95 protein-coding genes, 2 tRNA genes and 3 rRNA genes (2 of these 100 only partly in view) are annotated in these 115,343 nt (G+C 62.0%); 34 read left to right on the top strand and 66 right to left on the bottom strand.

Annotation, left to right across the window (positions count from 1 at the left end):
* From HW090_RS17340 to HW090_RS17295, 10 genes are all read left to right on the top strand, one after another.
* Positions 1 to 1,694, top strand: the 3' portion of a protein-coding gene (locus HW090_RS17340) for an extracellular solute-binding protein (protein WP_179114698.1). The gene continues 178 nt to the left of window position 1, outside the view; only the last 1,694 of its 1,872 coding nucleotides appear in the window; its start codon lies off the left edge, out of view; the stop codon is at positions 1,692 to 1,694.
* Between the two features lies 1 nt (position 1,695).
* Complete coding sequence (locus HW090_RS17335) at positions 1,696 to 2,769, top strand: microcin C ABC transporter permease YejB (protein WP_179114697.1); 1,074 nt, start codon at positions 1,696 to 1,698, stop codon at positions 2,767 to 2,769.
* 6 nt (positions 2,770 to 2,775) lie between these two features.
* Positions 2,776 to 3,795, top strand: coding sequence for an ABC transporter permease (locus tag HW090_RS17330; protein ID WP_179114953.1), 1,020 nt, complete (start codon positions 2,776 to 2,778; stop codon positions 3,793 to 3,795).
* 1 nt (position 3,796) lies between these two features.
* Positions 3,797 to 5,422 (top strand): ABC transporter ATP-binding protein, encoded by a 1,626-nt coding sequence (locus HW090_RS17325; RefSeq protein WP_179114696.1) that lies wholly within the window; start codon positions 3,797 to 3,799, stop codon positions 5,420 to 5,422.
* A 4-nt stretch (positions 5,423 to 5,426) separates the two neighbouring features.
* A complete protein-coding gene (gene fabI / locus HW090_RS17320; RefSeq protein ID WP_179114695.1) occupies positions 5,427 to 6,221 on the top strand; it encodes an enoyl-ACP reductase FabI in 795 nt (264 codons plus the stop codon).
* Between the two features lie 236 nt (positions 6,222 to 6,457).
* Positions 6,458 to 6,874, top strand: coding sequence for a YqjD family protein (locus HW090_RS17315; protein WP_179114694.1), 417 nt, complete (start codon positions 6,458 to 6,460; stop codon positions 6,872 to 6,874).
* A gap of 23 nt (positions 6,875 to 6,897) precedes the next feature.
* Positions 6,898 to 7,281: a phage holin family protein gene (locus tag HW090_RS17310; protein WP_179114693.1), complete on the top strand. Its 384-nt coding sequence runs from the start codon at positions 6,898 to 6,900 to the stop codon at positions 7,279 to 7,281.
* Entirely contained in the window at positions 7,278 to 7,580 is a 303-nt protein-coding gene (locus tag HW090_RS17305) for a hypothetical protein (RefSeq protein ID WP_179114692.1), read from the top strand. Before HW090_RS17310 ends, HW090_RS17305 begins: the two co-directional genes overlap by 4 nt.
* 169 nt (positions 7,581 to 7,749) lie before the next feature.
* Positions 7,750 to 9,081 (top strand): deoxyguanosinetriphosphate triphosphohydrolase, encoded by a 1,332-nt coding sequence (locus HW090_RS17300; protein ID WP_179114691.1) that lies wholly within the window; start codon positions 7,750 to 7,752, stop codon positions 9,079 to 9,081.
* A 4-nt stretch (positions 9,082 to 9,085) separates the two neighbouring features.
* On the top strand, positions 9,086 to 10,174 hold the full coding sequence (locus tag HW090_RS17295; protein ID WP_179114690.1) for an FUSC family protein: 1,089 nt from the start codon (positions 9,086 to 9,088) through the stop codon (positions 10,172 to 10,174).
* Here the strand turns inward: HW090_RS17295 and HW090_RS17290 are convergent.
* Positions 10,164 to 10,505, bottom strand: a complete 342-nt coding sequence (locus tag HW090_RS17290; RefSeq protein WP_179114689.1) for a YggL family protein — start codon at positions 10,503 to 10,505, stop codon at positions 10,164 to 10,166. The two genes, HW090_RS17295 and HW090_RS17290, sit on opposite strands and share 11 nt — an antisense overlap.
* A 182-nt stretch (positions 10,506 to 10,687) precedes the next feature.
* Between HW090_RS17290 and dacB the strand changes: the two genes are divergently transcribed.
* Positions 10,688 to 12,133 carry a D-alanyl-D-alanine carboxypeptidase/D-alanyl-D-alanine-endopeptidase gene (gene dacB, locus HW090_RS17285; protein WP_179114688.1) on the top strand — a complete coding sequence of 482 codons (1,446 nt, stop codon included), beginning with the start codon at positions 10,688 to 10,690 and terminating at the stop codon, positions 12,131 to 12,133.
* A 567-nt stretch (positions 12,134 to 12,700) separates the two neighbouring features.
* Here dacB and HW090_RS17280 read toward each other — a convergent pair.
* Positions 12,701 to 13,480, bottom strand: coding sequence for an ABC transporter permease (locus tag HW090_RS17280; protein ID WP_179114687.1), 780 nt, complete (start codon positions 13,478 to 13,480; stop codon positions 12,701 to 12,703).
* Complete coding sequence (locus HW090_RS17275) at positions 13,477 to 14,409, bottom strand: ABC transporter ATP-binding protein (protein WP_179114686.1); 933 nt, start codon at positions 14,407 to 14,409, stop codon at positions 13,477 to 13,479. The genes HW090_RS17280 and HW090_RS17275 overlap by 4 nt, the downstream gene beginning before the upstream one ends.
* 173 nt (positions 14,410 to 14,582) lie before the next feature.
* On the opposite strand from HW090_RS17275, the gene HW090_RS17270 reads away from it, so the two are divergent.
* The 3 genes from HW090_RS17270 to HW090_RS17260 all read left to right on the top strand — a co-directional run bounded on the left by HW090_RS17270 (position 14,583) and on the right by HW090_RS17260 (position 19,750).
* The gene (locus HW090_RS17270) at positions 14,583 to 17,030 is read left to right on the top strand and encodes an acyl-CoA dehydrogenase (protein WP_179114685.1); all 2,448 of its coding nucleotides are present in this window, start codon (positions 14,583 to 14,585) and stop codon (positions 17,028 to 17,030) included.
* Between the two features lie 308 nt (positions 17,031 to 17,338).
* The gene (locus HW090_RS17265) at positions 17,339 to 18,376 is read left to right on the top strand and encodes an NADP(H)-dependent aldo-keto reductase (RefSeq protein WP_179114684.1); all 1,038 of its coding nucleotides are present in this window, start codon (positions 17,339 to 17,341) and stop codon (positions 18,374 to 18,376) included.
* Between the two features lie 198 nt (positions 18,377 to 18,574).
* Positions 18,575 to 19,750 (top strand): MFS transporter, encoded by a 1,176-nt coding sequence (locus HW090_RS17260; protein ID WP_179114952.1) that lies wholly within the window; start codon positions 18,575 to 18,577, stop codon positions 19,748 to 19,750.
* A 12-nt stretch (positions 19,751 to 19,762) separates the two neighbouring features.
* Here HW090_RS17260 and queD read toward each other — a convergent pair whose 3' ends face one another.
* The gene (gene queD / locus HW090_RS17255) at positions 19,763 to 20,119 is read right to left on the bottom strand and encodes a 6-carboxytetrahydropterin synthase QueD (RefSeq protein WP_179114683.1); all 357 of its coding nucleotides are present in this window, start codon (positions 20,117 to 20,119) and stop codon (positions 19,763 to 19,765) included.
* A gap of 722 nt (positions 20,120 to 20,841) precedes the next feature.
* Here queD and queC point away from each other — a divergent pair.
* A complete protein-coding gene (gene queC / locus HW090_RS17250; RefSeq protein ID WP_179114682.1) occupies positions 20,842 to 21,567 on the top strand; it encodes a 7-cyano-7-deazaguanine synthase QueC in 726 nt (241 codons plus the stop codon).
* Positions 21,564 to 22,199: a 7-carboxy-7-deazaguanine synthase gene (gene queE, locus HW090_RS17245; protein WP_179114681.1), complete on the top strand. Its 636-nt coding sequence runs from the start codon at positions 21,564 to 21,566 to the stop codon at positions 22,197 to 22,199. Before queC ends, queE begins: the two co-directional genes overlap by 4 nt.
* 26 nt (positions 22,200 to 22,225) lie before the next feature.
* On the opposite strand, the gene HW090_RS17240 is transcribed toward queE, so the two are convergent.
* From HW090_RS17240 to fadB, 5 genes are all read right to left on the bottom strand, one after another.
* Complete coding sequence (locus HW090_RS17240) at positions 22,226 to 22,735, bottom strand: DUF6586 family protein (protein WP_179114680.1); 510 nt, start codon at positions 22,733 to 22,735, stop codon at positions 22,226 to 22,228.
* Positions 22,736 to 22,924: 189 nt separating this feature from the next.
* A complete protein-coding gene (gene topA / locus HW090_RS17235; protein ID WP_179114679.1) occupies positions 22,925 to 25,528 on the bottom strand; it encodes a type I DNA topoisomerase in 2,604 nt (867 codons plus the stop codon).
* An 86-nt stretch (positions 25,529 to 25,614) separates the two neighbouring features.
* Positions 25,615 to 25,866 carry a DUF1653 domain-containing protein gene (locus tag HW090_RS17230; RefSeq protein ID WP_179114678.1) on the bottom strand — a complete coding sequence of 84 codons (252 nt, stop codon included), beginning with the start codon at positions 25,864 to 25,866 and terminating at the stop codon, positions 25,615 to 25,617.
* Positions 25,867 to 26,010: 144 nt separating this feature from the next.
* Positions 26,011 to 27,186 carry an acetyl-CoA C-acyltransferase FadA gene (gene fadA, locus HW090_RS17225; RefSeq protein ID WP_179114677.1) on the bottom strand — a complete coding sequence of 392 codons (1,176 nt, stop codon included), beginning with the start codon at positions 27,184 to 27,186 and terminating at the stop codon, positions 26,011 to 26,013.
* 35 nt (positions 27,187 to 27,221) lie between these two features.
* The gene (gene fadB, locus HW090_RS17220) at positions 27,222 to 29,369 is read right to left on the bottom strand and encodes a fatty acid oxidation complex subunit alpha FadB (protein WP_179114676.1); all 2,148 of its coding nucleotides are present in this window, start codon (positions 29,367 to 29,369) and stop codon (positions 27,222 to 27,224) included.
* Positions 29,370 to 29,637: 268 nt separating this feature from the next.
* Here fadB and HW090_RS17215 point away from each other — a divergent pair, with 268 nt between their 5' ends.
* Positions 29,638 to 31,659, top strand: coding sequence for a S9 family peptidase (locus HW090_RS17215; RefSeq protein ID WP_179114675.1), 2,022 nt, complete (start codon positions 29,638 to 29,640; stop codon positions 31,657 to 31,659).
* 117 nt (positions 31,660 to 31,776) lie between these two features.
* Here HW090_RS17215 and fghA read toward each other — a convergent pair whose 3' ends face one another.
* Positions 31,777 to 32,622, bottom strand: a complete 846-nt coding sequence (gene fghA / locus HW090_RS17210; protein ID WP_179114674.1) for an S-formylglutathione hydrolase — start codon at positions 32,620 to 32,622, stop codon at positions 31,777 to 31,779.
* Positions 32,623 to 32,737: 115 nt separating this feature from the next.
* Positions 32,738 to 33,853: an S-(hydroxymethyl)glutathione dehydrogenase/class III alcohol dehydrogenase gene (locus tag HW090_RS17205; protein WP_179114673.1), complete on the bottom strand. Its 1,116-nt coding sequence runs from the start codon at positions 33,851 to 33,853 to the stop codon at positions 32,738 to 32,740.
* Positions 33,854 to 34,130: 277 nt separating this feature from the next.
* Between HW090_RS17205 and HW090_RS17200 the strand changes: the two genes are divergently transcribed.
* Entirely contained in the window at positions 34,131 to 35,009 is an 879-nt protein-coding gene (locus HW090_RS17200; RefSeq protein ID WP_179114672.1) for a LysR substrate-binding domain-containing protein, read from the top strand.
* A gap of 28 nt (positions 35,010 to 35,037) precedes the next feature.
* Here the strand turns inward: HW090_RS17200 and HW090_RS17195 are convergent, their stop codons facing one another.
* The 8 genes from HW090_RS17195 to HW090_RS17160 all read right to left on the bottom strand — a co-directional run bounded on the left by HW090_RS17195 (position 35,038) and on the right by HW090_RS17160 (position 45,190).
* The gene (locus HW090_RS17195) at positions 35,038 to 35,907 is read right to left on the bottom strand and encodes a hypothetical protein (protein ID WP_373416353.1); all 870 of its coding nucleotides are present in this window, start codon (positions 35,905 to 35,907) and stop codon (positions 35,038 to 35,040) included.
* A 145-nt stretch (positions 35,908 to 36,052) separates the two neighbouring features.
* Positions 36,053 to 36,760, bottom strand: a complete 708-nt coding sequence (gene ispD, locus HW090_RS17190) for a 2-C-methyl-D-erythritol 4-phosphate cytidylyltransferase (RefSeq protein ID WP_179114671.1) — start codon at positions 36,758 to 36,760, stop codon at positions 36,053 to 36,055.
* Complete coding sequence (gene ftsB, locus HW090_RS17185; RefSeq protein WP_131184470.1) at positions 36,757 to 37,035, bottom strand: cell division protein FtsB; 279 nt, start codon at positions 37,033 to 37,035, stop codon at positions 36,757 to 36,759. Before ftsB ends, ispD begins: the two co-directional genes overlap by 4 nt.
* A gap of 213 nt (positions 37,036 to 37,248) precedes the next feature.
* Positions 37,249 to 38,538, bottom strand: coding sequence for a phosphopyruvate hydratase (gene eno, locus HW090_RS17180; RefSeq protein WP_179114670.1), 1,290 nt, complete (start codon positions 38,536 to 38,538; stop codon positions 37,249 to 37,251).
* A gap of 53 nt (positions 38,539 to 38,591) precedes the next feature.
* Positions 38,592 to 39,437, bottom strand: a complete 846-nt coding sequence (gene kdsA / locus HW090_RS17175) for a 3-deoxy-8-phosphooctulonate synthase (RefSeq protein ID WP_179114669.1) — start codon at positions 39,435 to 39,437, stop codon at positions 38,592 to 38,594.
* Positions 39,434 to 41,065 carry a CTP synthase gene (locus HW090_RS17170; protein ID WP_179114668.1) on the bottom strand — a complete coding sequence of 544 codons (1,632 nt, stop codon included), beginning with the start codon at positions 41,063 to 41,065 and terminating at the stop codon, positions 39,434 to 39,436. The genes kdsA and HW090_RS17170 overlap by 4 nt, the downstream gene beginning before the upstream one ends.
* Positions 41,066 to 41,414: 349 nt before the next feature.
* Positions 41,415 to 43,022, bottom strand: coding sequence for an alpha/beta hydrolase-fold protein (locus HW090_RS17165; RefSeq protein ID WP_179114667.1), 1,608 nt, complete (start codon positions 43,020 to 43,022; stop codon positions 41,415 to 41,417).
* A gap of 38 nt (positions 43,023 to 43,060) precedes the next feature.
* Positions 43,061 to 45,190: a TonB-dependent siderophore receptor gene (locus HW090_RS17160; RefSeq protein ID WP_179114666.1), complete on the bottom strand. Its 2,130-nt coding sequence runs from the start codon at positions 45,188 to 45,190 to the stop codon at positions 43,061 to 43,063.
* A 166-nt stretch (positions 45,191 to 45,356) separates the two neighbouring features.
* On the opposite strand from HW090_RS17160, the gene HW090_RS17155 reads away from it, so the two are divergent.
* A complete protein-coding gene (locus HW090_RS17155; protein ID WP_179114665.1) occupies positions 45,357 to 46,217 on the top strand; it encodes a helix-turn-helix transcriptional regulator in 861 nt (286 codons plus the stop codon).
* Here the strand turns inward: HW090_RS17155 and tilS are convergent.
* The 19 genes from tilS to rpsB all read right to left on the bottom strand — a co-directional run bounded on the left by tilS (position 46,214) and on the right by rpsB (position 69,421).
* On the bottom strand, positions 46,214 to 47,515 hold the full coding sequence (tilS, locus tag HW090_RS17150) for a tRNA lysidine(34) synthetase TilS (protein WP_179114664.1): 1,302 nt from the start codon (positions 47,513 to 47,515) through the stop codon (positions 46,214 to 46,216). The genes HW090_RS17155 and tilS overlap by 4 nt on opposite strands.
* Before the next feature lie 162 nt (positions 47,516 to 47,677).
* Entirely contained in the window at positions 47,678 to 48,628 is a 951-nt protein-coding gene (locus HW090_RS17145; RefSeq protein WP_179114663.1) for an acetyl-CoA carboxylase carboxyltransferase subunit alpha, read from the bottom strand.
* Between the two features lie 223 nt (positions 48,629 to 48,851).
* Positions 48,852 to 52,379, bottom strand: coding sequence for a DNA polymerase III subunit alpha (dnaE, locus tag HW090_RS17140; protein WP_179114662.1), 3,528 nt, complete (start codon positions 52,377 to 52,379; stop codon positions 48,852 to 48,854).
* A 109-nt stretch (positions 52,380 to 52,488) separates the two neighbouring features.
* Positions 52,489 to 54,477, bottom strand: a complete 1,989-nt coding sequence (locus tag HW090_RS17135; protein WP_179114661.1) for an ABC transporter substrate-binding protein — start codon at positions 54,475 to 54,477, stop codon at positions 52,489 to 52,491.
* A gap of 315 nt (positions 54,478 to 54,792) precedes the next feature.
* Positions 54,793 to 55,422 (bottom strand): ribonuclease HII, encoded by a 630-nt coding sequence (gene rnhB, locus HW090_RS17130; RefSeq protein WP_179114660.1) that lies wholly within the window; start codon positions 55,420 to 55,422, stop codon positions 54,793 to 54,795.
* On the bottom strand, positions 55,406 to 56,554 hold the full coding sequence (lpxB, locus tag HW090_RS17125) for a lipid-A-disaccharide synthase (protein WP_179114659.1): 1,149 nt from the start codon (positions 56,552 to 56,554) through the stop codon (positions 55,406 to 55,408). Before lpxB ends, rnhB begins: the two co-directional genes overlap by 17 nt.
* Complete coding sequence (gene lpxA / locus HW090_RS17120; RefSeq protein WP_179114658.1) at positions 56,554 to 57,330, bottom strand: acyl-ACP--UDP-N-acetylglucosamine O-acyltransferase; 777 nt, start codon at positions 57,328 to 57,330, stop codon at positions 56,554 to 56,556. Before lpxA ends, lpxB begins: the two co-directional genes overlap by 1 nt.
* Positions 57,327 to 57,767 carry a 3-hydroxyacyl-ACP dehydratase FabZ gene (gene fabZ, locus HW090_RS17115; protein ID WP_179114657.1) on the bottom strand — a complete coding sequence of 147 codons (441 nt, stop codon included), beginning with the start codon at positions 57,765 to 57,767 and terminating at the stop codon, positions 57,327 to 57,329. The genes lpxA and fabZ overlap by 4 nt, the downstream gene beginning before the upstream one ends.
* 103 nt (positions 57,768 to 57,870) lie before the next feature.
* The gene (gene lpxD / locus HW090_RS17110) at positions 57,871 to 58,932 is read right to left on the bottom strand and encodes a UDP-3-O-(3-hydroxymyristoyl)glucosamine N-acyltransferase (protein ID WP_179114950.1); all 1,062 of its coding nucleotides are present in this window, start codon (positions 58,930 to 58,932) and stop codon (positions 57,871 to 57,873) included.
* Positions 58,932 to 59,435 carry an OmpH family outer membrane protein gene (locus HW090_RS17105; protein WP_179114656.1) on the bottom strand — a complete coding sequence of 168 codons (504 nt, stop codon included), beginning with the start codon at positions 59,433 to 59,435 and terminating at the stop codon, positions 58,932 to 58,934. The genes lpxD and HW090_RS17105 overlap by 1 nt, the downstream gene beginning before the upstream one ends.
* A 48-nt stretch (positions 59,436 to 59,483) precedes the next feature.
* Positions 59,484 to 61,889 (bottom strand): outer membrane protein assembly factor BamA, encoded by a 2,406-nt coding sequence (bamA, locus tag HW090_RS17100; protein WP_179114655.1) that lies wholly within the window; start codon positions 61,887 to 61,889, stop codon positions 59,484 to 59,486.
* A gap of 68 nt (positions 61,890 to 61,957) precedes the next feature.
* Positions 61,958 to 63,310: an RIP metalloprotease RseP gene (gene rseP, locus HW090_RS17095; protein ID WP_179114654.1), complete on the bottom strand. Its 1,353-nt coding sequence runs from the start codon at positions 63,308 to 63,310 to the stop codon at positions 61,958 to 61,960.
* Positions 63,311 to 63,359: 49 nt separating this feature from the next.
* The gene (gene ispC / locus HW090_RS17090) at positions 63,360 to 64,568 is read right to left on the bottom strand and encodes a 1-deoxy-D-xylulose-5-phosphate reductoisomerase (RefSeq protein WP_256930692.1); all 1,209 of its coding nucleotides are present in this window, start codon (positions 64,566 to 64,568) and stop codon (positions 63,360 to 63,362) included.
* Positions 64,565 to 65,380, bottom strand: a complete 816-nt coding sequence (locus HW090_RS17085; RefSeq protein ID WP_179114653.1) for a phosphatidate cytidylyltransferase — start codon at positions 65,378 to 65,380, stop codon at positions 64,565 to 64,567. The genes ispC and HW090_RS17085 overlap by 4 nt, the downstream gene beginning before the upstream one ends.
* Positions 65,374 to 66,135 carry a polyprenyl diphosphate synthase gene (gene uppS / locus HW090_RS17080; protein WP_179114652.1) on the bottom strand — a complete coding sequence of 254 codons (762 nt, stop codon included), beginning with the start codon at positions 66,133 to 66,135 and terminating at the stop codon, positions 65,374 to 65,376. The genes HW090_RS17085 and uppS overlap by 7 nt, the downstream gene beginning before the upstream one ends.
* Positions 66,136 to 66,201: 66 nt before the next feature.
* On the bottom strand, positions 66,202 to 66,759 hold the full coding sequence (frr, locus tag HW090_RS17075; protein ID WP_179114651.1) for a ribosome recycling factor: 558 nt from the start codon (positions 66,757 to 66,759) through the stop codon (positions 66,202 to 66,204).
* On the bottom strand, positions 66,756 to 67,499 hold the full coding sequence (gene pyrH, locus HW090_RS17070) for a UMP kinase (protein ID WP_179114650.1): 744 nt from the start codon (positions 67,497 to 67,499) through the stop codon (positions 66,756 to 66,758). Before pyrH ends, frr begins: the two co-directional genes overlap by 4 nt.
* Positions 67,500 to 67,701: 202 nt before the next feature.
* On the bottom strand, positions 67,702 to 68,565 hold the full coding sequence (tsf, locus tag HW090_RS17065) for a translation elongation factor Ts (RefSeq protein ID WP_179114649.1): 864 nt from the start codon (positions 68,563 to 68,565) through the stop codon (positions 67,702 to 67,704).
* 118 nt (positions 68,566 to 68,683) lie between these two features.
* Positions 68,684 to 69,421, bottom strand: a complete 738-nt coding sequence (rpsB, locus tag HW090_RS17060) for a 30S ribosomal protein S2 (RefSeq protein WP_179114648.1) — start codon at positions 69,419 to 69,421, stop codon at positions 68,684 to 68,686.
* A gap of 272 nt (positions 69,422 to 69,693) precedes the next feature.
* Here rpsB and map point away from each other — a divergent pair, with 272 nt between their 5' ends.
* Both map and HW090_RS17050 read left to right on the top strand, forming a co-directional pair.
* Positions 69,694 to 70,476: a type I methionyl aminopeptidase gene (gene map / locus HW090_RS17055; RefSeq protein ID WP_179114647.1), complete on the top strand. Its 783-nt coding sequence runs from the start codon at positions 69,694 to 69,696 to the stop codon at positions 70,474 to 70,476.
* A 17-nt stretch (positions 70,477 to 70,493) separates the two neighbouring features.
* A complete protein-coding gene (locus HW090_RS17050) occupies positions 70,494 to 73,196 on the top strand; it encodes a [protein-PII] uridylyltransferase (RefSeq protein WP_179114646.1) in 2,703 nt (900 codons plus the stop codon).
* 6 nt (positions 73,197 to 73,202) lie between these two features.
* Here HW090_RS17050 and HW090_RS17045 read toward each other — a convergent pair whose 3' ends face one another.
* From HW090_RS17045 to HW090_RS17015, 7 genes are all read right to left on the bottom strand, one after another.
* Positions 73,203 to 73,532 carry a Na+/H+ antiporter subunit G gene (locus tag HW090_RS17045; protein ID WP_179114645.1) on the bottom strand — a complete coding sequence of 110 codons (330 nt, stop codon included), beginning with the start codon at positions 73,530 to 73,532 and terminating at the stop codon, positions 73,203 to 73,205.
* 11 nt (positions 73,533 to 73,543) lie between these two features.
* Positions 73,544 to 73,813, bottom strand: coding sequence for a K+/H+ antiporter subunit F (locus HW090_RS17040; protein ID WP_179114644.1), 270 nt, complete (start codon positions 73,811 to 73,813; stop codon positions 73,544 to 73,546).
* Entirely contained in the window at positions 73,798 to 74,298 is a 501-nt protein-coding gene (locus tag HW090_RS17035) for a Na+/H+ antiporter subunit E (RefSeq protein WP_179114643.1), read from the bottom strand. Before HW090_RS17035 ends, HW090_RS17040 begins: the two co-directional genes overlap by 16 nt.
* A complete protein-coding gene (locus HW090_RS17030; protein ID WP_179114642.1) occupies positions 74,295 to 75,800 on the bottom strand; it encodes a monovalent cation/H+ antiporter subunit D in 1,506 nt (501 codons plus the stop codon). Before HW090_RS17030 ends, HW090_RS17035 begins: the two co-directional genes overlap by 4 nt.
* On the bottom strand, positions 75,797 to 76,126 hold the full coding sequence (locus tag HW090_RS17025) for a Na+/H+ antiporter subunit C (RefSeq protein ID WP_179114641.1): 330 nt from the start codon (positions 76,124 to 76,126) through the stop codon (positions 75,797 to 75,799). The genes HW090_RS17030 and HW090_RS17025 overlap by 4 nt, the downstream gene beginning before the upstream one ends.
* Positions 76,126 to 78,918, bottom strand: a complete 2,793-nt coding sequence (locus HW090_RS17020) for a monovalent cation/H+ antiporter subunit A (protein ID WP_179114640.1) — start codon at positions 78,916 to 78,918, stop codon at positions 76,126 to 76,128. Before HW090_RS17020 ends, HW090_RS17025 begins: the two co-directional genes overlap by 1 nt.
* Before the next feature lie 283 nt (positions 78,919 to 79,201).
* Positions 79,202 to 79,663 carry a glycine zipper domain-containing protein gene (locus HW090_RS17015; RefSeq protein WP_179114639.1) on the bottom strand — a complete coding sequence of 154 codons (462 nt, stop codon included), beginning with the start codon at positions 79,661 to 79,663 and terminating at the stop codon, positions 79,202 to 79,204.
* A 277-nt stretch (positions 79,664 to 79,940) separates the two neighbouring features.
* Between HW090_RS17015 and HW090_RS17010 the strand changes: the two genes are divergently transcribed.
* Complete coding sequence (locus HW090_RS17010) at positions 79,941 to 80,186, top strand: hypothetical protein (protein ID WP_179114638.1); 246 nt, start codon at positions 79,941 to 79,943, stop codon at positions 80,184 to 80,186.
* 24 nt (positions 80,187 to 80,210) lie between these two features.
* On the opposite strand, the gene pdxH is transcribed toward HW090_RS17010, so the two are convergent.
* The 4 genes from pdxH to HW090_RS16990 form a co-directional block, all read right to left on the bottom strand.
* The gene (gene pdxH, locus HW090_RS17005) at positions 80,211 to 80,858 is read right to left on the bottom strand and encodes a pyridoxamine 5'-phosphate oxidase (RefSeq protein WP_179114637.1); all 648 of its coding nucleotides are present in this window, start codon (positions 80,856 to 80,858) and stop codon (positions 80,211 to 80,213) included.
* A gap of 107 nt (positions 80,859 to 80,965) precedes the next feature.
* Positions 80,966 to 81,607 carry an OmpA family protein gene (locus tag HW090_RS17000; RefSeq protein WP_179114636.1) on the bottom strand — a complete coding sequence of 214 codons (642 nt, stop codon included), beginning with the start codon at positions 81,605 to 81,607 and terminating at the stop codon, positions 80,966 to 80,968.
* Between the two features lie 183 nt (positions 81,608 to 81,790).
* Entirely contained in the window at positions 81,791 to 82,939 is a 1,149-nt protein-coding gene (locus tag HW090_RS16995; protein WP_179114635.1) for a serine hydrolase domain-containing protein, read from the bottom strand.
* Between the two features lie 69 nt (positions 82,940 to 83,008).
* Positions 83,009 to 83,209: a hypothetical protein gene (locus HW090_RS16990; RefSeq protein WP_179114634.1), complete on the bottom strand. Its 201-nt coding sequence runs from the start codon at positions 83,207 to 83,209 to the stop codon at positions 83,009 to 83,011.
* 184 nt (positions 83,210 to 83,393) lie between these two features.
* On the opposite strand from HW090_RS16990, the gene yejK reads away from it, so the two are divergent.
* Both yejK and HW090_RS16980 read left to right on the top strand, forming a co-directional pair.
* Positions 83,394 to 84,401: a nucleoid-associated protein YejK gene (gene yejK / locus HW090_RS16985; RefSeq protein ID WP_179114633.1), complete on the top strand. Its 1,008-nt coding sequence runs from the start codon at positions 83,394 to 83,396 to the stop codon at positions 84,399 to 84,401.
* A 156-nt stretch (positions 84,402 to 84,557) separates the two neighbouring features.
* Positions 84,558 to 85,355 (top strand): undecaprenyl-diphosphate phosphatase, encoded by a 798-nt coding sequence (locus tag HW090_RS16980; protein WP_179114632.1) that lies wholly within the window; start codon positions 84,558 to 84,560, stop codon positions 85,353 to 85,355.
* A 1-nt stretch (position 85,356) separates the two neighbouring features.
* Here HW090_RS16980 and HW090_RS16975 read toward each other — a convergent pair whose 3' ends face one another.
* Positions 85,357 to 85,641: a GIY-YIG nuclease family protein gene (locus tag HW090_RS16975; protein ID WP_179114631.1), complete on the bottom strand. Its 285-nt coding sequence runs from the start codon at positions 85,639 to 85,641 to the stop codon at positions 85,357 to 85,359.
* 155 nt (positions 85,642 to 85,796) lie between these two features.
* Here HW090_RS16975 and mltF point away from each other — a divergent pair, with 155 nt between their 5' ends.
* On the top strand, positions 85,797 to 87,257 hold the full coding sequence (mltF, locus tag HW090_RS16970) for a membrane-bound lytic murein transglycosylase MltF (RefSeq protein WP_179114948.1): 1,461 nt from the start codon (positions 85,797 to 85,799) through the stop codon (positions 87,255 to 87,257).
* On the opposite strand, the gene ybaK is transcribed toward mltF, so the two are convergent.
* The gene (gene ybaK / locus HW090_RS16965; RefSeq protein ID WP_179114630.1) at positions 87,252 to 87,728 is read right to left on the bottom strand and encodes a Cys-tRNA(Pro) deacylase; all 477 of its coding nucleotides are present in this window, start codon (positions 87,726 to 87,728) and stop codon (positions 87,252 to 87,254) included. The two genes, mltF and ybaK, sit on opposite strands and share 6 nt — an antisense overlap.
* 67 nt (positions 87,729 to 87,795) lie before the next feature.
* Here ybaK and glpD point away from each other — a divergent pair, with 67 nt between their 5' ends.
* On the top strand, positions 87,796 to 89,322 hold the full coding sequence (gene glpD, locus HW090_RS16960; RefSeq protein ID WP_179114629.1) for a glycerol-3-phosphate dehydrogenase: 1,527 nt from the start codon (positions 87,796 to 87,798) through the stop codon (positions 89,320 to 89,322).
* Positions 89,323 to 89,396: 74 nt separating this feature from the next.
* Complete coding sequence (gene metR, locus HW090_RS16955; RefSeq protein ID WP_179114628.1) at positions 89,397 to 90,323, top strand: transcriptional regulator MetR; 927 nt, start codon at positions 89,397 to 89,399, stop codon at positions 90,321 to 90,323.
* Positions 90,324 to 90,333: 10 nt separating this feature from the next.
* On the opposite strand, the gene HW090_RS16950 is transcribed toward metR, so the two are convergent.
* The 13 genes from HW090_RS16950 to pqqA form a co-directional block, all read right to left on the bottom strand.
* Entirely contained in the window at positions 90,334 to 91,971 is a 1,638-nt protein-coding gene (locus HW090_RS16950; RefSeq protein WP_179114627.1) for a Na+/H+ antiporter, read from the bottom strand.
* 224 nt (positions 91,972 to 92,195) lie between these two features.
* A 5S ribosomal RNA gene (rrf, locus tag HW090_RS16945) occupies positions 92,196 to 92,311 on the bottom strand.
* Between the two features lie 149 nt (positions 92,312 to 92,460).
* Positions 92,461 to 95,351: ribosomal RNA gene (locus tag HW090_RS16940) — 23S ribosomal RNA — on the bottom strand.
* A 252-nt stretch (positions 95,352 to 95,603) separates the two neighbouring features.
* Positions 95,604 to 95,679, bottom strand: a tRNA-Ala gene (locus HW090_RS16935).
* 30 nt (positions 95,680 to 95,709) lie between these two features.
* Positions 95,710 to 95,786 (bottom strand) — tRNA-Ile (locus tag HW090_RS16930).
* A gap of 93 nt (positions 95,787 to 95,879) precedes the next feature.
* Positions 95,880 to 97,415, bottom strand: a 16S ribosomal RNA gene (locus tag HW090_RS16925).
* Together the 16S, 23S and 5S rRNA genes with 2 tRNA genes alongside form the textbook arrangement of a ribosomal RNA operon.
* Positions 97,416 to 97,900: 485 nt before the next feature.
* Positions 97,901 to 99,103: a YeeE/YedE family protein gene (locus HW090_RS16920; RefSeq protein ID WP_179114626.1), complete on the bottom strand. Its 1,203-nt coding sequence runs from the start codon at positions 99,101 to 99,103 to the stop codon at positions 97,901 to 97,903.
* 70 nt (positions 99,104 to 99,173) lie between these two features.
* Positions 99,174 to 100,088 carry a sulfurtransferase gene (locus HW090_RS16915; RefSeq protein WP_179114625.1) on the bottom strand — a complete coding sequence of 305 codons (915 nt, stop codon included), beginning with the start codon at positions 100,086 to 100,088 and terminating at the stop codon, positions 99,174 to 99,176.
* Positions 100,089 to 100,290: 202 nt separating this feature from the next.
* The gene (gene pqqE / locus HW090_RS16910; RefSeq protein ID WP_179114624.1) at positions 100,291 to 101,445 is read right to left on the bottom strand and encodes a pyrroloquinoline quinone biosynthesis protein PqqE; all 1,155 of its coding nucleotides are present in this window, start codon (positions 101,443 to 101,445) and stop codon (positions 100,291 to 100,293) included.
* Positions 101,405 to 101,695: a pyrroloquinoline quinone biosynthesis peptide chaperone PqqD gene (pqqD, locus tag HW090_RS16905; RefSeq protein ID WP_179114623.1), complete on the bottom strand. Its 291-nt coding sequence runs from the start codon at positions 101,693 to 101,695 to the stop codon at positions 101,405 to 101,407. Before pqqD ends, pqqE begins: the two co-directional genes overlap by 41 nt.
* A complete protein-coding gene (pqqC, locus tag HW090_RS16900; RefSeq protein ID WP_179114622.1) occupies positions 101,692 to 102,444 on the bottom strand; it encodes a pyrroloquinoline-quinone synthase PqqC in 753 nt (250 codons plus the stop codon). The genes pqqD and pqqC overlap by 4 nt, the downstream gene beginning before the upstream one ends.
* 39 nt (positions 102,445 to 102,483) lie before the next feature.
* A complete protein-coding gene (gene pqqB, locus HW090_RS16895; RefSeq protein ID WP_179114621.1) occupies positions 102,484 to 103,395 on the bottom strand; it encodes a pyrroloquinoline quinone biosynthesis protein PqqB in 912 nt (303 codons plus the stop codon).
* A gap of 50 nt (positions 103,396 to 103,445) precedes the next feature.
* Entirely contained in the window at positions 103,446 to 103,517 is a 72-nt protein-coding gene (gene pqqA, locus HW090_RS16890; RefSeq protein WP_003284930.1) for a pyrroloquinoline quinone precursor peptide PqqA, read from the bottom strand.
* A gap of 340 nt (positions 103,518 to 103,857) precedes the next feature.
* Between pqqA and HW090_RS16885 the strand changes: the two genes are divergently transcribed.
* Genes HW090_RS16885 through HW090_RS16860 form a run of 6 tightly spaced genes read left to right on the top strand, consistent with a single transcriptional unit; the run spans position 103,858 to position 110,528 of the window.
* Positions 103,858 to 104,817, top strand: a complete 960-nt coding sequence (locus tag HW090_RS16885) for a MoxR family ATPase (protein WP_179114620.1) — start codon at positions 103,858 to 103,860, stop codon at positions 104,815 to 104,817.
* On the top strand, positions 104,817 to 105,746 hold the full coding sequence (locus HW090_RS16880) for a DUF58 domain-containing protein (RefSeq protein WP_179114619.1): 930 nt from the start codon (positions 104,817 to 104,819) through the stop codon (positions 105,744 to 105,746). Before HW090_RS16885 ends, HW090_RS16880 begins: the two co-directional genes overlap by 1 nt.
* Complete coding sequence (locus HW090_RS16875) at positions 105,743 to 106,237, top strand: DUF4381 domain-containing protein (protein ID WP_179114618.1); 495 nt, start codon at positions 105,743 to 105,745, stop codon at positions 106,235 to 106,237. Before HW090_RS16880 ends, HW090_RS16875 begins: the two co-directional genes overlap by 4 nt.
* Positions 106,230 to 107,243, top strand: coding sequence for a VWA domain-containing protein (locus HW090_RS16870; RefSeq protein ID WP_179114617.1), 1,014 nt, complete (start codon positions 106,230 to 106,232; stop codon positions 107,241 to 107,243). The genes HW090_RS16875 and HW090_RS16870 overlap by 8 nt, the downstream gene beginning before the upstream one ends.
* Positions 107,233 to 108,903 (top strand): tetratricopeptide repeat protein, encoded by a 1,671-nt coding sequence (locus HW090_RS16865; RefSeq protein ID WP_179114616.1) that lies wholly within the window; start codon positions 107,233 to 107,235, stop codon positions 108,901 to 108,903. The genes HW090_RS16870 and HW090_RS16865 overlap by 11 nt, the downstream gene beginning before the upstream one ends.
* A complete protein-coding gene (locus HW090_RS16860; protein WP_179114615.1) occupies positions 108,900 to 110,528 on the top strand; it encodes a BatD family protein in 1,629 nt (542 codons plus the stop codon). Before HW090_RS16865 ends, HW090_RS16860 begins: the two co-directional genes overlap by 4 nt.
* Here HW090_RS16860 and HW090_RS16855 read toward each other — a convergent pair.
* A complete protein-coding gene (locus HW090_RS16855) occupies positions 110,482 to 112,194 on the bottom strand; it encodes a bifunctional diguanylate cyclase/phosphodiesterase (protein WP_256930691.1) in 1,713 nt (570 codons plus the stop codon). The genes HW090_RS16860 and HW090_RS16855 overlap by 47 nt on opposite strands.
* Before the next feature lie 317 nt (positions 112,195 to 112,511).
* Here HW090_RS16855 and HW090_RS16850 point away from each other — a divergent pair, with 317 nt between their 5' ends.
* Positions 112,512 to 112,868 carry a helix-turn-helix domain-containing protein gene (locus tag HW090_RS16850; protein ID WP_179114614.1) on the top strand — a complete coding sequence of 119 codons (357 nt, stop codon included), beginning with the start codon at positions 112,512 to 112,514 and terminating at the stop codon, positions 112,866 to 112,868.
* Between the two features lie 146 nt (positions 112,869 to 113,014).
* On the opposite strand, the gene HW090_RS16845 is transcribed toward HW090_RS16850, so the two are convergent.
* Positions 113,015 to 115,343 carry the 3' portion of an RND family transporter gene (locus HW090_RS16845; RefSeq protein WP_179114613.1) on the bottom strand. 50 nt of this gene lie beyond the right edge of the window, so the window shows 2,329 of its 2,379 coding nt (coding positions 51-2,379); its start codon lies beyond the right edge, outside the window; its stop codon occupies positions 113,015 to 113,017.

Genomic DNA, 115,343 nt, shown 5'->3' with positions numbered 1-115,343 from the left:
GCGTGCTGCGCCAGAGCGGCTTCGGCAGCTTCGACTCGCTCAATCCGTTCATCAACAAGGGCGTGCCGGCGGACGATATCAGCCTGGTCTACGACACCCTCACCACCAACAGCCTGGACGAGCCTCTCAGCGTCTACGGTCTGCTGGCACAGAAGATCGAGAAAGCCCCTAACAGCACCTGGGTGCGCTTCTACATCAACCCACAAGCGCGCTTCCACGATGGCCAGCCGGTCACCGCCGAGGACGTGATCTTCACCTTCGAGACCCTGACCACCCAGGGCCAGCCGTTCTACCGTGCCTATTACGCGGACGTCGACAAGGTCCGCGCCGAAGGCAGGCTGCAAGTGCGCTTCGACTTCAAGCGCAGTAACCGCGAACTGCCGATGATCCTCGGCCAGATGCCAGTCCTGCCCAAGCACTGGTGGGCCGGACGCGACTTCAACAGCGGCAACCTGGAGGAGCCACTCGGCAGCGGCCCCTATCGCGTCGGCAAGATGCGCGCCGGACGTTCCATCAGCTATGAACGGGTCGAGGACTACTGGGGCAAGGACCTGCCGGTCAACCGAGGCTTCTACAATTTCGACCGGGTCGACATCGACTACTACCGGGACAATTCGGTGGCCCTGCAGGCCTTCAAGGCCGGGCAGTTCGACTACTGGCTGGAGATCAGCGCGAAGAACTGGGCGACTGCCTACAAGATCCCGGCAGTGGCCGACGGGCGGATCGTCCGCGACGAAATCGAAAACCATAACCCGACCGGCATGCAGGGCTTCGTCTTCAATACCCGCAAGCCGCTGCTGCAAGACCGCAAGGTGCGCAAGGCCCTGACGCTGCTGTTCGACTTCGAATGGGCCAACCGCAACCTGTTCAACGGCTCCTACTCGCGCACCCTGAGCTACTTCGACAATTCCGAGCTGGCCTCCAGTGGCCTGCCCGGCAAGGACGAATTGAAAATTCTGGAACCCTTGCGTGGAAAGATTCCAGACGAAGTCTTCGAGCAGACCTTCAGCCTGCCGACCACACAAGCCAACGGCATCATCCGCGAGCAGCAGCGCGAAGCCTATCAACTGCTCACCGAGGCCGGCTGGAAGGTCGAGAACGACCGCATGCTCGACGCCAATGGCCAGCCGGTGAAGCTGGAGTTCCTGCTGGCCCAGACCGAATTCGAACGCATCCTGCTGCCCTACAAGCGCAACCTGGCCGACCTCGGCATCGAACTGGAAATCCGTCGGGTCGATGTCTCCCAGTACATCAACCGCCTGCGCTCACGTGATTTCGACATGATCGTCAGCGGCTTCGGGCAATCCAGCTCCCCCGGCAACGAACAGCGTGAGTTCTGGCATTCGGCGAGCGCCGACAACCCCGGCAGCCGCAACTTCATCGGCCTGCGCGACCCGGCCATCGACCGCATCGTCGATGGCCTGATCGCCGCCGATTCGCGCCAGGAGCTGGTTGCCCATACCCGTGCCCTCGACCGGGTGCTGCTGTGGGGCTACTACGTCGTCCCCAACTGGCACATCAAGACCTGGCGCGTCGCCTACTGGAATCACCTGCAACACCCGGCCATCTCCCCCGACCACGACGTCGGCCTGATGACCTGGTGGAGCAAACCCGACGCCCGCAAGGCCAAGGCAGACGCCGACGAGCGTGCCAAGGCCGACAAGCTCGGCGAAGCCGACAGCGCGGAGCAATGACATGCTGGCCTATATTTTCCGTCGGCTGCTGCTGATTGTTCCCACCCTGTTCGGCATCCTGCTGATCAACTTCCTCATCATCCAGGCCGCTCCCGGTGGCCCGGTGGAGCAGGCCATCGCCAAGCTGGAAGGCTTCGACGGCGCCACCAGCCGCATTGCCGGCGGTGGCTCCGAAGTCGCCGCGGCCGGCGCCAACTACCGTGGCGCCCAGGGCCTGGATCCGGAACTGATCGCCGAGATCGAACGCCTCTACGGCTTCGACAAACCGGCCCACGAGCGCTTCTGGATCATGCTCACCAACTACCTGAGGCTGGACTTCGGCGAGAGCTTTTTCCGCGATGCCAAGGTCATCGACCTGATCGTCGAGAAGATGCCGGTGTCCATTTCCCTCGGGTTATGGAGCACGCTGATCATGTACCTGGTGTCGATCCCGCTGGGTATCGCCAAGGCCACCCGCCACGGCAGCCCGTTCGACGTCTGGACCAGCTCGGCGATCGTCGTCGGCTACGCGATCCCGGCATTCCTGTTCGCCATCCTGCTGATCGTGCTGTTCGCCGGTGGCAGCTACTGGAACTGGTTCCCGCTGCGTGGCCTGACCTCGAACAATTTCGAGGACCTCAGTACCGCCGGCAAGATCCTCGACTACTTCTGGCACCTGGCGCTGCCGGTGACCGCCCTGGTGATCGGCAACTTCGCCACCCTCACCCTGCTGACCAAGAACAGCTTTCTCGACGAAATCAACAAGCAGTACGTGATCACCGCCCGCGCCAAGGGCCTGAGCCGCACCCGCGTGCTCTATGGCCACGTGTTCCGCAACGCCATGCTGATCATCATCGCCGGCTTCCCTGCAGCCTTCATCGGCATGTTCTTCACCGGCTCGCTGCTGATCGAGGTGATCTTCTCCCTCGACGGCCTGGGCCTGATGAGCTTCGAGGCGGCGATCAACCGCGACTACCCGGTGGTGTTCGGCACGCTGTTCCTGTTCACCCTGCTCGGATTGCTGGTCAAGCTGGTCGGCGACCTGGCCTACACCCTGATCGATCCGCGCATCGACTTCGACAGCCGGGAGGGTTGAACCGTGATCAAACTGTCCCCCATCAACCAGCGCCGCTTCGCCCTGTTCAAGGCGCACAAGCGTGGCTGGTGGTCGCTCTGGCTGTTCCTCGCGCTATTCGGCCTGAGCCTTGGCGCCGAGCTGATCGCCAACGACAAGCCGATCGTGGTGCGCTACGACGGCGAGTGGTATTTCCCGGTGTTCAAGCGCTACGCGGAAACCACCTTCGGCGGCGAGTTCCCGTTGCAGGCCAACTACAAGAGCCCCTATATACAGGAACTGATCGAGGAGAAAGGCGGCTGGATGGTCTGGCCACCGATTCCGTTCGACTACACCAGCATCAACTACGACCTGCAGGTGCCTGCTCCTGCACCACCCTCGGGCGAGAACTGGCTGGGCACCGACGATCAGGGCCGCGACGTGCTGGCGAGGGTGATCTACGGCTTCCGTATCTCGGTGCTGTTCGCCCTGACCCTGACCCTGATCAGCTCGGTGGTCGGCGTGGTGGCCGGCGCCCTGCAAGGCTTCTACGGCGGCTGGGTCGACCTGCTCGGCCAGCGCCTGCTGGAGATCTGGTCGGCGCTGCCGGTGCTCTACCTGCTGATCATCCTCGCCAGCTTCGTGCAGCCGAATTTCTGGTGGCTGCTGGGGATCATGCTGCTGTTCTCCTGGATGAGCCTGGTGGATGTGGTGCGCGCCGAGTTCCTGCGTGGGCGCAACCTGGAATACGTGCGCGCGGCGCGGGCGCTGGGCATGGGCAACGGCGCCATCATGTTCCGCCATATCCTGCCCAATGCGATGGTCTCCACCATGACCTTCATGCCCTTCATCCTCACCGGCGCCATCGGCACCCTGACCGCGCTGGACTTCCTCGGCTTCGGTCTGCCGGCCGGCTCGCCGTCGCTGGGCGAACTGGTCGCCCAGGGCAAGGCCAACCTGCAGGCGCCCTGGCTGGGCATCAGCGCCTTCATGGTGCTGGCGATCATGCTGACGCTGCTGGTGTTCATCGGCGAGGCCGCCCGCGATGCCTTCGACCCGAGGAAATGACATGGACCAGAACCTGATCGAAGTACGCGACCTGGCGGTCGAGTTCAGCCACAGTGGCCAGGGCGGCGGCCAGCGGGCCGTGGAGAACGTCAGCTTCACCCTGCGACGGGGCGAAACCCTGGCGCTGGTGGGCGAAAGCGGCTCGGGCAAGTCCGTCACCGCCCACTCGATCCTGCGCCTGCTACCGGCCCAGGCCAGCCATCCGACCGGGCAGATCCACTACGCCGGGCAGGACCTGCTGCGCGCCAGCGAGAAGCAGATGCGCGGCATTCGCGGCAACCGCATCGCCATGGTCTTCCAGGAGCCGATGACCTCGCTCAATCCGCTGCACAGCATCGGCAAGCAGATCAACGAAGTGCTCGCCCTGCACAAGGGCCTGCGCGGCAAGGCGGCCACGGCACGCACCCTGGAGTTGCTGGAACTGGTCGGCATTCCCGAACCGGCCAAGCGCATTCGCGCCTTTCCCCACGAACTCTCGGGCGGCCAGCGCCAGCGCGTGATGATCGCCATGGCCCTGGCCAATGAACCGGAACTGCTGATTGCCGACGAGCCGACCACCGCGCTGGACGTCACCGTACAGCTGAAAATCCTCGAACTGCTCAAGGAATTGCAGGCGCGCCTGGGCATGGCCCTGCTGCTGATCAGCCACGACCTCAACCTGGTACGCCGCATCGCCCACCGCGTATGTGTCATGCAGCGCGGTCGCGTCGTCGAAGAAGCGGATTGCGAGACGCTGTTCGAATCGCCGCAGCATCCGTACACCCGTGAGCTGCTGGGCGCGGACCCGAGTGGCATGCCGGTTGATGTCGAGAACGCAGCACCGATGCTGCAGGCACGTGACCTGCGTATCTGGTTCCCGATCCGCAAAGGGCTGCTGCGACGTACTGTCGGGCATATCAAGGCGGTCGACGGTGTAACCTTCGAACTGCCCCGTGGGCAGACACTGGGCATCGTCGGCGAAAGCGGCTCGGGCAAGTCCACACTGGGCCTGGCCATCCTGCGCTTGATCGCCAGCCAGGGCGAGATTCTGTTCCAGGGGCAATCGCTGCAAGGCTTGTCGCAGCGACAAGTACGCCCGCTGCGGCGGCAGATGCAGGTGGTCTTCCAGGACCCCTTCGGCAGCCTCAGCCCACGCATGTCGGTCGGGCAGATCGTCGGTGAAGGACTGCGCATACACGGCATGGGCAACGAGGAGGAACAGGAACGGGCGATCATCGCCGCGCTGGAGGAAGTCGGCCTGGATGCGGCGACCCGCCACCGCTACCCCCACGAGTTTTCCGGTGGGCAGCGCCAGCGCATCGCCATCGCCCGGGCATTGGTACTGAAGCCGGCGCTGATCCTGCTGGACGAGCCGACCTCGGCACTGGATCGGACGGTACAGCGGCAAGTGGTCGAACTCCTGCGCTCATTGCAGGCAAAATACGACCTGACCTACCTGTTCATCAGCCATGACCTGGCGGTGGTACGGGCGCTGAGTCACCAGATCATGGTGATCAAGCAGGGCCAGGTAGTCGAACAGGGCGCGGCACGCGATATCTTTGCCGCACCGCAACACCCTTACACCCAACAGTTGCTGGAGTCGGCCTTCCTGGCCCCGGCAGCAGATGAACCAGCAGAAAAAGGATAAACACATGGGTTTTCTTACCGGCAAGCGCATCCTGATCGTCGGCGTGGCCAGCAAGCTGTCCATCGCTTCGGGCATCGCCGCCGCCATGCACCGTGAAGGCGCCGAACTGGCATTCACCTACCAGAATGAAAAGCTCAAGGGCCGCGTCGAAGAGTTCGCCAGCGGCTGGGGCTCCAATCCTGAGCTGTGCTTCCCCTGCGACGTGGGCAATGACGAAGACATCACCAAGGTCTTCGAAGCGCTGGCACAGAAGTGGGACGGCCTCGACGGCATCGTCCATTCGGTCGGCTTCGCCCCCGGTGACCAGCTCAACGGCGACTTCACCGAAGTCACCACCCGCGAAGGCTTCAAGATCGCTCACGACATCAGCGCCTACAGCCTGGTCGCACTGGCCAAGGCCGGTCGCGAGCTGATGAAGGAGCGCAACGGCAGCATCCTCACCCTCTCCTACCTGGGTGCCGAGCGCACCATGCCCAACTACAACGTCATGGGCATGGCCAAGGCCAGCCTGGAAGCCGGTGTACGTTACCTGGCCGGTAGCCTCGGTCCGGAAGGCATCCGCGTCAACGCCATCTCCGCCGGCCCGATCCGCACCCTGGCCGCCAGCGGCATCGCCAGCTTCCGCAAGATGCTGGCCGCCAACGAGAAGCAGACTCCGCTGCGTCGTAACGTGACCATCGAGGAAGTCGGCAACGCCGGCGCCTTCCTCTGCTCGGACCTCGCCTCGGGCATCAGCGGTGAAATCCTCTACGTCGATGGCGGCTTCAACACCACCGCCATGGGCAACCTGGAAGACTGATCCCTCCGGCGAAAGCCAATCGCACGCTGAAAGCGCTCGACGCAGGACGACAGGCCCCGGCCTCTCGTCCTGCTCGACAGCCTTCAGCGCGCCCTCCCTGCTCCATCTTCGGCCGCACGCCTGCCTCATTCCCCCTTGTCCCGCCCCCGCAAACAGTGGGAACCTTGCCGCAGTCCGGGGCTCGAAACCCTGTGGGACACGATCGTCCCATCGCAACTGACCATGAGGAGAGGCAAATGGCTGTCGAATCAAGCAAGGCAAGTGCAAGCAAAGCCAAGAAGGCCGTTGAAGAGGCTGTCGACGACGTACTGGAGCCTTCCAGGCCGCTGATCGACAAGGAAGCCCACCGCCGCAACCTGCAGAACGCCCAGAGCGCACTGATCGACGAATTCCACACCCTGATCGCCGACACCGAGCGCCTGCTCCAGTACACCCAGGAAACCGCTGGCGAACAGAGCGATGAACTGCGCGACAAGGTCAACGAAAACCTCGCACGGGCCCGCGAGCTGATCAAGGAAACCGAGAGCAGCGTGCGTGACCAAGGGCAAGCTGCCCTGCAGAACACCGAACAATACATCCAGGACAACCCCTGGAAATCCATCGGCATCGCTGCCGGCGTGGGCTTTCTGGTCGGTCTGCTGACTCGCCGCTGAACACCTGCGACAGGGGAATTCGAATGGATGCAAGGCAATCCAGCGACGCGCCACAAGGGCCATCGCTGAAAAAACTGGGAGGTGCCCTGGCAGGTTTGCTGCAAGGGCACCTGGAACTGCTGGGCATCGAGTTCCAGGAGGAAAAGGCCCGTACCTTCCGCCTGTTCCTGCTGGCCGGGATCAGCCTGATCCTCAGCCTGCTGATTCTGGTGGGGCTGTCGGCTGCTGTCGTCATCGTCTTCTGGGACGACCACCGTATCGCGGCGATCCTCGGGCTGTGCGCGGCCTATGCCATCGGGCTGGCCGTTTGCATCCTGCACGCCATACGGCTGGTGAAAGCCGGTGCCACGCCATTCGAAGCCACCTTGCAGGAACTCGCCCGCGACCGGGAGCGCCTACTGCCATGAGCCGTCCACTGAGTCATGCCGCACAACGACAGGCACGCAAGGAACTGGTACGCCTGCGCATGGAAATGAACCGCCAGCAGTTGCGCTACAACGCGCGCCCATTGCTGGAGCCATTGCGCCAGGTGAGGAATGTGGTCGAGGCACGTCGTGAGCAGGCGACCTCCAGGAAACCCCTGGCAATCGCCGCAACGATCGTGCTCGGCCTGTTCGGCCGGCGCCTGGGACGGGTCGGCCAACTGGCGAGAATCGCCCTCGCGGCTTACCCCATCATCCAGGGGCTGCGCAAGCAGCGCTCCTGACCACGGGCACAGAAAAGCCATGCAGGCGAAGCACGCTGTCGCCTGCATGGCCTCGCTCATACACCTACCCCCGCAGAATCGGCCTGGACGGGCGGACGTCCCGGTGTGACCTGAATGGAAGTCTGGCATTCTGATACTCGGTCATACTGAATGCTCAGGAGAGAAGTCATTGGATTGGCATACCCTGCTCAACCGCGAACGCCTCGGCAAGGAGCTGCACAGCTCCCAGGAGCCGGGCCGTAGTCCTTTTCACAAGGACCATGACCGCATCATCTTCTCCGGTGCGTTTCGCCGCCTCGGGCGCAAGACACAGGTGCACCCGGTATCCAGCAACGACCATATCCACACGCGCCTGACCCACTCGCTGGAAGTGAGCTGCGTCGGACGCTCGCTCGGCATGCGCGTCGGCGAAGTATTGCGCAGCGAACTGCCCGCCTGGTGCGACCCAGCCGACCTCGGCATGATCGTGCAATCCGCCTGTCTGGCACACGACATCGGCAACCCGCCCTTCGGTCACTCCGGCGAGGACGCCATTCGTCACTGGTTCCAACAGGCCGCCGCACGCGGCTGGCTGGACGACATGGACGATGCGCAGCGCGATGACTTCCTCAACTTCGAAGGCAACGCCCAGGGCTTCCGGGTGCTGACGCAACTGGAATACCACCAGTTCGACGGCGGCACCCGGCTGACCTACGCCACCCTGGGCACCTACCTGAAATACCCCTGGACTTCACGCCACGCGCACGCGCTGGGCTACAAGAAGCACAAGTTCGGCTGTTATCAGAAAGAACTGCCGATCCTCGAGCAGATCACCAGCAAACTGGGTATGCCGTTGCAGCAGGACCAGCACTGGGCCAGGCACCCGCTGGTGTACCTGATGGAAGCCGCCGACGACATCTGCTACGGCCTGATCGACCTGGAAGATGGTCTGGAAATGGAGCTGCTCGAGTACGCGGAAGTCGAAGCGCTGTTGTTGGGTCTGGTCGGCGACGACCTGCCGGAAACCTACCGCCAACTCGGGCCACGCGACTCACGCCGGCGCAAGCTGGCGATCCTGCGCGGCAAGGCCATCGAACACCTGACCAACGCGGCAGCCAAGGCTTTTGTCGACCAGCAATCCAGCCTGCTTGCCGGAGAGCTTGCCGGCGACCTGGTCGAGCATATGCATGGCCCGGCCAAGCAATGCGTGCTGCGCGCCAAGGCCATGGCGCGGGAGAAGATATTTCAGGACAAGCGCAAGACCCTGCACGAGATCGGCGCCTACACCACCCTGGAGATTCTGCTCAATGCATTCTGCGGCGCGGCACTGGAGCAGCATGGCGGCAAATCGTTGTCCTTCAAGAACCAGCGCATTCTCGATCTTCTCGGCAACAATGCACCCTCGCCGACCTGCTCGCTCTATGAAGCCTTCCTGCGCATGATCGACTTCATTGCCGGCATGACCGACAGCTATGCCACGGAAATGGCGGGAGAGATGACTGGTCGCTCCAGTCCGGTATAACGCAATGGCCAAGACGAAACCCAGATTCCTGCGACAGACCCTGCACTGGCAACCCGGCCGCCCCGCCTGGGGCCCCGCCGTGGTCGCCGGTCTTGGTTGCGCCCTGCCCTTGCTGCTGGGCCTGTTCAGCGGCCACCCGGGCTTTCTCTGGGCGACGGTCGGTGCCTTCCAGGCCGCCAAGGCCAACCCCCTGCACCGCTTCGGCATGCTGCGCATGCTGCTGTTGATCTTTCTTGGCGCCACCAGCGCCGGGCTCGGCTTCTGGGCCGCACCTCATCCGCTGATCAGCCTGGGACTGTTCGCCTTCTACGGCCTGCTACTGGCCTGGCTGCAGCGTTACGGCAGCGAGGCGGGCAAACTGGGTATCGGCCTGGCCATCTGCCTGTGCCTGGGCCAGGGTCAGTACGGCATCGCCGACTTCAACAACCCGCAGGCCATCGCCGTGCTGTTCGCCCTCGGCGGCCTCTGGGTCACCTTGCTGGCATTCGGTCTGCGTGGCCTGCATGGCCTGCGCATGTGGCCGTACATGCCACGCCTGATGAGCATCATCCGCACCCTGCACCGGCAGGCCCGGCGTACGCCGATCCGGCAGTGGCGACTGCATGCGCTGACTTACCTGGTCGCCTGCTCGGCAGCGGGATTGCTGGTCAACCTGGCCGAACTGCCTCGCGGCTACTGGCTGACACTGGCGGTATTCACCACCTTGCAGATGGACCTGCGCGACAGCCTGCTACGGGCGCTACAAGCCAGCCTGGGCATACTCGCGGCAGCCACGGCGCTGATCTACATGGGGCACAGCCTGTCCGACCCACCCCTGATGGTGATGATCATGCTGCCGATGATCATGCTCAGCCGGGCATTCCAGGCCAATCACTATGGGTTGTTCGTGCTACAGACGACCTTGTGCTTCCTGCTGCTGGCGGAAACCCTGGCCAATGACTGGCACTTGCCGGAAATCAGGCTGATCAATGCCGCGTTGGGCGTGGGACTGAGCCTGCTGGTCATCGTCGTGATGCACTTCGTGGCAAAAGGACTCGACCGGCTCAGGGAGCGCAGAGGCACGAAGGCCTCTGCTGGAGGGATCACGCAGTGACGTTGACCGGCCTTTCCGGGTACCAGACGTCCATCAGCGGGCTGGCGGTGAACTCAGCCAGTTCGCCACGGCCGGAGAGCCACGTCTGCACCTGCTGACGCTGCTCATCGTTGACCGAGCCACGACGGGCCAGGCAGACGAAGCCATAGTCTTCACCGCCGACATAGCCCAGTTCCAGCCCGTCCAGTGCAGTCAGGAAGGCATAGAGGAAGTCATCGCGCTCGCTGTCACCGGCATTTTCCTTATAGGTCAGGTTGACCTCGAAACCCAGTTCCTGAAATTCGTCGACACAGAGCTTCTTGCGCAAACGACGCGAACGATTGGTCGCCATGGGGGTGCATCCTCTCTACAGGTGGTGGTGGCGCGCACTCTACCAGCTAGGCGATGACAAGGCGATCAAAGCACAGGACGGGATGTCTCAAGCGGCACGATAGTCCGTACAATGGCCGACTTCAAAAGCGGATTCGTGACGGCCGCCTGTCCTCTTCACACCCTGCACAGACTATTTTCACCATGAGAAGATTTTTTCGTTATCTCGTAGTGGGTGCCCTGACCGCCCCCCTGGCCTTTTCTACCCTGGCCGCCCCGATCCACCAGACCCTGCCAGCCGCCGTCGAGCAGGCGCTCAAGCGCAACAAGATAGAGTCCTCCGCGCTTTCCCTGGTGATGCTGCCACTGACTGGCAACGCCACCCCGACCATCGTCAACGCCGATGTCTCGGTCAACCCGGCCTCGACCATGAAGCTGGTGACCACCTACGCCGCCCTGGAGATGCTCGGCCCGACCCATCAGTGGCGCACCGAGTTCTATGCCGACGGCCCGCTCAAGGACGGAGTCCTCAATGGCAACCTCTACCTCAAGGGCGGCGGCGACCCCAAGCTGAACATGGAGCGCCTGTGGCTGCTGCTGCGGGACCTGCGCGCGAATGGCGTGCGCCAGGTCACCGGCGACCTGGTGCTCGACCGCAACTATTTCGTCCAGCCAGAACTGCCGCAATTCGACGATGACGGCGGCGACAGCAACAAGCCCTACCTGGTCGGGCCGGATTCGCTGCTGGTCAACCTCAAGGCCATGCGCTTCGTCGCGCGTAACGATGCCGGCAAGGTCGAGATCGCCGTCGAACCGCCGATCGCCACGGTACGCATCGACAATCGCGTGCAGAGCCTGCCCGCCGCCAAATGCCCCGGCTGGCCGGAGGTCGTCTACAACCCGATCAAGAATGCCGACGGCAGCGAAGTCACCGTGGTCGTCAGCGGCAAGCTGCACGTCGGTTGCAGCTCGCAGACCTACCTCTCCGTGCTCGACCACCAACACTATGCGGCGGGCGCAGTACGCGCCATCTGGAAGGAACTGGGCGGCAATGTCCAGGGCCATGATCGCCTGGGCACCGTGCCGAAGGATGCCCGCCTGCTGGCCAGGGCCCTCTCGCCCGACCTGGTGGAAATCATCCGCGACATCAACAAGTACAGTAACAACACCATGGCCCGGCAACTGTTCCTGAGCCTCGGCGCCAGCTTCCGCAACGATGCCGACGGTGACGATGCCAAGGCGGCGCAACGGGTCATCCGCCAGTGGCTGGCGAAGAACAAGATGATCTCCCCGCACCTGGTGATGGAAAACGGCTCAGGGCTGTCGCGCGCCGAACGTGTCAGCGCCCGCGAGCTTGGCGCCATGCTGCAGAACGCCTGGCGCAGCCCCTACGCCGCGGAGTTCATCTCATCCATGCCGATCGCCGCCCGGGACGGCACCATGCGCAAGCGACTGCTCAATACCGGCGTCGCCGGCCAGGCGCATATCAAGACCGGCACCCTCAACACCGTCCGCGCCATCGCCGGCTACAGCCGCGACAAGCACGGCGATGTCTGGGCGGTGGTCGCCATCCTCAATCACCCACGCCCCTGGGGCGCCTCTGCGGTGCTCGATCAGGTGCTGATCAACCTCTACAGCCAGGCCCGCTGAAAGCAGGCGCAGTCTTGCCGTGAGCAAGACCGCGCCTGCGCGCATTACTGTCCGATACGTCTTTTGCCTGGCCCACGACGCGGTGGCCTTGTGTTCGTCGCTCCTGTGCGAATGCCAGATGGCGGGACGGGGCACGCGTGAATACATCCCTGTAGCTCTTCGCCGCCATCCCTGGCGGCGAAGGCCCCATCCCGCCACCTGGCACCCGCACAGCCATCTTCTGCGGCGACTGTAGGAAGAAGCCCGCGGGCCTTAGCCTTGCGCACCTAGGCTCCCGCCTGCGCGGGAGCGACGGAGTTGTAGCTTTTTCCTATGGTCACTTCGGTATTTGCCGCGAGCCCGACCAGACCCTCGTAGCAACCTTCGTCGGCAGGGACGCCGACGAAGAGCCCCATGGATGGGTTCATGCGTGTTGCGTAGAGGGGCTGGTCGGGATCGCGATACGCGGCCATGAGAACGACCAGCCCTGAACGCAATATTGAGCCGGCAATACAAGCCTAAAACCGTACATCGTTGTTTTCATGCGGTGTATTTCCTTAGAACCTGGGTATTGGCCGCCAACCCAGCCTACTGCCGCATGCCCCGACCGCTCTTGAGCAGCCCCACCGTGACCAGGTACAGCACCGCCACCGCAGCCAGCATAAAACTGATGGCGATGCCGATATGGATGTCGGAAACCCCCAGGATGCCGTAGCGGAAGGCGTTGACCATGTGCAGGATCGGATTGGCCAGCGACAGGGTCTGCCAGAATGGCGGCAGCATGTGGATCGAGTAGAACACCCCGCCCAGGTAGGTCAGTGGCGTCAGCACGAAGGTCGGCACGATGGAGATATCGTCGAAATTGCGCGCGAACACCGCGTTGATCAGGCCACCCAGGGAAAACACCGTCGCCGTCAGCACGATCACCAGCAGCGTCACACCCAGGTGATGCACCTGCAACTCAGTGAAGAACAGCGACAGCAGCGTGACGATAAAGGCCACCGCCAGGCCACGGGTAATACCGCCCAGGGCATAGCCGATGACGATCACATGGGGCGACACCGGCGACACCAGCAACTCCTCGATGGAGCGATGGAACTTGGTGCTGAAGAAGCTCGACACCACGTTGCTGTAGGCGTTGGTAATCACCGACATCATGATCAGCCCCGGCACGATGTACTGGGTATAGCTGAAGCCGTCCATCTCGCCGATACGCGCGCCGATCAGGCTGCCGAAGATCACGAAGTACAGCACCATGGTGATTGCCGGGGGCAGCAGCGTCTGCGGCCAGATGCGGATATAACGGCGAATCTCCCGGTAGGCGATGGTGTTCAGCGCGACCAGGTTGTCCCTCAGTTCAGGCTTCATGGAGCCACCTTCGACAGGTTGTTCTGCACCATCGACACGAAAAGCTCCTCCAGTCGGTTGGTCTTGTTGCGCAGGCTGCTCACCTCGATGCCCTTGGCTGCCAGCAGGCGGAACAGTTCGGTGACGCCCTGCTCCTTGTCCACCTGCACCTCCAGCGTGTGCGGGTCGACCAGGCGCGTGGGATAGACGCCCAGGTCAGGAACCTGCACCTGGGCATCCTTGAGGTCGAGCAGGAAGGTTTCCACATGCAGTTGCCGCAGCAGCTCACGCATGCTGGTGTTTCGCACAATTTCACCGTGGTCGATGATGCCGATGTTGCGGCACAACTGTTCGGCCTCTTCCAGGTAATGCGTGGTGAGGATGATGGTGATGCCCTCACGGTTCAGCCCGGTGAGAAAACTCCACATCGAACGCCGCAGCTCGATATCCACCCCGGCCGTCGGCTCGTCGAGGATCAGCAGGCGCGGTTGGTGGATCAGCGCCCTGGCGATCATCAACCGGCGCTTCATACCGCCGGAGAGCATGCGCGAGGCGACGTTGCGTTTGTCCCACAGCCCCAGCTCGTGCAGGTAGCGCTCGGCGCGCTCCTTGGCCACGCGGGCGGGAATGCCGTAGTAGCCGGCCTGGGTCACGAGAATATCGAAGGCTTTCTCGAACTGGTTGAAGTTGAACTCCTGCGGCACCACGCCCAGACAACGCTTGAGCCCGGAAGGGTCGCGATCCAGGTCGCGACCGAAGACTTCGACAGTGCCGGAGGTCTTGTTAACCAGGGTCGAAAGGATGCCGATGGTGGTCGACTTGCCGGCACCGTTGGGGCCAAGCAGCGCGAAGAAATCGCCTTCGGCCACGTCCAGGTCGATCCCCTTGAGGGCCTGGAAGCCGTTGCCATAGGTCTTGGTCAACTGACGGATGGAGAGAGCGGAACTCATAGAGGGCATGCACACAACACGGGAAGGTGGATGGCAGATGGGGGCGCCAACGCACAATTGCAACCAGGAATTACACCTGGCTTGCCAGATGCCCCTGCACGATGGAGTGCAAGAACTTCCAGCAGAGACTGCCGGTCAACTGCACAACCCACCCGTTCGAGGAGAGGAACGCCATGTCGCTGATCTGGTTACTGGTTCTGTTGCTGGGTATCGCCATCCTGGCCCACCTGCGTCTTGGCGCCCGCCCGATCCTCGGAGCCGTGGCCGCCTACCTGCTGCTGATGGGGCTGTGCAACGGCGGCCCCGTGTGGCTTATGTTCATCCTGTGGCTGGGCCTGGCGGCCGTTGCCATTCCCGTACTCAGCAGCGGGCTGAGGCGAACGTATTTCAGCGCGCCGATGTTCGACTGGTTCAGGAAAGTCCTGCCACCGATTTCCGCAACCGAGCGCGACGCCATCGACGCAGGCAGCGTCTGGTGGGACGGCCAGCTCTTCAGCGGCCGCCCGGACTGGGACACCCTGCTCGCCTATCCCGTGGCCAGGCTCACTGACGAAGAACAAGCCTTTATCGATGGCCCCACCGAAGCACTCTGCGCACTGGTCGACGAGTGGGACATCAGCCAGCGCCTGGACCTGCCCCCGGAAGCCTGGGACTTTATCAAGACCCACGGTTTCTTCGCCCTGATCATTCCCAAGGAATACGGCGGCAAGGGCTTTTCCGCCTACGCCCACTCGCAGGTGGTGATGAAGCTGGCGACTCGCAACGGCGACCTGGCCAGCACCGTGATGGTGCCCAACTCCCTCGGCCCGGCGGAACTGTTGCTGCACTACGGCACCGAGGCGCAACGCAACCATTACCTGCCACGCCTGGCCAATGGCAGCGACATCCCCTGCTTCGCCCTGACCGGCCCCCACGCCGGCTCCGATGCCGGCGCCATGACCGACACCGGCGTGATCTGCAAAGGCCAGTGGCAAGGCGAAGAAGTCATCGGCCTGCGCCTGAACTGGGAAAAACGCTATATCACCCTCGGCCCGGTGGCGACCCTGCTCGGCCTGGCCTTCAAGACCTACGACCCGGACCACCTGCTGGGCGACAAGGACGAACTGGGCATCAGCCTGGCCCTGATCCCCACCGACACCGCCGGCGTCAGCATCGGCCGTCGCCATTTGCCGCTGGGTGCGGCATTCATGAACGGCCCGAACTGGGGCAAGGACGTCTTCGTACCCCTGGACGCCATCATCGGTGGGCAGGACATGATCGGCAAAGGCTGGATGATGCTGATGAACTGCCTGTCCGTCGGCCGCTCCATCTCCCTGCCAGCCACCGGTGTCAGCGCCGCCAAGACCTGCAGCTATGTGTCCGGGCGCTACGCGAGCATCCGCGAGCAGTTCGGCGTGCCGCTGGCGGCCTTCGAAGGTATCCAGGAGCCCCTGGCGCGCATCGGCGGCAATGCCTGGCTGATGGACAGCGCGCGCATCCTCACCGCCAACGCGGTGGACCTGGGCGAAAAGCCCTCGGTACTTTCGGCGATCCTCAAGTACCACCTGACCGAACGTGGCCGCGAGTGCATCCGCGACGCCATGGATATCCACGGCGGCAAGGCCATCATCCTCGGCCCCAGCAACTACCTGGGTCGCCTGTGGCTGTCGGCGCCGATCTCGATCACCGTCGAAGGTGCCAACATCCTCTCGCGCAACCTGATGATCTTCGGCCAGGGTGCCATTCGCTGCCATCCCTTCGTGCTCAAGGAAATGGAACTGGCCAACGAACCGGATCGTGACCGCGCCGTCGCCCGCTTCGACGAATTGCTGTTGCAACACATCGGCTTCGCCATCGGCAACAGCGCCAGCACCCTGGTGCTCGGCCTGACCCTGGGCAAACTGGGCAACGCCCCCGGCAATGAGCTGACTCGCCCCTACTTCCGTGCGCTGGACCGACTGGCCGCTGCCTTCGCCATGCTCGCCGACCTGTCGATGATGCTGCTCGGTGGCGAACTCAAGCGCCGCGAGCGCCTGTCCGCGCGCCTGGGCGATGCCCTCAGCCACCTCTACCTGGCCTCGGCCGCGCTCAAGCGCTACCACGACCTGGGCTATCCGACCGAGCAGGCCGCGCTGCTGCGCTGGAGCCTGGAAGACTGCCTGCACAAGGCGGAACAGGCGCTGGCCGGCGTGCTGCAGAACTTCCCCAACAAAGCACTGGGCTGCCTGCTGCACCTGCTGGTCTTCCCCTTCGGCGCACGCCATGCAGGCCCATCCGATGAACTGGACGCACAGGTCGCGGAAATCCTCGGACGCCCGGAAGGCGACCCGGCGCTGGAGCAGATACTCGAAGGCGCCTACCGCCCAGAATCGCCCGAGCAACCACTGGGCGCCCTGAAGCAGGCCTTCGAGCAGTTGCACGCGCAACGCGAAACCCTGCGCACCGTACAGAAAGCCCTCAAGCGCGGCGATCTCCAGCCGGAGCCAGGGGAAGATGTCATCCTCGCGGCGCAGCGGGCCGGCCTGCTCAACGAGGAAGAGGCCAGGCTCGTGCAGGCGGCAGAAGCCGCGCGGCGCAAGGTCATCGACGTGGACGACTTCGACAAGGCCGAGCTGCAGCGTCACGCGGTGGAGCCGAGCTGAGTCTGCCGGCAACCTGGGAGGCTACAGCGTCCGTCATCACCCCTCGGAAAAACCTTCGTCGGCAGGAACGCCGACGAAGAACCCCCTTCTTATCCGATGTTTCGTGGAACGACTGGCCGGGCTCGCAAGAGACGGACAAGCGAGCATTAGCATAGAACCATCGGATATTTCACAAGCCTTCGCCGCCTTGCCTAAGGTACGCCGCGCCATTACCCAGCCCATTGCGCACTGACGCCTCTCGCATAAACAGAAGAAAAGGTTATGTGATGGGCGTACTATTTGCGCCTGCCTTTGCACAGGAGTCTGCCATGCAATACCGCCCGCTTGGACGTACCGACCTCAAGGTCAGCGCCATCACCCTCGGCACCATGACCTGGGGCGAGCAGAACACCGAGGCCGAAGCGTTCGAACAGATCCGCCTGGCCAAGGATGCCGGGGTCAATACCCTGGATACTGCGGAGATGTATCCGGTCCCGCCCGGTGGCGAAACCTATGGCAGCACCGAACGCATCATCGGCAATTACTTCCGCCGCTTCGGCGACCGCAGCGACTGGATATTGGCCAGCAAGGTCGCCGGCCCAGGGCGCATGGAGCATATCCGCGACGGCAACCCGCGCCTGGACCGCGCCAATATCACCGCCGCCCTGGACGCCAGCCTGCAACGCCTCAACACCGACTACCTGGACCTCTACCAACTGCACTGGCCGGATCGCAAGACCAACTTCTTCGGAGAACTGGGCTTCAAGTACGACCCGGACGACCGCTTCGTCGCCATCGAAGACACCCTGGAAGTGCTTGACGACCTGGTCAAGGCGGGCAAGATTCGCCACATCGGCCTGTCCAATGAAACCCCATGGGGCGTGCAACGCTTCCTGCAACTGGCAGAAAGCCGCGGCTGGCCACGCGTGGTGTCCATCCAGAACCCGTACAACCTGCTCAATCGCAGCTTCGAGGTCGGCCTGGCGGAAATCGCCCTGCGTGAACAGGTCGGGCTGCTGGCCTACTCCCCCCTGGCGTTCGGCGTTCTCTCCGGCAAGTACCTGGACGGCGCCCGCCCGGCCAATGGCCGCCTGACCCTGTTCGAACGCTTCCAGCGCTACAGCAACCCGCAGGTCGAACGCATCGTGCCGCGCTACGTCGAACTGGCCCGACAGCACGCGATCGACCCTGCGCAACTGGCCCTGGCCTTCGTCACCAGCCGCCCCTTCGTCACCAGCAACATCATCGGTGCCACCAGCCTGGAACAACTCTCCAGCAACCTGGCGAGCATCGACGTCACGCTGGACGAGGCGCTGCTCGCCGAGCTGGAAGCGCTGCACCAATCACAACCCAACCCGGCACCGTGAAAGCCGGCTTGCCACGGCCTCGTAGGGGCGCCATTCCCGGTACATCCTGTTGAAACCGCACCAGGCGCGCGCCATGCCAATGACCCGCGCTTGACCGAACACCCTGTCGCGAGCCCTGAATTGTCCAGCCTCTCCAGCCCCACGAAACCTGCAAGCGTCTACCGCCACCCGGGCTTCCTGCCCTTCCTGATCGGCCGCATGGTCGCCGTCGGTGCGATCCAGATCCAGGCGGTGGTGGTCGCCTGGCAAGTCTACGAAATGACCCGCGACCCCATGTCCCTGGCCTATGTCGGGCTGGCGCAGTTCGTGCCCATGCTGCTGTTGCTGATGCCAGCGGGCGACCTGATCGACCGCTATGCGCGCAAGCCGATCCTGGCGCTCAGTTGGGGCGTCGAGGCGATCTGTGCGGCACTGCTGGCCTGGTTGTCCTTCAGCGGCACACAGAACCCGCTGGGGATCTACGCGGTGCTGGCGCTGTTCGGCTGCGCCCGCGCCTTCACCGGGCCGGCGCTGCAAAGCCTGCTGCCGCAGATCGTGCCCCGCGAGCAACTGGCCGCTGCCATCGCCGCCAACAGCATGATCATGCGCGGTGCCAGCATCCTCGGCCCGCTGTTCGGGGGAGGCCTGTATGCCTGGGGTGGCGGTGTGCTCACCTACGGCCTGTGCATGAGCGGCTTCCTGCTCGGGCTGCTGTTGCTGATCTGGGTACCCGTGCGCTTCGCCGAGAAGATGGAAAAACCGGACGGCGCCGCCTGGGAGCGCTTCACGGCCGGCATTCACTTCATCCGCAATCGCCCGATCATCCTCGGCACCATCTCCCTCGACCTGTTCGCCGTACTGCTGGGCGGCGTCGTCGCCCTGCTGCCGATTTATGCCCAGGACGTGCTCCAGGTCGGCCCGGAAGGCCTGGGCGCCCTGCGCAGCGCCATCGCCATCGGCGAGATCGGCATGGGTCTGTACCTGAGCTTGCATCCGTTCAACCACAAGGTCGGCCTCACCATGTTCGGCGCCGTCGCCATCTTCGGCCTGGCCAACCTGGTGTTCGCCCTGTCCACGCTGTTCTGGCTGTCCTTCGCTGCCCTGCTGATCGCGGGCGCCGCCGACATGGTCAGCGTCTATATCCGCTCCTCACTGATCCAGTTCTCGACACCGGACAACATGCGTGGCCGCGTCAACGCGGTGAACATGCTGTTCATCGGTTCCTCCAACGAACTGGGCGAATTCCGCGCCGGCAGCAGCGCCGCCTGGCTCGGCGTGGTGCCCGCCGCCGTACTGGGCAGCCTGTGCTCGATCGGTATCGTCGCGACCTGGATGCTCTGGTTCAAACCCCTGCGCCAGATCGACCGCTTCGAACAGGCCAGCCCCAAGGACTGACGGCGGCCGCGATCAATCCCCGGTGTATTCGCAACCACTGGTGCAGGTTTCATGCACGCGGATGCGCGAGAGCCCCGGCAGCAGCGGCTTCAAGCGTGCCCAGAGCCACTGGGCCAGCACCTCGCTGGTGGGGTTCTCCAACCCGGGGATATCGTTCAGGTAATGGTGATCGAGCTGCTCGTAGATCGGCCGGAAGATGGCCTTGATATCGGAAAAGTCCATGACCCAGCCCGACACCGGGTCCAGCGGCCCCTTCACATAGATGGCGACCCGAAACGAGTGGCCATGCAGACGCCCACATTTGTGGCCATCGGGTACGTTCGGCAACTTGTGTGCCGATTCGAAGGTGAATTCTTTATAGATTTCCATGCAAACCTCGCCCCACTGGACCGCCCTGTACGAAGCCCTGCCGAAAGGCAGGGTCGAACGACCTGAAAAAGGCCGCGATTATGCATCAGAACGACCGGCTTGCGCTGCGATGGAGCTTTCTCCCCTCGCCCATTTATGGGGGATGGGCCGGGGGAGAGGGTTCTTCCGTCTGACACCCTCTCCCCAGCCCTCTCCCGCAAGCGGGAGAGTGAGCAAAAGCGGGCGCTGCCGGGGATGTATTCCCACATGCCCCGTCCCGCCACCTGGCATCCGCACAGCCGTCTTCGCTGGTGACTGCCCGCCGACCTTAGCCTTGCGCACCTAGGCTCCCGCCTGCGCGGGAGCGACGGAGTTGTAGCTTTTTCCTATGGTCACTTCGGTATTTGCCGCGAGCCCGACCAGCCCCTCGGAGCAACCTTCGTCGGCAGGGACGCCGACGAAGAGCAGACCCTGATTCATATGGACGACGGGTTCATGCGTGTTGCGTAGAGGGGCTGGTCGGGTTCGCGACACCACGGACGCCAGGACAGCACAAACGGTCGATGGCCGGCCACAGACTGACTGGCCAACCCAGTTTCAACCTTCATATCGCGCAACGACCCAGCACCACCCGGCCGGACGCAATGACCTCGCCAGGCATCTGCGGTAGCATTGCCGCCCCTGAAAGCGGCCCAGCACCGACTTCCACCACACGGCGGCCTTGCAAGGCAGACGGAGACATCATGCACACACGCGCCCTGGTCCTCTTTTCCGGTGGGCAGGACTCCACCACCTGCCTGGCCTGGGCCCTGGACCGTTATCAGCACGTCGAGACCATCGGCTTCGACTACGGCCAGCGCCATAGCGTAGAGCTCGCCTGCCGGCAACGCATTCTCCAGCGCCTGCGCGAGGACTACCCGGCGTGGCGGGAGCGACTGGGAGAAGACCATTTCCTCGACCTGAAACTGCTGGGCCAGATCAGCGAAACGGCCATGACCCATGAAAAGGCCATCGAGTTCGAACAGAACGGCCTGCCCAACACCTTCGTACCGGGCCGCAACCTGCTGTTCTTCACCTTCGCCGCCGCACTGGCCTACAGACGTGGCCTCAGCGTGCTGGTGGGCGGCATGTGCGAGACGGATTACTCGGGCTACCCGGACTGCCGGGACAATACCCTGAAAGCCCTGCAAGTCTCCCTCAGCCTGGGCATGGACAGCGCCCTGGTGATCGAGACGCCGCTGATGTGGCTCGACAAGAACCAGACCTGGGCGCTGGCCAGCCAATTGGGCGGCAGCGGCTTCGTCGAGCTCATTCAGGAAGACACCCATACCTGCTACCTGGGCGAGCGCGGTCAGCGCCATGCCTGGGGCTATGGCTGTGGCGAATGCCCCGCCTGCCAATTGCGCAAGACCGGCTACCAGCAGTATGCGGAAGGCCCGTCATCCCATGCGCGGGATGTGTCGGCATGACCTACAGCGTCAAGGAAATCTTCTACACCCTGCAAGGCGAAGGCGCCCAGGCAGGACGTCCGGCGGTGTTCTGCCGCTTCACTGGTTGCAACCTGTGGTCGGGGCGGGAACAGGACCGTGCCACCTCCGTCTGTCGCTTCTGTGACACCGACTTCATCGGCACCGACGGGCCAGGCGGCGGCAAGTTCAGGCAAGCCGGAGCGCTCGCCGACGCCATCGACGCGCAATGGCCCGAACAGGATGCCCGCCATAAATACGTCGTGCTCACCGGCGGGGAGCCGCTACTGCAAGTGGACAAGGCCCTCACCGACGCGCTGCATGCCCGAGGCTTCACCATCGCGGTCGAAACCAACGGCACGATCGCCCCGCCCGAAGGCATCGACTGGGTCTGCGTCAGCCCGAAATCCAGCGCCGAGCTGGTCATCACCCGGGGCAATGAGCTGAAACTGGTCTATCCGCAGCAAGACGCCCTGCCAAGCCGGTTCGAGCAGTTGGATTTCGAGGTGTTCTACCTGCAACCGATGGACGAGGAAAAACGGCCGCAGAACACCCTGGACGCGATCGACTACTGCAAGGCCCACCCGCAATGGCGGCTTGGCCTGCAACAGCACAAGATCCTGATGATTCCCTGATTGCCACACCGCGCCTTGGGCGCGGCTCAGCACTCGTTCATCGATTCGCGAAAACGCAGCACCAGCTCCCTGAGTTGCCCGCGCCAGCCCTGGACATCTTCGAGGCTCAGCTCGTCGCTTGCCGGCTCCAGCGTCACGGCTTCGATCAGCGGTTGCGTCACGTCCTGGCGGACCTTCGGAGCAGGCCTCAGGGGCAGGAACAGCGCCGCATGGCTACGCAGCAGGCGTGCCAGCCAGGTGTCCGAATGCTCGGACAACTCGAGCAATTCCGCCAGTTCAGGGCTCGGCGATGCCTGCAGCAGTGGCCGCTTGAGAATCACCTCGACGGCCCCCCCTTCGGCACCTGCCAGGCGATAGAAGCCGCCCACCTCATGGCACAACCCCAGCAACGCGCCATACAGGTGCAACAGACACGTCTCGCGCTCGGCGGCCTGCAGCGTACTGTCGCCTTGCGTACGGGCCTGCTGCCAGCGCTCCAGCGCCAAACTGGTGAAGTGAAGTTTCTGGTTGGTGCGCGTGTAGCGTTCGTTGGCCATGCCTTGCGATCCTCTCAACGATAATGACTCTCAGCATGCGCCGGCGGCGCATCGAATACCAGAGACAGGAAAGGCCGACGCGATAATGGGAAAGCAGCAACGGGAGCCGGTTGCCCGGACGGGCCGAGAATGCGCCTGCACCCTGCGACCCACCCGCCCCGATCACCCGTCAGCGCACAGGCACTCGCCTCAGCGCTTGTCCTCAACCTTCCACTTGGAGCCGTCGTGGAAAGCCTTCCAGCCGGTCGGCTTGCCCTCGACCTCGGTCTGCACGTACTGCTCCTTGGTCTTGCGGCTGAAACGGATCACCGCTGGGCGGCCTTCCGGGTCACGCTGCGGGGCATCCAGCAGGAAGTGGTACTTCGGATCGATCTCGTCGCGGTGCGGCAACAGCTCGATCACCAGTGGTGCACGGGTCTCGCGGTTCTTCGGGAACTGGCTGGCAGCCAGGAACAGCCCCGATGCGCCGTCGCGCAGCACATAGGTGTCATCGACCTTCTCGCAGCGCAGCTCCGGCATTTTCACCGCGTCCATCTTCGGCGGCGCGGCTTCACCGTTCTTCAGCAGCTTGCGGGTGTTCTTGCACTGAGCGTTGGTGCAGCCGAAGAACTTGCCGAAGCGCCCGGACTTGAGCTGCATCTCGCTGCCGCACTTGTCGCACTCCAGGCTCGGACCTTCGTAGCCCTTGATCCGGTACTGGCCTTCCTCGACCTCGTAGCCGGTGCAATCCGGGTTGTTGCCGCAGATGTGCAGCTTGTGCCGCTCATCGAGCAGGTAGGCATCCATCGCCGTGCTGCAGATCGGGCAGCGGCGCTTGCCCAGCAGCACACGGGACTCCGACTCACCTTCGTCATCGGCGGCGATCTCATCGCCCGGGATCAGGTTGACGGTGGATTTGCAGCGCTCCTTGGGCGGCAGGCTGTAGCCCGAGCAGCCGAGGAACACGCCGGTCGAGGCGGTACGGATCATCATCGGCCGGCCACAGGCCTTGCACGGGATGTCGGTCAGGGTCGGCTGGTTGGAGCGCATGCCGCCATCGCTGGACTCGGCGATCTCCAGCTTCTGCTTGAAGTCCTTGTAGAACGCGTCCAGCAGGTGCTTCCACTCACGCTCGCCCTGGGCGACATCGTCGAGTTGCTCTTCCATGCCGGCGGTGAAACCGTAGTCCATCAGATCGGCGAAACTTTCGCTGAGACGCTCGGCAACGATGTCGCCCATCTTCTCGGCATAGAAGCGCCGGTTCTGCACGGTGACGTAGCCACGATCCTGAATGGTCGAGATGATCGCCACGTAGGTCGACGGGCGGCCGATACCGCGTTTCTCCAGTTCCTTGACCAGGCTCGCTTCGGAGAAACGTGCCGGCGGCTTGGTGAAGTGCTGGCTGGGGTCGAGCTTGAGCAGCTTGAGCAGCTCGCCCTCGGTCATTTCCGGCAGCACATCGTCCTCGCCGGCCTTGCCCTGCGGCGGCTGCACCCGGGTGAAACCGTCGAACTTGAGAATACGGCCCTTGGCGCGCAGCTCGAAATCGCCGGCAACGACGCTGACGGTGGTCGACAGGTACTGCGCCGGCGGCATCTGGCACGCCACGAATTGCCGCCAGATCAGCTCGTACAGGCGCTCGGCGTCGCGTTCCATGCCCGACAGTTGCGTAGGCCGCAGGTTGACGTCGGACGGACGAATCGCCTCGTGCGCCTCCTGGGCGCCTTCCTTGCTGCTGTAGACGTTCGGCTTGCCCGGCAGGTACTTGTCGCCGTACTCGCCCTCGATAAAGCCGCGCACCATGGCCACGGCATCGTCCGACAGATTGGTCGAGTCGGTACGCATATAGGTGATGTAGCCCGCCTCATAGAGACGTTGGGCCATCATCATGGTCTTCTTCACACCGAAGCCCAGGCGCGTACTGGCGGCCTGTTGCAGGGTGGAGGTGGTGAATGGCGCCGAGGGCTTGCTGCTGGTCGGCTTGTCCTCGCGGCGTGCGACGCTGTAGCTCGATGCCTTGAGCTTGGCCAGCGCGGCCTGGGCCTGGGCTTCGTTGAGCGGCTTGAATGCCTCGCCGTGCTCGCGCGCCACTTCGAAACGGACCTTGGCGCCTTTGGCGGTGCCCAGGTCGGCATGCACTTCCCAGTACTCTTCGGGAATGAAGGCGCGGATTTCCTTCTCGCGCTCGACCACCAGCTTCACCGCCACCGATTGCACGCGGCCAGCGGACAGCCCACGGGCAATCTTCGCCCACAGCAGCGGCGACACCATGTAGCCCACCACGCGGTCGAGGAAGCGCCGCGCCTGCTGCGCGTTGACCCGGTTGATGTCCAGCTCGCCAGGATGGGCGAAGGCTTCCTGGATCGCCTTCTTGGTGATCTCGTTGAACACCACGCGCCTGTAGCGGCTGTCATCGCCGCCAATGGACTCACGCAGGTGCCAGGCGATGGCTTCCCCCTCTCTATCCAAGTCGGTCGCGAGATAGATGGTGTCGGCATCCTTGGCCAGTCGTCGCAACTCGTCGATGACCTTTTCCTTGCCCGGCAGGATCTCGTAGCGCGCCTTCCAGCCATGCTCCGGGTCGATGCCCATGCGCGTGAACAACTGACGCTTGGCCTTCTCCTTGGGCGACAGTGCCGGACTCTCGGCGCTCGCCGCCTTGCCACGCTTGACCGGCTCCTTGGTGCCCGAACCACTGGTGGGAAGGTCGCGGATATGGCCGATACTCGACTTCACCACGTACTGGTTGCCCAAATACTTGTTGATGGTCTTGGCCTTGGCCGGTGATTCCACGATGACCAGCGATTTACCCATGGGGAGGAAGGTTCCTGAATCGAGAGAGCGAAAAGGCGGCGGGCGCCGGAAAAGCACCGCTATATATAGTGGCGATGGAGGTAAGGTCAAGCACGCGGGGTTGGGTCGGCCTGCAATCGGCCACTTTCAGCCTCGATCAGGGCGAAGCGTGGCAAGCGTTCGCCCTCGACCTCCACCTGCTCCAGAAACATCGAAAGCGGACGCACCCAGAAACCGAAATCGCCGTAGAGCGCCTGGTAGAAGACCACGTCCTCCTCCGTCTCGGAATGCTTCGCCACGGCGAATACACGGTAATGCGGCCCCTTGTAATGACGATAGAGGCCCGGCTCGATACACATGGACAACTCCCTTGAACGGAAAAATGAAGACTGGATCACGACAGGCCATCGCCGAAAGCGATGCCACACAGGGCCGCCGCCAGGAATGACGGACCATAAACGAAAACCGGGGCACAAGGCCCCGGTCTATCGGACACGAACGCGTCAGACCCGTTCGAATACCGTGCTGATGCCCTGCCCGAGGCCGATGCACATGGTGGCCACCCCAAGGGTACCGCCATTCTGCTTCATCACGTTGAGCAGCGTACCCGAGATGCGCGCACCCGAGCAGCCGAACGGATGTCCCAGGGCGATGGCGCCGCCGTGCAGGTTGACCTTCTGCTCCATCTTGTCCAGCAGCTTCAGGTCCTTCAGCACCGGCAGTGCCTGGGCGGCGAAGGCTTCGTTCAACTCGACGAAGTCGATATCGTCGATGCTCAGGCCGGCCCGCTTCAGCGCCTTCTGCGTCGACGGCACCGGGCCATAGCCCATGATCGCCGGATCGACCCCGGCCACCGCCATCGAACGCACCACCGCCAGCGGCTCCAGCCCCAGGTCCTTGGCCCGTTGCGCACTCATCACGATCATGCAGGAGGCGCCATCGGTGATCTGCGAGGACGTACCCGCCGTCACGGTGCCATCCTTGGGATTGAACACCGGCTTGAGGGCCGCCAGGCCTTCCAGGGTGGTGTCCGGGCGGATCGTTTCGTCATGTTCGAAGCGTCGCAGGAAGCCGGCCTCGTCATGCCCTTCCAGCGGGATGATCTCGTCCTTGAACTTGCCTTCCTGGGTCGCCTTCCAGGCCAACTGGTGCGAGCGGTAGGCGAACTGGTCCTGCGCTTCGCGGGTGATACCGTGCATCTTGCCGAGCATCTCGGCAGTCAGCCCCATCATGCCCGAGGCCTTGGCCGCATACAGCGACAGCTGCGGGTTGGGATCGACGCCGTGCATCATGCTGACGTGGCCCATGTGCTCGACGCCGCCCACGATGAACACATCGCCGTTGCCGGTCTGGATCGCCTGGGCCGCGGTGTGCAGCGCGCTCATGGAGGAGCCGCACAGGCGGCTGACGGTCTGCGCGGCGCTGGTGTGCGGGATGCGCGTCAGCAACGAGGCCATGCGGGCGATGTTCCAGCCCTGCTCCAGGGTCTGGTTGACACAGCCCCAGATCACGTCCTCGACCTCGGCCGGATCGACCTTGGGGTTGCGCGCCAGCACGCCTTCGATCAGGTTCGCCGACAGGCTCTCGGCGCGGGTGTTGCGGTGCATGCCGCCCTTCGAGCGGCCCATCGGGGTACGGCCGAAGTCGACGATGACGACATCTCTTGGATTCAGACTCATATCTTCGTTCTCACTCGTTTAGCCCTGACGGGCTATTAACCGTAAAAGCGCTGGCCATTGGCAGCCATCTCGCGCAGCTTCGCGGTTGGCTGGTACAAGGCGCCCAGGTCGGCATAACGATCGGCCAGTGCGACGAACTCGGCCACGCCGACGGCGTCGATATAGCGCAACGCACCGCCACGGAACGGCGGGAAGCCGATGCCGTAGATCAGACCCATGTCGGCCTCGGCGGCGCTCTCGACGATGCCATCCTCCAGGCAGCGCACCGCCTCCAGGCACAGCGGGATCATCATGAAGTTGATGATGTCCTCATCGGTCACTTCACGCTGTTCGTAGACCACCGGCGCCAGCACCGACTGCACGCTGGCGTCGACCACCTTGGCCGGCTTGCCGCGCTTGTCCACTTCATAGGCGTAGAAGCCCTTGCCGTTCTTCTGGCCGAGGCGATTGGCCTCGTACAGCGCGTCCACGGCGGTCTTGCGCTCGTCTTTCATGCGGTCGGGGAAGCCTTCCGCCATGACGTCGCGGGCATGGTGGGCGGTGTCGATACCGACCACGTCCATCAGGTAGGCCGGGCCCATCGGCCAGCCGAACTTTTCCATGACCTTGTCGACCCGCACGAAGTCCACACCGGCACTGACCAGGCGGGCGAAGCCACCGAAGTACGGGAACAGCACGCGGTTGACCAGGAAGCCCGGGCAGTCGTTGACCACCACCGGGCTCTTGCCCATCTTCTTGGCGTAGGCGACGGTGGTGGCGATGGCTTGCTCGCTAGTCTTCTCGCCACGGATCACTTCCACCAGCGGCATCATGTGCACCGGATTGAAGAAGTGCATGCCGCAGAAGTTTTCTGGTCGCTGGAGCGCTTCAGCCAGCAGGCTGATGGAGATGGTCGAGGTGTTGGAGGCGATGATCGCGTCCTCGCGCACCTGCGCCTCCACTTCGGCCAGCACGGCCTTCTTGACCTTGGGATTCTCCACCACCGCCTCGACCACGATGTCGACAGTGGCGAAATCGCCATAGGACAGGGTCGGACGGATGGCGGTGAGCGCCTCGGCCATCTTCTCGGGTGTCAGTCGCCCTTTCTCGACCCGGTTGCCGAGCAATTTGGAGGCTTCGGCCAACCCGGCCTGGATACCCTCCTCGCGGATATCCTTCATCAGGATCGGCGTGCCCTTGAGGGCCGACTGGTAGGCGATGCCACCGCCCATGATCCCGGCGCCCAGCACTGCGGCGAGCTTCACCTCGCGGGCCGTCTTGTCGTAGGCCTTGGCTTTTTTCTTCAGTTCCTGGTCGCTGAGGAACAGACCGACCAGGCTCTGCGCGACCGAGGTCTTGGCCAGCTTGACGAAGCCAGCGGCTTCCACTTCCAGCGCTTTCTCACGCCCGAAGCCTGCGGCCTTCTGGATGGTCTTGATCGCCTCGACCGGCGCCGGGTAGTTCGGCCCGGCCTTGCCGGCGACATAACCCTTGCTGCTTTCGAAGGCCATCATCTGCTCGATCGGGTTGAGCTTGAGCTTCTCCAGCTTGGGCTGGCGGCGCGCTTTGAAATCCAGCTCGCCGGAAATCGCCCGACGTACTAGATTGAGGGCAGCCTCATGCAGTTTGGCGGGCTCGACCACCGCGTCCACGGCATGCACCTTGAGCGCTTCCTCGGCGGTGTTCTCCTTGCCGGAGGCGATCCACTCGATGGCGTTATCCACACCGATCAGACGCGGCAGGCGCACCGTACCGCCGAAACCGGGGTAGATGCCCAGCTTGACTTCCGGCAGGCCGATACGAGCATTGGTCGAAGCCACGCGGAAGTCGGCGGCCAGGCTCACTTCCAGACCACCGCCCAAGGCGATGCCGTTGATCGCCACCACGGTGGGCACATCCAGGTCTTCGAAATCGCTGAAGATCCGGTTGACTTCAAGGGTCAGCGCCAGCAGTTGCTCGTCGGGCAGCTTGAAGTTCTCGACGAACTCGGTGATGTCGGCACCGACGACGAAGACATCCTTGCCGCTGGTGACAATGACGCCGGTGATGGATGCATCGCCTTTGATGGCATCCACGGCCTGGCGTAGCTCGTTCAAGGTGAGGCTATTGAATTTATTGACGGACTCACCCTTGAGGTCGAAATTCAATTCGACGATGCCACTCTCAAGAGTCTTAACCGTGATGGCTTTACCTTCGTAAATCATCAACTGATCTCCAGGATGGAAACTGAACATTGCGTAGCGCGTGGCCATGAATCCGGCCTTCGCGGAACGCTCCGCATCGATACGAGCACACAAGCCTCGGCAAACGCCAGATTCATACAAGCGTTTGATTCAGGTGAACACACCTTTAAGGAAAAGTCCGACCTTGTCAATCCACCCATCGAGAGGCCCATAGCTTTTTCGCTCGGGCCGCTTGAGCCCTGGGACAAGAATAGGCTTAATCGGCGCTTCGAGAATTCCGGAGCCCGGTATGCAGCAAGCCCCCCAAGCCCGCGTCGAGAGCGGCGAAGACCCTTATCGCTGGCTGGAACAGCGCGACAACGCCGATGTACTGGCCTATCTGCGCGCCGAGAATGACTATCTGGAGTCACAACTGAGGGAACAGGTTCCGCTGCGCGAGACCCTGTTCGAGGAGATTCGCGGGCGTATTCGTGAAACCGACCTCTCGCTGCCCACGCCCTGGGGGCCCTGGCTCTATTACCAGCGCACCACCGCCGGCGACGAGTACCCACGCCACTACCGCTGCAAGCGCCCGGAAAACGACAGCCTGGAAACGGATGCGCACAGCGAAGAGTTGCTGCTCGACCCCAACCAGTTGGCCAATGGCGGCTTCCTCTCGCTGGGCGCCTTCAGTATCAGCCAGGACCACCAGTGGCTCGCCTACAGCCTCGACACCCAGGGCGACGAAATCTACCGCCTGTACGTCAAGGAACTGGCCAGCGGCACTACCAGTGAACTGCCCTTCGACGACTGCGACGGCAGCATGACCTGGGCCAATGACAATCGCACACTATTCTTCACCGAACTCGACGACAGTCACCGACCGTTCCGCGTCAACCGCTACCGGCTGGGCGAAACGCTCTGCGAGCAGGTGTTCCAGGAAGATGACGAGCGCTTCTTCGTGCACTGCTTCCGCGCCAGCTCCGAGCGGCAACTGCTGATCCTCTCCGCCAGCAAAACCACCAGCGAGGCCTGGACACTGCCCGCCGACCACCCGGACGCGCCGTGGAGCTGCCTGGCACCGCGCCAGGAAGGCCACGAGTACTACCCCGATCACGGCCTGCTCGACGGCGGCTGGAGCTGGCTGATCCGCAGCAATCGCAGCGGGATCAACTTCGCCCTGTTCACCCAGGCCGAGGAAACGCCGGCAGAACCCTGGCGGGAAATCATCGCCCACGACCCTCTGGTGATGCTCGAAGATGTCAGCCTCAGCGCCAGCGCCATCATCCTCTCGCTGCGCCAGGGCGGCCTGCCGCTGCTGGAAGTGCGCCCAGCGCAGGCCGCGCCTTACCGCGTGCAACTGCCGGATGCCGCCTACAGCCTCTATCTGCAGGACAGTCTGGAGTTCGACAGCCCGTCGATCCGCCTGCGCTACGAAGCCCTCAACCGTCCCGCACAGGTGCGCAGCCTGGCATTGGCCAGCGGGCAGCAGGCCGTCCTCAAGCAAACCCCCGTGGAAGGGCCGTTCGACGCCGACGACTATGAAAGCCGGCGCATCTGGGCCACCGCCGCCGACGGCACCCAGGTGCCGATCAGCCTGGTGGCGCGCCGCGACACCTTCGGTCGCCCCGCCCCGCTCTACCTCTACGGCTATGGCGCCTACGGCGAAAGCCTCGACCCCTGGTTCTCCCACGCCCGGCTGTCGCTGCTGGAGCGCGGTTTCGTCTTCGCCATCGCCCACGTAAGGGGCGGCGGCGAGATGGGCGAGGCCTGGTACCTGCAAGGCAAGCTGGAATACAAGCAGAACAGCTTCGGTGACTTTATCGCCTGCGCCGAAACCCTGATCGCCCAGGGCTATACCACCGCCGCCCAACTGGCCATCAGTGGTGGCAGCGCCGGCGGGCTGCTGATCGGCGCGGTCCTCAATCAACGCCCGCAGTTGTTCGCTGCTGCCGTCGCAGAGGTGCCCTTCGTCGACGTGTTGAACACCATGCTCAACACCGAGTTGCCGCTGACCGTGACCGAATACGATGAATGGGGCGACCCCAACCAGCCCGAGGTCTACCAGCGCATCAAAGGCTATGCGCCCTACGAGAACGTAAAGGCCCAGGACTACCCGCACCTGCTGGTGGTAGCGGGCTACAACGACAGCCGGGTGCAGTACTGGGAAGCCGCCAAGTGGGTGGCCCGATTGCGTGCGAGCAAGACCGACGACCACCTGCTGCTGCTCAAGACCGACCTGGACTCTGGCCACGGTGGCATGAGCGGACGCTACCAGAGCATCCGCGAAGTGGCGCTGGAATATGCGTTCCTGCTCAAGGTACTGGGGTAGCCATCTATTCCTGCAGGGTGGGTCGAGCGCAGCGACACCCACCATCGGCAGGCACAGATGGGTGTCGCTACGCTTGCCCGATCCTACATCCGCAGGCTATCCATTCGTGCCGCGCAGTTAAGCCTTCAGAGCTTCGGCATGGTGCCGCAGGTGGTCTTCGATAAAGCTGGCGATGAAGTAATAGCTGTGGTCATAGCCAGGTTGCAGTCGCAAGGTCAGCGGATGACCAGCAGCCTTGGCGGCAGCTTCCAGCGCCTGTGGCTTGAGCTGGCCTTCGAGGAAGTCGTCGCGATCACCCTGGTCGATCAGCAGCGGCAGCTTCTCCTCGGCATCGGCGATCAGCGCACTGGCATCCCACTCACGCCAGCGTGCCCGGTCGTTGCCCAGGTAATGGGTGAAGGCCTTTTCTCCCCAGGGGCAATCGCTTGGGTTAGTGATCGGCGAGAACGCCGACACTGAGCGATAACGTCCCGGATTCTTCAACGCACAGATCAACGCCCCATGGCCCCCCATGGAGTGACCGCTGATGGCACGCCGATCGTTGACCGGGAAGTTGCCCTCGATCAGCGCCGGCAGTTCGTTCACCACATAGTCGTACATGCGGTAATGCCGGGCCCAGGGCTCCTGCGTGGCGTTCAGATAGAAACCCGCACCCAGACCGAAATCCCAGGCGCCCTCGGCGTCGTCCGGTACTCCTTCGCCACGCGGGCTGGTATCCGGCGCGACGATGACCAGCCCCAGCTCTGCCGCCAGGCGCTGGGCGCCAGCCTTCTGCATGAAGTTCTCGTCGGTGCAGGTCAGCCCCGACAACCAGTACAACACCGGCAGTTTCACCCCCTGCTCGGCCTGCGGCGGCAGGTAGACGGCGAACACCATATCGCAATTCAGGCTGGAGGAACGGTGCTTGTAGCGCTTGTGCCAGCCGCCAAAGCTCTTGTTGCTGGAAACGATATCGAGGGTCATGAGCCGCTCCGTAGGGTGCGCTGCGCGCACCAAGGGTTTGCGGTGCGCACTGGCCTGGGCGGCCCCGCGACACCCTGCGAAAAACCGTGCAGCCGTGAGGCCGCACGGTGTTTCATCAGTAGTGGATGACGGTACGAATGCTCTTGCCTTCGTGCATCAGGTCAAACGCCTCGTTGATCGCGTCCAGGCCCATGTTGTGGGTGATGAAGGTGTCCAGCGGGATTTCACCGGCCTGGGCCTTTTCCACATAGCCCGGCAGTTCGGTACGGCCCTTGACGCCACCGAAGGCGGAACCGCGCCAGACGCGCCCGGTCACCAGCTGGAACGGACGGGTGCTGATCTCGGTACCGGCCGGCGCCACGCCGATGATGGTCGACTCGCCCCAGCCCTTGTGGCAGCACTCCAGCGCCGCCCGCATCAGTTGCACGTTGCCGACGCATTCGAAGCTGTAGTCCACACCACCGTCGGTCATCTCGACGATGACCTCCTGGACCGGCTTGTCATGCTCCTTCGGATTGACGAAGTCGGTGGCACCCAACTCACGCGCCACATCGAACTTGGCCGGGTTGATATCGACGGCGATGATGCGCGAGGCCTTGGCCATCTTGGCACCGATGATCGCCGCCAGGCCGATGCCGCCGAGACCGAAGATCGCCACGGTGGCGCCCTCTTCCACCTTTGCGGTGTTGAGCACCGCACCGATACCTGTGGTCACGCCGCAACCGAGCAGGCAGACCTTCTCCAGCGGCGCTTCCTTGGGGATCACCGCGACAGAAACTTCCGGCAGCACGGTGTACTCGGAGAAGGTCGAACAACCCATGTAGTGGTAGACCGGCTGACCCTGGTAGGAAAAACGCGTGGTGCCGTCCGGCATCAGGCCCTTGCCCTGGGTGGCACGTACCGAGCTGCACAGGTTGGTCTTGCCGGACTGGCAGAACTTGCACTGGCGGCACTCGGCGGTGTACAGCGGGATCACATGGTCGCCGACCTGCACCGACGTGACGCCCTCGCCCACCGCCTCGACGATACCGCCGCCTTCGTGGCCCAACACGCAGGGGAACACACCTTCGCTGTCCTGGCCGGACAGGGTGTAGGCATCGGTATGGCAGACACCAGTGGCGACGATACGCACCAGTACCTCGCCCGCCTTCGGCGGCTCGACGTCGATCTCGACGATCTGCAAGGGTTCATTGGGGGCGAAGGCGACGGCGGCACGGGACTTGATGGTCATGGCGACACTCCTGGATCAGGGACGGACGCGGCCAGGCACCTGGCCGCATGATGGAGGAGAGTTTAATTCAAACCTGAAAAGGGACAATCTTCATATTTGGAATTTATTATTGCCATACAGGGACAATAGAGAGCGACTGCATGAATATGCGTCATACCGATTCCACCCCCTCTCCCGCCTGCGGGAGAGGGCTGGGGAGAGGGCGAAAAACTGCCCTGAAGGACACACTTGACATGAAAACGCCATCTTCGCCCACAGCCCACCACCGAGGAACGCCATGAGCCGCTGGGAAGGACTGGATGAATTCGTCGCCGTCGCCGAGTGCGGCAGCTTTATGCGCGCAGCCGAACGGCTGCGGGTCTCTTCCTCCCATGTCAGCCGCCAGGTGGTGAAGCTGGAGGAGCGGCTACAGGCGCGCCTGTTCTACCGCACCACCCGCCGTGTATCGCTGACCGAAGCGGGCCATACCTTCTTCGCCCGCTGCCAGCGACTGATCGAGGAACGTGACGAAGCCTTCCTCGCCATCGGCGACCTGCACAGCAGCCCCACCGGCCTGCTGCGCATGACCGCTGCCGTGGCCTACGGCGAGCGCTTTATCGTGCCGGTGGTCAACCGCTTCATGGCGCAGCACCCGCAACTGCGGGTGGAAATAGAACTGAGCAATCGCACGCTGGACCTGGTGCAGGAAGGTTTCGACCTCGCCATTCGCCTTGGCCGTCTCAACGAGTCACGCCTGGTCGCCACCCGTATCGCCCCAAGGGCCATGTACCTGTGCGCTGCGCCGTCCTACCTGGAGCGCTATGGACGCCCGCACACCCTGTCGGAACTGGCGGGGCACAACTGCCTGATCGGCACTGGTGACACCTGGCTGTTCCAGGTCGATGGCGTCGAGCGGCCGTTCAAACCCAGCGGCAACTGGCGCTGCAACAGTGGCCAGGCGGTGCTCGACGCAGCCCTGCGCGGTTTCGGCCTCTGCCAGCTGCCGGACTACTACGTGCGCGAGCCCCTGCAACGTGGCGAACTGATCTCCCTGCTCGACGCCAACCAACCACCCAACACGGCGGTCTGGGCGGTTTACCCCCAGCGGCGCTATCCACTGCCCAAGGTCAGGTTGCTGGTCGAAGCCTTGAAAAGCGAACTCGGCTCATACGATTAGAGACCAGCGACCGTATAGCCGATAAACCTCAACCACCCTGGGGCATCAGTTCCAGTACCCGGTCACGACCTCCTTCCGAGATCAGGTAGGTACCCTTGCCGGTCGGTACGATGGACTGAGGCGCCTTGAGAAAGGAAAGGATCGTGCTCTGGTGACCCTCGGGATCGATCAGGAGCAGCCTGGCCCTGTGGGTCGAGTCCTCGCTGATCCACAGCCCACGCTTGTCGCACATGAGAAAGCTCGGCTTGTTGAGCCCGCTGAAGATGGCCGGATCGTCACCATCGGCAGTCAAACGATGCACGGCTCCGGAGCCTTTCTTCGTGTAGAGCATCTGCCCATCCAGGCAGCGCGTGATGGATTCCGCTTCGGAGAGCCGATCACGAAGCACGGTCAGGCTCTGGTCGCTCCAGCGGTAACGCAGCAAACGCCCGTCACTTCGTCGGTCCTCAATGGCATAGAGACTGTCGCCGTCGTCCCATAGCCCTTGCACGTTTTCGCCACTGAACAATCCCGTCGTCTGTCCATCCCTGACAAAACTGACCGGCGCGCCACCGACCTCCTGGCTGAACACCAGGCCGCCCCGTGTGTAGATCATGCCACTGGGCTTGGACAGGTTCTCGACCTCGAGCTGGCGATGGCCATCCTCATCGATACGCAGGATGCTGCCTTTGCCACCCTGCAACTCCTGACCGATCCAGAGCGAACCATCCGCCAAGGGCACCAACCCCGAAGGCCGGTCTACGTCCGGGTAGGCAACCCTGTAGCTCCAGCCATCATTGGCCTGCACCGGGAAGAAGTACTGCCAGGCGAAGAATGCCAACGCCAGTAGTACACCCGAAGCCGACAGAAGCAAGGTCATCCGCAGCCATTTCGAAAACGTAAAGACGAGGGCTTGCATGCTTATAGCGTTCCTGGAGGCGAGAAAAAAGTCAGTGAGACAGGCCAACGCAGGACACTAACAGCCGATTCTTAAGCGAATATTAACGATGAGAAATGCCATGGAACCAAGGACCATGGCGGCAGCAGGCATCAGGCAGATACGTTCAAGACATCCCGCCCCAGAGCTGGCGCAGCCAATCCAGGTCTTCCGGGCGGGTGACCTTGAGATTGTCGGCACGGCCTTCGATCAAACGCGCCGACAAGCCGGCCCACTCCAGCGCAGAAGCCTCATCGGTGATCGGCACACCGGCAGCCAGGGCGGCGGCCAGGCTGTCGCGCAGCATCCCCAGGCGAAACATCTGCGGCGTATAGGCCTGCCAGATCGGCGTACGGTCGACCGTCTCGCTGACCCGACCATCGGCTCCCATGCGCTTGAGCGTGTCACGCACCGGCACCGCCAGCAACCCACCGACCGGGTCGTCTGCCAGCTCTTCGAGCAGGTGGTCCAGATCGCTGCGAGCCAGGTTCGGTCGCGCGGCATCGTGCACCAGCACCCAGTCGTCCAGCCGTGCCCCATTGCCCAACAGATAGTGCAGGCCATTGAGGACCGAATCGGCGCGCTCACGACCACCGTCGACACGCTGGATACGCGGATCGTCGGCACAGCCCAGGTGCGGCCAGAATGGATCGTCCTGAGCCAGACAGACCACCAGAGACCGCAAGCCGGGATGGCCGAGGAAACAATTCAGGGTGTGTTCCAGAATGCTGCGCCCGGACACCTGCAGGTACTGCTTGGGGCGATCGGCACGCATACGCGAACCAATGCCGGCAGCCGGCAGGACGACGTGGAAATCCGGATGTGGAGCCGTCATTCGGCCAGCAGGTAGAGGGTTTCGCCCTCTTTCACCATCCCCAGTTCATGTCGGGCACGCTCTTCCACGGTTTCCATACCGCGCTTGAGTTCCATGACTTCGGCTTCGAGGATGCGGTTGCGTTCGAGCAGACGCTCGTTCTCGCCTTGTTGCGTGGCGATCTGCTGCTTGATCTCGGCCACCTGCGCCAGACTGCCCTCGCCGACCCACAAGCGGTACTGCAAGCCTGCAAGCAACAGTGCCAGTACGACAAACAGCCAGTAGGGGCTACGCATTGACGGCATGAAAAGCGTCCGGTTGACCTGTGCGGATGAAGAAGCGGCAGTCAGCATAGTGGGCAAAACGGCTCAAGACACTGCTCCCCGGGCACTAGGACCGTGAAAAAGTGAATTCGATCATAAGAATATTCAGGAAGAAACGGGCCACCTCTCGGTGACCCGTCCCCGATACCACCTCAGCCACCCCGGACAGCAGTGGCCGGACGACGATCAGCCGCGGAATTCGGCACGGCCCTTGTAGGGTGCCTTGCCCGCCAGCTTCTCTTCGATACGCAGCAGTTGGTTGTACTTGGATACGCGGTCGGAGCGGCACAGCGAACCGGTCTTGATCTGGCCCGCGGCAGTACCGACGGCCAGGTCGGCGATGGTGCTGTCCTCGGTCTCGCCGGAACGGTGCGAGATCACCGCAGTGAAGCCGGCAGCCTTGGCCATCTGGATCGCTTCGAGGGTTTCGGTCAGCGAACCGATCTGGTTGAACTTGATCAGGATCGAGTTGCCGATCTTCTCTTCGATACCACGCTTGAGGATCTTGGTGTTGGTGACGAACAGATCGTCGCCGACCAGTTGCACTTTGTCGCCGATCTTGTCGGTCAGCACTTTCCAGCCCGCCCAGTCGGACTCGTCCATGCCGTCTTCGATGGAGATGATCGGGTAGCGCTGGGTCAGACCGGCCAGGTAATCGGCAAAGCCTTCGGCGCTGAACACCTTGCCTTCGCCAGCCAGGTCGTACTGACCATCCTTGAAGAACTCGGAAGAAGCGCAGTCCAGCGCCAGGGTCACGTCGTCACCCAGTTTGTAGCCGGCATTGGCCACAGCTTCGGCGATGGCCGCCAGGGCCTCTTCGTTGGAGGCCAGGTTCGGCGCGAAACCACCTTCGTCACCGACTGCGGTGCTCAGCCCACGGGCCTTGAGCACGGCTTTCAGGTGATGGAAGATTTCGGCGCCAACGCGCAGGGCATCGGCGAAGGTCTTGGCGCCGACCGGCTGGATCATGAATTCCTGGATGTCGACGTTGTTGTCGGCATGCTCGCCGCCGTTGATGATGTTCATCATCGGCACCGGCATGGAGTACTGGCCGGGGGTGCCGTTGAGGTTGGCGATGTGCGCGTAGAGCGGCAGGTCCTGGTCCTGTGCGGCAGCCTTGGCGGCAGCCAGGGACACGGCGAGGATCGCGTTGGCGCCCAGCTTGGCCTTGTTCTCGGTGCCGTCGAACGCGATCATCGCGCGGTCGAGGGCCTGTTGGTCGACCGGGTCCTTGCCCAGCAGCAGGTCACGGATCGGGCCGTTGACGTTGGCCACGGCCTTGAGCACGCCCTTGCCCAGGTAGCGACCCTTGTCGCCATCACGCAGCTCCAGTGCCTCGCGGGAGCCAGTGGAGGCACCGGAGGGCGCACAGGCGCTGCCAACGATACCGTTGTCGAGGATCACATCGGCTTCTACGGTGGGGTTGCCACGGGAGTCGAGAACCTCACGACCCTTGATGTCGACGATCTTTGCCATTTGTTGTTAACACTCCGTTGGGGCTACGGGCTTCAAGCTGCAAGCGGCAGGCTTCAAGCGGTTTCGATAGGGGAAAAACTCTTGACCAGGTCGTCCAGTTGCTTGAGCTGGGCCAGGAAAGGCTCCAGCTTGTCCAGGCGCAGTGCGCAGGGACCGTCGCATTTTGCGTTTTCCGGGTCCGGATGGGCCTCGAGGAACAGGCCGGCCAGCCCCTGGCTGAGGCCAGCCCGGGCCAGCTCGGTGACCTGGGCGCGGCGCCCGCCGGCCGAGTCGGCACGACCGCCTGGCATTTGCAGGGCGTGGGTCACGTCGAAGAATACCGGGTACTCGAACTGCTTCATCAGGCCGAAGCCAAGCATGTCCACCACCAGGTTGTTGTAGCCGAAGGACGAACCGCGCTCGCAGAGAATCAGTTGCTCGTTACCCGCCTCTTCGCACTTGCGCAGGATGTGCTTCATCTCCTGCGGCGCGAGGAACTGGGCCTTCTTGATATTGATCACGGCACCGGTCCTGGCCATTGCCACCACCAGATCGGTCTGCCGCGAGAGGAAGGCCGGCAACTGGATGATGTCGCAGACCTCCGCCACCGGCTGTGCCTGGCAGGGTTCGTGGACATCGGTGATGACCGGCACGCCGAAGGTCTTCTTCACCTCCTCGAAGATCTTCATCCCCTCGTCCAGGCCCGGGCCACGGAAGGAGTTGATCGAGGAACGGTTGGCCTTGTCGAAGCTGGCCTTGAACACATAGGGGATACCGAGTTTCTCGGTGACCCGCACGTATTCCTCGCAGCTTCTCAGCGCCAGCTCACGCGACTCCAGCACATTGATGCCACCGAACAGCACGAAAGGCCGGTCGTTGGCGATGTCGATGGAACCGACACGGATGGTTTTCTGGCTCATGCCCGCTTCGCCTTGTATTCCAGGGCCGCGTTGACGAAACCGCTGAACAGCGGATGCCCATCGCGCGGCGTGGAAGTGAACTCAGGGTGGAACTGGCAAGCGACGAACCAGGGGTGATCGGCGACTTCCACCACTTCCACCAGCGCGCCATCACCGGAACGACCGGTGACTTTCAGGCCGGCGTCGGTCAGTTGTGGCAGCAGCTTGTTGTTCACTTCGTAGCGATGACGATGGCGCTCGACAATGCGCTCCTTGCCATAGCAATCGAAGACCCTGGAGCCCGACTCCAGACCGCACTCCTGGGCGCCCAGGCGCATGGTGCCACCCAGGTCGGAAGCATCGCTGCGGGTTTCCACGGCGCCGGTGGAGTCTTCCCACTCGGTGATCAGGCCGACCACCGGGTGACCGCTGTTCTTGTCGAACTCGGTGGAGTTGGCGTCGCTCCAGCCGAGGATGCTGCGGGCGAACTCGATCACCGCGACCTGCATGCCGAGGCAGATACCCAGGTAGGGAATCTTGTTCTCGCGGGCATAGCGCACGGTCGCGATCTTGCCCTCGACGCCGCGCAGGCCGAAGCCACCCGGCACCAGGATGGCGTCGATGCCTTCGAGCAAGCCAGTGCCCTGGTTCTCGATATCCTCGGAGTCGATGTAGCGCAGGTTGACCTTGGTGCGGCTCTGGATACCGGCGTGGCTCATCGCTTCGATCAGCGACTTGTAGGCATCCAGCAGTTCCATGTACTTGCCGACCATGGCGATGGTGACTTCACGCTCGGGGTTGAGCTTGGCGTCCACCACGCGCTCCCACTCGGAGAGGTCGGCGCTGGCGCATTGCAGGCCGAAGCGCTCGAGGACGTAGTCGTCCAGGCCCTGGGCATGCAGCACGGCGGGAATCTTGTAGATGGTGTCGACGTCCGGCAGGCTGATCACCGCACGCTCTTCGACGTTGGTGAACAGCGCGATCTTGCGCCGCGAGGACACATCGATGGCGCGGTCGGAACGGCAGACCAGCACGTCCGGCTGCAGGCCGATGGAGCGCAGCTCCTTGACCGAGTGCTGGGTCGGCTTGGTCTTGGTCTCGCCAGCGGTGGCGATGTAAGGCACCAGGGTCAGATGCATCAGCATGGCGCGCTTGGCGCCCACTTCCACGCGCAACTGGCGGATCGCCTCGAGGAACGGTTGCGACTCGATGTCGCCCACGGTCCCGCCGACTTCCACCAGCGCCACGTCGGCATCACCGGCGCCCTTGATCACGCGACGCTTGATCTCGTCGGTGATGTGCGGGATCACCTGGATGGTCGCTCCCAGGTAGTCGCCACGGCGCTCGCGACGCAACACGTCGGCGTAGACGCGGCCGGTGGTGAAGTTGTTGTTCTGGGTCATGGTTGTGCGGATGAACCGCTCGTAATGGCCCAGGTCGAGGTCGGTCTCGGCGCCGTCGTGGGTGACGAACACCTCACCGTGCTGGAACGGGCTCATGGTGCCCGGATCGACGTTGATGTAGGGGTCCAGTTTCAGCATGGTGACCTTCAGGCCCCGCGCCTCCAGGATGGCCGCCAGTGAAGCCGAGGCGATGCCTTTCCCCAATGAAGAAACAACACCACCCGTGACGAAGATGTAGCGCGTCATGAAAAACCCTAGAAGTCAGCAGTGGCGGACAGGCCGCCGGGGAGCAAAGAAGGCCTTGGTTCGTTCCGAGCCGGGCAATCCATGCTGCGAAATAGCGAACATCCACCGCTTCCGGAGAAGCAGCGAATACCTGAATAAGACGGGAGGGCAGTCTACTGGAAAGCGACTGGAGGGGGAAGTCATCGCCTGCCGCGACAGAGGGCAAGGCCGCGGTGCAGTATCACTGTCCGGCCGTGGTGCATACCCGTGAAAGCGCCGAGGACCATGTCTTGCAAGGCCCTCGAACAGGTGGCTATCGAGTCAGGAACGACTACCGGCGGATTGTCGCGTAGCCGCCCTGCCCCGCGCCTTAGCCCCCGGCCCCCATATCAGGTTTCGTGCCGAACAGGGCGATCAGGCCATCACCCAGCGCTCCGCGCCAGATTAGCCAGTCATGCCCTCCGGCATATTCCCGCCAGTGGGTCTGATAGCCTTTCAGACGTGCGGTATCGCGGACCCGACGTGCGCTTTCGAGAATGCCGTCGACCTCGCCATTACCCGTCTCGAACGTCCCCGCACTGAGGAACAGGCGCAACGGCTGCCGTTCGCTCTGCGCCATCAGTCGCGCCACGAAAGGCATGTCCCGTGAGTCCTCGCCCTCAGGCGCCCACCAGAACGAAGCGGACATCGCCAGCACGTTACCGAAATGCTCAGGCCGTCGGAGAGCGGCGGTTACCGACGCCAGACCACCGTAGCTGGCCCCGGCCAGTACGGTGCGCGAAGGCACCGGACGAACACCAGTCAGGGCGGCGATCCGTGGCAGCAGTTCGTCTGCCAGCACATCGGCAAAGGCATCGTTGCCCGGCAGTTCCCGCGCACGTGTCACGCTGTCGATCGACGGCAACAACACCGCGACCACTGGCGGCAGACGCCCGCTCGCCGTCAGCGTATCGAGCATGCGCGGTAGATCGGCCTGGCGTAGCGCTCGCTCGCCATCAAATACGATTGCCACTATCAGACGCGGATCGTCAGGGTCGAGATCGCGCGGATGGGCAATGGTCACCTGCCGAGTATTGCCCAGCTTCTCACTGGCGAACGTAAAAGTGCGTAACTGCGGGTCTGCCGAGGCATCCGCCGGAGTACCGGGTTGCGGCGGCGCACCTGGCAGCACGATAGTCGCCTCCTGACTGAACGGGTCCGGCGCCTGGCGTGGCCAGGGATGGCGATTGAGCGGGTCCATCCGCAGCGTGGCGCCAAGAGCGCTACGGCGTGCCCGTGCATCGCCGGGAATATCCGGGATGTCCGGTGCCAACTGGTAGGCAAGGCGCGTGCCCGTAGGTACCGGAAAGCTGACGAACCAGACATCGCTGTCACCCAGTTGCTCAAGCCAGGCATGGTCCCCGGATGGTCCGCCAACCAGACGTACATTGCGCCGTGCACCGCGCCACAGGAAAGTCATTATCGCCTGCTCGCGCATGCGCACTGGCGTCCCAGGCCGGAAAGCCTCGGGCGCCTGGCGTGTTTCCAGCAAGGGCGTCCCCTGCGTCATCACTTCCCGCCAGAAATCGTCGCTGCCCCGCCCTGCGGACAGCTCTGCGGCCAGCCTGGCGATACGCGGGCTGAGGTATTCCGGCGGCGACGGGCGCTGTGCGGTCGCTGGTACCACCTCATCGAGACGCATGGAAAGAGCCAGCGCCCCGGCAGGAACCAGGCGCAGGCTCATCGCTGCCGATTCGGCGACAAAGCGAAAGTCGATGACGCCCGTCTGTCCATCCGCGATACGCCGATAATGACGGCCGTCGGCATCCAGAAGATCAGCATCCAGCGCGGCACCGCCGACTTCGATGCGTCCGGCGACGTAGTCGCCCGCGGCAACCGGCAGCTTCAGGGTCAGGGCAGTCTCCAGTTGGCGCTCGAAGCGCTGCCCCGCGTACAGCTCCAGGTCCGCCGTAGCCACACTCGTCAGTGGCAGCGTCACTAGCAGAGGCAGGAGTGACGCTGGCCGGCAAGTACGCCTCACCACTGGTAATCCAGGGACGCGCTGATCACCCGCTCGTTGCCGACGAAACAGGCATAGGCGCCGGAGCAGGACGCGGTGTAGTACTCGTCTGTCAGGTTCGATACGTTCACTTGTCCGCGCAGGCCGGCGCAACGAGGATCGAGCCTTCCACAGTCGTAGCCGAGCGCAAGGTCCAACAAGGTGTAGGAAGGCACGCTGAAAGCCTCGTTACGCGCCCAGCTGGCACCGGTGTAGCGTGCGCCCAGCGCGACGTCGAGACCGCTATCGAACAGGTACTTGCCCCAAAGCGATGCCTGGTGGCTGGGTATCCGGTCGTTCTTCATACCGACTTCAGCGCGATTGTTGGATTTGGATATCTCCGAGTCGATATAGGAGTAACCACCCACCAGTGAAAGATTGCGTGTGACCTTGCCCTGAGCCTCAACCTCGAAGCCTCGGCTGCGAATCTCGCCGACTTGCTCGTAGGCCGTCGGTGTCGTGCCTTCGATCGACTTGAGCACATTGGCCTGGCGCAGGTCATAGACGGAGGTGGTGATCATCAGACTGTCATCAGGGCTGGACCACTTCAGGCCCACCTCGAGCTGCTCGCCCTCGGTCGGATCGAAACTCCTCTCCCCTGCTTGTGGCACCTGAGTGACCGGCTCGAATGAAGTCGAATAACTGGCATAGGGAGCAAAGCCGCTATCCAGGGTATAGAGCACACCAACGCGTCCGCTGAAGGCCTCGCTGTCGATGTCGGCACGCGTGCCACTGAGGCGGTTCAACGTTTCATTGTTGGCCCAGTCATGGCGCAAGCCGGCAACCAGGTGCCAGCGCCCTCGAGTCAGTTGGTCCTGCAGATAGACCCCTTGCTGGCGAGTGCGCGACAGCGAGTCGCCAGACTGGCTGTAGTTGCTCAGCACCACATTGCCGTAAACCGGCGCCACCCAGTCGATTGAATTGGCACGACCACGCCAGGAGAGGTTGGTCGAGCGGGTGTACTGCACATCGAAACCACTCAGCAACAAGTGCTCGAATCCGGCGAAGCCGAAGCGCGTCTCCAATTGGTTGTCGATCAGTGCCTGATCGGTTTCCGAGAGGGAGTCGCTGGCCGTGCGCGAGATCGTACGCTGGTCCGCAGCCAACGAGCCCCATACCAGGGTGTCACGCCTGGATTCGACCTCCGATACGCGAGCCTTCTGGCGGAAGATCAGGTTGGGTGAAAAGGCATGCTCGAAACTGTAGCCCAGAGACTGGCTGGTGGATGACGAACGCTCATGGTCGGTATCACCCACCAGGAAATCAGCTGGAATCCGTCCATAAGGAGTGGTTGTATCGGTCCCCAGACGCTCACGAAAGTTACGGTAGCCCGCATCCGGCTCACGCTGGTAGCGCGCAGAGACGATCAGGCTGGTGTCATCGGTGGGCGCCCACGACAGGGATGGCGCGATGGCCAGGCGGCGGGTCTTCAGACCGTCCTCCTGGGTATCGGCACGTGATGCCAGACCGACCACACGCCAGGACAGCGCCGTGTCCCCCAGGCGCCTGGCAAAATCGAAGCGTCCCTCGGCACGTGCCCGTGAACCGGTGCCCAGACCGACGCGATTGATCTCCTGGCCGTAAGCTACCTTGGTGCTCATGTCGATGAGCCCGCCAGGGTTGCTCTGGCCATAGAGCAGCGAAGCCGGCCCTTTCAGCACTGCGATGTTTTCCAACAACCAGGGCTCGATGGTGCCACTGGCGACAGCAAGGCCATCGACGTAGCGCGGCACATAACCGAAACCTCGCACCATGGTTTCATCCCCGGCATTCGAGGCACCCCGGTATTCCGAGATGACCCCGGCGGTATAACGCAATGCCTCGGGAACCGACTTGACCGCCTGGTCCTCCATCCTCTCGGCTGTGACGATGGAGATCGAAGCAGCCGTTTCCTTCAACGGCGTGTCGGTTTTCGTCGCCGTGGACGAGTTGCGAGAGACATAACCTTCATCCACCCGCTCATCGACCCTGATCTCACCCAGTTGCGCGACGCCATTACCCTCAGCGTCCGCCTGTGCCAAAACCGGAACAACGCCGGCGAGGGCCGCCGTCAGCAATACGACGCCGCACCACTCGTTACGGTGGCGTTCCACTTCGATAAACGACATTTCCTTTCAACGCTCCTGGCTGGCAGTAACCTATGAATATGAAAACCCATCTGATTTGATGATGAGTCTCATATACAATACAGAGCCTGTCCCAGAGGGTCCTTTGCCAACAGGACAAAGGGCTTTGCGCATCGGACATACGCAGCGAATCCAGTGGAGATGGCGGATGACTGTCAATCTATACCCGGGAGATTTCCGGATCGGCGTGTACAACGAAGAGGTGCCCACCTCCCTTGCACCCAGCGAGCGGCGCCTGACCCCCAAGCAGATGTTCATGCTGCTGTTGAACGGCCATCAGAAGTTCTGCATCGATGATCAGGAATTCACCCTTTCCACGGAAGAGCGCCAACGCCCCGTGGCCATGATGATCAGACTGGAAAAAAATTCGACGCTGAAAATGCTCGAATGCAGGGGCCGCCCGTTCAGCAAGGTAGCGGTTTCGATCGCCCCCCGCTGGCCTCTGCGGGAAGAACGAGGCACGGGCCTGGGCAGCGACTCGCTGTCACAGCATCTGGAACATCGCTTTCTCGAACCGGATACCCAGGTGCTGGGCAGCGCGACCGCGTTGCTGGCAGCCCGTAGTCCTCAACGCGACACCTTGGGCGAACTGGCCTACATGTCCGACGGCATCAATTTCTACCGAGCGGCCTTGAGCGCCTGCACGATGGGCGCGGCCCCCAGCGTTCGGAGCAACCGCAGACCGGCCCTGGACAGGGTGCGCGAGCATGTGGCGCGCCACCTCGGCGACCCGCAACTGAATGCCCTGAGTCTTAGTCGGGCCTGCGCCCTGAGCCCGCGGACCTTGCAGCGGTTATGCCAGGAGCATTTCGGCCAGGGCCCTGCTGACTTCATCAGGAGCCGCCGCATGGCACTGGCGCTGTCCGCGCTGCGCGACCAGAGCGCTTCTGTCAGCCAGGCGGCCTTTATCGCCGGCTACTCCAGTCCGTCCAATTTCAGCACTGCCTTCAAGCGCGAATTCGGTTTCTCGCCGAGGCTTGTGCTCAGAAGCTGCCCCGGCCCCTGTTAGCACGTGCCTGGTAGTTGCCAGCGGAACCGATAGTGGCCTGGACTATCCGGCACATTAGCGATCGCGATTGGCCGCCCGTCCTGCAGCAACAGGGGCAGGCGCAAGCGTATAAACTCCGGCACGCCAACTTCCTGCAACAAACGCTTGAGATCGCGCCGGCCCCGTCCGGGCAGGTCCAGGATTTCCCCACCCTGGCGGTAGCCGATACTCAAGCGCCCCTCTGGCACTGCGCCTTCGAGCCAGACCGAACCATTACCCGGCAGTGCCAGCGGCTGCTCCGGCTGCGCCCAAGGCTGCACCTCACCCACCCAGTGCTCGCACCAGAACGCATCGAGCCAAATCAGCCTGCTCCCATGCCGGCGCACCTCCCCCGCCTCCAGTTGCCAGCGCGGACTGGCATCCGGCGAAGCATCCCGCAGGCTCTCCCAGCTTCGCCAGTGACGGGCATCCGGCAAACGAACGAAACGCCCCAGCCAGTGGCGCAGCAGATTGCGCTGACGCGCATCGGACAATTGACGCAGCGCCTCAAGATCCAGGCAGGGAAACTCCAGCCAGTCGAGAGGCAGACTGGAGTGACAGGTACGCAGATCGGATTCAGCCAGCTCCTGCAACAGACCCTGGGCTTCGGCCTGGTGCATCGCGGCCCGCGCCAGCACTGCGGGCGCCTGCGGCCAGTGGAGACACAGGCGCGGCAGGATTTCCCGACGCAGGAAATTTCGCGCCAGGCGGGTATCGGCGTTCGTCGGATCTTCGACCCAGACCAACCCATGCCGCTCGGCATAGGCCTGCAGAGCGCTACGAGGAACGCCCAGCAGTGGCCGCAACAGGTGCCCCGCAGCCAGCGGCCGACCAGCAGGCATGGCCGCCAGGCCGCGCACACCGGCACCACGCAACAGCCGATAGAGTATGGTTTCCGCCTGATCATCCTGATGCTGGGCCTGCAACAGCAGTTCACCCGGCCCCAGTAATGCCTGGAACGCCGCGTAGCGCGCCTCACGCGCCGCGCGCTCCAGACTGCTGCCGCCATCGACCTGCACCCGCCGCACGCTCAGCTCGACCTGCAATGCGTCACAGACGGCCTGGCAGTGCCCGACCCACGCATCCGCGACCGCTTGCAATCCATGATGAACGTGTACGGCGCGTACTTCAGGCAAGGGGCGGCGAGTCGCCAGGGTGGCGACAGCATGCAGCAGCACAGTCGAATCCAGGCCGCCGGAAAAAGCGACCCATACCCGCCCGGATGAGGTCCATGGTTCGAGGGCGGCAAGCAACAGGGCTTCGAAAGCCTGATCATCCATGGCGTGCACGTTCAACGGCCAGAATTCCACTCAGGATCGCATGCAGACGCACACGTCGAAAGCCACATCGGCATCCAGCGTGCTGGGGATGGCGCGCGGCTGCGCCGGATAAGCGAACGGCGCCATGCTTCAGATAACGAAACACGGCGCCGAGGGGAGGTATTACTGAACGCCGAAGCTCATCAGGCGCTCATAGCGCTGAGCCAGCAGGATCTCGGTGTCGAGCGTCCGGAGCGCATCCAGTTGCTCGGTCAACACATCGCGAATGCTCTCGGCGATGGCTTGCGGGTTACGGTGTGCGCCACCCAATGGCTCGCTGATAATGCGATCGACGATACCCAGATCCTTCAGGCGAGCCGCAGTAACGCCCATGGCTTCGGCCGCTTCCGGGGCTTTTTCCGCTGTGCGCCAGAGGATCGAGGCACAGCCTTCCGGAGAGATCACCGCGTAGGTGGAATACTGCAGCATATTCAGACGGTCGCTCACACCGATGGCCAGCGCGCCACCCGAACCACCCTCACCGATCACGGTCGCGATGATCGGCGTCTTCAGACGGGACATGACGCGCAGGTTCCAGGCGATGGCCTCGCTCTGGTTACGCTCTTCGGCATCGATGCCAGGATAGGCGCCAGGGGTGTCGATGAAGGTCAGGATCGGCATGCGGAAACGTTCAGCCATTTCCATCAGGCGGCACGCCTTGCGGTAGCCCTCGGGACGCGGCATGCCGAAGTTGCGGCGAACCTTCTCACGCACTTCGCGGCCTTTCTGGTGACCGATGACCATGACCGGCTGGCCGTCGAGACGGGCCACACCACCGACGATGGCGGCATCATCGGAGAAGTGGCGGTCACCGTGCAGTTCTTCGAACTCGGTGAACAGGTTGCTGATGTAGTCCAGCGTGTAGGGGCGCTGCGGGTGGCGCGCCAGACGCGCGATCTGCCAGCTGCTCAGATTGCTGAAGATGCTTGCAGTGAGCGACTCGCTCTTGTCCTGCAGGCGGGCGATCTCATCGCCGATGTTCAGTGAGTTGTCATTGCCAACCAGTCGCAGCTCTTCGATCTTGGCTTGCAGGTCGGCAATCGGCTGTTCGAAATCGAGAAAATTCGGGTTCATTAGGTATCCGTCATGCGTCGACGGCCACAAAGGCCGGGGAGCTGTTCCGTTTTTTGTGCGCCATACCTTACGGGAAGGAGGCATTCAGGTCGACACCCGGGGCGAAAAAACGCTGGAGGCTCAAAATGCGGAAAACCGCCTAGCAGCCGTCTGGCCAGGTGTCGACGTCAGAGCCTGCCTGCGATCTCGTGGGCAGGCTCTCAGTGGTGCGCCCTCTCGGGAATCACCGGTATTGCAGGAAGACGTTGTCGCGTCCGAACTGGTCACGCAATGCCTGAATCAAATTGTCGGCGGGATCGATCCGCCAGCGCTCGCCGAACTGCAACAACGCCCTGGCGTCATCACCCAGGTAATCCAGCGTGACCGGGCAGGCACCACGGTGCCGCCCACAGACCTCGGCCAGCCAGCGTATCCGGTCGCCCTTGAGCACATCGCTGCTCAAACGCAGGCGCAGGCTTTCCGCCAGCCCGGTGCGCGCTTCTTCCAGGCTCATCACACGCTTGGCACGCAGGCGCAGGCCGCCGGAGAAGTCATCGTTGCTGACCTCACCCTCCACCACCACCAGCGCATCCGTCTGCAACAGCGCCTGGGCACTGGAGAAGGCGTCGGCGAACAACGAAGCCTCGATACGCCCGGAGCGGTCGTCCAGGGTAATGAAGCCCATCTTGTCGCCTTTCTTGTTCTTCATCACCCGCAGGTTGACGATCAGACCGGCAATGGTCTGGGTGTCTCGTGCCGGGCGCAGGTCGACGATACGTTGCCGTGCGAAACGGCGGACCTCGCCTTCATACTCGTCGATAGGGTGACCGGTCAGGTAGAGGCCCAGGGTGTCCTTCTCGCCCTTCAGGCGCTCCTTCATCGACAGTTCACGCACCTTGCGGTGGTTGGCGTAGACATCCGCCTCCGGCTCGCTGAACAGTCCGCCGAACAGGTCCATGTGCCCACTTTCCTGGCTGCGTGCCGTCTGCTCCGCGGCCTGCACCGCCTCTTCCACCGCAGCCAGGAGAATCGCACGGTTCTGGTCCAGGTTGGCCTGGTAGGCCTTGGGCTCATCGAAGAAGCACGGCCCCAGGCGGTCCAGCGCACCGCCACGAACCAGGGCTTCCAGGGTGCGCTTGTTGACCCGCTTGAGGTCGATACGCGCACAGAAATCGAACAGGTCCTTGAACGGCTCACCCTGGCGCGCCTCGACGATGGCCTCCACCGGCCCCTCGCCGACACCCTTGATCGCCCCGAGCCCATAGACGATCCGACCATCGTCATTGACGGTGAACTTGAATTCCGAGGTGTTCACGCAAGGCGCGTCGATGCGCAGCTTCATGCTGCGGCACTCTTCGATCAGCGTGACCACCTTGTCGGTGTTGTGCATATCCGCCGACAGCACCGCCGCCATGAACGGCGATGGATAGTGGGCCTTGAGCCAGGCGGTCTGGTAGGACACCAGGCCATAGGCCGCGGAGTGAGACTTGTTGAAGCCGTAGCCCGCGAACTTCTCCACCAGATCGAAGATGTTGCCCGCCAGCTCGGCGTCGATGTTGTTGTTCGCACAACCCTCGATGAAGCCGCCGCGCTGTTTGGCCATTTCCTCCGGCTTCTTCTTGCCCATGGCACGGCGCAGCATGTCCGCGCCCCCCAGGGTGTAGCCGGCCATCACCTGGGCAATCTGCATCACCTGCTCCTGATACAGGATGATGCCGTAGGTCGGTTTCAGCACTGGCTCCAGGCCGGCGTACTGGTAGTCCGGGTGCGGGTAGGACAACTCAGCACGACCGTGCTTGCGGTTGATGAAGTCATCCACCATGCCCGATTGCAGCGGACCGGGCCGGAACAGCGCCACCAGAGCGATCATGTCCTCCAGGCAGTCGGGCTTGAGCTTCTTGATCAGCTCCTTCATACCGCGCGACTCGAGCTGGAAGACCGCGGTGGTCTCCGCCTTCTGCAGCATGTCGTAGGTTTTCTTGTCGTCCAGCGGAATGAAGTCGATGTTGACCAGTTCCTCATCCGAGGCACCATCGCGCTTCTGGATATGGTGGATGGTCTCCATCGCCCACTTGATGATGGTCAGGGTGCGCAGGCCAAGGAAGTCGAACTTCACCAGACCGGCCTGCTCGACATCGTCCTTGTCGAACTGCGTCACCAGGCCAGCGCCCTCCTCGTCACAGGCGATGGGCGAGAAGTCAGTCAGCTTGGTCGGCGCGATCACCACGCCACCGGCGTGCTTGCCAGTGCCCCGGACGATGCCTTCGAGCTTGAGCGACATCTCCCAGATTTCCGCCGCTTCCTCGTCGTTCTTGAGGAAATCGCGCAGCGGTTCTTCCATCTCGTAGGCTTTATCCAGGGTCATGCCCACTTCGAAGGGGATCATCTTCGACAGTCGGTCGGCCAGACCGTAGGACTTGCCCTGCACCCTCGCTACGTCACGCACCACCGCCTTGGCCGCCATGGTGCCGAAGGTGATGATCTGGCTGACCGCATTGCGCCCGTAGGCCTCGGCCACATAGTCGATGACCCGGTCGCGCCCATCCATGCAGAAGTCGACGTCGAAGTCGGGCATGGAAATCCGTTCCGGGTTGAGGAAGCGTTCGAACAGCAGGTCGTAGGCCAGGGGATCGAGGTCGGTGATCTTCAGCACGTAGGCCACCAGGCTGCCGGCACCCGAGCCACGGCCCGGACCGACCGGCACGCCGTTGTTCTTGGCCCACTTGATGAAGTCCATGACGATCAGGAAGTAACCGGGGAATCCCATCTGGATGATGATATCCAGCTCGAAATTCAGCCGATCGACATAGACCTGCCGTTTCGCATCGTAGTCAGGCGTGTCCCTGGGCAGCAATACCGACAGGCGCTCCTCCAGCCCCTCGAAGGAGGCATGCCGAAGGTAATCGTCGATCCCCATGCCGTTGGGCGTCGGAAAGTCCGGCAGGAAGTACTTGCCCAGTTGCACCTCGATATTGCAACGGCGCGCGATCTCGACTGTGTTTTCCAGCGCTTCCGGCAGGTCGCTGAACAGCTCGGCCATCTCCTGCGGGCTTTTCAGGTATTGCTGGTCCGAGTAATTGCGTGGACGCCGTGCATCATCGAGGATACGGCTTTCGCCAATGCAGACGCGGGTTTCGTGTGCCTCGAAGTCTTCCTGGCGCAGGAAGCGCACATCGTTGGTCGCCACCAGCGGCACACCGAAACTGTCAGCCAGTTGCACGGCCGCATGCAGGTATTCCTCGTCGTTCACCCGGTTGGTGCGCTGCACCTCCAGGTAGAAGCGATCGCCGAACACCTGCCGCCACTCTTCCAGCAGGCTTTGCGCCAGCGCCGACTCTCCCGCCAGCAAGGCATGGCCGATCTCGCCCTCCTTGGCACCGGACAGGGCAATCAGGCCTTCGGCGGCCTCCTTCACCCAGTCGGGCTGGATGATCACCATTTCGTTGCTCTGCCCTTCGCTCCAGCCACGCGAGACCAGTTCCGTCAGGTTGCGATACCCCTTGGAGTCCATCACCAGCAACGTCATCCGGCTCAGCGGACCATCTTCCTGGCGGCTGGCCAGCCAGATGTCGGCACCGCAGATCGGCTTGATCCCACCGCCCATGGCAGCCTTGTAGAACTTGACCAGCGAGCACATGTTGCTCTGGTCGGTAACCGCCACGGCGGGCATGCCCGATGCAGCCAGCGCCTTGATCAGCGGCTTGACCCGCACCAGCCCATCGACCAGGGAAAACTCGGTATGCAGGCGGAGGTGAACGAAGGGAACGGACATGAGCGAGCCTTGAAGATGACCACGAAAACGAACGTGGCATTGTAGCGGATACCTCCCCCGCTCAGGCGAGATTCATCCCACTCACGGCCAACCGGCCACAACCCCTTGCTCAGTCCACGGTGCTCGGAAAAGAGACGCCCAGGTCATGCTCGACGCACAGGCGGTCGCGCCCTTCGTACTTGGCCTGGTAGAGCGCGTTGTCCGCCCGGCTGAGCAGCGCCTCCAGAACGGCGGCCTCGGCACGGCAGATTGCCAGGCCGACACTGATCGTCAGGCTCACTTGCCCATCGCCGTCGGCAAAGCGCAGGTTGCGAACGCGCTCCATCAAGGCACTCAAGGCGGAAAGCGGCTCATCCAGGGCCTCGACCTGAAAGATCGCGACGAACTCTTCGCCGCCAAAACGCCCGACCAGGCTACCGCCCTCCTGCAACACGAGTATTTCCTGGGCAATGGCGCGCAGAACGCGATCTCCGACCAGATGCCCCCAGGTGTCGTTGATGCGCTTGAAGAAGTCGGCATCGAGCATGGCCATGGCGATATAGGGCGCGCACGTTTCCGCCACGGCACGCTCGGCTTCCGCCAGGAAGGTACGTCGGTTGAGCAGCCCCGTCAGGTCATCCTTGCGGGAAATCTGCTCGATCAACTTGCGGGCGGAAACATCCACATGGAATGCCGTCGCCTCCAGCAAGGCACCCTGTTCGTCCCGCAGCGGATTGATCGTCACATCGGCCCAGAAGAATGATCCATCGAGACAGCGAGTCCGCAGTTCGCCCTGCCAGAGGCCGCCATTGGCCAGGACCTGATGCATCGGCTCCGCCTTTCCACCCCGCGGCTCGAACAGCGCCGAAAGCTCCAGCCCGAGCAGATGCTCACGCGCAAAGCCGGTTTGTCGGCAGAATGCATCCGTCACTTCGACGATCCGCCCCTGGCAGTCGGTGCGGGTGATCATCACGTGCTCGTTGATGATGCCGTTGAAGCGGGCCAGCTTGTCGTGAGCCTCGGACAGTTCAGCCTGAGCCGCTTTGCGCGCGTGAACCTCATCGCTCAGACGCCGATTGGCGCGCCCCAGCAGCACGCCACGGAACCCCAGCGACAGCGCCCCCAAGGCACACAACGCGGCCAGTATCTTCAGCCAGCGGTAATCGACCGGTCGCTCCGGCTGGTAGAAGAACTCGGCCAGGCGCCGCTCCCGGCTGGCCATGCCGAACCTGGAGAAGGTCTTGGCGATATGCTCCCAACGCCCCGGGTTGCTGTGGCCGATCTGCACCAGGTCGGGGGCGATCAGCTGGCGCAGCATTCGCGCCTCGAAGACCAAATGCTCCCGCGTCTTGGATTGCGTGTTGTAGTGGTCGAGGATGATATCGATCAGTTCGTCGGGATGATCGAGGGCATACTCCCACCCCTTGAGGCTGGCACGCCGGAATGCCGCCACCTGCGCAGGCGAGCGGCGCGCCATCTTCTGGCTGGTGAAGAGAAGGTCGGAGTAGAAATCCATCCCGTAGTGCTGCGGCCGCAGCAGGCTGAAAGGGATGTTGCGGCTCTCCAGCATGTACGGCTCATTGGACAGGTAGGCGTTGAGCGCCAGGACCTTGCCGTCGATCAGATCGTCCAGATGCCGCCCCGCCGTGACCAGCCCGAGGCGATCCAGGGCAATGCCCTCATTGATGAACATCGCCTTCAGCTCGACATCTTCATCGCTGCCCAGCAGGAGAATGGAGCCGCTCCCGGCCAGGTCGCTCGGTGTGCGATACCCTTCGCCACGAATCAGCAGCACACTGGGCGAGTGCTGAAAGATCGGTGCCAGCATCAGCACCGGCTTGCCATTCAGATAGGCATTCACCAACCCTGCATTGGAAACCCCGAAATCCGCGCGTCCGGCCACGACCTCATCGACAGGCGCGATACCCGGCCCGCCCTCGCGGAAGACGACCTCAAGGCCCTCGTCCCGATAGAAGCCCTTGTGCAGCGCCGCGTAATAACCTGCGAACTGGAATTGGTGCATCCAGCGCAATTGGAGGGTGAGCGGCTCATGGGCGACAGCCGGTGTCGCCCATGACAGGCAAACAATCACCAGCCAATAGCCGACGCGCCCGATCACAGAACGGAGCGGGCGACCTCGCGCCTCGGCGCGACCACACCATGAAACACGCCACGGCAACATTCCGACCCCTGCTCTGTAATACGAAAGACTGGCCAGGAAGCTGTTCAACGCCTCACACACCACAAGCGTCCGACGCGCCGCGAGCAGCAAAGCGAACTGGCGGAAACGCGGCTCACGCCGGGCAAATCGAGACCGTAGACGGTATCGATGAAAACCACCGGCGCATTATCACCCCGCCCGCAGTATTGGCAAAGTGCCATGCAGGTATCGTCGCTCGGTCATGGAAGGATCGCTGGCCGTTTGGCCAGGCGATTAGAGCCGGTCAGGCTCGGCGCTGAATGCCGCCGTCTCATCCAGCAAGCGGCGTACCGGTGCGAACGAACGACGATAAATGGGCGTGACACCGAGCGCTTGCAGGCTGGCCAGGTGCGAAGGTGTCGGATAGCCCTTGTGCCCTGCCAGACCGTAGCCGGGGTAGAGCCTATCCAGTTCGCGCATTTCACGGTCGCGGCTGACCTTCGCCAGGATCGATGCGGCAGCAATCGCCGGCACCTGGCTATCGCCCTTGACCACTGGCGCACAAGGCACCGACAGCTTTGGGCAGCGATTGCCATCGATCAGCGCCAACCTGGGTGTTACCGCCAATCCTTCGACTGCGCGCTGCATGGCCAGCATGGTCGCATGCAGGATATTCAACCGGTCGATCTCTTCCACATCGGCGCGAGCAATGCACCAGGCCAGGGCTTTTTCACGAATCTCGTCGAACAGAAGCTCACGACGCGCCTCGGTCAGCTTCTTCGAGTCGTTGAGGCCGAGAATGGGCCGCGCCGGGTCCAGTATCACCGCCGCCGTGACGACCGGGCCGCACAGAGGACCACGGCCCACTTCATCGACTCCGGCAACCAATGCCTCCACCAGGGAAAAATCAAGACCGAGCTGCATCACTCGCCCCAATCAGTTCCAGCACGGCTTCCGCAGCCTGCTCGGAAGCACCGCAACGCAACAGGCGGTGTATACGATCGAATCCTTCAGTCTGCACTTCACCATGTTCCAGCAACGGCGACAGGGACTGCGCCAGGGCTTCGGGCGTTGCCGCATCCTGAATCAACTCCGGCACCAGCATGCGCTGTGCCAGCAGGTTCGGCAGGGAGATATACGGGCTTTTCACCAGGCGTTTGAGGATTCGATAGGTCAGTGGCGCCACGTTGTAGGCGACCACCATCGGACGCTTGTAGAGCAACGCTTCGAGGGTTGCCGTCCCCGAAGCGATCAGCACCGCATCACAGGCGGCAAGCGCCTCGTGGGAACGCCCGTCGAGCAGTGTCAGCGGGAGGTCGCGCGCCACCAGCATGCGCTCCAGTTCCACCCGTCGCGCCGGGCTGGCGCAAGGCATGACGAAATGCACGCCAGGACGCAACGCCTTCAAACGCTCCGCTGCGGCAAGGAACAACCCACCCAGGCGCGCAACCTCCCCACCGCGGCTACCCGGCATCAGGGCCACCACATTGCCTTGCTGCGGCAATCCCAGCGCGAGCCTGGCAGCGTTGCGATCGGCTTCGAGCGGGATGGTGTCGGCCAGCGGATGCCCGACGAAACGCACCTTGACGTCATGCTCGTCATAAAAACGCGCTTCGAACGGGAACAGCGTCAACATCAGGTCGCAGGCACGGCGAATCTTCAACACGCGCTTCTGCCGCCAGGCCCAGACGGATGGGCTGACGTAATGCACAGTGCGAATACCGACATTGCGCAGTTTCAGTTCGAGGTCGAGATTGAAGTCGGGAGCATCGATACCGATGAAGACATCCGGCTTCGCGGCCACCAGGGACTTCAACAAGTGACGGCGACGGCGCAGCAGTTCGGGCAGGCGCCCGAGAACCTCGACCAACCCCATGACGGCCAGGCGTTCCTGGGGGAAATAGGAAGTCATACCCAGAGCTTCCATACGAGGCCCACCGACGCCAATGAACTCCACAGCGCCATGGCGCGCCCTGAGCGCTTCCATCAGGCCCGCACCGAGAATGTCACCGGAAGACTCCCCCGCCACCAGGGCGATACGGAGCACCTTGGCCATCAGCGCGTAATGCCTCGGGTCGAATTCAGAATGGTCTCGCGGAACAAGGCGACCTCGGGGAAGTCGCTGGCATCTCCGGCCAGCTCTTCCAGTGCCGCTTCGACGGTCAACCCGCGGCGGTAGACGGTCCGATAGGCATTGCGTAGGGCATGCATGACCTCGGCCGAGAAACCACGGCGGCGCATGCCTTCGAAGTTCATGCTGCGGGCCTCGGCAGGGTTACCTGACACCGTCACATAGGCAGGCACGTCCTTGCCGATGGCCGAACCCATGGCAGCGAAGCTGTGCGCGCCAATGTGGCAGAACTGATGCACCAGGGTATAGCCGGACAGGATCGCCCAATCACCGATGTGCACATGTCCGGCCAACGCGACATTGTTGACCAGGATGCAGTGGTTGCCGACCACGCTATCGTGGCCGATATGGGCATAGGCCATGATCAGGTTGTGATCGCCCACCGTGGTCTCATCGCGGTCCTGGATGGTGCCACGGTGCATGGTGACGCCTTCGCGGATGATGTTGTGGTCACCAATGACCAGCCGCGTCGGCTCGCCCTTGTACTTGCGATCAGGCGTGTCTTCGCCCAGCGAGGCGAACTGATAGATACGGTTGTGGCAACCGATCCTGGTAGGTCCCTTGATGATCACATGGGGACCAAGCACCGTACCCTCGCCGATTTCCACGTCGGGCCCAATGATCGACCAGGGACCGACGACGACGTCATCGGCCAACCTGGCGCTGGGGTCGATGATGGCGCGTGGGTCAATCAAACTCATAGTTTGCGTTCCGCACAGATGATCTCGGCCGAACAGACTTCCTTGCCATCCACGGTGGCCCTGCAATCGAACTTCCAGATGCTGCGCTTGCAACTGATGAACTTCGCCTCGAGGATCAGTTGATCACCCGGAACCACTGGCTGGCGAAAACGCAGCTTATCCGAACCGACGAAGTAGTACAGCGTGCCGTCTTCGGGCTTCACGCCCATCATCTTGAAACCCAGGATTCCTGCAGCCTGGGCCATGGCTTCGATGATCAGGACACCCGGCATGATCGGGTGCTGCGGGAAGTGGCCATTGAAAAACGGCTCATTGATGGTGACGTTCTTGTATGCGCTGATGCTCTTGCTCTCGAGATCCAGCTCCGCGACGCGATCGACGAGCAGGAACGGGTAACGGTGTGGCAAGAACTCGCGAATCTCGTTGATATCCATCATTTCAGGAAAAAGCCTGTAAGTAATAGGTGACTTTGCCCATGCAATATGAAGAAAGAGCATGGGCAAGCGGCTACCCAATCAGGCGGGCAACCGAAAAATAGGGTCAGGTGTCAGAAGAAGCATCTTCTCCCGAAGTCACAGCAGCCAGACGTTTTTCCAATTGTTGCAAGCGACGAGCCATGTCATCGAGCTGGCGAATGCGCGCTGCACTTTTCCTCCAATCAGAAGCCGTTTGCATGGCCGTACCAGAGGAATAACTGCCCGGTTCCGAAATGGAGCGGGTCACCATGGTCATGCCGGTCACGAACACATTGTCGCAGACATCGATATGCCCAACCATGCCAACACCACCGGCGATCATGCAGTTGCGACCGATCCGCGTGCTGCCGGAAATGCCGACACACCCGGCCATGGCGGTATTGTCCCCTACCTGCACGTTGTGGGCGATCATTATCTGGTTATCCAGCTTCACGCCGTTCCCCAGGCAGGTATCGGAAATCGCGCCACGGTCTATCGTTGTGTTCGAACCGATCTCGACGTCATCGCCGATGGTCACGCCACCGATCTGGGCGATCTTCTGCCAGGTGCCCTTCTCGTTGGCGAAGCCGAAACCCTCGCCACCGATCACCGCTCCGGACTGGATCACCACGCGCTTACCGATAGAGACATCGTGGTACAGCGTCACTCTGGGAGCCAGCCGCCCGCCTTCACCGATACGGCTGCGCGCTCCGATATAGCAATGGGCACCTATGCTGACGTCGGCAGCGATGGAAACACCCGCCTCGACGACCGCATAAGCACCGACGCTGGCACTCTCGTGCACACTGGCATCATCGGCGATCACAGCAGTCGGATGGACTCCCGGCACGCTCACAGGGCGTGTCTCGAACAGATGGGAAGCCTGCGCATAAGCCAGATAGGGGTTATCGACCAGCAAGGCCGCGCCGGCATAGCCTTCCGCGTCCTTCTCGGTCAGCAACACAGCGGATGCGCCGGTCTGCTCCAGGTACTTGCGATACTGGGCGTTGGCGAGAAAGCTCAGTTGCCCTTCATGCGCATCCTGCAATGTAGCGATGCCGCTGATCACTTGATCGGCGGCACCCTGCAGCTTCGCTCCGAGCAGCTCGGCCAACTGACCGAGCGTGTAAGAGGAAACAGACATGATCAGCGCAGCTGATTCATGCGCTCGATGACCTTGCGAGTGATATCTAACTGAGGTTTGACATCAACAACCGCACCGCGCTCGAGTACCAGGTCGTAGTTCCCGCCCTTGATCACTTCTTCAACAGCCTTGTCCAGTTTCGGCTTGAGCTGTTGCAGCATATCGCGGTCTGCAACGGCCTTGGACTCGTTGAGTTCCTTGGACTGGAACTGGAAGTCACGGGCTTTCTGCTTGAACTCGAGCTCCAGGCGCTCGCGTTCGGCCTGCTGCATCTTCTCGCCATCCTTGATCAGGCGATCCTGGATTTTCTTGGCGTCGCTCTCAAGGGTCTTCAGCTTGTTCAACTGGGGGCCGAACTTCTTCTCGGCATCCACCGAGTAACGCTTGGCCGCGTCGGATTCCAGCAGCGCCATCTGATAGTCCAGTACCGCGACTTTCATCTCGGCGAAAGCCGGAGAAGCCATCAAGGCAGCGGCGACGATAAACAGCTGAGTCAACTTACGCACGGTATACACCACTCCTGAAAAAGCACTGCAACGATAGGCTGCAGGTTGTTAAAAGGTTTGCCCGAGGGAGAACTGGAAGATCTGGGTATCGGCGTCATCCGGTTTCTTGACCGGCATCGCCAGGCTGAAACTCAACGGCCCCATCGCGGTGATCCAGGTCAGCCCCACACCCACCGAACTCGCCAGATCGCCAATGTCGATATCGCGGCAGTTCCTGGCGCCTGTCGGGCAGTTGGTGTCGAACACGTTACCCACATCCCAGAACAACGACGTACGCAGAGAGCGCTGGTCCTTCACGAAAGGCAGCGGGAACAGTACTTCCATGCCGCCCTGCACCAGCACGTTGCCACCGAAGGGCAGCGGGTCCTGGTCCGGGTCGGTATAACGGCCATCGGCGCCGACCGGGTAAGGATTGGCGGTGGTCGAGGGGATCACGTTGCCATTGGCGTCGCGGGCGATACTCGGCGTACTGCGCGGGCCGAGGCTGCTGTCTTCGAAGCCACGCACGGAGTTGAAACCACCGGCATAGTAATGCTCGTAGAACGGCAGGCGCGACGTCGAACCATAGCTGTCGCCATAGCCCAACTGGGTGTGCATGCGCAGGGTGTAGCTCTGGCTCAGCGGCACGAACAGCTGGCCGTTATAGTCGAGCTTGAAGAACGACAGGTCGCTACCAGGGATGGTGGACTCGAGTACCAGGCTCTGCGAGTGACCACGGGTCGCCAGTACACCACGGTTCAGGGTCGACTCGGACCAGCCTACGGAGGCCTTGAAGTTCAGGAAGTTGTCGCCCTCTTCGTCCATGAACTTGACGATCTCGTCCACGGTGTAGCGACCGGTGTCGAGGCTGTCCTGCTGCACGGTCAGGCCGAACGACAGGCGGGCCGTCTCGCTGATCGGATAGCCGATATTGACGCCACCACCCAGGCTGTCGACCGAGTAGCTGGAAACGTCATAGTCGAGCTTGTCGTAGTCGGTGGTGCGGTAGAACGCGTTGTAGCCCAGGCTCACACCGTCTTCGGTCCAGTAGGGGTCGACGAAGCCGAAGTTGTAGCGCTGTTGGTATTCGCTGCGCGTCAGGCCGAGGGTCACGCGGTTACCGGTACCCAGGAAGTTGTTCTGGCTGATCGAACCACCGAGGATCAGGCCGGCACTCTGGGCAAAGCCGATACTGGCCATGATCGAGCCCGACGGCTGCTCTTCGACGGTGTAGTTGACGTCGACCTGGTCATCCGAGCCGGGGACCTGCGGCGTTTCGACATTCACTTCCTTGAAGAAGCCCAGCCGCTCCAGGCGCACCTTGGACTGGTCGATCAGATAGGTCGAAGCCCAGCCGCCTTCCATCTGGCGCATTTCGCGGCGCAGCACTTCGTCTTCGGTCTTGGTGTTGCCACGGAAGTTGATGCGATTGACGTAGGCACGACGCCCCGGATCGACGACGAATGTCAGGGAAACCGTGTTGTCTTCGTCGTGCGGCTCGGGAATGCCGTTGACGTTGGCGAAGGTATAGCCCTCGTTACCGAGGCGGCGCGTGATCAGCTCGGAGGTGGTGGTCATCACCTTGCGGGAGAACACCTGCCCTTCCTTGGCCAGCAGCAGGGACGTGATCTCTTCTTCCGGCACCTTCAGGTCGCCGCTGAGCTTGACCTCACGCAGGGTGTAGCGTTGTCCTTCATCGATATTCACCGTCACGTAGACATTCTTCTTGTCCGGCGTGATCGACACCTGGGTCGAGGTGATATCCATGTTGATGTAACCGCGATCCAGGTAGTAGGAACGCAGGCGCTCCAGGTCACCCGAGAGTTTCTCGCGCGCATACTTGTCGTCGTTGCGGAAGAACGACAACCAGTTGGTGGTTTTCAGTTCGAACAGGTCGGCCAGGTCTTCGTCGGAAAATACCGAGTTGCCCACCACGTTGATGTGCTTGATGGCAGCGACCGAACCTTCGTTGATCTTGATCTTCAGCGCGACGCGGTTACGGGGCTGAGCCACCACTTCCGTTTCGATGCTGGCCGAGTAGCGGCCCTGGCCGACGTACTGGCGTTGCAACTCGTTGCGCACACCCTCGAGGGTCGCGCGCTGGAAAATCTCACCTTCTGCCAGCCCGGACTGTTGCAGGCCGGACAACAGGTCTTCGGTCTTGATCGCCTTGTTGCCTTCGATCTCGATGGCGGAAATGGACGGACGCTCGACAACACTGACGACCAGCACATCGCTCTCGCGGCCGAGCTGGATATCCTGGAAGAACCCCGTACGGAACAACGCGCGGGTCGCATCGACCAGGCGCGAATCATCGACGGCATCGCCCACGTTCAGCGGCAAGGCGCCGAATACGCTGCCTGCGGAAACCCGCTGCAAGCCGTTTACACGAATATCGGAGATGGTGAAGGACTCGGCGTGAACTTCGGCAATCATCAACGCGGAAATAACCGCAGGTAGCAGCAGACGTTTCATGAAGTCCTTTCTTAGCTCTAGACCAGTGGATGAACCAGCGCTTGGCGTGGCGACATTACTATTCGGCGCTACAGGCGGCCAAGATCGTTGACCAGGGCCAGCAGCATCACCCCGACCACGAGGCTGATGCCAATTTGCACGCCCCAACCCTGCACTCGGTCCGACAAGGGACGGCCACGGATCCACTCGACCATATAGAAGAGCAGATGCCCACCATCGAGCACGGGGATTGGCAAAAGATTGAGCACCCCAAGACTAATGCTCAGATAGGCGAGGAAGTTGAGAAAATCACCTAGACCTGACTGGGCAGAAGCGCCCGCCACTTTAGCAATGGTTATCGGGCCGCTCAAGTTTTTTACCGAGAGTTCACCAAAGAGCATTTTCTTCAGTGACTCGAGGGTCAGGACGGTCATCGACCATGTTCGCTTCAACCCTTCGAGCACGGCGTCGAGCGGTCCGTAGCTGATCTCGCGCAGCATGTCGGCCGGCCACTCGCCACCATCGACACCCGCCCCCAGATAGCCTCGGCGCGCCTCGCCATCGCCACGCGCAGCCAGCGTCAACGCGATATCGAGCTGGCGCCCTTCCCGCTCGACCGTCAGCACCACCGGACGACCCGCCATGCCCTGGACCCGATCGACCACCTGCTGCCAATCATCCAGGGACTGGCCATCGAGGCGCAGGATGCGATCTCCGATCGACACACCCGCAGCCTGCGCCGGACCATCCGGCGCCAATTGCGAGATGACGGGCGCAACGTGCGGACGCCAGGGACGAATGCCCAGCGCAGTGATCGGATCGGGCGTGTCATCGCCCTTGAGCCAGTCTTTCAAGGGGATATCGATGGAGCGCTGCAGCTCGCTGCCGGCATCACGCACACCCAGCACGAGCGTGCCGCTCTCACCCAGACGGCGCACCAGCTGCAGATTGATCGCAGCCCAGCCCGTGGTCGCCTTCCCATCCACCGACACGATTTCCTGATCGGCCATGAGACCGGCCCGCTCGACCAGGCTATCCGGCACGACGCCCCCCACCACCGGACGCACCTGCTGCGAGCCCAGCATGGCCAGCAGCCAGAAAAACACGATCGCCAACAGGAAGTTGGCAACCGGCCCCGCCACGACGATGGCGAAACGCTGCCTGACCGTCTTGCGATTGAATGCCTGATCGAGCATAGCGTCTGGCACCGGCCCTTCGCGCTCGTCGAGCATCTTCACATAGCCGCCCAGCGGGATGGCCGCGACCACGAATTCGGTGCCCTGGCGATCATGCCAGCGCAGCAAAGGCCTGCCGAAACCGACGGAAAAACGCTGGACCTTCACCCCGCAGCGACGCGCGACCCAGAAGTGGCCGTATTCATGGAAGGTCACCAGGACACCGAGTGCTATCAGAGTGCCGATGATCATGTACAACGCGCCCATAGAACTCTCCGCTCAGAAAACCTTCAAGTCGCCGGTTGGCTGCCTGGCATCAGATGCGCTCAAGCCAGTGTCGTGCCTGGCGACGCGCCCGATCGTCCGCATCGAACACATCGTCGAGGCATCCGACACTCGCACTCGGCAGGGACTCCAGCACATGCTCGATCATATCCGCGATCTGGGTGAAACGGATGCGCTCCGCGAGAAACGCCTCCACCGCAATCTCGTTCGCGGCATTCAATATGGCCGGCGCCGTACCGCCCGCCTGGGCCGCTGCCCTGGCCAGCCGCAGACAGGGGAAGCGTCGGTCATCGGGCGCCTGGAAATCCAGTCGCCCGATCTGCAGCAGGTCAAGCGGCGAAACACCCGAGTCGACCCGTTCCGGCCACGCCAGCGCATGCGCAATCGGCGTACGCATGTCGGGATTGCCCAACTGCGCCAGGACCGAGCCGTCCACATAATCCACCATCGAGTGGATGACACTCTGTGGATGGATCACCACCTCGACCTGCTCGGGACGAGCATCGAACAGCCAACAGGCCTCGATCAACTCCAGTCCCTTGTTCATCATGCTGGCCGAGTCCACGGAAATCTTGCGCCCCATTGACCAGTTCGGGTGGGCGCAAGCCTGCGCAGGCGAGACACCGGCCAGCTCCGACAGCGGCATTTCCCGGAACGGCCCTCCCGAGGCCGTCAGCAGGATGCGGCGCACGCCAACCACCGACAGCCCTCGGGAATAATCGCCAGGCAGGCACTGGAAAATCGCATTGTGCTCGCTGTCGATGGGCAGCAGCGTGGCGGAACTGTCGCGCAACGCCTGCATGAACAAGGCGCCGGACATGACCAAGGCTTCCTTGTTGGCCAGCAACACACGCTTCGAGGCATTCACGGCCGCCAGCGTGGGACGCAGGCCGGCGGCGCCGACGATGGCCGCCATGACCACATCCACATCGGAATGCCCGGCCACCTCGATCAGGCCTTCTTCGCCCACCAGCACCTGCGTCGCCAAGCCATCTTCGCGCAATCGACCCTGCAAATCGGCAGCGGCACGCGCATCACCCACCACCGCATAGCGGGGGCGATGGCGAAGACACAGCCCATGCAAATCGAGAACACGCGAATGCCCGGTCAGGGCAAAGACTTCATAGCGCTGCGGGTGCCGCGCCACGACATCCAGCGTACTGAGACCGATGGAACCGGTGGCGCCAAGAACCGTAACCCGCAGCGGGCGTTCGCCCCCACGTCGTGAAAGATCATTCACCAGGCACTACGCTCCAGCAACCAGTACAACACCACGAAAACAGGCACGGCAGCCGTCAGGCTGTCGATGCGATCCATCACACCACCATGGCCTGGCAGCAACTGGCTGCTGTCCTTGATACCGGCACTGCGCTTGAACATGCTTTCGGTCAGGTCACCCACCACGGAGATCAGCACCACGATCGCGGCAACCAGCAGCGCCGCCAGCACTCGGGCAGTCGGCCAACCACAATAGATGAGGACCACCAGGGACAGCAGCAGGCTGGCGAGCAGCCCGCCCAGAAGGCCTTCCCAACTCTTGCCCGGACTGACCGCAGGCGCCAACTTGCGACGCCCGAGCGCCTTGCCGGAGAAATAGGCGCCGATATCGGCCACCCAGACCAGCAGCATCACCGCCAGGATCAGCCAGCCGGCGTCGGACCACTGCTTGAGCAGCAGCAATCCCTGCCATGCAGGCAGCAGCACCAGCAGCCCGATAATCAGGCTACCGCCCTTCCCACCCCAGAAACGCTGACTGCCCGGATAACCGAACACCAGCAGAATCGCCGCCAACCACCAGAGCAGAGACACCGCCATGACCCAGGGCGCCAGCAAAGGAACGTGATAGAGGAGCACCAGCGCCAAGGCCACCAGCGCGGCATAGCCGAGACGCACGGTCTGCGCCTCATAACCCGCCAGGCGCGCCCATTCCCAAGCGCCAAGTGTCACCACCAGGCCGATGAACAGCGCAAAAGACAGTCCGCTCAACAGAAAGAAGCCACAAAGGGCCAGGGGCAGCAGGATCGCCGCCGTAATGATTCGTTGCTTCAGCATTCCATTCTCGCCTGCGCCGCCACCTGCTCACTGGTCTTGCCAAAGCGGCGCTGACGCACAGCGAAATCCGCAAGCGCCTTGCCCATGGCTTCATGCTTGAAGTCAGGCCAGAACAGGTCGGAAAAATACAGCTCGGCATACGCCAGCTGCCATAGGAGGAAATTACTGATCCGACGCTCGCCACCGGTGCGAATGCACAGGTCAGGGGGCGGGATATCGCCCGTCGCCAGGTAGGACTGGAACAGGGTCGCATCGATGGACTCGGATGCCAGCGCACCAGTACGCACCTCTTCCGCCAGTCGCTGGGTCGCCTGCAGAATGTCCCACTGACCGCCATAGTTGGCAGCGATCTGCAGGATGAAACGCCCATTGCCCGCCGTGGCCTCCTCGGCCTCGCGCATGGCCGCCTGCAGCTCCGGATGGAAGCGCGAGCGATCACCGATGATTCTCAGGCTGATGGCATTCTCATCGAGTTTGCGCGTTTCGCGACGCAGCGCCGACAGAAACAGCTCCATCAACGCACTGACCTCATCCGCAGGCCGCTGCCAGTTCTCACTGGAAAAGGCGAACAGCGTAAGGGTTTCCACTCCCTTCTGCGCACAGACTTCGATCACCGCCCGCACGGCATCCACGCCAGCCTTGTGCCCGGCCACACCAGGCAACAGGCGCCGACGCGCCCAGCGATTATTACCATCCATGATGATCGCCACATGGCGAGGTACATCAGGGGTGGCGGCAGGTCTTGGCTTTTCCATGAAAACGACTCACTCGTACGGTACAAAAGAGCGGCTCTGGCGACAGAGCCGCCCAGTTCGAACCTATCAAACGGCCATGAGGTCGGATTCCTTGGTCTCCAGCGCCTTGTCGACCTGTGCGATGAACTTGTCGGTGATCTTCTGCACATCGTCCTGGCCACGACGCTCGTCGTCTTCGCTGATCTCCTTATCCTTGACCAGGTCCTTGAGTTGCGCCAACGCATCGCGGCGGATGTTGCGCACGGCGACACGGGCCTGCTCGGCTTCGGCACGGGCCTGCTTGGTGTAACCTTTGCGTGTTTCCTCGGTCAGGGCAGGCATCGGCACACGGATGGTGGTGCCGGCGGTGGCGGGATTGAGCCCCAGGTCGGAGGTCATGATGGCCTTCTCGACGGCCTGGATCATGCTCTTGTCGAAGACGGTCAGCGCCAGGGTACGGGAATCCTCGGCCACCACGTTGGCCACCTGGCGCAGCGGGGTATCGGCGCCGTAATAGGAGACCACCACACTATCCAGGATGCTGGGGTGCGCCCGGCCAGTACGAATCTTGGCAAAGGCATGGTCCAGGGACTCCAGCGTCTTGCCCATGCGCGCCTGCGCGTCCTGCTTGATCTCGTTGATCATTGGTTGGCTTCCTCGATCAGGGTGCCTTCAGCGCCACCGAGCACGATGTTCAGCAGGGCGCCAGGCTTATTCATATTGAAAACGCGTAGTGGCATGTCATGGTCGCGGCACAGACAGATGGCCGTCAGGTCCATGACGCCGAGCTTACGGTCGAGCACGTCATCATAAGTCAGTTGGTCGAACTTCTCCGCATTCGGGTCCTTGAAAGGATCCGCGGTGTAGACGCCGTCGACCTTGGTCGCCTTGAGCACGACATCGGCGTCGATCTCGATGGCTCGCAGGCAAGCCGCCGAATCGGTGGTGAAGAACGGGTTGCCAGTGCCGGCGGAGAAGATCACCACTTCCCCCGTCTTCAGGTGGCGCATGGCCTTGCGACGGTCGTAATGATCGGTCACACCCACCATGGAAATCGCCGACATGACCAGCGCTGGAATGTTCGAACGCTCAAGCGCGTCACGCATGGCCAGGGCATTCATCACCGTCGCCAGCATACCCATGTGGTCGCCGGTGACGCGGTCCATACCGGCAGCGGACAGCGCCGCGCCACGGAACAGATTACCGCCGCCGATCACCAGTCCGACCTCGACGCCGATTCCGACCAATTGCCCGACTTCCAGGGCCATGCGGTCCAGCACCTTGGGGTCGATACCGAAATCTTCCGCCCCCATCAGCGCTTCACCGCTCAGTTTGAGCAGAATGCGTTTGTAGCGAGGGTTGCGTGCACTCATCTGCTGAGCCATTGGCGGGTATCTCCTGCGGCGTTAGGTGAATTCGGACAGGCTGTGTCTGGTAAAAATATCTGCGCTTGGACAACGAAACCCGTACTTGGTGCCGCACTGCGAACCGAGCAGCGGCAAAAAACGGATTCCAGCCATCCATTTGACAAAGAGGCCGCACGCATCAGCGGGCAGCCTCTTTGAGGAACATCACACGAATCGCGGATTACTGCTTGGCAGCGGCGACCTGTGCAGCCACTTCGGCAGCGAAGTCGGACTCGGCCTTCTCGATGCCCTCGCCCACTTCGAAGCGGGTGAAGGAAACGATTTCAGCACCGGCTTTCTTGGCCAGGGCACCGACCTTGACTTCCGGGTCCATGACGAAGGCTTGCTCGACCAGGCTGGCTTCGGCCAGGAACTTGGCGATACGGCCCTTGATCATGTTCTCGACGATGTTCTCCGGCTTGCCGGCGATCTTGTCGGCATTGAGCTGCAGGAAGATTTCCTTTTCCTTGGCAACCAGATCTTCGGAAACCTGCTCCGGCGAGACCACGGCAGGGTTGGAAGCCGCGACGTGCATGGCGATGTGCTTGGCCAGTTCTTCGTTGCCGCCTTTCAGGACAACCAGAACACCGATGCGATGACCGTGCAGGTAAGAACCGACAACGTCACCCTCGACAGACGCCAGGCGACGGATGTTGACGTTCTCGCCACACTTGGCGACCAGCGCCTCGCGAGCGGACTCACGGGAAGCGATCAGCGGAGCGGCGTCGGTCAGTTTCTGCTCGAAGGCTTCATTCAGGCTGTCCTTGACGAAGCCCTTGAAGTCATCCTGCAGCGCCAGGAAGTCGGTCTGCGAGTTGACTTCGATGATCAGGCCGCGACCACCTTCGACACGCACAGCGATGGCACCTTCGGCAGCGATGTTGCCAGCTTTCTTGGCGGCCTTGATGGCACCGGAGGCACGCATGTCGTCAATGGCTTTCTCGATGTCGCCACCAGCGGCAACCAGCGCCTTCTTGCACTCCATCATGCCTTGGCCGGTACGCTCACGCAGTTCTTTGACCAGGGCTGCTGTAATCTCTGCCATTTTGAAAATTCCTCTCGCTAAGTCTCACCCGCCAGTACGGGCGCTCGATTCTTGAGTGGCAAAAAGGGGGCCTAGCCCCCTTTTCGTTCACCGGGTAACAGCTATGCGGTCAGCCGGATCAGCCTGCAGCAGCCTCAGGGGCCACTTCTTCCACGAAGTCGTTGCCAGCGCCAGCATTCTGACGGCCACGCAGCACGGCGTCAGCAGCGGCACCCAGATACAGCTGAACGGCGCGAATGGCGTCGTCGTTACCCGGGATGACGAAATCGACACCCTCAGGGCTGCTGTTGGTATCGACGATACCGATGACCGGGATACCCAGCTTGTTGGCTTCGGTGATGGCGATGCGCTCATGCTCGACGTCGACCACGAACAGGGCATCCGGCAGGCCGCCCATGTCCTTGATACCACCCAGGCTGCGCTCGAGCTTCTCGAGGTCGCGGCTACGCATCAGGGCTTCTTTCTTGGTCAGTTTGTCGAAGGTACCGTCCTGGGACTGCACTTCCAGATCACGCAGGCGCTTGATCGACGCACGAATGGTCTTGTAGTTGGTCAGCATGCCGCCCAACCAGCGGTGATCGACGAAAGGCGAGCCGCTGCGAGCAGCTTCTTCGCGGACGATCTTGCCAGCGGAACGCTTGGTGCCGACGAACAGAATCTTGTTCTTGCCTGCGGCCAGCTTCTCGATGAAGGTCAGGGCTTCATTGAACAGCGGCAGGGTCTTTTCCAGGTTGATGATGTGGATCTTGTTGCGCGCACCGAAAATGTACTTGCCCATTTTCGGGTTCCAGTAACGGGTCTGGTGGCCGAAGTGCACACCGGCCTTCAGCATATCGCGCATAGTGACTTGGGACATGATAGTTCCTTGATATAAGTCGGGTTAGGCCTCCACGCATCCCGATTTTCAACCTTTGCAGGCACCCAGAAAACCGTGTCGATACGTGTGTGGGTTAGGGCTTCGAGGGGTTACCCCCACAAAGCGGCGCGTTTTATACCATAGAAACACACCACACGCTACAGGCCGTTGACTCATGCAGACGTCGCTACAGAGCGATGCAGCATTTATAGGCCTTGATCATTTCGATGCTGGTAACATGGCGTTTTTCCGTTTTCGCCTGAGAGTTGCAAATGTCCGTCAGTATCAAGACGCCCGAAGATATCGAAAAAATGCGCGTCGCAGGCCGCCTGGCCGCCGATGTGCTGGAGATGATCGAAGAGCATGTCAGACCCGGCGTCACCACCGAAGAGCTGGACCGCCTCTGTCATGACTACATCGTCAACGTGCAGCAGGCCATTCCCGCGCCGCTCAACTACAAGGGCTATCCCAAGTCGATCTGCACCTCCATCAACCACGTGGTGTGCCACGGCATTCCGAACGACAAGCCGCTCAAGGATGGCGATATCCTCAATATCGACATCACTGTGATCAAGGATGGCTACCACGGCGACACCAGCCGCATGTTCCTGGTCGGCAACACCCCGGAATGGGCACAGCGCCTGTGCCAGGTAACCCAGGAATGCCTCTATAAAGGCATCGAGGTCGTCCGTCCCGGCGCGCGCCTGGGCGACATCGGCGAAGTGATCCAGAAGCACGCCGAGAAAAACGGCTTCTCGGTCGTGCGTGACTACTGTGGGCACGGTATCGGCAAGGTCTTCCACGAAGAACCGCAGGTGCTTCACTACGGTCGCGCGGGAACCGGCCTGGAGCTCAAAGAAGGCATGACCTTCACCATCGAGCCGATGCTCAACCAGGGCCGCTACGAGACCCGCACCCTGGGCGACGGCTGGACAGCCATTACCAAGGACCGCAAGCTGTCTGCCCAGTGGGAGCACACGCTGGTAGTCACGGCGGACGGCTACGAAATCTTCACCCTGCGCAAAGATGACACCATCCCGCGCACATCGGCCTGAATGACGGAGACGCGACGATGCCACAGGTAGACCCAGAGCTGTTCGACCCAGGCCAGTTCCAGGCCGACCTGTCGCTCAAGAGCAGTCCGATAAACGCCTTCAAGCGGGTCATCCAGCACGCCCGGGAAACCCTCGACCAGCGCTTTCGCAGCGGCTATGAAATCCGCCGCCTGGTCGAAGACCGCGCCTGGTTCATCGACCAGATCCTGCGCGCCGCCTGGAACCGTTTCGCCTGGCCCCAGGATGCCGAGATCTCCCTGATCGCAGTCGGCGGCTACGGCCGTGGCGAGCTTCACCCCTACTCCGACATCGACCTGCTGGTCCTGCTCGGCAGCGACCAGCACGAGCGCCTGCGCCCCTCGATCGAAGGCTTCCTGACCCTGCTCTGGGACATCGGCCTCGAAGTCGGCCAGAGCGTCCGCTCGGTCGAGGAATGCGCCGAACAGGCGCGGGCCGATCTCACCGTCATCACCAACATGATGGAAAGCCGCACCATCGCGGGCCCCGAGCACCTGCGCCAGCGGATGATCGAAGTCACCGGCAGCGACCGCATGTGGTCCAGCACCGAGTTCTTCCTGGCCAAACGCGATGAACAACGCGCGCGCCATTCGAAGTACAACAACACCGAGTACAACCTGGAGCCCAACGTAAAGGGCTCGCCCGGTGGACTGCGCGACATCCAGACCATCCTCTGGATCGCCCGGCGTGAGTTCGGCACCCTCAACCTGTGGGCAATGGTCGACCAGGGCTTCCTCACGGAAGTGGAGAACTCCCTGCTCACATCCGCCCAGGAATTCCTCTGGAAGGTTCGCTACGGCCTGCACATGCTGGCCGGCCGCGCCGAGGACCGCCTGCTGTTCGATCACCAGCGCAGCCTCGCGGCCCTGCTCGGCTATGAAGACAACGATGCCAAGCTGGCCATCGAGCGCTTCATGCAGAAGTACTACCGCGTGGTGATGAGCGTCGCGGAACTGAACGACCTGGTAGTCCAGCACTTTGCCGAAGTGATCCTGCGCCAGGTGGACGCCGCCCCGGCCACGCCGATCAACAGCCGCTTCCTGTTGCGCGATGGCTATCTGGAAGTGAGCAGCCCGACGGTATTCCAGCGTGCGCCTTTCGCATTGCTGGAAATCTTCGTGCTGCTCGCCCAGCATCCGGAAATCGAAGGCGTTCGCTCAGACACCATCCGCCTGCTGCGCGACAACCGCTACCTGATCGACGATGCCTTCCGCAGAGATATCCGCAACACCAGCCTGTTCATCGAACTGTTCAAGTGCAAGGAAGGCATCCACCGCAACCTGCGCCGCATGAACCGCTACGGCATCCTCGGCCGCTATCTGCCGGAGTTCGGCCATATCGTTGGGCAGATGCAGCACGACCTGTTCCATATCTACACCGTCGACGCCCACACCCTGAATGTCATCAAGTACCTGCGCAAGCTCAGCAAGCCGGGTGTCGCTGAGAAGTACCCCTTGGCCAGCAAGCTGGTCGGACGCCTGCCCAAGCCCGAGCTGATCTACCTCGCCGGGCTGTACCACGACATCGCCAAGGGTCGTGGCGGCGATCACTCGGAGCTGGGCGCGATAGACGCGCAGAACTTCTGCGAGCGCCACAAGTTGCCGGCCTGGGACACCCGGCTGGTGGTCTGGCTGGTAGAGCACCACCTGCACATGTCCACCACCGCGCAGCGCAAGGACCTGTCGGATCCGCAAGTGATCAACGACTTCGCGCAACTGGTCGGCGACGAAACGCGGCTGGACTACCTGTACGTGCTGACCGTGGCCGATATCAACGCGACCAACCCGACCCTGTGGAACTCCTGGCGTGCCAGCCTGCTGCGCCAGCTCTACACGGAGACCAAGCGCGCCCTCAAGCGCGGCCTGGAGAATCCGCTGGAGCGGGAAGAACAGATCCGCCAGACCCAGCGCGCCGCCATCGACGACCTGGTGCGCAACGGCACCGACCCGGACGACGCGGAAGAGCTATGGTCGCACCTGGGCGAGGACTACTTCCTCCGCCACACCGCCACCGACATCGCCTGGCACACCGAAGCGATCATCGAGCACCCAGGCCACGGCGAGCCGCTGGTGCTGATCAAGGAAACCACTCAGCGTGAATTCGAGGGCGGTACGCAGATATTCATCTACGCACCGGACCAGCACGACTTCTTCGCCGTGACCGTGGCCGCCATGGACCAGTTGAACCTGAACATCCATGACGCCCGCATCATCACCTCGGGCAGCCATTTCACCCTGGACACCTATATCGTGCTGGAGGCCGACGGCTCGCCCATCGGCAACAACCCGCAGCGCATCCGGGAAATCCGCCAGGGCCTGATCGACGCGTTGCGCAACCCGGACGAGTACCTGACCATCATCAAGCGCCGGGTACCGCGCCAGCTCAAGCACTTCGCCTTCGCGCCGCTGGTCACCATCCACAACGATGCCCAGCGCTCGCAGACCATCATCGAGATCATCGCCCCGGACCGCCCCGGCCTGCTGGCCCGGATCGGCCAGCTGTTCCTGGATTTCGACCTCAGCGTGCAGAACGCCAAGATCGCCACGCTGGGGGAGCGGGTCGAGGACGTCTTCTTCGTGACCACGGAAGACAACCAGCCGCTGTCCGATCCGCAGCTCTGCACGCGCCTGCAGCATGCGCTGGTCGAGCAACTGACCCAGGAAAATACCCAACAGCCCTCCCCCAGCAGCATCGAAATATAAGCGTGGTCACTCCCAGGGCTTGCCGGTGGTCTTCTCATCCACCGGCAGCTTCTGCTGCATGGCGGCCTTGGCCAGCATGTGGGCACTGACCGGGGCGGTGATGAACAGGAACAGCGTGATCAGCAGCTCATGCAGACTGAGCCCCTCCCCCTGATTACCGAAGAAAACGATAGAAGCCAGGATGATGCTGCCTACGCCGAGGGTGGTGGCCTTGGTCGGCCCGTGCAGGCGCATGTAGAAATCCGGCAGGCGGAACAGGCCAATCGCACCGACCAGCGCGAACAGGCTGCCGAGCAGCAGAAAGGCACATACCAGCAGTTCGATCCAGAAAGGCATAGGTTCGTCTCCTAGTCGATGATTTCGCCATGCAGCAGGTGCTTGCCCACCGCCACGGTACTGACGAAGCCCATCACCGCGATCAGCAGGGCCGCCTCGAAGAACAGGTCGCTGGCCAGCCAGATGCCGAACACGATGATCAGCGCCAGACCGTTGATATACAGGGTGTCCAGCGCCAGCACCCGATCCGGCATGCCCGGCCCGATGATCAGCCGCGCCAGGTTGAGTATCACCGCCAGCGCCAGCAGGCAGAACGACACGGCAATCACGTAGTCGAGCATTCGAATATCTCCAGCAGGGGCGCCTCGTAGCGCTGCTTGACCTCGGCGACCAGAACATCAGCGTCCTTCACGTCCAGGCCGTGCAGCAACAACGTGCGGTGATCGGGACTGAGCCCGGCAGATACGGTGCCTGGTGTCAGTGAAATAATGCTGGCCAGTACCGACAGTAGAAAACCATCCTCCAGCGCCATCGGCACAGCCACGAATGCGGGGTTCAGATTTTTCCTGGGCCCCAGTACCAGACGCGCCATATGCAGGTTCGCCACCACGATGTCGTAGAACACCATCAACACGAACAGGCAGAGCTTGACCGGCTTGCGCACAGGCGGCACATCGAGTAGGAAATTGCGCGTCAACAACGGCACCAGCCAGCCGAGGAGCAGCCCCAGCAGCAGGTCGCCCAGGCCGGGATGGTTGACCAGCAGCAGCCAGACCACGGCCAGCAGTACGGTCAACCAGGGGTGTGGAAGCCATTTGCGCATCATTGGGCACCTCCCATCACCAGCTCGATGTAGCGCACAGGGTCGAGCAACTGCGCCGCAGCCGCCTGCAGGTAGGTAATCAACGGCTGGGCCAATACCAGCAATACTACGCTGCCCAGCAACAAACCCAGGGTCGCCAGCAGGCGCCAGCCATCAGCGGCCTCGGTGGTCGCCAGCGGCTTGCCGAACGAACGCCAGAACACCAGGCTGCCCGCGCGACTCAAGGCGACCAGCATGCCCAGCCCACCGATCAGTACGACAGCCCACAGCATCAGACCGGAAGCACCGGTGCCGGCGGCACGCAACAGCATCACCTTGCCGATGAAGCCGGAAAAAGGAGGCAGGCCAATGACCGAGATCGCCGCGAGAAAGAACAAAGTGCCCAACAACAACGGCTGGCGTACGGCCGCCGAAGGCATCAGTACGCCATGGAAAGCCCCGCGCTGACGTGCGATAAGGTCGATCAGCAGGAACAACGCAGCGGCAATCAAGGTGCTGTGCAGCAGGTAATACAACGACGCCGTCAGCGCCTCCTGGCTGCCCAGGGCGAAGCCCGCCAGCAGCGTGCCGACCGACACCACCACCAGATAGGACGCCATCTGGCCAAGACTGCGCGCCGCCAGTACGCCCGCCACACCAGCCGCCAGCGTCAGCAAGGCGAGCCACCACAGCAAGTCATGGGCAAGATTGGCGACCAACCCGGCCTCCTCGCCAAAGATCAGCGTGTGCACACGCAGAATGGCGTAGAAACCAACCTTGGTCATGATCGCGAACAACGCCGCAACCGGCGCAGTGGCCGCGGCATAGGTCTTCGGCAACCAGAGGTAGAGCGGCATGATCGCCGCCTTCAGGGCGAACACGATCAGCAGCAGGAAGCCGCCCGCCGCCAGCAGCGGCGCCTGGTCGGCACTGGCCTGCCCCACCCGCGCAGCCAGGTCGGCCATGTTCAGGGTGCCCGTCAGGCCGTAGAGCAGGCTGACGCCGATCAGGAAAAAGGACGAACCCAGCAGGTTCAGCACCACATAGTGCAAACCCGCGCGCGTCCTGTCCGGACCCTGCCCGTGCAGCAGCAAGGCATAGGAGGAAATCAGCAGGATCTCGAAGAACACGAACAGGTTGAACAGGTCCCCCGTCAGGAAGGCGCCATTGATACCCACCAGTTGAAACTGCAGCAAGGCATGGAAATTCTGCCCGCGCAGGTCATCGCCCCGGCTGGCGTAGATCACCACGAACAGCGCCAGCACCGCCGTCAGCAACAACAGGATGGCGCTCAGCCGGTCCAGCAGCAGAATGATGCCGAACGGCGCCTGCCAGTTGCCCAGCGCATAGAGGCGCAACTGGTCGTCGCCAGCCAGTTGCACCAGATGGAACGCCACGGGCAACAGGGCCAGGGTGGCCACGATCGACAGCAGGCGTTTGGCCGGCTTGCCCAGGCGGTGGCCGATCAGCAGCAGGCTACCGGCCAGCAAGGGCACCAGGATGGGCAGGATCAACACATGGTTCATTCGTGCTTCTCCTGTCCATCCACATGGTCGGTGCGCAACTCGCTAAGCCCTCGCAGCGACAGCACCGCCACGAAAGCGGTCATGGCGAAACCGATGACGATGGCGGTCAGTACCAGCGCCTGGGGCAGCGGATCGCCATATTCGACACTCTTGCCGATTACCGCGGGTACGCCGGTGCGCAAACGGCCCATGGCGAAGATGAACAGGTTCACCGCATAGGAAATCAGCGTCAGTCCCATGATCACCGGGAAGATGCGTGCCCTCAGCAGCAGGTAGACGCCACAGGTGGTCATCACGCCCAGGGTGATTGCGAACAATGCTTCCATCAGAGGACCTCCCGGCTCGACTCGTCCTGGCTGACGTGTCCGATGTTGGAAAGGATCAGCAGCGTCGCACCGACCACCGCCAGGTAGACGCCAAGGTCGAACAGCATGGCCGTGGCCAGCTCGATCTCGCCGATCCCGGGGATATGGAAGTGATCGAACGCCGATGTCAGGAACGGGAAACCGAACGCCCAGCTGCCCAGCCCGGTCAGGGCGGCGATCAGTACGCCAGCGCCAGCGATGCCGTGGTAACTCCAGGGCTGGCGCGCCTGCGTCCAGCTCACGCCATGGGAGATGTATTGCAGGATCAGCGCCACCGCCGTGATCAGCCCGGCGATAAAACCACCGCCCGGCAGGTTGTGCCCGCGCAGGAAGATGAAGATGGAGATCATCAGCGCCAGCGGCAGCAGCATGCGCGACAGGTTGTCGAGAATCATCGGGTGGTTGTCCGTCGACCACAGCCGCCCGCCCGCATCCCGTGGCGGGAATGGCAGGTGCAGGCCATGCAGCAGGCCGTAGATACCGACCGCTGCGATCGCCAGCACGCTGATCTCGCCCAAAGTATCGAAACCACGGAAGTCGACCAGGATGACGTTGACCACATTGGTCCCGCCGCCCCCGGAAACACTGTTCTCCAGGAAGAACGGCGCAATGCTCTCGTAAGGCCGGGTCAATACCGCATAGACCAGCAGCGCCACCAGGGTACCGACGCCACTCGCCAGCAACAGGTCGCGCGCCGTGCGCAGGCTGCTGGACTCGACCGGTGTGTAATCCGGCATGAAGAACAGCGTCAGGATCAGCAGGATGATGGTGACCACTTCCACCGAGAGCTGGGTCAGGGCCAGGTCCGGCGCGGAGAAACGCGCGAAGGCCAGCGCCACCATGAGGCCGACGCAACTGAGCATCATCAGGGCGACCAGCCGCCGACGATGGAAATACAGGGTGCACAAGGAACTCAGCAGCAGCACGGCCATGCCCAGTGCGGTGATGCCGTCCAGCGGCGTCATCGCCACGCTGCCGGAGAAGGACTGCAACGGGCTCAAGGCATAGATCATCAGTGCCAGCGCACTGAACAGCATCAACATCAGGTAACGCTGCAACGAGCCGTTCTCCAGCGACCGGGTCAGCTTCTCGCTGGCCCCACTCAACGCCCTTACGCAGCGCTCGAAGACGACCAGCGCATCCAGGCTGGGCAGGCCTTCGTACCAGCGATAGAGCACGCGCCGCAGGCTATAGAGCAGGATGCCGCCCGCCAGGGCGATGAAGCTCATCAGCAACGGCAGGTTGAAGCCATGCCAGATCGACAGGCTGTAAGTCGGCACATCGCCATCCAGCGTCGCTCCCACGGCCGAGGCCAACAATGGCGCCACGGTGTAGGCCGGCAGCATCCCCACCAGCAGGCAGAGCAGGACCAGCACCTCGACGGGAATCTTCATGTAGCGCGCCGGCTCATGGGGCGGGTACTTGGGCAAATCCACCGGGTCGCCATTGAAAAAGACGTCGTGAATGAAGCGCAGCGAATAGGCCACCGCGAAGGTGCTGGCCAGTGTCGCCACCACCGGGATGGACCAGTAGAAACTGCCGAGCAGGTGCTGCTCCAGCGTCTCGGCGAAGAACATCTCCTTGCTCAGGAAGCCATTGAGCAGCGGCACCCCGGCCATCGCCGCACAGGCCACCATGGCCAGCACCGCGGTGTGCGGCATGTATTTCCACAGGCCGTTGAGCAGGCGCATGTCGCGGGTGCCGGTCTCGTGGTCGATGATGCCGGCCGCCATGAACAGCGACGCCTTGAAGGTCGCGTGATTGATGATGTGGAAGACCGCCGCGACCGCCGCCAGTGGCGAGTCCAGACCGAGCAACAGTGTGATGAGCCCGAGGTGGCTGATCGTGGAATAGGCCAGCAACCCTTTCAGGTCATGCTGGAACAACGCCATCACCGCGCCGAACAGCAGCGTCGTCAGGCCCGTCAGGCTGACCAGGTAGAACCACAGGTCGGAGTCCGCCAGGGCCGGGTACAGGCGGGCCAGCAGGAACACCCCGGCCTTGACCATGGTGGCCGAATGCAGGAACGCCGACACCGGCGTCGGCGCGGCCATGGCCTGGGGCAGCCAGAAATGGAAGGGAAATTGCGCCGACTTGGTGAACGCACCCAGCAGGACCAGGACCAGAATCACCGGATAGAGCGCATGCGCGCGAATCACATCGCCCGCGGCGATCACCGCGCTCAGCTCGAAACTGCCGACCACATGCCCCAGCAGCAGGATGCCGGCCAGCAGCGCCAGCCCCCCGCCCCCGGTGACTGCCAGCGCCATCCGAGCGCCCTGCCGGGCATCCTGGCGGTGGCTCCAGAAACCGATGAGCAGGAAGGACGAGAGACTGGTCAGCTCCCAGAACATCAGCATCAGCAGCAGGTTTTCCGACAGCACCACGCCCAGCATGGCGCCCATGAACAGCAGGAAGTAGGCGAAGAAGCGCCCCATGGGCTCTGCCTTCGACAGGTAATAGCGCGCATAGAGGATGACCAGCACACCGATACCCAGGATCAGCAGGGCGAACAGAAAGCCCAAGCCATCCAGCCGCAGGCTCAAGTCCAGCCCAAGCTCGCTCAACCAGGGCAAGCGGACCACCTCGACCGTTCCGGCGAAGACGGCTTCCCGTTGCGACAGCAGCAACGCCAGCGCCGCCAGCGGCCCGATGGCGGCGCCCAGCGCACAGGCCGAACGCCCAAGGCGCCCCAGCAGCAGGGCGAGGACGACTCCCAGCATCGGTAAAGCAATGATCAATGCAAGCGCCATCGACACCTCCCTTGTTGAATGGTCGACACAGGCAGGGCCTGCGTCTTACCTATTGATAGAACCTTGCAGAGCCCCGCTCGCTCCTTGCCCAACGGTTTTCATACAGACCTAATAGACTGAAAAAAAAGAAAAAGTCCTGGCGATTATCCACATGAGTAGCGCCATCGTCGCGAAATCATGCATTTTGAAAAACAAAAGGCCCGACCATATGAGTCGGGCCTTTTCAGATAGAACAGGCTGGGCGAAGCGCCGTCAACCTCGCGACACGCTCACGCCAGTGTCCTCAGGGAGAGACGCGGCTGGTGCCTCCCACGCTCATGATGCGCACGCGCTGGCCAACACGGAAGACTTGGTTCGGCTCGACCTCCTGGACATAGGCGCGGGTATTGCCGTCGTCTTCACGTACGGTGATCTCTACACCCTGGGTACGTGTCAGGCCTTCCTCGGCCGCCGAGCCGAGCATGCCACCGGCCAGCGCACCGATGACCGCCGCAACGGCGCTGCCGCGGCCACCACCGACACCACTGCCGGCGATCCCGCCGACCACGGCGCCAGCGCCTGCGCCGATAGGCGTCTTGGTGCCCTCGATCTTGACCGGACGCAGCGAGTCGATGGTGCCGTAGCGCACGGTCTGTACCGAACGCGCCTCATCACGCGAATAGGAGTCCCCGGTCAGATTGGAGGTACAGCCACCCACCAGCAAGGCCAGGGCAGTGAAGGATGCAACGAAAATGGATTTACGCATGTGGGCTCTCCTGATTAAGCACCTACGTCAACACAAGCATAAGACGCCACGAAAGTCTGACAAGTCTCATGGAACACATCTATTCGACAACAAAAATCGGGCATGGCTCGCACGACTGAACGACGGCCCGCCACTCGCAGGAAAGGGGTGACACGATCCGACAACTGGCTCAGCATTCACGCCCGCACCGAATGACCGCATCGGTGAGGTTCTGACAACGAATCGCTGCGGATAATGCACGGGCACTGGTATTTCATCGGCACAACGGAAATATGCAATGGATTATTTCATCATCGTCACGACCACCCTGGCCGGCCTGCTCTTCCATGCCTGGCTGTTCTTCAAGTTCAGGCGCTGGGCAGACCGTGACCTTGCGCTGTCGCTGGCAGGGAGCGACCTACAGAAACGTGCGTGGATACTCGAACGCCTCGAAGAGGCCCGCTCACTCAAGGTAAAACGGGCCCAGCTACAGAGTTGGCTGGAGACACGCGTGCAGGACTACCCTGGCGACGAGCGAACCTGAGCACCTGTCCGCATCCCCGTGACGTTATGGCGCCAGCCGTTGGCGGCGCCAGCCGCCGTCCACAAGACGGTAATCGATGCGGTCGTGCAAACGACTGGCACGCCCTTGCCAGAACTCGATGCGCTCGGGCAGCAACCGATAACCACCCCAGTGCGGCGGGCAATGAGGCGCCTGGTCCTGAAAGCGCTCACCACTCTCGGCCAGCAGACGCTCCAACTCTTCTCGTCCGCTGATCGCCCGGCTCTGGGGCGATGCCCAGGCCCCCAGGCGGCTGCCCAGCGGACGCACCTGGAAATAGGCATCCGACTCTTCGTGCGAGACTTTTTCGACCGAGCCCTCGATGCGCACCTGACGCTCCAGCGACGGCCAGAAGAACGTCATCGCGGCATAGGGCGCGGCCTGCAGCTGCTCGCCCTTGTCGCTTTCGTAATTGCTGAAGAAGGTGAAGCCACGCTCATCCAGCGCCTTGAGCAGCAACACACGGCAATGCGGACGCCCAGCGGCGTCCACGGTGGCCAGTGTCATGGCGTTCGGCTCGACGGGTAGCTGTTCGGTTGCTACAGCGTCATCGAACCAGCGCTGGAAGAGCGAGAGCGGCTCAGCCGGAGCATTCGCTTCGCTGAGCCCGTCGCGGGTGTAGTCGCGGCGCATATCGGCAAGATTTCGTGACATCACAGGGCTCCTTGGATCTGTCGACGAAAGCTTACTCCTTCAGCACCGCGCAAGCTTGACCTGGGGCAGCGCCATATCCGCGCAGTCGCGCTGGCGCCGCCCGGCGATCACTTGGTGCTGGTGGCGGAGGCAACGCGTGTCGGCGCGACCTCAGTAGCGGCAGGCGCGGCGGCGGGCGTGCTGTACTGCGCGACCAGAGCCACGAGCGTTTCCTGTGGTGCCAGGAGCATCTCGACGCGGCGATTCAGTGCGCGCCCTTCCTTGCTGTCGTTGGCCGCACGCGGCATGTCGGAGCCGACACCGCGAATGCGCAGGCGGTCGTGCTTGAAGCCGCTCAGGCGGAAGATCGCCGCAATGGCACCGGCACGCTCACGACTGATGACCTTGTTCTTGTCTTCATTGCCGGAACTGTCGGCATGACCGAGGACGATCACCGCCGTCTTGCTGTCGGACTCCACCATCTTGGCAACCCGGCTGATCGGCCCCAGCATGGCTGGCAGCAGCATCCCTGGGCGGTCTGGGTTGAACGAGCTGTCCACTGGGGCTGTGACGATCAGCACCGCCTCACGCCGCTCGAGTTCGAAGCGGCTGTCCTTGAGCGCCTCGCGCAGGCGCGGCTCGTATGCGTCGAGCCAGGCGTAGTCCGGCTTGGGTTTGACCGCCACAGGTTCAGGGGCTTTTTCGACCTTACTGCTGCAGCCGACCACGGCCATGCAAAGAATCAAGGAAGTAGATTTCAGCCAGTTCATGTGCAGGGCTCCGCAGCCATCGTTCATGGATTACAAAATGATCGGCAGACCAAGGATACGCTCTGCCGGGAGTACCGCCAGGCACAGGGCATGGCGTAAGCGTCAATTGACTCTAAATTGTGAACGCAAGCCATTATTCTGCAAAGAATTACGCTTTGGAACCGACGAGCGGTGATATTTCTTTCAATCCAGGCATTCCCTGACCGTGCGGGCCAGTGCCTGGGCACGCGGATCCATCTGCACATAAGGGCCAAGGCTGTTGGTCACGAAACCGAATGCCAACTCACGCTCGGGGTCGGCGAACCCGAGGCAGCCCCCGGCGCCCGGATGCCCGAACGCCTCCGGCCCCATGCAGAAGCTCGCCCCCACTACCTCTGCCTGCTCGAGCCAGCAACCCAGCCCGAAGCGGGTGGGCGCCAGCAGGGTCAGGTCATCGCCACGGACCTGCTCGCGCAGCATTTCCTGCACCAGCTCATCCGCCAGTAGCGTCCCGTCCAACAGCCCGGCATAGAACCCCGCCAGCGAGCGCGCATTGCCATGGCCATTGGCGGCAGGCTGCACCATGCGTCGCCATTCGGGCCTGTTGCCGCGACTCATGAAGGAAGGAGGATTGTTGAAGGCTCGCGCACTGAGCGATGCCGGATCATCGGACAGCGCTCGCAGCAGGCGCTGCGCGGTCTCATCGAGCGGGATGTTCTTGCCACGGGTCAGGTAGGCGATTCGGGAAAACTCCTGCTCGTCCAGCCCGAGGTGGAAGTCCAGCCCCAACGTACCCGCCGTGCGCGCCACGATGGCCTGCCCCGGGGCGCGACCATCGGCACGTGCGATCAGCTCGCCCAGCAGCCATCCATAGGTGATCGCGGCATAACCATGCTGGGCGCCAGGCGTCCACCAGGGCGCCTGCCCAGCCAGCACCTCGACCATATACCGCCAGTCGTACAAGGCATCCTGTGGCAGGGGCTGGCGGATGGCAGGCAAGCCGGCCGTGTGGCAGAGCAGTTGCCGCAGCGTGATCCGTGCCTTGCCATTGGCGGCGAACTCAGGCCAGACATCCGCCACAGGCCCATCCAGTTGCAAGCGCCCTTCACCCACCAGTTGCAAGGCTGCGACGGCCGTGAACATCTTGGTGCAGGAGAACAGGTTGACCAGTGTGTCGCTCTGCCAGACCTGCTCTTGCGAGCTGTCTGCCATGCCGCCCCAGAGATCGAGTACGGTCTCACCGCCAATCGTCACGCACAGGGCTGCACCGCCCTGCCCATTCGTCTCGCAAATCTGCGCAAACCTGTCCCTGACGGCTTCGAAGCGAAGATCGAAATAACCTTGAGTCTGCACACCTGGCCTCTGCCGATAGCTCCTTGATGGCGGGCATTATCACCCTCGGCCGGCCCAGGCAAAACCACCTCAGCTCATCGGCTGCATGAAATCCCAGTGCTGCCTGTCACGCAGCGCCAGCGTACGGATGTAGCGCGGCTCGCCACTCAACTCCTCCAGCTCGGTCATGCCGGCCAGCTCACCGACGACTCGATAGCGCTTGCCAACCCGCTTGTCCCGCAGGGGATAAAGCTGGGCGATGTGCTGAGCCAGTTCAGTCAGGGTCGTCATTGCAGTACTCCATATCAGTGATGTGCGCCAGCTATGTACCAGCCGAACATGACGATTAGACGTCAGCCGGCCCATTGCCGGACTCACCGCCTGGCCTGGCAAGAACCTGCTCCGGCAGTCATCCCTCTCAGGTAGACTGCGCACCACTCACCGGCACACTGCCCGAATCGCGTACGAGACACCCATGCCTATCCGCCACTGCATCGTCCATCTGATCGACAAGAAGCCCGACGGCACGCCTGCCGTACTGCATGCCAGAGACTCCGAACTGGGGCTCTCGCAAGCCATGGAGAACCTCCTGGCAGACCTCAACGAAAGCTACAACGCCAAGCAAGGCAAGGCCTGGGGCTACTTCCACGAAGAGTCGGGCGCCTACCCTTTCAGTGGCTGGCTCGAGCACTACCTGGACGAGCAGCGTGATTTCACCTCGTTCAGCCGCGAAGCCGTCGAGCACCTGAGCAAGTTGATGGAAGAGTCCAACCTGTCGACCGGCGGCCACGTGCTTTTCGCACATTATCAGCAAGGCATGACCGACTACCTCGCCATTGCCCTGCTGCATCACAGCGAAGGCGTGAGCGTGACCGATGCCCTGGATGTCGCACCGGCCAAGCACCTTGACCTGGGCCAGTTGCACCTCGCCGCCCGTATCAATATTTCGGAATGGCGGAACAACAAACAGTCCCGCCAGTACATCTCCTTCATCAAGGGCAAGAACGGCAAGAAGGTCTCGGAATACTTCCGCGACTTCATCGGTTGCCAGGAAGGCGTGGATGCGCCGAGCGAGACCCGTACCTTGCTCAAGGCTTTCAGCGACTTCGTGGAAAGCGAGGACCTGGCTGAAGAACAGGCCCGCGAGAAGACCAGCGCGCTGGTGGACTACGCCAGTACACAGGCCAAGCTGGGCGAGCCCATGACGCTCGAAGAGCTGTCGATGGTCGTCGACGAGGACCGCCCTCGTGCCTTCTACGAGCATATCCGCAACAAGGATTACGGACTCTCGCCGGAAATCCCGCCGGATAAGCGCACGCTCAACCAGTTCCGCCGCTTCACCGGTCGCGCCGAAGGACTGTCGATCAGCTTCGAAGCCCACCTGCTGGGTTCGCGCATCGAGTACGACGAGACACGCGACATGCTGATCATTCGCCAGATTCCCACGCAACTGGCTGATCAGCTCAAGCGGCGCAAGGACTGAGCGGACCTTTCGACGTGCCACAGGCTATGCCAACCCTGGCTGCGAGCTACGGAACAATAAAGCACCAGGTGCTTTTTACCCTGCACGGGGAATTATTCCGTCACAGCCAGTCATATGGCTCCAGGCATCGCACTATTCAGGCAGTAAGGGCAAAAAATGGAATGGTTCCACATCGTCATTCTCTCGCTCATCCAGGGCATCACCGAGTTTCTTCCGGTCTCATCCTCTGCACACCTGATCCTGCCCTCGCAACTGCTGGGCTGGCCTGACCAGGGGCAGGCCTTCGATGTGGCCGTGCATGTCGGGACGCTCCTGGCAGTCATCATGGCCTTCAGGCACGAACTGCACGCCACGACCCGAGGCTGGTTCCGCCATGTACTCCAGGGCCAGGCCAGCGCCGAGGGTCGCCTGGGCTGGGCGATCATCATCGGTACACTGCCGGCGGCACTGGCGGGCCTGATGTTCGAAGACTATATCGAGCAATACACCCGCTCGATGCTGGTCATCGCGGTGACCACCATCCTCTTCGGCCTGGTGCTGTGGTGGGCGGACACCCGCAGTCCACGCAGCGATGAGCTGGACCGCATGACCTGGCGCAAAGCCCTGCTGATCGGCCTGGCGCAGATGCTGGCACTGATCCCCGGCACATCCCGCTCCGGCATTACCCTGACCGCCGCGCTGATGCTCGGCTTCAACCGCCAGGCGGCAGCACGCTTCTCCTTCCTGCTGTCGATTCCACTGATCCTGGCCGCTGGCGGCCTGAAAACGCTGGAACTGGTGGAGTCCGGCAGCAGCGCTCAATGGGGAGACATGCTGATTGGCGCCGCACTCTCCTTCGTTTCAGCGCTGCTCTGCATCAAGCTGTTCCTCGCGGCGCTCAACCGGATTGGCATGCTGCCCTTCGTCATCTATCGCCTGGGTCTGGGCGTTGCCCTGCTCTTCATCGCCCTGTAAGTCAGACGGCACGGGCCTGGTGAGCCCAGGCCTGCACCAGCCCTTCCTTGGCGACCTTCTTCAATTGCTTGATGGCCCTCTCCCTGCGCAATGCGCCGCTCTTGTCGGCGCAGGTTTCCACGTACACCAGGGCCACCGCCGGACTGGAATGAAAGAAACGTGCGCCACGCCCACTGCAATGAGCAGCAAAACGCCGAGCCACATCGTCACTGATACCGCAATACAAGGCCCCATTGGCTGCCCGTACCAGATAGACGAACCAGGGTTTTTCTTGACGCTCGCTCATGCTCCGCTCATTTCTCAGGGCCATCACAGGGCGGCAAAGCTTGCATGAAGAACGCCGCTTTCACCACCACCGGAAACCGGATGGGAGAATCCCTAACAGAGCGCAAGAGCGCTGTCGATATATTGAGCATCCTGGGCTTTGCGTATACTGCACCGATGTTTGCCCATACCCCACTCCGCACGCGCTGTGCCCGCTGGCTGTTCGCAGCGGGCCTGGTCCTGACGCTCGGCAGTTGCGCTGAAAAACCCAGCCAGCTCCAACAGATTCGGGAAGACGGCGTATTGCATGTGATCACCCGCAACAGCCCGTCGACCTATTTCCAGGATCGCAACGGCGAGGCCGGGTTCGAGTTCGAACTGGTCCAGCGCTTCGCCAGCCATATCGGTGTAGAACTGAAGATCGAAACCGCCGAGAACCTCGAGGAAATCTTCTCACGACTCAACCGCCCCGGCGGCCCGGACATGGCTGCCGCCGGCCTGGTGGCCAGCACGGGGCGCGAAGAACAGGTGCGCTTTGGCCACCCCTATCTGGACGTCGTCACACAGGTCATCTATCGCAAGGGCAACCCTCGCCCCACACGTTCGGAAGATTTGGTCGGCAAACGAATCCTGGTCCTCAAGGGCAGCAGTCAGTCGGAAAAACTGGAAGCCCTCCGCGCACAACTCCCCAACCTGCGCTACGAGGAATCCGACGCGGTCGAGGTGGTCGACCTGTTGAGAATGGTCGATGAAGGCCAGATCGACCTGACCCTGGTCGAGTCCAACGAGCTGTCGATGAACCAGGTCTATTTCAGCAACGTGCGCAGTGCCTTCGACCTCGGTGAGCAGAACAGTCTGACCTGGATGTTCGCCAAGGGTGACGACCGCAGCCTGATCGACGCCGCCAATGCCTTTCTGGAAGAAGCAGAGAAGAACGGCACCCTGAAGCGCCTGCGCGAGCGCTACTACGGCCACGTGGACATGCTGGGTTATGTCGGCGCCTATGCCTTCGCCCAGCACCTGCAACAACGTCTGCCTCGCTACGAGAAACTGTTTCACTCGACCGCCAGGGAATTCGGCGTGGACTGGCGGCTACTGGCCGCGATCAGCTACCAGGAGTCCCACTGGCTACCGGATGCGACGTCGAAGACCGGTGTGCGCGGCCTGATGATGCTCACCTTGCGTACCGCCCGGGCCATGGGTGTGAGCGACCGCCTCGACCCGGCCCAGAGTATCCGCGGCGGCGGCAAGTACCTGCTGAAAATCCACCAGGGCCTGCCCGAAGAGATCGAAGAGCCGGACCGCACCTGGTTCGCGCTGGCAGCCTACAACGTCGGCGGCGGCCATCTGGACGATGCCCGCAAGCTGGCCGCAGCGGAAGGCCTCGATCCGAACAAATGGCTGGATGTGAAACAGATGCTGCCTCGCCTGGCACAGAAGCAGTGGTACAGCAAGACTCGCTATGGCTACGCCCGTGGCGGGGAGCCGGTGCACTTCGTCGCCAACATTCGCCGCTACTACGACATCCTCACCTGGGTCACTCAGCCCCAGTTGGAAGGCCCCTCGCTGGGACAGAGCGACATGCATATCCCCGGTATCTACGCCACTGAACTGGACAGCAACCTGCCACCGCTATGAGGCCGCCCGGCCAATACTGGCGAAAGTGGCGGACGTCTGCTCGGCCAGGGTCGCGGCCGACAGTTCGACCTCCAGGCCACGCCGCCCGGCACTGACATACATGCTGGGCAGTGCCTGGGCCGAGACGTCGATAAAGGTGCGCAGACGCTTCTTCTGTCCCAGAGGGCTGATGCCGCCAACCAGGTAGCCCGTGGTGCGCTGTGCCAGTTGTGGATCGGCCATCTCCACCCGCCTGACCCCGGCCGCCTGCGCCAGGGCTTTCAGGTCCAGCGTACCGGCCACGGGTACCACCGCCACCAGCAACTCATGGCGCTCGCTGCTGGCCAGCAGCGTCTTGAATACACGCCCAGGCTCCAACCCCAGTTTCTCGGCGGCCTCCAATCCATAGGACGCGGACTTGGGATCATGTTCGTAACTGTGGATGCGGTGTTCCGCACGCTGCTTTTTCAGAAGATCGATGGCGGGAGTCATGGCTGCGGATGAAGTGAAACGACGAAGGCTGTACCTTAGCGAAAAAACCGGTCGGATGCTCATACCCATGGAAAATCAGGCACCTATCTCGGAAGTCTACGACCTGGCAGTGATCGGTGGCGGCATCAACGGAACGGGCATAGCTGCCGAGGCGTCCAGTCGCGGATTGAGCACCTACCTGTGCGAACGCGACGACCTCGCCAGCCATACCTCGTCGGCCAGCAGCAAGCTTATCCATGGCGGTTTGCGCTACCTGGAGCATGGCGAATGGCGGCTGGTCCGCGAAGCCCTGGCCGAACGTGAGATCCTCATGCGCAAGGCGCCACATCTGGTTCGTCCGCTGCGCTTCATCCTCCCTCACCGTCCGCATTTGCGCAGCGCCTGGCTGATTCGCCTGGGCCTGTTCCTCTACGATCACCTGGGCAAACGCCAGACACTGGCCCCCTCCAGGCATATCCGCTGCGATGCCGAGGGGCCGCTGCTGGGTGACATCACCCAGGGCTTCGAATACTCCGATTGCACGGTGGACGACTCACGCCTGGTCGTCCTCAACGCCATTGCGGCCAGGGAACAGGGCGCCCATGTCCACACCCGTACCCGTTGCCTGAGCGCGCATCGCAGTCGTGGCCTGTGGCACCTGCATCTGGAGCGGGCCGATGGCAGTCGCTATTCGATAAGAGCCAGCGCCCTGGTGAACGCGGCAGGCCCCTGGGCCATGGAGGTCATCACCGGCAGGCTCGGGCTGGAGTCGCTGCACGCGCTGCGGCTGGTACAGGGCAGCCACCTGATCGTCCCTCGCCTGCATGAGGGCGAGCAGGCCTACATCCTGCAACATGAGGACCGTCGTATCGTCTTCGCCATCCCTTACCAACGTGACTTCACCCTGATCGGCACCACCGATCGTGACTACCGTCAGGATGCGTCCGAAGTGCGTATCAGCGACGATGAAATCGACTACCTCCTCGGCATCAGCAACAGTTACTTCAAGCGGCAATTGTGCCGTGAAGACATCCTGTATTGCTTCTCCGGCGTTCGCCCGCTGCTGGCGGAGCGGCAAGGGAAGGCATCCGAAGCGACCCGGGATTACCACCTGCAACTCGATGCGGACAGCCAGGGCCATGCGCCTCTGCTGTCGATATTCGGTGGCAAGCTGACGACCTATCGCATGCTCGCCGTCAACGCACTCGAAAAGCTCAAACCCTGGTTCACAGACTTGCCAGACGGAAACAGTGCAACTCTCCCTCTTCCTGGCGGCGATCATGACGATCCCCATGCACTGGCCATCGAGCTGCTCGAACACTCGCCCTGGCTGCCGCACTCACTGGCTCATCGCTGGGCCTGGAGTTACGGCAGCCGTGCCTGGCGCCTGCTGGCGTCTGCCTGTGAGCTTGCCGAACTGGGCGAACACCTGGGGGGCGATCTATATGCTTGCGAGGTGGAATACCTCATGGAACAGGAATGGGCCATGACAGCAGAAGACATCCTCTGGCGCCGCAGCAAACTGGGACTGCATGCTCCCGCCCTGCACCAGAGCCTGGAAGACTACCTGCACCGGCGCATGACGCTTCGCCAGAGCCCTGCGTTCACAAGATGAAGTGTATTCATGCTAAAAACTGAATATTCAGGCAGAATCCTCGGATTACGGCCATCAGCTGTCCAGGAGCTTTCATGCTGGAAATCCGTCACCTGAAAACACTTCATGCCTTGAGGGAAACCAACAGCCTGGTCGAGGCAGCCGAGCGCTTGCACCTGACGCAGTCGGCACTTTCGCACCAATTCAAGGAGCTGGAAGAACGCCTGGGACAACCACTGTTCGTGCGCAAGACTCGCCCCGTGCGCTTCACCAGCGCAGGCCTGCGCCTGTTGCAATTGGCCGATGACGTACTGCCCCAGTTGCGCAGCGCAGAACGCGACCTGGCACGCCTGGCCGGCGGCACGGCGGGACGTCTGCACATGGCAATCGAATGTCACAGTTGCTTCCAGTGGCTGATGCCCACGATCGACCAGTTCCGCAATGCCTGGCCGGAAGTCGAACTCGACCTGGCCTCGGGCTTCTCCTTCGCACCGTTGCCGGCCCTCGCCCGTGGCGACCTCGACCTCGTCGTGACGTCAGACCCCATCGAGTTGAGCGGCATCACCTATGTGCCACTGTTCACCTACGAAGCCATGCTGGCTATCGCCAACCAGCACCCACTGGCGGAGCAGCCCTACGTCCGCCCGGAAGACCTGGCCAGCGAAACCCTGATCACCTACCCGGTCGAGCGCGACCGACTGGATATTTTCACGCGCTTTCTCGAACCTGCCGATGTCGAACCCGCACAGATCCGCACGTCTGAACTGACAGTAATGATGATGCAACTGGTCGCTTCAGGCCGTGGTGTCTGCTGTGTACCCAACTGGGCCCTGCACGAGTACAGCGTACGCAACTATGTCACCGCCAAGCGCCTGGGCGAGAAAGGCCTGATCGCGACCCTGTTTGCCGGCATACGCACGGACATGCTGGATTCACCCTTCATGCGCGACTTCCTGCTGACCGCCAAGGACACCTCCTTCGCCACGCTGGAAGGCGTCAGTGCGGCACAGAAGGAGCGCTGAGAGGGCCGGTTCACCGCAACATCTGCGCATCCTGAAGATCGATCTCACGAATCAGACGGCGCGCCAGATCCTCGTCGAGATGATCTTCCCTCGCGAGGCGGAACAGCTCATCACGTTCGGCGCGCAACCCGACCTGGCGCAGTTGCTGTTCGATCTCGAAGGTGACATCGAACTGTGCCTGGGCCTCGCCATGGTCCGAGCGCCGATCGATGCGGTAGCGATACAGATCGCTGACCCGAGCCGCCGCCTCGACGTACAGGTCTACATCCTGCTGATTCTTGCTCATGGCGTGCTGCGCCTTCTCGATAGCGCGTATGGCCGCCTCGGCAGCAAGAATACGCGCCTTGTCCTCCTCTGCTCGCTGCTGAGGCTCATCCGGCACATCCAGCCCTTTCAATAGCCATGGCATACCGATACTGGCAACGATCAAGGACACAATGATCACCCCCGCCGCCAGCAGAATGGCCAGGTCACGGACCGGGAAGGCCGTGCCGTCCGCCAGCAGCAATGGCAGTGTGAGAACACCCGCCAGAGTAATCGCACCACGGACACCCGCCACCGATGTGGCGGCAGCGACACGCAAGGTCGCACGTGGGCTCTGGGCATACATCTGCCCTCCGCCGAACAGCGTGAAGCGAATCGACACCCACACCCAGAGAAAACGCAGGACACCCAACGCCAGGTTGATGATCAGCACATAAGCGATCAACCAGACAGGATCGTGATGCCCCGTCTCACTCACAACTTGACTGGCACCGGCAATGATCCCTGGCAGTTGCTCGCCCAGCAGCACGAAAATCAGGCCATTGAGTGCAAACTGCAGCATGTCCCAGACCGCAGAGCGACGAATACGGGTGATCGCAAGCGCCTTCCCGGTCAGTTCGCTGTAACTCATGGTGATACCAGCCGCCACAGCGGCAAGAATCCCCGAGCAATGCAGATGCTCGGCAATCAGATAGACGAAGAACGGTATCAGCAGACTCATCAGAATCTGCGCACCCGGCTCTTCACCGAAACGCCGAGCCAGCCAGATCGTCCCGCGTGACAAACCCCAGGTCACGACAACACCGATGGCGATGCCTCCCAGAGCCAGTTGCCCAAAGGTAAGAACAGCATCGCCGAGGGCGAAGGTTCCGGTCAGGGCCGCCGCAACGGCAAACCGCAAGCAGACCAGGCCTGATGCATCATTCAGCAGGGACTCGCCCTCCAGAATATGCATCAACCGTTTCGGCACCGGTACTCGCGCAGCAATCGCGGAAAGCGCGACAGGGTCGGTTGGAGAAATAACCGCCGCCAGCGCAAAAGCGACAGCCAGGGGCATGGAGGGAATCAACCAATGAATGAAATAACCGGCCCCCAGCACCGTCATCACGACCAGGCCAAGGGCCAGGGCCAGGATTGTCCCCTTGTCTCGAAACAACCCCTCCTTGGGAATCTGCCAGCCATCCAGAAACAACAAAGGAGGCAGAAACAGCAGAAAGAATATCTCTGGATTCAGCTCGAGCCGCCAGCTGGAAGCCATGCCGATGCAGGTTCCCAACGCGATCTGCATCAGAGGCAACGGCAGTGGCACAGGTAATACGCGGACCAGCATGCTGCTGAAGAAGACCGCGATGAACATGATCAGAACAAGAGTGATTGTTTCCATTACATTCCCAGAGCGCCCTTTGGAGTGCACTTGCTGATCAAGTGCTTCCTAATATTTCCGACTATTCTCCGGATAACAGCACTCGGTGAAAACCGCTTTTTAATCCCATGTCTTTCAACGTCTGTGCGGGACAGCCGCGCTTGAGCGGGCCATCACCTTGGCATATTTTTCTCATTGCAAAGACAAACCCCCCGATCCATTAGGACCGGGGGGTTTGATTAGAAGCTTGACGATGACCTACTCTCACATGGAGAAACTCCACACTACCATCGGCGATGCGTCGTTTCACTACTGAGTTCGGGATGGGATCAGGTGGTTCCAACGCTCTATGGTCGTCAAGCAATTCGGTTGCTGTCTCGGGGTTTAGCCGCTACAGCGAATTGGGTATGTGATGTCTATGGTAATGCTTTGTAGTGCTCTTGCAAACTTTCGGTTTGTCGACTTTACCTTCGACACCCTCTGCTGTGCAGCAGATTGTTTGGGTGTTATATGGTCAAGCCTCACGGGCAATTAGTACTGGTTAGCTCAACGCCTCACAACGCTTACACACCCAGCCTATCAACGTCGTAGTCTTCGACGGCCCTTCAGGGAGCTCAAGGCTCCAGTGAGATCTCATCTTGAGGCAAGTTTCCCGCTTAGATGCTTTCAGCGGTTATCTCTCCCGAACATAGCTACCCGGCAATGCCACTGGCGTGACAACCGGAACACCAGAGGTTCGTCCACTCCGGTCCTCTCGTACTAGGAGCAGCCCCTCTCAAATCTCAAACGTCCACGGCAGATAGGGACCGAACTGTCTCACGACGTTCTAAACCCAGCTCGCGTACCACTTTAAATGGCGAACAGCCATACCCTTGGGACCGGCTTCAGCCCCAGGATGTGATGAGCCGACATCGAGGTGCCAAACACCGCCGTCGATATGAACTCTTGGGCGGTATCAGCCTGTTATCCCCGGAGTACCTTTTATCCGTTGAGCGATGGCCCTTCCATACAGAACCACCGGATCACTAAGACCTACTTTCGTACCTGCTCGACGTGTCTGTCTCGCAGTCAAGCGCGCTTTTGCCTTTATACTCTACGACCGATTTCCGACCGGTCTGAGCGCACCTTCGTACTCCTCCGTTACTCTTTAGGAGGAGACCGCCCCAGTCAAACTACCCACCATACACTGTCCTCGATCCGGATAACGGACCAGAGTTAGAACCTCAAGGTTACCAGGGTGGTATTTCAAGGTTGGCTCCACGCGAACTGGCGTCCACGCTTCAAAGCCTCCCACCTATCCTACACAAGTAAACTCAAAGTCCAGTGCAAAGCTATAGTAAAGGTTCACGGGGTCTTTCCGTCTAGCCGCGGATACACTGCATCTTCACAGCGATTTCAATTTCACTGAGTCTCGGGTGGAGACAGCGCCGCCATCGTTACGCCATTCGTGCAGGTCGGAACTTACCCGACAAGGAATTTCGCTACCTTAGGACCGTTATAGTTACGGCCGCCGTTTACCGGGGCTTCGATCAAGAGCTTCGCTTGCGCTAACCCCATCAATTAACCTTCCGGCACCGGGCAGGCGTCACACCCTATACGTCCACTTTCGTGTTTGCAGAGTGCTGTGTTTTTAATAAACAGTCGCAGCGGCCTGGTATCTTCGACCAGCAAAGGCTTACGTAGTAAATACTTCACCCTCACCGGCGCACCTTCTCCCGAAGTTACGGTGCCATTTTGCCTAGTTCCTTCACCCGAGTTCTCTCAAGCGCCTTGGTATTCTCTACCCAACCACCTGTGTCGGTTTGGGGTACGGTTCCTGATTACCTGAAGCTTAGAGGCTTTTCCTGGAAGCATGGTATCAACCACTTCACTTTCTAAAAGAAAGCTCGTCATCAGTTCTCGGCATTGATTTCCCGGATTTACCTAAGAAACCTGCCTACCACCTTAAACTTGGACAACCAACGCCAAGCTGGCCTAACCTTCTCCGTCCCCCCATCGCAGTAACCAGAAGTACGGGAATATTAACCCGTTTCCCATCGACTACGCTCTTCAGCCTCGCCTTAGGGACCGACTCACCCTGCGTCGATTAACGTTGCGCAGGAACCCTTGGTCTTTCGGCGTGCGAGTTTTTCACTCGCATTGTCGTTACTCATGTCAGCATTCGCACTTCTGATACCTCCAGCAAGCTTCTCAACTCACCTTCACAGGCTTACAGAACGCTCCTCTACCGCTCAACTTACGTTGAACCCGTAGCTTCGGTGCATGGTTTGAGCCCCGTTACATCTTCCGCGCAGGCCGACTCGACTAGTGAGCTATTACGCTTTCTTTAAAGGATGGCTGCTTCTAAGCCAACCTCCTAGCTGTCTAAGCCTTCCCACATCGTTTCCCACTTAACCATGACTTTGGGACCTTAGCTGACGGTCTGGGTTGTTTCCCTTTTCACGACGGACGTTAGCACCCGCCGTGTGTCTCCCGTGCTGACACTTGCCGGTATTCGGAGTTTGCATCGGTTTGGTAAGTCGGGATGACCCCCTAGCCGAAACAGTGCTCTACCCCCAGCAGTGATACACGAGGCGCTACCTAAATAGCTTTCGAGGAGAACCAGCTATCTCCGAGCTTGATTAGCCTTTCACTCCGATCCACAGGTCATCCGCTAACTTTTCAACGGTAGTCGGTTCGGTCCTCCAGTTAGTGTTACCCAACCTTCAACCTGCCCATGGATAGATCGCCCGGTTTCGGGTCTATTCCCAGCGACTAAACGCCCTATTAAGACTCGCTTTCGCTACGCCTCCCCTATTCGGTTAAGCTCGCCACTGAAAATAAGTCGCTGACCCATTATACAAAAGGTACGCAGTCACCTAACAAAGTAGGCTCCCACTGCTTGTACGCATACGGTTTCAGGTTCTATTTCACTCCCCTCTCCGGGGTTCTTTTCGCCTTTCCCTCACGGTACTGGTTCACTATCGGTCAGTCAGTAGTATTTAGCCTTGGAGGATGGTCCCCCCATATTCAGACAAAGTTTCTCGTGCTCCGTCCTACTCGATTTCATTGATAAGAGATTTTCGTGTACGGGGCTATCACCCACTATGGCGGCACTTTCCAGAGCCTTCCACTAATCTCAAATCAACTTAAGGGCTAATCCCCGTTCGCTCGCCACTACTAAGGGAATCTCGGTTGATTTCTTTTCCTCAGGGTACTTAGATGTTTCAGTTCCCCTGGTTCGCCTCATACACCTATGTATTCAGTGCATGATACCCAGCTTATGCTGGGTGGGTTCCCCCATTCAGAGATCTCCGGATCAAAGTCTGTTTGCCGACTCCCCGAAGCTTATCGCAGGCTACAACGTCTTTCATCGCCTCTGACTGCCAAGGCATCCACCGTATGCGCTTCTTCACTTGACCATATAACCCCAAGCAATCTGGTTACGATCTCGAACGTGAAGACGACATTCGCCGAAAATTTGCGTCTTGAGAACTACAAATTTTACCTTGACCAAACTGATTGTCAGTGAAAACAATCAGTCAGTCTTACTTCTATCACATACCCAAATTTTTAAAGAACAGTTCTGGCGCAAAGTCCAGAACTCAACACCCTTCCCACCTTGCGGCTTCGAGTGGCGCTCAGTTCTGAGCTTTCAGCGATTTCAGAGTGAATGGTGGAGCCAAGGAGGATCGAACTCCTGACCTCCTGCGTGCAAAGCAGGCGCTCTCCCAGCTGAGCTATGGCCCCATCTACTGACTGGCCACGACCCTTGACAATTGGTGGGTCTGGGCAGATTCGAACTGCCGACCTCACCCTTATCAGGGGTGCGCTCTAACCAACTGAGCTACAGACCCAATCGTCTTACTCTCGGGTCTAAACCCAATCGCTTTTCGCAAGTGAATCAAGCAATTCGTGTAGGTGCTTATGACGAAGCTGATGTCGTCGATTAAGGAGGTGATCCAGCCGCAGGTTCCCCTACGGCTACCTTGTTACGACTTCACCCCAGTCATGAATCACACCGTGGTAACCGTCCTCCCGAAGGTTAGACTAGCTACTTCTGGTGCAACCCACTCCCATGGTGTGACGGGCGGTGTGTACAAGGCCCGGGAACGTATTCACCGTGACATTCTGATTCACGATTACTAGCGATTCCGACTTCACGCAGTCGAGTTGCAGACTGCGATCCGGACTACGATCGGTTTTATGGGATTAGCTCCACCTCGCGGCTTGGCAACCCTTTGTACCGACCATTGTAGCACGTGTGTAGCCCTGGCCGTAAGGGCCATGATGACTTGACGTCATCCCCACCTTCCTCCGGTTTGTCACCGGCAGTCTCCTCAAAGTGCCCACCCGAAGTGCTGGTAACTGAGGACAAGGGTTGCGCTCGTTACGGGACTTAACCCAACATCTCACGACACGAGCTGACGACAGCCATGCAGCACCTGTGTCTGAGTTCCCGAAGGCACCAATCCATCTCTGGAAAGTTCTCAGCATGTCAAGGCCAGGTAAGGTTCTTCGCGTTGCTTCGAATTAAACCACATGCTCCACCGCTTGTGCGGGCCCCCGTCAATTCATTTGAGTTTTAACCTTGCGGCCGTACTCCCCAGGCGGTCGACTTAATGCGTTAGCTGCGCCACTAAGATCTCAAGGATCCCAACGGCTAGTCGACATCGTTTACGGCGTGGACTACCAGGGTATCTAATCCTGTTTGCTCCCCACGCTTTCGCACCTCAGTGTCAGTAGTAGCCCAGGTGGTCGCCTTCGCCACTGGTGTTCCTTCCTATATCTACGCATTTCACCGCTACACAGGAAATTCCACCACCCTCTGCCATACTCTAGCTTTGCAGTTTTGAAAGCAGTTCCCAGGTTGAGCCCGGGGCTTTCACTTCCAACTTACAAAACCACCTACGCGCGCTTTACGCCCAGTAATTCCGATTAACGCTTGCACCCTTCGTATTACCGCGGCTGCTGGCACGAAGTTAGCCGGTGCTTATTCTGTCGGTAACGTCAAAACTCCAAGGTATTAACTTGAAGCCCTTCCTCCCAACTTAAAGTGCTTTACAATCCTAAGACCTTCTTCACACACGCGGCATGGCTGGATCAGGCTTGCGCCCATTGTCCAATATTCCCCACTGCTGCCTCCCGTAGGAGTCTGGACCGTGTCTCAGTTCCAGTGTGACTGATCATCCTCTCAGACCAGTTACGGATCGTAGCCTTGGTAGGCCTTTACCCTACCAACTAGCTAATCCGACCTAGGCTCATCTGTTAGCGTGAGGTCCGAAGATCCCCCACTTTCTCCCGTAGGACGTATGCGGTATTAGCTCGAGTTTCCCCGAGTTATCCCCCACTAACAGGCAGATTCCTAGGCATTACTCACCCGTCCGCCGCTCTCAAGAGAAGCAAGCTCCTCTCTACCGCTCGACTTGCATGTGTTAGGCCTGCCGCCAGCGTTCAATCTGAGCCATGATCAAACTCTTCAGTTCAATACTGCTAGAACCCCGAAGGATTCAAATTTTAGCTCAGCAATCGCAAAAAACTCTCAAATTAACGAGTGTTACTTGTGATGCTGATAATCTGGTGACTATCAGTCTTACATTCACAAGCACCCACACGAATTGCTTGATTCAAGTTGTTAAAGAGCGTTTCGATCAAGTCTTTCGTCTCAACCGAGGCCGCGCATTCTACAGCAGCCTTGCTACCTGTCAAGTTGTTTTTGAAGAACTTTTCGTTTCTTCTCAACCCCTTGCGCTTCGATCCAGCTTGAAGCGGGAGGCGAATTCTACAGACCGTCACCGAACTGTCAACCGCTTTTCTCGCCTCGATTCAGCTATCGAATCGACCACTTCGACACACCGGAAAAACCATTCAAACCTAACGTAACTCGTTGATCTGTAAAAGCTTTTCCTTCGCTACCGCGCCGGAAGTGGTGCGCATTATAGGGGCTCAGAAAACAGCGTCAACCCTTATTTCATGCTTTCGTCGAAATCGCTTCGAAACGGCGTCGCCCCTTGAGTCCGAGCCACAAGCCGACGAAGCAGAACAACGCGAACAGCCAGCCAGACAGGGCCCCAGCCATGATCCCTGAAAGCAGGGTTCCTACAGTACACCCAAGGCCAACCATCGCCCCCCACCCCATCAGGATGCCTCCCGACAGGTTACGCACTGCTTCGGCAACACCCGGCCAGCGCGGACGGAAATCCCCGGCAATCAACGCACTGCCGAACGAAGCCAGCACCAGCGCAGCGATGAAGACGCCGTTGTTCGACAGCAGGCTTTCCTTGATCACGGTCGCGCAGCCGCGGAATCCATCCAGCCCATGCAGACGCTCGGGCAACCAGCCCTGCCCTGTCGCCAGGGTGCGTGCAATGCTCCCCAGCTCGGCCGTCACGCCCAGAGGCGCGACCCGCAGGTAAGCGATGGTGCCGATAAAAGCGACCAGCAGCCCACCACACCAGACCGGCCAGCGTGAGCGCAGCAGGCGCTCCGGCAAGGAACGAACCGCCCCAGGAGTAGCCTGATCCGGCACAGGCAACGCCCCCCTGGAGAGCCACCAGGCAATCACGGCAAGCACCGCCAGTTGCAATAACAGGGAGCCCGCATACCCCAGCGAATGCGGCAGCCAGATGACCGGCGAGGCCTGTATGACACTCAGGTACAACCCATTCCAGCTCAGAAACCCCAGGATAAAACCCAAAAGCGCACCAACCAGAGCAGCCAGCGAAGCGATGGAGCCCTCGCCCACTCTATATAAGTGGGCACTGATGCAAGAGCCAGAAACCGACATACCGATGCCAAACACCAGAGCAGCCAGCGCTAGCACATAACTGACAGGGCCGATATGCGCCCCAGGAGGCAAACGCCCCGCCACCGGCTCAGGCAGGAAAGCACCAAAGACCGCATGGTAACCAACCAACCCCACCGCCAGAGCCGCAACCAATCCGAGTAGCCCGCGCCCATCCCGCTCTTCCAGATATTCACGGGAGATACAGAAGAAGCAGAACCGCGAGCGTTGCAGTACCCAACCGAAGGTGCCGCCAAGGACCAGGGATAACCCGAGCAATCGCCCCTCATGGGAGCCATCATCCAGGTACCACCCCGCCAGCAGCAACAAGGAAAGGATCGAGGCACCGGCAAATACCGGTAGCCGTTTGAAACCTGTATCGAGGGTCATCCATGGACTCCAGTCATGAAAAAGCCGTGCGCCACTTTATAGAGTGGCGCACGGCATCGAAGGTGATGACTTATTGATTACCCCAGACGGTCCCGGCCAGGTTGGTGATGGGTACGCCGACCGAGTTGCCGTATTCGGTCCAGGAGCCATCGTAGTTACGAACGTCATAGCCGAGAATCTTGCTCAGCGCGAACCAGGTATGACTGGAGCGCTCGCCGATACGGCAGTAGGTGATGATGGGCTTGGAGCCGTCCACACCCTTGGAAGCGTAGAGTTTCTTCAACTCTTCCTTGGACTTGAAGGTGCCATCCTCGGCCACAGCCTGCCCCCAGGGTACGTTCACAGCGCCCGGTACATGCCCGGCACGGATCGCCAGCTCCTGGAAGCCTGGAGCGGCGAACAGCTTGCCGCTGTACTCGTCCGGACCACGAATGTCGATCAGCGCAACGTCCGCCTCTTTCTTCGCCGCCGCAACGACATCCGGAAGGAAGGCACGCAGGGATTTGTCAGCCTCGGCCAGGGTCACGTCACCGGCCTTGTAGGTCTTGGCCACACTGGCGAGCGGACGCTTTTCGTCCTCCCACTTCTTGCGCCCGCCATCCAGCAGCTTGACGTTGTCGATCTGGTAGACGTCGAACACCCAGGCGCCCCAGGCAGCGAACCAGTTGTTGCTGTCGCCGTAGAGGATAGTGGTGGTGTCCTTGGATACGCCGGCCTTGCGCAGCAAGGCCTGCAGTTGCTCACGCGAAGCGATGTCACGGTTCACCGTATCGACCAGATCGGTGTGCCAGTTGAGGTTGACCGCCCCCGGAATATGCCCCCGCTCGAAGACACCAGGGTTCACGCTGACTTCGATGATCCGCACTTTGGGATTGTCGATGTTCTTTTCCACCCAGTCGGTGTCGACCAGGTAATCGCTGGCCCAGGCAGGACCAGTGGTGATGATTGCGAGGGCCCCCGCAACGAACAGCTTTCTCAGTGTCATATCGGATTCTCCATAAACCGTGGGTCTCGGCCCGGCGGACCTTATGGAGAAGATAAAAGAATAAAAAATATTCTATAAATAACTTTTAAGAATTTGCTTGGATCAAAATTCAACCATGACTCCAGGCCGCATGGCAGAGCGCTCGCCACTACCGAGGTGGAAAACGGCAAGCTGGAAACGTCGTCCACCAGCCTGCCGGACCTCAGGCCTTGGCGATCAGCCGCGAAGCTCGCTCGTTACGGAAGGTCAACTCGGTCATTGCTCCCGGCGCCTCCTCCGCCTGGCGTCGGGCGGCCAGTATCTTGCCGTGATCGGCCGACTTGCTGCAGACCGGGTCGGCATTGCTCGCGTCACCGGTCAGCATGAAGGCCTGACATCGGCAACCGCCGAAGTCCCTATGCTTCTCATCGCAATTGCGGCAGGGTTCCGGCATCCAGTCATCCCCCCGGAAGCGGTTGAACCCGAAGGAATGTCGCCAGATGTATTCGATGCTATGGGTCAGCACGCTGGGAAACTCCACCGGTAATTGGCGCGCGCTGTGGCAAGGCAAGGCCGTGCCGTCCGGGGTAATGTCGAGGAAGAGGTTGCCCCAGCCGTTCATGCAGGCCTTCGGTCTCTCCTCGTAGTAGTCGGGCGTGACGAAGATCAGTTTGCAGGGATGGTTCTGCGCCGCGAGCTTTTCCCGCCACTGGTTGGTGATGGCCTCGGCACGCACCAATTGCGCCTTGCTCGGCAGCAGTCCGGCCCGGTTCAGCTCGGCCCAGCCATAGAACTGACAGGTGGCCAGCTCGACGAAGTCCGCCTCCAGTTCTACGCACAATTCGATGATGCGGTCGATGTTGTCGATGTTGTGCCGATGGGTGACGAAGTTGAGCACCATCGGATAACCATGGGCCTTGACCGCCCGCGCCATTGCCAGCTTCTGTGCGAAGGCCTTCTTCGAGCCGGCCAGCAGGTTGTTCACCTCTTCGTCGGCTGCCTGGAAGCTGATCTGGATATGGTCCAACCCGGCCTCGCTGAAGGAGGCGATCTTTTCCTCGGTCAGGCCAATGCCGGAGGTGATCAGGTTGGTGTAGTAACCCAGGTCGCGCGCGGCACGGATCAGGATGGCCAGGTCTTGACGTACCAGCGGCTCCCCACCGGAAAAACCCAGTTGGGCAGCCCCGAGCGCCCGCGACTGGCGGAAGACCTCGATCCACTGCTCCGTGGTCAACTCCTGCTTGTTGCGCGCGAAATCCAGCGGATTGGAGCAATACGGGCATTGCAACGGGCAGCGGTAGGTGAGCTCGGCCAGCAGCCACATCGGTGGCCCCGGCTCATGCCCCGGCTTGCTGAAACTCGATCCACAGCTGTGCATGGGCAATCTCCAGAAACGCCAGGATATCTTCGTCCACACCCGGAATATCGGGGTATCGGCGTTCGAGTTCGGTGATGATGGCCGCGATGTCGCGCTGGCCATCCACGTGCAGGAGTATTTCCCCCGCGCTCGCATTCAGCTTGATCATGCCTTCCGGGTAGAGCAGCACGTGGCAATCCTGCACGGGCTCCCATTGCAGGCGAAAACCACGGCGAATACGTGGTACGGCATCCTGTGTGGGCAGGCTCATAGCAAGCCTCCGCGGTGCCAGACACGCTCGTTCGTCACACTGTGATAAGGCGGACGCTCCAGTTCATAGGCCATACTCATGGCATCGAGCATGCTCCAGAGCACGTCCAGCTTGAATTGCAGGATCTGCAGCATGCGCTCCTGGGCGTCGCGGGTACGGTAGTGGTCGAGGGTGATGCGCAGGCCGTGCTCGACGTCACGCCGCGCTTCCTTCAGACGCTTGCGAAAGTAGTCGTAGCCGCTGGCGTCGATCCAGGGATAGTGCTGCGGCCAGCTGTCGAGCCGGGACTGGTGGATATGCGGCGCGAACAACTCGGTCAGGGAACTGCTGGCCGCTTCCTGCCAGTTGGCCCGACGGGCGAAATTGACATAGGCATCGACGGCGAAACGCACCCCCGGCAGAACCAGCTCTTCGGACAGCACCTGCTGCCGATCGAGCCCCACGGCTTCCGCCAGGCGCAGCCAGGCTTCGATACCGCCCTCTTCTCCCGGCTCGCCATCATGGTCGAGGATGCGCTGTATCCATTCGCGCCGGGTGTCTCGATCAGGGCAGTTGGCCATGATCGCCGCATCCTTCATCGGGATGCAGACCTGATAGTAGAAGCGATTGGCGACCCAGCCCTGTATCTGTTCACGAGTCGCGCGCCCTTCATACATGGCGCGGTGATAGGGATGGTGGATATGGTAGTAGGCGCCCTTGGCGCGCAACGCCTGCTCGAATTCCTCGTGGCTCATTGCCGGCTGATTCATGGCATAACCTTTTATTGTCGTTGTAATAAAGGCAGCGGATTACAGCTCGATATTCATACCGTCCCAGGCGACCTCGATCTGCCGCTCCCGCAGTTGCGTACGCTCGGGCGAATCCTCGTCGAGGATCGGATTGGTATTGTTGATATGGATAAGAATCTTGCGCTGCTCAGGGAAGCCTTCGAACACCTCGATCATGCCGCCCGGGCCGCTCTGCGGCAGGTGGCCCATCTCGCTTCCGAGCTTGTCGCCCACCTCACACACACGCATTTCATCGTCGCGCCAGAGGGTGCCATCCACCAGCAGGCAATCGGCCTGCGCCATCGCCAGCAACACCTCGGCAGTGATCTGCCCAAGGCCAGGCGCATAGAACAGACGCCCACCGGTGTGGCGATCCTCGATAAGCAGGCCGATGTTGTCGCCCGGATGAGGATCGTTGCGGTGAGGCGAATACGGTGGCGCGGAACTGAGCAAGGGAATGGCACGGATACTCAGTCCAGGGCAAGCCGGCACCTCGAAGGTACCGTCCAGCGAAATCGTCTTGTGCCTCAGGCCACCATTCCAGTGGCTGAGCATATTGAACAGCGGAAAGCCTGTCGTCAGGTCCTGGTGGACCATCTCGGTGCACCAGACATCGTGCGGGCAGCCTTCGCGCAACGTGAGCAGCCCGGTGGTGTGGTCGATCTGGCTGTCGAGCAGGATGATCCCACCGATAGCCGTATCGCGCAGCCTGCGCGCCGGCTGCAAGGCCGAGAAGGACTCAAGCTGGCTGCGAATGTCCGGCGAGGCGTTGCAGAGAATCCACTGCTCGCCCGTGTCACTGATCGCGATGGAAGACTGGCTGCGCGGGCTGGCATTCAGTTGCCCGGAACGCACGCCACGGCAATTGCGGCAATTGCAGTTCCATTGAGGAAAGCCACCACCGGCGGCCGAACCCAGAATCCGTACGAACATCGGTACAGTCTCCCCAGGAGTTGGAGCCCCGGAGAACCGGGGCGGAACACTCAGCGGTTGGCGAAGTACATGGTGACTTCGAAGCCAATGCGCATATCGGTGAAGGCGGGTTTAGTCCACATGGGTCAATCCTCTTGTTATTAAGGGAGGCCGGATGATTCCGACGTACCGAGTTAACCACCAGCCCCGGCATCACCGAATGGTACTTTCGAAGGAGATACGGCTTGATTTGGTAGCAGGTGGCACACAGGCCAGGGCAAGGCGCCATGTACGCTGCGAGGGCCTTGCGACAAGTATTTAACTAGTCGTAAATCGCTTGTGCTGCCCTGACGTTCGTGGCGTTGCCAATCCAGTACCAACCCTCATACACCTGGTTTACGGGCAGAGGCGGATGTCGAATCTCCCAGCGATGCAGTAAAGTTCACCACTTCGGCGCCCGCGCCCGCACTTCGAGCCTGATACATGGACCACCGTGAATCCATCCTTGCCCTGCGTCAGCACCTCTCCAGCCAGATACTGGGGCAGGACAAGCTGATCGAGCGCCTGCTCATCGCGCTGCTCGCCGATGGCCATATTCTCGTCGAGGGCGCACCGGGGCTGGCCAAGACCCGCGCAATCAAGGAATTGGCGGAAGGCCTGGAAGCCGAATTCCACCGTATCCAGTTCACCCCCGACCTGCTGCCCGCCGACATCACCGGTACCGAGATCTACCGCCCGGAAACCGGCAGCTTCGCCTTCCAGCAGGGACCGATCTTCCACAACCTGGTGCTGGCGGACGAAATCAACCGCGCGCCTGCCAAGGTGCAGTCGGCACTACTGGAGGCGATGGCCGAACGCCAAGTCAGTATCGGGCGCAACACCTACGAGCTGTCGCCGCTGTTCCTGGTGATGGCCACGCAGAACCCCATCGAGCAGGAAGGCACCTACCCATTGCCCGAAGCGCAACTGGACCGCTTCCTGCTGCATGTGCGCATCGGTTTTCCCGATGCCTCGGTCGAGCGGCGCATCCTGCAACAGGCACGGGGCGAGGCGATCAACGGGGAAAGCGCACCGGCGCAACGGGTCAGCCAGCAGACGATCTTCGCCGTGCGCAAGGAAATCCTCGGCCTCTACATGGCGGATGCCGTGGAGGAATACCTGGTGCAACTGATCATGGCCACCCGCACCCCGGCCAAGTTCGACAGCGAACTGGCCGAGTGGATCGCCTACGGCGCCAGCCCACGCGGCTCCATCGCACTCGACCGTTGCGCTCGCGTGCATGCCTGGCTGGCTGGCCGCGACTTCGTCAGCCCGGAAGATATCCAGGCCATGCTGTTCGACGTACTGCGCCACCGCATGATCCTCTCCTTCGAAGCCGAGGCCGCCGGAATCGACCATGACCGGGTCATCCAGCGCATCCTCGATGTGGTCGCGGTCGCCTGATGCACACCCGCGCGGATGCCGCCATCCGTGTCGATCTGGCCGGGCTGATCGACATGCGCCACCATGTGCGCGAGGTCCCGCTGTTCAGCAACACGCAACGACGCAGCGCGCTGGTCGGCCTGCACCATTCGAAACTGCGCGGACGCGGCATCGACTTCGACCAGGTACGGGTCTACCAGGCCGGCGACGATGTGCGCAACATCGACTGGCGTGTCACGGCTCGCACCCAGGAGCCCCACACCAAGCTTTTCCATGAAGAGCGCGAGCGCCCCATCTATATCCTCGTCGAACAAAGCCGCCGACTGTTCTTCAGCAGCGGACTGGTCTTCAAATCGGTGCTGGCCGCCCGTGCCGCCAGCCTGATCGGCTGGGCAGCGCTGAATCACAATGATCGAGTCGGCGGATTGGTCTTCGGCAGCGGCGAGCACCATGAGATCAAGCCCCGCCGCAGCAAGCAGAGCCTGCTGCAACTGCTGCAGCACCTGGCCCGTGCCAACCAGCGGCTCGACAGCCTGAGCACACTGGGCACCGACAACCTGGCGCCCGCGCTGCGCCGTGTGCGTGAGGTGCTGCGCCCCGGTAGCCTGGCCGTGATCATCTGTGACGAGCGAACCCTGAGCGAAGCGGCCGAACAGCAACTGAGCCTGCTGTCGCGCCACGTCGATCTGCTGCTGTTGCCTGTGTTCGACCCTCTGGACCACGCCCTGCCCGCCGCCGGCCTGCTGCGCTTTGCCGAGCTGGGCGCACGGCTGGAGCTGGACAGCCATGACAAGTCCCTGCGCCAGGCCTATCACCAGCAGGGCGAAGAACGCAGCAATCGCTGGCAGCGCCTGGCCGATCGGCTGCGCGTGCCGATCATGCCGCTGAACACCCAGTACGAACTGATCGAACAGTTGCGCACCCATCTACGGCAGAAGGTGAGCCTGTGAGCGCGCTGGAGCGTCTGGCCGAGAATATTCCACCGCAGCCCATCTCCTGGTGGCCTCCGGCACCTGGCTGGTGGTTGCTGCTCCTGTTGCTGCCCGTGCTGTGCATCCTCTATTGGCGGCTACGCCCGCTGTTGCGCAAGAGCAAGCCAGCGCCGAGCGCCACGGACAGCCTGGAGCCCCAACGCCAGGCCGCACTGGATGAACTCAAGCGCCTGCAACGCCCATACGACGGCCAGCCGGCCAATGCCTGGCTGCAGCAGATCAACGCTTTGCTCAAACGCCTGTGCCGTACCCGCTACGACAACGAACACCCGCATACCCTCACCGGCCGCGCCTGGCTGGCCTTTCTCGACAACCGCTGTCCTTCGGCTGGACTGACGCGCTGGATGGTGCTGGTCGAGGGCGCCTATCGGGCCGATTGCCGTCTGGATGACAAGGCCATAGAAGGTCTGGAGCAAGCCATCGAGATCTGGATACGCAAGCATGTTTGAATTCGCCTGGCCCTGGCTGTTCGCCCTGCTGCCCCTGCCCTGGCTGCTACGCCGGCTGCTGCCCGAAGCAGACAGCGCGGAGGCCGCGCTCAAGGTCAACTTCCTCGATGAGCTCGAACAGCTCAGCGGACGCCGCTCCAGCAACCTGCTGGCCGACTGGCGCCAGCAACTGCCCTACATCGCCATCTGGCTGCTGCTGCTGTGCGCCAGCGCCCGCCCGCAATGGCTGGGGCAACCGCTGCCAGTCCCCGCCAGTGGCCGGGAAATGTTGCTGGCCGTGGATGTCTCGGGCTCCATGAGCTACCCGGACATGCAATGGGAAGGCGAAAGCATCAGCCGCCTGCAACTGGTGAAGAACCTGTTCGGCGACTTCATCGAAGCGCGACAGGGCGACCGCGTCGGCCTGATCCTGTTCGGCGACAAGGCCTACCTGCAATCGCCGCTGAGCTTCGACCGGCATAGCGTCCGCGTCTGGCTCGACGAAGCCATGGTTGGCATCGCCGGCAACAATACCGCCCTCGGCGATGCCATCGGCCTGGCCGTGAAACGCCTGCGTGAACGCCCGGACAACCAGCGCGTACTGATCCTGATCACCGATGGCGCCAACAACGCCGGGCAGATCGCCCCTCTGACCGCCGCGCGCCTGGCGGCCGAAGAACACGTCAGGGTGCACACCATCGGCATAGGCGCCACCACGGAGTCGTCCGGCATGCTCCAGCCAAGCGGCTTCAACCCCGCGCTGGAACTGGACGAAACCACCCTGCAGGCGATTGCCCAGGAAACCGCCGGCCAGTACTTCCGCGCGCGCACCGCCACAGAACTGCAAGCCATCGGCGAACTGCTGGACGAACTGGAACCGGTGCGCCAGCGCGCCACCCAGACGCGTGTCGCACAGCCGCTGTATGCCTGGCCCCTGGCCCTGGCCCTGCTGCTCAGTATGCTGCTGGCCGGGCGTACCCTCTGGCCCGAGCTGAGCACCCGCTGGAAGAAACGCCATGCTGCCTGAACTGCTGCGTCCAGCCTGGCTGCTGTGCCTGCCCCTGCTCGGCTGGGCGCTGTGGCGGCTCTGGCACCGACAACGCAAGGTCGGACGCTGGCAGCGCCTGATCCCTCGTGCCTTCCACGGTACCCTGCTCACCCGTGGCCGCTCGCGCAACAGCCGCCTGCCCTGGATCGTGCTGGGCCTGGGCTGGCTGATCGCCTGCCTGGCCCTGCTCGGTCCCAGTTGGCAACGCATCGAACAACCCAGCCTGAAACGTGCCGATCCGCTGGTGGTACTGCTGGAAACGACCTCCTCGACCCTAGCCACGGACGTCCCACCCAACCGACTGGTACAGGCCCGGCACAAACTGATCGACCTGTTGCGCAGTCGCCAGGACGCACAGACCGCGATCATCGCCTACGCCGGCAGTGCCCACACGCTGGTGCCGCTGTCCGATGACCTGACGACTGCGCAACACCTGCTGGACGTCCTGCACCCACGCCTGATGCCCGAGCCAGGGCAGCGCGCCGACCTCGCCGTGGCCCAGGGGCTGGAACTGATCGAACAGGCGGCCCAGGGTGCCGGGCGCCTGTTGTTGATTGGCAGCAGCCTCAGCCCACAGGAACGCGAGGGCATCGAACGACTGCTACAGAAACACGATGGCGAGTTGCTGATGCTCGGTATCGGTACGCCCGAAGGCGCTCCCGTGGAACAGGAAGACGGCCAATTCCTCAAGAATGCGGACGGCTCCATCCTTATCCCAGGCCTCGACAGCGCCAGCCTGGCCGCATTTATCGAGGGCCTCGGCGGGCGTTACCAGGTAGCGCGACTGGATGACAGCGATTTCGAGCACCTGGGCCTGCTGGACGCCCACGGCAAGCCCGTGGTTCGGGAGGAAAGCGCCCACCTCAATCGCTGGCTCGACCAGGGGTACTGGCTGTTGCTGCCTCTGCTCCTGCTGGCCGCCTGCGCCGGGCGACGGGGCTGGCTGTTCTGTCTGCCATTGCTGCTGATCGAACCGCCAACGGCATATGCCCTGCAATGGCAGGACCTCTGGGCACGCCCGGACCAGCAAGGCCAGGCCCTGCTGCACCAAGGGCATCCCGCCCAGGCCGCCGAGCGCTTCAATAACCGCCAATGGCGCGCCCAGGCGCTTTACCTCGCCGGGGACTTCAGCGCCGCCGCCGAGTTGCTGGCGGACAGCGACGACGCCATCGATCACTACAACCGGGGAAACGCCCTGGCTCGCGCGGAACAGTTCCCGGCAGCCATCGAGGCCTATGAGCAGGCGCTGGAACTGGACCCGCAACTGCAACAGGCCCAGCACAACAAGGCCTTGCTCGAAGAACTGCTGCGCAGCCAGCCTGAACCGAGCGAGCCACAGACAACCTCAGCAGAAGAAGAAAGCGTCGACAGCGGCGCGAATACCGAGCCTCCCCGCACGGCAGCGCCAAGCAATAATCAGGAAAAACCTGACGACGACTCCGCGCCCGCCCAGGCGACGCAGGAGCCAGACGCTTCGCCGCAAGCCGGTGCGGAGCAGGACAGCGATATGCAACCCGTGCCCCTTGAACAGGAGCAGGCGCTGCAACAGTGGCTTCGACAGATCCCCGATGACCCGGGCGAACTGCTGCGCCGCAAATTCCTCTATGAACAGCGCAAGCGCCAGGAACCGAATCGATGATCCGCAGCATTCTGCTCGTGCTCGGCCTGCTGGCCCTGAGCCTGCACTCACAGGCCGCCGGCCTCGTGGCCAGTGTCGACCGCAGCCACCTGAGCCTCGATGAAACCCTCGAACTCACCCTGGAATCCCTGGACGCGACCCTGTTCGGCAAACCCGACCTGCAACCGCTGGACGATGCCTTCAAGGTCGTGGCCACCCGCCAGTTCAACCAGTTGGCCAACGTCAATGGCGAGAACCGGGCGATCACCCGCTGGCTGATCACACTGCAACCGCTGTACGCCGGTCATGTGACGATCCCATCGCTGGCCCTGGGCGAATGGAGCAGTGAACCGATCAGTTTGAACGTGCAGCCCGCCAGTGGCGCACTGAAAAGCGGCCAACTGGCACCGATCTTCATCGATGCCAGCCTGGATCAGGAAAGCGTCTACGTGCAGGCCCAGGCAATACTCACCCTGCGTATCTACCACTCGGTCTCGCTCTACGACGACAGCACCCTGTCCCCCTTGCAGGCACCGGACATGCTGGTGGAGCGTCTCGGGGAGCCTCGCACCTACGAAAAGAGCATCAACGGCATCCGCCATGGCGTGATCGAGGTGCGCTACGCGATCTACCCCCAGAAAAGCGGAGAACTGCTGATTCCCGGCCAACTGTTCAGCGCCACGCCGGTCAGCCAGAACAGCGGCACCTCGGCATTCGGACAACGCCCCGGCAACTCGACCCAGGTCAGCGCCCCCAGCATTCCCCTGCTGGTCCGGCCAAAGCCCGCTGACTTCCCGGAGGACCAGCCCTGGCTGCCAGCGCAAAGCCTGGAGTTGAGCGAACACTGGAGCAACCCGGCGCAGAGCCTGCGCCGGGGCGAGTCGCTGACCCGCACCCTGACACTCAAGGCCCAGGGCCTGCTGGCCAGCCAGCTCCCCCCCGTAGCCGCCACACAAAGCCCAGGTGTACGCGTCTATCCCGAGCAACCCGGGCTTTCCAGTGAAACCCGTGAGAACGGCGTGGCAGCGACCCGCGAGCAGCGCGAAGCCCTGGTCGCCACCGCCACCGGTGCCGCCGAACTGCAAGCCGTCGACATACCCTGGTGGAACACCCTCGAAGACCGACTGGAGCATGCGCACCTGCCGGCCCGGACACTGCAGATCGAAGAAAACCCGGCCCTGCTGCGCAGCGAACGCGCCACGCCTGCCCCCGCACAGGCGAGCCACTCATCGGCCTGGCCATGGCAATTGAGCAGCGGCGTACTGGCGTGCACCACCTTGCTGGGGTTTGGCCTGTGGTTGCGTGCCCGACGCCAGCCGCCGGTCCTGCGCACGCAGCCAGGCGGACCGACGCCGCGCAGCCTGCTGGATGACTTGAGAAAGGCCTGCCAGGGCAATGACACCCAGGCCACGCGCCAGGCACTGGATGCCTGGGCACGCCAGCAACCGGAAACCCTGACAGAGATGGCGGCGCGCTTCGTACCGCTCTCGGATGCCCTGGACGCGCTCAACAGCGCCCTCTACAGCGAAACGGGCCAGCGCTGGCAGGGCGAGGCGCTGTGGCAGGCGATCCAGCACCTGCCCAACGCACAGGAGCCGGTCAGCGTTCAGGAGAGCAGCAGTCTGCCGCCACTCTACCCTCGCTGAAGACCTCCCGGGAGCGGGGCTGTGCCAGCCACCGGACGAACTCCATGGCCGGCAAGGGGCGCGAGAACAGGAAGCCTTGCGCGACGCGATATCCCATGCGCTTCAGCGCCTGGTACTGCCCCTGGGTTTCGATGCCTTCGGCCACCGCCGTCAGGTTCAGGCTCTCGCTCAGGCCGGCCACGGCCTTGCTCAGGGTACGGCTGGTGGCGTCCTGTTCGAGGTCATGCACGAAACTGCGGTCGAGCTTGATCTCCTGGATCGGCAAGCGGTGCAGATGGCTGAGGCTGGAGAAGCCCGTACCGAAGTCGTCCAGCGACAGTCGCACACCCAGTTCGTGAACGTCCTGCAGGACTTTCAAGGTATGCGGGCTGGTATACATCAGCACGCTTTCGGTGATTTCCAGGGTCAGGTCGCCAGGAAACAACCCGTTCGCTTCCAGCGTGTGCGCAACCACCTGCGCAAAGCCCGGATCGTTGAAATTGGACGGCGACAGGTTGATCGAAACCGAAGGAATATCGAGCCCTTCCCTGCGCCAGGCGGCCAGTTGCCGGCAGCCTTCGGACAGGCTCCAGCGCCCCAGTTCATCGATCAGCCCGCACTGCTCGGCCAGGGGCACGAAGCGTCCGGGGGAAATATCACCCAGCTCCTCATGGTGCCAGCGCGCCAGGGCTTCCACCCCGTAGAGGCTGCCGTCTTCCAGTAGCACCTGCGGCTGGTAGTAGAGCTGCAACTGCCCCTGCTCCAGGGCCGAACGCAAGGCGCTCTCCAGCGGCAACTGCTCGACGCCGGGCGGCGTCAGTTCGTGGCTGAAGAAGCAGATACCTTCGGGCAATGACTTGGCGCGCCCCATGGCGGTGTCGGCGTTCTGGATCAGTTCATCGACACTGCTGCCGTCTTCGGGGAACAAGCTGATGCCCAGGCTGACCGATGGCTTGTAGGTGATGCCCGCCAACGGGCAGGAAGCCTGCAGCAAGGCCCGCAGGCACGATGCCCGCTCCAGGGCTTGCGCCCTGTCGCAGCCGCGCAGAAGCAAGACGAATTCATCGCAGAACAGCCGCGCCACCAGATCTCCCGGCTGGCGATAGGCTTGCAGGCGCTGCGCGATCAGTTGCAACAGCGCATCCCCGGCCGGGAACCCGAAAGAGTCGCTGACCCACTTGAATCGGTCGAGGTCCACGAAGACCACCGCCAGGCAGCTACCGTCGCGCTGCGCCTCGGCAATCGCCTGCTCGGCCTTGAGTTGCAGCAAGCCACGGCCCGGCAGGCCGGTCAGCCCGTCATACAGGGACATCTGCTCGATGCGGACGGTGCCCGCACCGTTGCTGTCGCCTTCCTGCGGCACGGAACGAATGAAGATGACGACCACCCGCTCCTGCTCGGTCTCGACCTGCAGGGCGGTGATGATGCCCTGGCGGCGCTCGCCGGATCGGTTGCGAATATCCAGCCGCATGCTGTTGTTGAAATCGGAATGACAACGGGAGGTCAGTTCGGGTAACAGCAGATTGGCGCTTTGCCCTACCACCTCGTCGCGCTGGCAGCCCCAGAAGGTCTCCGCCGAGCGATTGAGCAACAGGATGCGGTTGCTCTGGTTGATGATCATCACGGCATCGTTGGCTTGCTCCAGAGCCCCGGAGCAGATACCCAGCAGTTCTCTAATGCCCCACATGGGATCGTCTCCCTACGCCTGGTGGAACGAAAGTGATGCATGGATCGGGAAGCGTGCTATTGAAGTAGCACTTTGCCACCTACCGGTAGTCTCATCCATCATGGCCGCCCATATTCCGACAGACTCATGCGTCCCCTGCATAGACAGCTCTGACTGGGCCAACATCCACTCCTCCATGATCTACTGGGGCATAACAGCAAAACGCCACTAATGACTTTTCACGTTAACAGAATATACGGGATACGTCCTTCGCTTGCGAGCCTCAGGCCGAGAAAATGTCGCGAAACGTCATGCACAATGACGCAAGAGGCCAAGCCATGAAAAACAGAGGATTAGTATTTCGGGTGGGGGCCGCAATCGCTCGCCGCCGCAAAGCCAGAGGACTGACGCAAGCACAGATAGCTGAAATGATCGGTGTCGAAAAAGAGACCATCAGCCGGATGGAAAACGGCGTGATCTCACCAACACTGCCCAGATTGCAGCAGATTGCCGATATATTCGGCTGCTCGCCGGTAGAGCTGCTCCACTCGGAGGCAGGGGAAAGCGCCGCTCATGCGCAGTACATCGGCGAGATCATCCAGGAGCTGTCGGAGCATGAGCGCACCCTGATCGTCGGCTTCGTCACCGAGGTGGTACGCCTGCTGAAAACCCGCGAACCCACGACAAGCGAATGACCTCGCCCGCCATACGCTCCACCCCTCCCTGAAACCAGCTCCCTGAGGCACACCCTGCAACCGGCGCGACAGGATTCTCCCGGTGCGCAGGGCGCACCCATGGGAGTTTCGCTTTCAACACCTGGCAGCCGCCCAAGGCATGCGCCTCAGTGTGCCAGCAGGGAACCGCCCTTCTTCCCCGCCAGCTTCTCCGGCTTGATCAGGAAGTGCGCCAACGCCGGCAACAGCCACAGCGCGCCGAACATATTGACGATGAACATGAAGGTCAGCATCAACCCCATGTCGGCCTGGAACTTGATTGCGGAGAAAATCCAGGTCGCCACGCCGATGGCCAGGCACAGGCCGGTGAACAGCACCGCTTTACCGGTCGAACGCAGGGTCTGGTAGTAGGCTTCCTGCAACGGCAGGCCAGCGCGCAGGAAACTCTCCAGGCGGCTGTAGATATAGATGCCGTAGTCGACACCGATCCCCACACCCAGGGCGATCACCGGCAGGGTCGCCACCTTCATGCCGATCCCCAGGAACGCCATCAGGGCATTGCCGAGGATCGACGTCAGGATCAGCGGCAGCACGATGCAGACGGTCGCCGCCAGCGAGCGGAAGGTGATCAGGCACATGCCCGCCACGCAGAGGTAGACCAGCGTCAGGATGGTCAGCTCGGAATTGGCGATCACCTCGTTGGTCGCCGCCTCGATACCGGCATTGCCCGCCGCAAGCAGGAACTCCAGCCCCTCGCGGTTGTTCTCCGAAGCGAAGGACTCCACCGCCTCGACGGTGCGCGTGAGGGTCTGCGCCTTGTGGTCGTTGAGGAACACCATCAGCGGCGCCAGCGAGCAGTCGCCGTTGTACAGACCGTCGGCGCGGGCGATGGAATTGTTGAGGACGTCCTGGTTGCGCGACAGCGTCTCCCACTTCAGGCTGCCCTCGTTCATGCCTTTGATGCTCTGCCGCGCCACGGTCACCATGGAGACGGCGGACTGCACGCCTGGCGTGTTCTCCATCTTCCAGGTCAGCGCGTCCATGGCCTCCAGCGTGTCGTAGTGCGAACAGCCTTCCGGCGCGGTCTTCACCATCACCACCAGCACATCCGAACTGGTCGAGTAATGGTTGATGACGAAGTCGTTGTCCTTGTTGTAGCGCGAATCCGGGCGCAGCTCGGGCGCGCCCTGGTCGAGGTCGCCGATCTGCAGGTTGTGCTTCTGGTAGAAGAAACCACCGACGGCCACCAGCAGCGCCAGCGCGACCGACACTGGCGCCACCCGGGCATTGGCGAAGCCGGACAGCCGGCGCCAGAACGGGTGCTCGACATGCGCATCCTTCTTGCTGCGCTCGATTGCCCGGCGACTGATTCCCATATAGGAAATCGCCACCGGCAGCAGGATCAGGTTGGTGAAGACGATCACCGCGACACCGATCGACGCGCCGATGGCCAGCTCGCGGATCACGCCGATGTCGATGATCAGCAGGGTGATGAAACCCACGGCATCGGCCAGGATAGCAATCATTCCCGGCAGGAACAGTTGGCGGAAGGTCCGCCGCGCCGCCGTGAGCGCATTGTCGGCATCGCTGGATTGCTGGGCGATGCCGTTGATCTTCTGCACGCCATGGGAAATACCGATGGCGAAGATCAGGAACGGTACCAGCATCGAATAAGGGTCCAGCCCGAAACCGGCCAGGTTCATCAGCCCCAGTTGCCAGCCCACGGCAATCAGAGTGGTGACTAGCACCGACAGGGTGCTGCGAATGCACCAGGTGAAGAGGTACAGCAGCACCAGGGTAATCAGCAGGGCCGCGGCGAAGAACACCACCACCATCAGCAGGCCATCGATCAGATCGCCGACCTTCTTGGCGAAACCGACGATATGGATCTGCACGTTGGGGTTTTGCGCCTGGTACTTTTCCCGCACCTTGTCTTCCAGTTCATGGGAGAAGGCCTGGTAGTCGAGGCGAATCTGGCGACCCTGGTCCTGCGGGTCCGAGTAGGTTTCCTGCAGGGGCACGTCGATGATCGAGGAGCGGAAGTCATTCGCCACCAGGCGACCGATCTGCCCGGACTTGAGTACGTTGCTGCGCAACTCGGCAAGGCTCTCCGGCGATCCATCGTAGGTCTGCGGGATCACCTCGCCACCGTCGAAGCCCTCTTCGGTCACCTCGGTCCAGCGTACGCTCGGACTCCACAGCGACTTCATGGCGGAGCGGTCGACGCCGGGGATGTAGAACACCTCGTCGTGGATCTGCCGCAGCGTCTCCATATAACTGGCATCGAAAATAGTGCCTTCGCGCGCCTCGACCGAAATCCGCACGGTATTACCAAGATTACCCAGGTCGTTGCGGTGCTCGATCATCTTCTGGATATAGGGATGGCCGAGCGGGATCATTTTCTCGAAGCTGGTCGACGGCCTGATCTGCGTGGCCTGGTAGAACAGGAACACGCTGGCCAGCAGGCAGAGGATGATCACTGCCGGCCGGTTGTTG

The organism is Pseudomonas sp. ABC1 (genome assembly GCF_013395055.1).
Classification (GTDB): Bacteria; Pseudomonadota; Gammaproteobacteria; order Pseudomonadales; family Pseudomonadaceae; genus Stutzerimonas.
This window is presented reverse-complemented; position numbering and strand designations above follow the sequence as displayed.

Excerpts from the sequence above, each read along its gene's own strand:
- HW090_RS16870 (WP_179114617.1), top strand. The coding sequence starts at position 106,230 with ATGTTTGAATTCGCCTGGCCCTGGCTGTTCGCCCTGCTGCCCCTGCCC.
- fabI (WP_179114695.1), top strand. The coding sequence starts at position 5,427 with ATGGGTTTTCTTACCGGCAAGCGCATCCTGATCGTCGGCGTGGCCAGC.
- HW090_RS17160 (WP_179114666.1), bottom strand. The coding sequence starts at position 45,190 with ATGTCGTTTATCGAAGTGGAACGCCACCGTAACGAGTGGTGCGGCGTC.
- HW090_RS17205 (WP_179114673.1), bottom strand. The coding sequence starts at position 33,853 with ATGACCATCAAGTCCCGTGCCGCCGTCGCCTTCGCCCCCAATGAACCC.
- HW090_RS17325 (WP_179114696.1), top strand. The coding sequence starts at position 3,797 with ATGGACCAGAACCTGATCGAAGTACGCGACCTGGCGGTCGAGTTCAGC.
- dnaE (WP_179114662.1), bottom strand. The coding sequence starts at position 52,379 with ATGTCCGTTCCCTTCGTTCACCTCCGCCTGCATACCGAGTTTTCCCTG.
- pqqE (WP_179114624.1), bottom strand. The coding sequence starts at position 101,445 with ATGCACAGCTGTGGATCGAGTTTCAGCAAGCCGGGGCATGAGCCGGGG.
- queC (WP_179114682.1), top strand. The coding sequence starts at position 20,842 with ATGCACACACGCGCCCTGGTCCTCTTTTCCGGTGGGCAGGACTCCACC.
- HW090_RS17265 (WP_179114684.1), top strand. The coding sequence starts at position 17,339 with ATGCAATACCGCCCGCTTGGACGTACCGACCTCAAGGTCAGCGCCATC.
- fabZ (WP_179114657.1), bottom strand. The coding sequence starts at position 57,767 with ATGATGGATATCAACGAGATTCGCGAGTTCTTGCCACACCGTTACCCG.
- tilS (WP_179114664.1), bottom strand. The coding sequence starts at position 47,515 with ATGGATGATCAGGCTTTCGAAGCCCTGTTGCTTGCCGCCCTCGAACCA.
- HW090_RS17045 (WP_179114645.1), bottom strand. The coding sequence starts at position 73,532 with ATGCCTTTCTGGATCGAACTGCTGGTATGTGCCTTTCTGCTGCTCGGC.
- HW090_RS17315 (WP_179114694.1), top strand. The coding sequence starts at position 6,458 with ATGGCTGTCGAATCAAGCAAGGCAAGTGCAAGCAAAGCCAAGAAGGCC.
- fghA (WP_179114674.1), bottom strand. The coding sequence starts at position 32,622 with ATGACCCTCGATATCGTTTCCAGCAACAAGAGCTTTGGCGGCTGGCAC.
- pqqC (WP_179114622.1), bottom strand. The coding sequence starts at position 102,444 with ATGAATCAGCCGGCAATGAGCCACGAGGAATTCGAGCAGGCGTTGCGC.
- ybaK (WP_179114630.1), bottom strand. The coding sequence starts at position 87,728 with ATGACTCCCGCCATCGATCTTCTGAAAAAGCAGCGTGCGGAACACCGC.
- HW090_RS17270 (WP_179114685.1), top strand. The coding sequence starts at position 14,583 with ATGTCGCTGATCTGGTTACTGGTTCTGTTGCTGGGTATCGCCATCCTG.
- HW090_RS17030 (WP_179114642.1), bottom strand. The coding sequence starts at position 75,800 with ATGAACCATGTGTTGATCCTGCCCATCCTGGTGCCCTTGCTGGCCGGT.
- HW090_RS17310 (WP_179114693.1), top strand. The coding sequence starts at position 6,898 with ATGGATGCAAGGCAATCCAGCGACGCGCCACAAGGGCCATCGCTGAAA.
- rpsB (WP_179114648.1), bottom strand. The coding sequence starts at position 69,421 with ATGTCCCAAGTCACTATGCGCGATATGCTGAAGGCCGGTGTGCACTTC.
- HW090_RS16990 (WP_179114634.1), bottom strand. The coding sequence starts at position 83,209 with ATGACGACCCTGACTGAACTGGCTCAGCACATCGCCCAGCTTTATCCC.
- frr (WP_179114651.1), bottom strand. The coding sequence starts at position 66,759 with ATGATCAACGAGATCAAGCAGGACGCGCAGGCGCGCATGGGCAAGACG.
- metR (WP_179114628.1), top strand. The coding sequence starts at position 89,397 with ATGCTGGAAATCCGTCACCTGAAAACACTTCATGCCTTGAGGGAAACC.
- rseP (WP_179114654.1), bottom strand. The coding sequence starts at position 63,310 with ATGGGCGCGTTGTACATGATCATCGGCACTCTGATAGCACTCGGTGTC.
- kdsA (WP_179114669.1), bottom strand. The coding sequence starts at position 39,437 with ATGAGCCAGAAAACCATCCGTGTCGGTTCCATCGACATCGCCAACGAC.
- HW090_RS16855 (WP_256930691.1), bottom strand. The coding sequence starts at position 112,194 with ATGTGGGGCATTAGAGAACTGCTGGGTATCTGCTCCGGGGCTCTGGAG.
- HW090_RS16850 (WP_179114614.1), top strand. The coding sequence starts at position 112,512 with ATGAAAAACAGAGGATTAGTATTTCGGGTGGGGGCCGCAATCGCTCGC.
- fadB (WP_179114676.1), bottom strand. The coding sequence starts at position 29,369 with ATGATTTACGAAGGTAAAGCCATCACGGTTAAGACTCTTGAGAGTGGC.
- HW090_RS17290 (WP_179114689.1), bottom strand. The coding sequence starts at position 10,505 with ATGGCGACCAATCGTTCGCGTCGTTTGCGCAAGAAGCTCTGTGTCGAC.
- pyrH (WP_179114650.1), bottom strand. The coding sequence starts at position 67,499 with ATGGCTCAGCAGATGAGTGCACGCAACCCTCGCTACAAACGCATTCTG.
- HW090_RS17010 (WP_179114638.1), top strand. The coding sequence starts at position 79,941 with ATGGATTATTTCATCATCGTCACGACCACCCTGGCCGGCCTGCTCTTC.
- queD (WP_179114683.1), bottom strand. The coding sequence starts at position 20,119 with ATGGAAATCTATAAAGAATTCACCTTCGAATCGGCACACAAGTTGCCG.
- HW090_RS16885 (WP_179114620.1), top strand. The coding sequence starts at position 103,858 with ATGGACCACCGTGAATCCATCCTTGCCCTGCGTCAGCACCTCTCCAGC.
- HW090_RS17240 (WP_179114680.1), bottom strand. The coding sequence starts at position 22,735 with ATGGCCAACGAACGCTACACGCGCACCAACCAGAAACTTCACTTCACC.
- lpxA (WP_179114658.1), bottom strand. The coding sequence starts at position 57,330 with ATGAGTTTGATTGACCCACGCGCCATCATCGACCCCAGCGCCAGGTTG.
- bamA (WP_179114655.1), bottom strand. The coding sequence starts at position 61,889 with ATGAAACGTCTGCTGCTACCTGCGGTTATTTCCGCGTTGATGATTGCC.
- HW090_RS17025 (WP_179114641.1), bottom strand. The coding sequence starts at position 76,126 with ATGGAAGCATTGTTCGCAATCACCCTGGGCGTGATGACCACCTGTGGC.
- HW090_RS16950 (WP_179114627.1), bottom strand. The coding sequence starts at position 91,971 with ATGGAAACAATCACTCTTGTTCTGATCATGTTCATCGCGGTCTTCTTC.
- HW090_RS16980 (WP_179114632.1), top strand. The coding sequence starts at position 84,558 with ATGGAATGGTTCCACATCGTCATTCTCTCGCTCATCCAGGGCATCACC.
- uppS (WP_179114652.1), bottom strand. The coding sequence starts at position 66,135 with ATGGAAAAGCCAAGACCTGCCGCCACCCCTGATGTACCTCGCCATGTG.
- HW090_RS17195 (WP_373416353.1), bottom strand. The coding sequence starts at position 35,907 with ATGCAAGCCCTCGTCTTTACGTTTTCGAAATGGCTGCGGATGACCTTG.
- pqqB (WP_179114621.1), bottom strand. The coding sequence starts at position 103,395 with ATGTTCGTACGGATTCTGGGTTCGGCCGCCGGTGGTGGCTTTCCTCAA.
- topA (WP_179114679.1), bottom strand. The coding sequence starts at position 25,528 with ATGGGTAAATCGCTGGTCATCGTGGAATCACCGGCCAAGGCCAAGACC.
- dacB (WP_179114688.1), top strand. The coding sequence starts at position 10,688 with ATGAGAAGATTTTTTCGTTATCTCGTAGTGGGTGCCCTGACCGCCCCC.
- HW090_RS17275 (WP_179114686.1), bottom strand. The coding sequence starts at position 14,409 with ATGAGTTCCGCTCTCTCCATCCGTCAGTTGACCAAGACCTATGGCAAC.
- HW090_RS17230 (WP_179114678.1), bottom strand. The coding sequence starts at position 25,866 with ATGTGTATCGAGCCGGGCCTCTATCGTCATTACAAGGGGCCGCATTAC.
- HW090_RS17040 (WP_179114644.1), bottom strand. The coding sequence starts at position 73,813 with ATGCTCGACTACGTGATTGCCGTGTCGTTCTGCCTGCTGGCGCTGGCG.
- HW090_RS17215 (WP_179114675.1), top strand. The coding sequence starts at position 29,638 with ATGCAGCAAGCCCCCCAAGCCCGCGTCGAGAGCGGCGAAGACCCTTAT.
- HW090_RS17050 (WP_179114646.1), top strand. The coding sequence starts at position 70,494 with ATGCCACAGGTAGACCCAGAGCTGTTCGACCCAGGCCAGTTCCAGGCC.
- lpxB (WP_179114659.1), bottom strand. The coding sequence starts at position 56,554 with ATGGCCAAGGTGCTCCGTATCGCCCTGGTGGCGGGGGAGTCTTCCGGT.
- map (WP_179114647.1), top strand. The coding sequence starts at position 69,694 with ATGTCCGTCAGTATCAAGACGCCCGAAGATATCGAAAAAATGCGCGTC.
- HW090_RS16975 (WP_179114631.1), bottom strand. The coding sequence starts at position 85,641 with ATGAGCGAGCGTCAAGAAAAACCCTGGTTCGTCTATCTGGTACGGGCA.
- rnhB (WP_179114660.1), bottom strand. The coding sequence starts at position 55,422 with ATGCAGCTCGGTCTTGATTTTTCCCTGGTGGAGGCATTGGTTGCCGGA.
- HW090_RS17335 (WP_179114697.1), top strand. The coding sequence starts at position 1,696 with ATGCTGGCCTATATTTTCCGTCGGCTGCTGCTGATTGTTCCCACCCTG.
- yejK (WP_179114633.1), top strand. The coding sequence starts at position 83,394 with ATGCCTATCCGCCACTGCATCGTCCATCTGATCGACAAGAAGCCCGAC.
- HW090_RS17170 (WP_179114668.1), bottom strand. The coding sequence starts at position 41,065 with ATGACGCGCTACATCTTCGTCACGGGTGGTGTTGTTTCTTCATTGGGG.
- HW090_RS16920 (WP_179114626.1), bottom strand. The coding sequence starts at position 99,103 with ATGACCCTCGATACAGGTTTCAAACGGCTACCGGTATTTGCCGGTGCC.
- HW090_RS16860 (WP_179114615.1), top strand. The coding sequence starts at position 108,900 with ATGATCCGCAGCATTCTGCTCGTGCTCGGCCTGCTGGCCCTGAGCCTG.
- HW090_RS17155 (WP_179114665.1), top strand. The coding sequence starts at position 45,357 with ATGACTGTCAATCTATACCCGGGAGATTTCCGGATCGGCGTGTACAAC.
- pdxH (WP_179114637.1), bottom strand. The coding sequence starts at position 80,858 with ATGTCACGAAATCTTGCCGATATGCGCCGCGACTACACCCGCGACGGG.
- HW090_RS17085 (WP_179114653.1), bottom strand. The coding sequence starts at position 65,380 with ATGCTGAAGCAACGAATCATTACGGCGGCGATCCTGCTGCCCCTGGCC.
- glpD (WP_179114629.1), top strand. The coding sequence starts at position 87,796 with ATGGAAAATCAGGCACCTATCTCGGAAGTCTACGACCTGGCAGTGATC.
- HW090_RS17015 (WP_179114639.1), bottom strand. The coding sequence starts at position 79,663 with ATGCGTAAATCCATTTTCGTTGCATCCTTCACTGCCCTGGCCTTGCTG.
- pqqD (WP_179114623.1), bottom strand. The coding sequence starts at position 101,695 with ATGAGCCTGCCCACACAGGATGCCGTACCACGTATTCGCCGTGGTTTT.
- HW090_RS17295 (WP_179114690.1), top strand. The coding sequence starts at position 9,086 with ATGGCCAAGACGAAACCCAGATTCCTGCGACAGACCCTGCACTGGCAA.
- mltF (WP_179114948.1), top strand. The coding sequence starts at position 85,797 with ATGTTTGCCCATACCCCACTCCGCACGCGCTGTGCCCGCTGGCTGTTC.
- HW090_RS17200 (WP_179114672.1), top strand. The coding sequence starts at position 34,131 with ATGAGCCGCTGGGAAGGACTGGATGAATTCGTCGCCGTCGCCGAGTGC.
- queE (WP_179114681.1), top strand. The coding sequence starts at position 21,564 with ATGACCTACAGCGTCAAGGAAATCTTCTACACCCTGCAAGGCGAAGGC.
- HW090_RS17145 (WP_179114663.1), bottom strand. The coding sequence starts at position 48,628 with ATGAACCCGAATTTTCTCGATTTCGAACAGCCGATTGCCGACCTGCAA.
- fadA (WP_179114677.1), bottom strand. The coding sequence starts at position 27,186 with ATGAGTCTGAATCCAAGAGATGTCGTCATCGTCGACTTCGGCCGTACC.
- ispD (WP_179114671.1), bottom strand. The coding sequence starts at position 36,760 with ATGACGGCTCCACATCCGGATTTCCACGTCGTCCTGCCGGCTGCCGGC.
- eno (WP_179114670.1), bottom strand. The coding sequence starts at position 38,538 with ATGGCAAAGATCGTCGACATCAAGGGTCGTGAGGTTCTCGACTCCCGT.
- tsf (WP_179114649.1), bottom strand. The coding sequence starts at position 68,565 with ATGGCAGAGATTACAGCAGCCCTGGTCAAAGAACTGCGTGAGCGTACC.
- HW090_RS16915 (WP_179114625.1), bottom strand. The coding sequence starts at position 100,088 with ATGACACTGAGAAAGCTGTTCGTTGCGGGGGCCCTCGCAATCATCACC.
- HW090_RS17260 (WP_179114952.1), top strand. The coding sequence starts at position 18,575 with ATGGTCGCCGTCGGTGCGATCCAGATCCAGGCGGTGGTGGTCGCCTGG.
- HW090_RS17020 (WP_179114640.1), bottom strand. The coding sequence starts at position 78,918 with ATGGCGCTTGCATTGATCATTGCTTTACCGATGCTGGGAGTCGTCCTC.
- HW090_RS17305 (WP_179114692.1), top strand. The coding sequence starts at position 7,278 with ATGAGCCGTCCACTGAGTCATGCCGCACAACGACAGGCACGCAAGGAA.
- HW090_RS17000 (WP_179114636.1), bottom strand. The coding sequence starts at position 81,607 with ATGAACTGGCTGAAATCTACTTCCTTGATTCTTTGCATGGCCGTGGTC.
- HW090_RS16880 (WP_179114619.1), top strand. The coding sequence starts at position 104,817 with ATGCACACCCGCGCGGATGCCGCCATCCGTGTCGATCTGGCCGGGCTG.
- HW090_RS17280 (WP_179114687.1), bottom strand. The coding sequence starts at position 13,480 with ATGAAGCCTGAACTGAGGGACAACCTGGTCGCGCTGAACACCATCGCC.
- HW090_RS16865 (WP_179114616.1), top strand. The coding sequence starts at position 107,233 with ATGCTGCCTGAACTGCTGCGTCCAGCCTGGCTGCTGTGCCTGCCCCTG.
- HW090_RS17035 (WP_179114643.1), bottom strand. The coding sequence starts at position 74,298 with ATGATGCGCAAATGGCTTCCACACCCCTGGTTGACCGTACTGCTGGCC.
- ftsB (WP_131184470.1), bottom strand. The coding sequence starts at position 37,035 with ATGCGTAGCCCCTACTGGCTGTTTGTCGTACTGGCACTGTTGCTTGCA.